The organism is Acidovorax sp. GW821-FHT10A04 (assembly GCF_059415825.1).
This window is the reverse complement of record NZ_JBWKNZ010000001.1, coordinates 736,062-847,245: the sequence shown is the minus strand read 5'-3', so window position 1 is coordinate 847,245 and position 111,184 is coordinate 736,062. Positions and strand designations below refer to the sequence as shown.

At 68.6% G+C, this 111,184-nt stretch carries 104 protein-coding genes and 1 pseudogene (2 of these 105 only partly in view); 46 read left to right on the top strand and 59 right to left on the bottom strand.

Translation table 11 applies throughout. From position 1 onward, the window contains the following. From AC07PF_RS03865 to AC07PF_RS03845, 5 genes are all read left to right on the top strand, one after another. A protein-coding gene (locus AC07PF_RS03865; protein WP_145694864.1) for an alpha-D-ribose 1-methylphosphonate 5-triphosphate diphosphatase crosses the window boundary here: on the top strand, nt 1–415 show its final stretch. The gene continues 743 nt to the left of window position 1, outside the view; the window shows 415 of its 1,158 coding nt (coding positions 744–1,158); the start codon falls outside the window, past its left edge; its stop codon occupies nt 413–415. Between the two features lie 92 nt (nt 416–507). Continuing rightward, nucleotides 508–1,368 (top strand): phosphonate ABC transporter ATP-binding protein, encoded by an 861-nt coding sequence (gene phnC, locus AC07PF_RS03860; protein ID WP_494610943.1) that lies wholly within the window; start codon nt 508–510, stop codon nt 1,366–1,368. Nucleotides 1,369–1,439: 71 nt separating this feature from the next. Continuing rightward, nucleotides 1,440–2,387, top strand: coding sequence for a phosphonate ABC transporter substrate-binding protein (phnD, locus tag AC07PF_RS03855; protein WP_145694862.1), 948 nt, complete (start codon nt 1,440–1,442; stop codon nt 2,385–2,387). Between the two features lie 41 nt (nt 2,388–2,428). After that, the gene (gene phnE / locus AC07PF_RS03850; RefSeq protein ID WP_007862043.1) at nt 2,429–3,235 is read left to right on the top strand and encodes a phosphonate ABC transporter, permease protein PhnE; all 807 of its coding nucleotides are present in this window, start codon (nt 2,429–2,431) and stop codon (nt 3,233–3,235) included. 13 nt (nt 3,236–3,248) lie between these two features. Then, nucleotides 3,249–3,806 carry a phosphonate degradation HD-domain oxygenase gene (locus AC07PF_RS03845; RefSeq protein ID WP_494610942.1) on the top strand — a complete coding sequence of 186 codons (558 nt, stop codon included), beginning with the start codon at nt 3,249–3,251 and terminating at the stop codon, nt 3,804–3,806. Here AC07PF_RS03845 and AC07PF_RS03840 read toward each other — a convergent pair whose 3' ends face one another. The 3 genes from AC07PF_RS03840 to AC07PF_RS03830 all read right to left on the bottom strand — a co-directional run bounded on the left by AC07PF_RS03840 (nt 3,807) and on the right by AC07PF_RS03830 (nt 6,776). Beyond that, on the bottom strand, nt 3,807–4,673 hold the full coding sequence (locus tag AC07PF_RS03840; RefSeq protein WP_007862039.1) for a VOC family protein: 867 nt from the start codon (nt 4,671–4,673) through the stop codon (nt 3,807–3,809). Between the two features lie 42 nt (nt 4,674–4,715). Continuing rightward, on the bottom strand, nt 4,716–5,744 hold the full coding sequence (locus AC07PF_RS03835; RefSeq protein WP_007862037.1) for a Bug family tripartite tricarboxylate transporter substrate binding protein: 1,029 nt from the start codon (nt 5,742–5,744) through the stop codon (nt 4,716–4,718). 111 nt (nt 5,745–5,855) lie between these two features. After that, complete coding sequence (locus AC07PF_RS03830; RefSeq protein WP_007862035.1) at nt 5,856–6,776, bottom strand: LysR family transcriptional regulator; 921 nt, start codon at nt 6,774–6,776, stop codon at nt 5,856–5,858. Between the two features lie 82 nt (nt 6,777–6,858). Between AC07PF_RS03830 and AC07PF_RS03825 the strand changes: the two genes are divergently transcribed. The 7 genes and pseudogenes from AC07PF_RS03825 to AC07PF_RS03795 all read left to right on the top strand — a co-directional run bounded on the left by AC07PF_RS03825 (nt 6,859) and on the right by AC07PF_RS03795 (nt 13,390). Beyond that, nucleotides 6,859–9,021 carry a xanthine dehydrogenase family protein molybdopterin-binding subunit gene (locus tag AC07PF_RS03825; protein ID WP_494610941.1) on the top strand — a complete coding sequence of 721 codons (2,163 nt, stop codon included), beginning with the start codon at nt 6,859–6,861 and terminating at the stop codon, nt 9,019–9,021. A gap of 12 nt (nt 9,022–9,033) precedes the next feature. Then, nucleotides 9,034–10,014: a dihydrodipicolinate synthase family protein gene (locus AC07PF_RS03820; RefSeq protein WP_494610940.1), complete on the top strand. Its 981-nt coding sequence runs from the start codon at nt 9,034–9,036 to the stop codon at nt 10,012–10,014. Between the two features lie 13 nt (nt 10,015–10,027). Further along, a complete protein-coding gene (locus AC07PF_RS03815; protein ID WP_494610939.1) occupies nt 10,028–10,531 on the top strand; it encodes a (2Fe-2S)-binding protein in 504 nt (167 codons plus the stop codon). Then, nucleotides 10,528–11,331: pseudogene (locus tag AC07PF_RS03810) on the top strand (FAD binding domain-containing protein); the annotation flags it as partial. The gene AC07PF_RS03815 and the pseudogene AC07PF_RS03810, both read left to right, overlap by 4 nt. Beyond that, entirely contained in the window at nt 11,311–11,955 is a 645-nt protein-coding gene (locus AC07PF_RS03805) for an SRPBCC family protein (protein ID WP_494611000.1), read from the top strand. The pseudogene AC07PF_RS03810 and the gene AC07PF_RS03805, both read left to right, overlap by 21 nt. An 8-nt stretch (nt 11,956–11,963) precedes the next feature. Beyond that, complete coding sequence (locus AC07PF_RS03800; RefSeq protein WP_494610938.1) at nt 11,964–12,566, top strand: 3-hydroxyanthranilate 3,4-dioxygenase; 603 nt, start codon at nt 11,964–11,966, stop codon at nt 12,564–12,566. Next, nucleotides 12,563–13,390 (top strand): aspartate dehydrogenase, encoded by an 828-nt coding sequence (locus AC07PF_RS03795; RefSeq protein ID WP_494610937.1) that lies wholly within the window; start codon nt 12,563–12,565, stop codon nt 13,388–13,390. Before AC07PF_RS03800 ends, AC07PF_RS03795 begins: the two co-directional genes overlap by 4 nt. A 140-nt stretch (nt 13,391–13,530) precedes the next feature. On the opposite strand, the gene AC07PF_RS03790 is transcribed toward AC07PF_RS03795, so the two are convergent. Next, nucleotides 13,531–14,019, bottom strand: a complete 489-nt coding sequence (locus AC07PF_RS03790) for an Lrp/AsnC family transcriptional regulator (RefSeq protein WP_494610936.1) — start codon at nt 14,017–14,019, stop codon at nt 13,531–13,533. A gap of 70 nt (nt 14,020–14,089) precedes the next feature. Between AC07PF_RS03790 and AC07PF_RS03785 the strand changes: the two genes are divergently transcribed. Continuing rightward, nucleotides 14,090–15,043: an EamA family transporter gene (locus tag AC07PF_RS03785; RefSeq protein WP_494610935.1), complete on the top strand. Its 954-nt coding sequence runs from the start codon at nt 14,090–14,092 to the stop codon at nt 15,041–15,043. A 6-nt stretch (nt 15,044–15,049) separates the two neighbouring features. On the opposite strand, the gene AC07PF_RS03780 is transcribed toward AC07PF_RS03785, so the two are convergent. The 7 genes from AC07PF_RS03780 to AC07PF_RS03750 form a co-directional block, all read right to left on the bottom strand. After that, complete coding sequence (locus AC07PF_RS03780) at nt 15,050–16,027, bottom strand: molybdopterin-binding oxidoreductase (protein ID WP_494610934.1); 978 nt, start codon at nt 16,025–16,027, stop codon at nt 15,050–15,052. A gap of 106 nt (nt 16,028–16,133) precedes the next feature. Continuing rightward, nucleotides 16,134–16,532, bottom strand: coding sequence for a RidA family protein (locus AC07PF_RS03775; RefSeq protein WP_494610933.1), 399 nt, complete (start codon nt 16,530–16,532; stop codon nt 16,134–16,136). After that, nucleotides 16,529–18,196 (bottom strand): AMP-binding protein, encoded by a 1,668-nt coding sequence (locus tag AC07PF_RS03770; protein ID WP_494610932.1) that lies wholly within the window; start codon nt 18,194–18,196, stop codon nt 16,529–16,531. Before AC07PF_RS03770 ends, AC07PF_RS03775 begins: the two co-directional genes overlap by 4 nt. Nucleotides 18,197–18,221: 25 nt before the next feature. Beyond that, nucleotides 18,222–19,421, bottom strand: a complete 1,200-nt coding sequence (locus AC07PF_RS03765) for an acyl-CoA dehydrogenase family protein (RefSeq protein ID WP_494610931.1) — start codon at nt 19,419–19,421, stop codon at nt 18,222–18,224. 4 nt (nt 19,422–19,425) lie between these two features. Further along, complete coding sequence (locus tag AC07PF_RS03760; protein WP_007854306.1) at nt 19,426–20,280, bottom strand: enoyl-CoA hydratase family protein; 855 nt, start codon at nt 20,278–20,280, stop codon at nt 19,426–19,428. Further along, nucleotides 20,277–20,768: a MarR family winged helix-turn-helix transcriptional regulator gene (locus AC07PF_RS03755; protein ID WP_494609232.1), complete on the bottom strand. Its 492-nt coding sequence runs from the start codon at nt 20,766–20,768 to the stop codon at nt 20,277–20,279. The genes AC07PF_RS03760 and AC07PF_RS03755 overlap by 4 nt, the downstream gene beginning before the upstream one ends. A gap of 3 nt (nt 20,769–20,771) precedes the next feature. Next, complete coding sequence (locus AC07PF_RS03750; RefSeq protein WP_494610930.1) at nt 20,772–23,123, bottom strand: bifunctional salicylyl-CoA 5-hydroxylase/oxidoreductase; 2,352 nt, start codon at nt 23,121–23,123, stop codon at nt 20,772–20,774. Between the two features lie 124 nt (nt 23,124–23,247). Between AC07PF_RS03750 and AC07PF_RS03745 the strand changes: the two genes are divergently transcribed. From AC07PF_RS03745 to AC07PF_RS03735, 3 genes are read left to right on the top strand one after another with little or no spacing between them, the layout of a single operon-like run. Beyond that, the gene (locus AC07PF_RS03745) at nt 23,248–24,528 is read left to right on the top strand and encodes a class I SAM-dependent methyltransferase (RefSeq protein ID WP_494609234.1); all 1,281 of its coding nucleotides are present in this window, start codon (nt 23,248–23,250) and stop codon (nt 24,526–24,528) included. Nucleotides 24,529–24,545: 17 nt separating this feature from the next. Beyond that, complete coding sequence (locus AC07PF_RS03740; protein WP_494610929.1) at nt 24,546–24,872, top strand: DUF1840 domain-containing protein; 327 nt, start codon at nt 24,546–24,548, stop codon at nt 24,870–24,872. Between the two features lie 30 nt (nt 24,873–24,902). Next, nucleotides 24,903–25,511 carry a GyrI-like domain-containing protein gene (locus AC07PF_RS03735; protein WP_494610928.1) on the top strand — a complete coding sequence of 203 codons (609 nt, stop codon included), beginning with the start codon at nt 24,903–24,905 and terminating at the stop codon, nt 25,509–25,511. A 20-nt stretch (nt 25,512–25,531) separates the two neighbouring features. Here AC07PF_RS03735 and AC07PF_RS03730 read toward each other — a convergent pair whose 3' ends face one another. The 9 genes from AC07PF_RS03730 to AC07PF_RS03690 all read right to left on the bottom strand — a co-directional run bounded on the left by AC07PF_RS03730 (nt 25,532) and on the right by AC07PF_RS03690 (nt 36,688). After that, nucleotides 25,532–26,641 (bottom strand): Bug family tripartite tricarboxylate transporter substrate binding protein, encoded by a 1,110-nt coding sequence (locus AC07PF_RS03730; protein ID WP_494610927.1) that lies wholly within the window; start codon nt 26,639–26,641, stop codon nt 25,532–25,534. Nucleotides 26,642–26,846: 205 nt separating this feature from the next. Further along, nucleotides 26,847–27,833: a tripartite tricarboxylate transporter substrate-binding protein gene (locus AC07PF_RS03725; protein ID WP_007854321.1), complete on the bottom strand. Its 987-nt coding sequence runs from the start codon at nt 27,831–27,833 to the stop codon at nt 26,847–26,849. 342 nt (nt 27,834–28,175) lie between these two features. Then, a complete protein-coding gene (locus AC07PF_RS03720) occupies nt 28,176–29,426 on the bottom strand; it encodes a phenylacetate--CoA ligase family protein (protein WP_007854323.1) in 1,251 nt (416 codons plus the stop codon). Nucleotides 29,427–29,462: 36 nt separating this feature from the next. Beyond that, nucleotides 29,463–30,275: an ABC transporter ATP-binding protein gene (locus AC07PF_RS03715; protein ID WP_007854326.1), complete on the bottom strand. Its 813-nt coding sequence runs from the start codon at nt 30,273–30,275 to the stop codon at nt 29,463–29,465. 138 nt (nt 30,276–30,413) lie between these two features. After that, on the bottom strand, nt 30,414–31,742 hold the full coding sequence (locus tag AC07PF_RS03710; RefSeq protein WP_007854329.1) for an ABC transporter substrate-binding protein: 1,329 nt from the start codon (nt 31,740–31,742) through the stop codon (nt 30,414–30,416). Nucleotides 31,743–31,864: 122 nt separating this feature from the next. After that, the gene (locus tag AC07PF_RS03705; protein ID WP_007854332.1) at nt 31,865–32,941 is read right to left on the bottom strand and encodes a branched-chain amino acid ABC transporter permease; all 1,077 of its coding nucleotides are present in this window, start codon (nt 32,939–32,941) and stop codon (nt 31,865–31,867) included. A 25-nt stretch (nt 32,942–32,966) separates the two neighbouring features. Continuing rightward, nucleotides 32,967–33,896, bottom strand: coding sequence for a branched-chain amino acid ABC transporter permease (locus tag AC07PF_RS03700; RefSeq protein WP_007854336.1), 930 nt, complete (start codon nt 33,894–33,896; stop codon nt 32,967–32,969). Between the two features lie 21 nt (nt 33,897–33,917). After that, entirely contained in the window at nt 33,918–34,703 is a 786-nt protein-coding gene (locus AC07PF_RS03695) for an ABC transporter ATP-binding protein (RefSeq protein WP_035203413.1), read from the bottom strand. 38 nt (nt 34,704–34,741) lie between these two features. Continuing rightward, nucleotides 34,742–36,688, bottom strand: coding sequence for an AMP-dependent synthetase/ligase (locus AC07PF_RS03690; RefSeq protein WP_494610926.1), 1,947 nt, complete (start codon nt 36,686–36,688; stop codon nt 34,742–34,744). A 233-nt stretch (nt 36,689–36,921) separates the two neighbouring features. Between AC07PF_RS03690 and AC07PF_RS03685 the strand changes: the two genes are divergently transcribed. Together AC07PF_RS03685 and AC07PF_RS03680 are read left to right on the top strand one after the other, a co-directional pair. Next, nucleotides 36,922–38,685 (top strand): ExeA family protein, encoded by a 1,764-nt coding sequence (locus tag AC07PF_RS03685; protein WP_494610925.1) that lies wholly within the window; start codon nt 36,922–36,924, stop codon nt 38,683–38,685. Nucleotides 38,686–38,690: 5 nt separating this feature from the next. Further along, nucleotides 38,691–39,464 carry a general secretion pathway protein GspB gene (locus AC07PF_RS03680; protein ID WP_494609242.1) on the top strand — a complete coding sequence of 258 codons (774 nt, stop codon included), beginning with the start codon at nt 38,691–38,693 and terminating at the stop codon, nt 39,462–39,464. 17 nt (nt 39,465–39,481) lie between these two features. Here the strand turns inward: AC07PF_RS03680 and AC07PF_RS03675 are convergent, their stop codons facing one another. After that, nucleotides 39,482–40,651, bottom strand: a complete 1,170-nt coding sequence (locus AC07PF_RS03675) for an ABC transporter substrate-binding protein (protein WP_494610924.1) — start codon at nt 40,649–40,651, stop codon at nt 39,482–39,484. Nucleotides 40,652–40,806: 155 nt separating this feature from the next. Here AC07PF_RS03675 and AC07PF_RS03670 point away from each other — a divergent pair, with 155 nt between their 5' ends. Continuing rightward, nucleotides 40,807–41,556, top strand: coding sequence for a Crp/Fnr family transcriptional regulator (locus tag AC07PF_RS03670; RefSeq protein WP_007854351.1), 750 nt, complete (start codon nt 40,807–40,809; stop codon nt 41,554–41,556). A gap of 22 nt (nt 41,557–41,578) precedes the next feature. On the opposite strand, the gene AC07PF_RS03665 is transcribed toward AC07PF_RS03670, so the two are convergent. Then, entirely contained in the window at nt 41,579–43,270 is a 1,692-nt protein-coding gene (locus tag AC07PF_RS03665) for a methyl-accepting chemotaxis protein (protein ID WP_494610922.1), read from the bottom strand. A 390-nt stretch (nt 43,271–43,660) separates the two neighbouring features. Here AC07PF_RS03665 and AC07PF_RS03660 point away from each other — a divergent pair, with 390 nt between their 5' ends. The 6 genes from AC07PF_RS03660 (at nt 43,661) to AC07PF_RS03635 (ending at nt 51,045) form a co-directional block, all read left to right on the top strand. Then, the gene (locus AC07PF_RS03660) at nt 43,661–44,560 is read left to right on the top strand and encodes a DUF4394 domain-containing protein (protein WP_494609245.1); all 900 of its coding nucleotides are present in this window, start codon (nt 43,661–43,663) and stop codon (nt 44,558–44,560) included. Then, nucleotides 44,557–45,195 carry a methylamine utilization protein gene (locus tag AC07PF_RS03655; RefSeq protein ID WP_494610921.1) on the top strand — a complete coding sequence of 213 codons (639 nt, stop codon included), beginning with the start codon at nt 44,557–44,559 and terminating at the stop codon, nt 45,193–45,195. The genes AC07PF_RS03660 and AC07PF_RS03655 overlap by 4 nt, the downstream gene beginning before the upstream one ends. Beyond that, on the top strand, nt 45,192–47,543 hold the full coding sequence (locus AC07PF_RS03650) for a putative bifunctional diguanylate cyclase/phosphodiesterase (protein ID WP_494610920.1): 2,352 nt from the start codon (nt 45,192–45,194) through the stop codon (nt 47,541–47,543). The genes AC07PF_RS03655 and AC07PF_RS03650 overlap by 4 nt, the downstream gene beginning before the upstream one ends. Before the next feature lie 382 nt (nt 47,544–47,925). After that, a complete protein-coding gene (locus tag AC07PF_RS03645) occupies nt 47,926–48,720 on the top strand; it encodes a pseudouridine synthase (RefSeq protein WP_494610999.1) in 795 nt (264 codons plus the stop codon). Nucleotides 48,721–48,763: 43 nt separating this feature from the next. After that, entirely contained in the window at nt 48,764–50,005 is a 1,242-nt protein-coding gene (locus AC07PF_RS03640; RefSeq protein ID WP_494610919.1) for a lipase family alpha/beta hydrolase, read from the top strand. A 104-nt stretch (nt 50,006–50,109) separates the two neighbouring features. Then, complete coding sequence (locus AC07PF_RS03635) at nt 50,110–51,045, top strand: exopolyphosphatase (RefSeq protein WP_494608419.1); 936 nt, start codon at nt 50,110–50,112, stop codon at nt 51,043–51,045. Between the two features lie 10 nt (nt 51,046–51,055). On the opposite strand, the gene aqpZ is transcribed toward AC07PF_RS03635, so the two are convergent. Then, nucleotides 51,056–51,751, bottom strand: coding sequence for an aquaporin Z (aqpZ, locus tag AC07PF_RS03630; RefSeq protein ID WP_007854359.1), 696 nt, complete (start codon nt 51,749–51,751; stop codon nt 51,056–51,058). A gap of 293 nt (nt 51,752–52,044) precedes the next feature. Between aqpZ and htpG the strand changes: the two genes are divergently transcribed. Further along, on the top strand, nt 52,045–54,021 hold the full coding sequence (gene htpG, locus AC07PF_RS03625; RefSeq protein ID WP_494610918.1) for a molecular chaperone HtpG: 1,977 nt from the start codon (nt 52,045–52,047) through the stop codon (nt 54,019–54,021). A 67-nt stretch (nt 54,022–54,088) separates the two neighbouring features. On the opposite strand, the gene AC07PF_RS03620 is transcribed toward htpG, so the two are convergent. From AC07PF_RS03620 to AC07PF_RS03585, 8 genes are all read right to left on the bottom strand, one after another. Beyond that, nucleotides 54,089–54,394, bottom strand: coding sequence for a hypothetical protein (locus tag AC07PF_RS03620; RefSeq protein WP_007861069.1), 306 nt, complete (start codon nt 54,392–54,394; stop codon nt 54,089–54,091). Nucleotides 54,395–54,533: 139 nt separating this feature from the next. Continuing rightward, nucleotides 54,534–55,565, bottom strand: coding sequence for a serine/threonine protein kinase (locus AC07PF_RS03615; protein WP_494610917.1), 1,032 nt, complete (start codon nt 55,563–55,565; stop codon nt 54,534–54,536). A 33-nt stretch (nt 55,566–55,598) separates the two neighbouring features. After that, entirely contained in the window at nt 55,599–56,684 is a 1,086-nt protein-coding gene (locus tag AC07PF_RS03610; RefSeq protein WP_494610916.1) for a DUF2855 family protein, read from the bottom strand. A 136-nt stretch (nt 56,685–56,820) separates the two neighbouring features. Continuing rightward, complete coding sequence (locus tag AC07PF_RS03605; RefSeq protein ID WP_007861059.1) at nt 56,821–57,201, bottom strand: DUF1304 domain-containing protein; 381 nt, start codon at nt 57,199–57,201, stop codon at nt 56,821–56,823. A 3-nt stretch (nt 57,202–57,204) separates the two neighbouring features. Further along, nucleotides 57,205–57,621: an organic hydroperoxide resistance protein gene (locus AC07PF_RS03600; RefSeq protein WP_007861058.1), complete on the bottom strand. Its 417-nt coding sequence runs from the start codon at nt 57,619–57,621 to the stop codon at nt 57,205–57,207. A gap of 70 nt (nt 57,622–57,691) precedes the next feature. Next, on the bottom strand, nt 57,692–58,159 hold the full coding sequence (locus AC07PF_RS03595) for a MarR family winged helix-turn-helix transcriptional regulator (protein ID WP_007861056.1): 468 nt from the start codon (nt 58,157–58,159) through the stop codon (nt 57,692–57,694). Between the two features lie 179 nt (nt 58,160–58,338). After that, on the bottom strand, nt 58,339–59,160 hold the full coding sequence (locus AC07PF_RS03590; RefSeq protein WP_494608417.1) for a crotonase/enoyl-CoA hydratase family protein: 822 nt from the start codon (nt 59,158–59,160) through the stop codon (nt 58,339–58,341). Between the two features lie 83 nt (nt 59,161–59,243). Then, nucleotides 59,244–60,092 carry a 3-hydroxybutyryl-CoA dehydrogenase gene (locus AC07PF_RS03585; RefSeq protein ID WP_007861053.1) on the bottom strand — a complete coding sequence of 283 codons (849 nt, stop codon included), beginning with the start codon at nt 60,090–60,092 and terminating at the stop codon, nt 59,244–59,246. A 126-nt stretch (nt 60,093–60,218) separates the two neighbouring features. Between AC07PF_RS03585 and AC07PF_RS03580 the strand changes: the two genes are divergently transcribed. Both AC07PF_RS03580 and AC07PF_RS03575 read left to right on the top strand, forming a co-directional pair. Continuing rightward, complete coding sequence (locus AC07PF_RS03580; protein WP_494610915.1) at nt 60,219–61,811, top strand: GMC family oxidoreductase; 1,593 nt, start codon at nt 60,219–60,221, stop codon at nt 61,809–61,811. A 178-nt stretch (nt 61,812–61,989) separates the two neighbouring features. Then, nucleotides 61,990–62,745, top strand: a complete 756-nt coding sequence (locus tag AC07PF_RS03575; RefSeq protein WP_007861045.1) for a hemerythrin domain-containing protein — start codon at nt 61,990–61,992, stop codon at nt 62,743–62,745. Between the two features lie 63 nt (nt 62,746–62,808). Here the strand turns inward: AC07PF_RS03575 and AC07PF_RS03570 are convergent, their stop codons facing one another. Next, the gene (locus AC07PF_RS03570) at nt 62,809–63,564 is read right to left on the bottom strand and encodes a GGDEF domain-containing protein (protein ID WP_007861040.1); all 756 of its coding nucleotides are present in this window, start codon (nt 63,562–63,564) and stop codon (nt 62,809–62,811) included. A 288-nt stretch (nt 63,565–63,852) separates the two neighbouring features. After that, nucleotides 63,853–64,299 carry an ATP-binding protein gene (locus AC07PF_RS03565; protein WP_494610914.1) on the bottom strand — a complete coding sequence of 149 codons (447 nt, stop codon included), beginning with the start codon at nt 64,297–64,299 and terminating at the stop codon, nt 63,853–63,855. A gap of 95 nt (nt 64,300–64,394) precedes the next feature. Between AC07PF_RS03565 and AC07PF_RS03560 the strand changes: the two genes are divergently transcribed. Genes AC07PF_RS03560 through AC07PF_RS03550 form a run of 3 tightly spaced genes read left to right on the top strand, consistent with a single transcriptional unit; the run spans nt 64,395 to nt 69,227 of the window. Beyond that, nucleotides 64,395–65,189 (top strand): hypothetical protein, encoded by a 795-nt coding sequence (locus AC07PF_RS03560; protein ID WP_007861034.1) that lies wholly within the window; start codon nt 64,395–64,397, stop codon nt 65,187–65,189. Continuing rightward, on the top strand, nt 65,186–67,153 hold the full coding sequence (locus AC07PF_RS03555; RefSeq protein WP_494610913.1) for a hypothetical protein: 1,968 nt from the start codon (nt 65,186–65,188) through the stop codon (nt 67,151–67,153). The genes AC07PF_RS03560 and AC07PF_RS03555 overlap by 4 nt, the downstream gene beginning before the upstream one ends. Then, on the top strand, nt 67,143–69,227 hold the full coding sequence (locus AC07PF_RS03550; RefSeq protein ID WP_494610912.1) for a PP2C family protein-serine/threonine phosphatase: 2,085 nt from the start codon (nt 67,143–67,145) through the stop codon (nt 69,225–69,227). Before AC07PF_RS03555 ends, AC07PF_RS03550 begins: the two co-directional genes overlap by 11 nt. Here AC07PF_RS03550 and AC07PF_RS03545 read toward each other — a convergent pair. After that, a complete protein-coding gene (locus AC07PF_RS03545; protein WP_158279149.1) occupies nt 69,206–69,955 on the bottom strand; it encodes a GNAT family N-acetyltransferase in 750 nt (249 codons plus the stop codon). The two genes, AC07PF_RS03550 and AC07PF_RS03545, sit on opposite strands and share 22 nt — an antisense overlap. A 128-nt stretch (nt 69,956–70,083) precedes the next feature. On the opposite strand from AC07PF_RS03545, the gene AC07PF_RS03540 reads away from it, so the two are divergent. From AC07PF_RS03540 to AC07PF_RS03530, 3 genes are all read left to right on the top strand, one after another. Continuing rightward, entirely contained in the window at nt 70,084–72,702 is a 2,619-nt protein-coding gene (locus tag AC07PF_RS03540) for an MFS transporter (protein ID WP_494610911.1), read from the top strand. Between the two features lie 20 nt (nt 72,703–72,722). Further along, on the top strand, nt 72,723–73,790 hold the full coding sequence (locus AC07PF_RS03535) for an ABC transporter substrate-binding protein (RefSeq protein ID WP_145694811.1): 1,068 nt from the start codon (nt 72,723–72,725) through the stop codon (nt 73,788–73,790). 88 nt (nt 73,791–73,878) lie between these two features. Further along, entirely contained in the window at nt 73,879–74,211 is a 333-nt protein-coding gene (locus AC07PF_RS03530) for an STAS domain-containing protein (RefSeq protein ID WP_007861018.1), read from the top strand. Between the two features lie 9 nt (nt 74,212–74,220). Here AC07PF_RS03530 and AC07PF_RS03525 read toward each other — a convergent pair whose 3' ends face one another. Next, nucleotides 74,221–75,066 (bottom strand): ABC transporter permease, encoded by an 846-nt coding sequence (locus AC07PF_RS03525; RefSeq protein ID WP_052024550.1) that lies wholly within the window; start codon nt 75,064–75,066, stop codon nt 74,221–74,223. Between the two features lie 53 nt (nt 75,067–75,119). On the opposite strand from AC07PF_RS03525, the gene AC07PF_RS03520 reads away from it, so the two are divergent. The 6 genes from AC07PF_RS03520 (at nt 75,120) to cynS (ending at nt 80,842) form a co-directional block, all read left to right on the top strand. Then, the gene (locus AC07PF_RS03520; RefSeq protein ID WP_494610910.1) at nt 75,120–76,331 is read left to right on the top strand and encodes a sensor histidine kinase; all 1,212 of its coding nucleotides are present in this window, start codon (nt 75,120–75,122) and stop codon (nt 76,329–76,331) included. Beyond that, on the top strand, nt 76,328–77,014 hold the full coding sequence (locus AC07PF_RS03515) for a response regulator (RefSeq protein WP_494610909.1): 687 nt from the start codon (nt 76,328–76,330) through the stop codon (nt 77,012–77,014). The genes AC07PF_RS03520 and AC07PF_RS03515 overlap by 4 nt, the downstream gene beginning before the upstream one ends. A 146-nt stretch (nt 77,015–77,160) precedes the next feature. Continuing rightward, nucleotides 77,161–78,564: a CmpA/NrtA family ABC transporter substrate-binding protein gene (locus AC07PF_RS03510; protein WP_494608410.1), complete on the top strand. Its 1,404-nt coding sequence runs from the start codon at nt 77,161–77,163 to the stop codon at nt 78,562–78,564. A gap of 1 nt (nt 78,565) precedes the next feature. Continuing rightward, on the top strand, nt 78,566–79,435 hold the full coding sequence (gene ntrB / locus AC07PF_RS03505; protein WP_007861007.1) for a nitrate ABC transporter permease: 870 nt from the start codon (nt 78,566–78,568) through the stop codon (nt 79,433–79,435). Next, nucleotides 79,425–80,291, top strand: coding sequence for an ABC transporter ATP-binding protein (locus AC07PF_RS03500; protein ID WP_494610908.1), 867 nt, complete (start codon nt 79,425–79,427; stop codon nt 80,289–80,291). Before ntrB ends, AC07PF_RS03500 begins: the two co-directional genes overlap by 11 nt. Before the next feature lie 107 nt (nt 80,292–80,398). Continuing rightward, on the top strand, nt 80,399–80,842 hold the full coding sequence (cynS, locus tag AC07PF_RS03495) for a cyanase (protein ID WP_007861003.1): 444 nt from the start codon (nt 80,399–80,401) through the stop codon (nt 80,840–80,842). A gap of 24 nt (nt 80,843–80,866) precedes the next feature. Here the strand turns inward: cynS and AC07PF_RS03490 are convergent, their stop codons facing one another. From AC07PF_RS03490 to AC07PF_RS03455, 8 genes are all read right to left on the bottom strand, one after another. Continuing rightward, nucleotides 80,867–81,619: an anti-sigma factor gene (locus AC07PF_RS03490; RefSeq protein ID WP_007861001.1), complete on the bottom strand. Its 753-nt coding sequence runs from the start codon at nt 81,617–81,619 to the stop codon at nt 80,867–80,869. Beyond that, entirely contained in the window at nt 81,616–82,182 is a 567-nt protein-coding gene (locus AC07PF_RS03485) for a sigma-70 family RNA polymerase sigma factor (RefSeq protein WP_494610907.1), read from the bottom strand. The genes AC07PF_RS03490 and AC07PF_RS03485 overlap by 4 nt, the downstream gene beginning before the upstream one ends. Before the next feature lie 156 nt (nt 82,183–82,338). Beyond that, complete coding sequence (locus AC07PF_RS03480) at nt 82,339–82,917, bottom strand: DUF3455 domain-containing protein (protein ID WP_494610906.1); 579 nt, start codon at nt 82,915–82,917, stop codon at nt 82,339–82,341. Nucleotides 82,918–83,059: 142 nt separating this feature from the next. Continuing rightward, nucleotides 83,060–84,346, bottom strand: coding sequence for an FAD-dependent oxidoreductase (locus AC07PF_RS03475; protein ID WP_494610905.1), 1,287 nt, complete (start codon nt 84,344–84,346; stop codon nt 83,060–83,062). Then, nucleotides 84,343–85,497 carry an acyl-CoA dehydrogenase family protein gene (locus AC07PF_RS03470; protein ID WP_494610904.1) on the bottom strand — a complete coding sequence of 385 codons (1,155 nt, stop codon included), beginning with the start codon at nt 85,495–85,497 and terminating at the stop codon, nt 84,343–84,345. The genes AC07PF_RS03475 and AC07PF_RS03470 overlap by 4 nt, the downstream gene beginning before the upstream one ends. A 32-nt stretch (nt 85,498–85,529) precedes the next feature. Beyond that, the gene (locus AC07PF_RS03465; RefSeq protein WP_007860992.1) at nt 85,530–86,099 is read right to left on the bottom strand and encodes an OsmC family protein; all 570 of its coding nucleotides are present in this window, start codon (nt 86,097–86,099) and stop codon (nt 85,530–85,532) included. Nucleotides 86,100–86,171: 72 nt separating this feature from the next. Next, complete coding sequence (locus AC07PF_RS03460; protein ID WP_494610903.1) at nt 86,172–87,071, bottom strand: sulfurtransferase; 900 nt, start codon at nt 87,069–87,071, stop codon at nt 86,172–86,174. Nucleotides 87,072–87,303: 232 nt separating this feature from the next. Continuing rightward, a complete protein-coding gene (locus AC07PF_RS03455) occupies nt 87,304–88,902 on the bottom strand; it encodes a sigma-54 interaction domain-containing protein (RefSeq protein ID WP_494610902.1) in 1,599 nt (532 codons plus the stop codon). A 117-nt stretch (nt 88,903–89,019) separates the two neighbouring features. Here AC07PF_RS03455 and purT point away from each other — a divergent pair, with 117 nt between their 5' ends. Continuing rightward, nucleotides 89,020–90,231 carry a formate-dependent phosphoribosylglycinamide formyltransferase gene (gene purT, locus AC07PF_RS03450; RefSeq protein WP_494610901.1) on the top strand — a complete coding sequence of 404 codons (1,212 nt, stop codon included), beginning with the start codon at nt 89,020–89,022 and terminating at the stop codon, nt 90,229–90,231. Nucleotides 90,232–90,385: 154 nt separating this feature from the next. Here the strand turns inward: purT and AC07PF_RS03445 are convergent, their stop codons facing one another. The 4 genes from AC07PF_RS03445 to AC07PF_RS03430 form a co-directional block, all read right to left on the bottom strand. Further along, nucleotides 90,386–91,327: an ATP-binding cassette domain-containing protein gene (locus AC07PF_RS03445; RefSeq protein WP_494610900.1), complete on the bottom strand. Its 942-nt coding sequence runs from the start codon at nt 91,325–91,327 to the stop codon at nt 90,386–90,388. Between the two features lie 38 nt (nt 91,328–91,365). Next, on the bottom strand, nt 91,366–92,499 hold the full coding sequence (locus tag AC07PF_RS03440) for a GGDEF domain-containing protein (RefSeq protein WP_494610899.1): 1,134 nt from the start codon (nt 92,497–92,499) through the stop codon (nt 91,366–91,368). A 28-nt stretch (nt 92,500–92,527) separates the two neighbouring features. Then, entirely contained in the window at nt 92,528–94,009 is a 1,482-nt protein-coding gene (locus AC07PF_RS03435) for an AMP nucleosidase (RefSeq protein WP_007860974.1), read from the bottom strand. A 111-nt stretch (nt 94,010–94,120) separates the two neighbouring features. After that, a complete protein-coding gene (locus AC07PF_RS03430; protein WP_494610898.1) occupies nt 94,121–96,202 on the bottom strand; it encodes a putative bifunctional diguanylate cyclase/phosphodiesterase in 2,082 nt (693 codons plus the stop codon). Between the two features lie 123 nt (nt 96,203–96,325). Here AC07PF_RS03430 and dbpA point away from each other — a divergent pair, with 123 nt between their 5' ends. Next, the gene (gene dbpA, locus AC07PF_RS03425; protein ID WP_494610897.1) at nt 96,326–97,729 is read left to right on the top strand and encodes an ATP-dependent RNA helicase DbpA; all 1,404 of its coding nucleotides are present in this window, start codon (nt 96,326–96,328) and stop codon (nt 97,727–97,729) included. Here the strand turns inward: dbpA and AC07PF_RS03420 are convergent. From AC07PF_RS03420 to AC07PF_RS03405, 4 genes are all read right to left on the bottom strand, one after another. Continuing rightward, nucleotides 97,719–98,438, bottom strand: coding sequence for an ankyrin repeat domain-containing protein (locus AC07PF_RS03420; protein WP_494610896.1), 720 nt, complete (start codon nt 98,436–98,438; stop codon nt 97,719–97,721). The genes dbpA and AC07PF_RS03420 overlap by 11 nt on opposite strands. 28 nt (nt 98,439–98,466) lie before the next feature. Continuing rightward, nucleotides 98,467–98,958 carry a GlcG/HbpS family heme-binding protein gene (locus tag AC07PF_RS03415; RefSeq protein ID WP_007860970.1) on the bottom strand — a complete coding sequence of 164 codons (492 nt, stop codon included), beginning with the start codon at nt 98,956–98,958 and terminating at the stop codon, nt 98,467–98,469. Between the two features lie 117 nt (nt 98,959–99,075). Beyond that, entirely contained in the window at nt 99,076–99,708 is a 633-nt protein-coding gene (locus tag AC07PF_RS03410) for a response regulator transcription factor (RefSeq protein WP_494610894.1), read from the bottom strand. Continuing rightward, complete coding sequence (locus AC07PF_RS03405; RefSeq protein ID WP_494610893.1) at nt 99,705–101,249, bottom strand: sensor histidine kinase; 1,545 nt, start codon at nt 101,247–101,249, stop codon at nt 99,705–99,707. The genes AC07PF_RS03410 and AC07PF_RS03405 overlap by 4 nt, the downstream gene beginning before the upstream one ends. Nucleotides 101,250–101,305: 56 nt before the next feature. Here AC07PF_RS03405 and AC07PF_RS03400 point away from each other — a divergent pair, with 56 nt between their 5' ends. Then, entirely contained in the window at nt 101,306–102,250 is a 945-nt protein-coding gene (locus AC07PF_RS03400) for a cation diffusion facilitator family transporter (protein WP_494610892.1), read from the top strand. Further along, nucleotides 102,247–102,705, top strand: coding sequence for a D-aminoacyl-tRNA deacylase (gene dtd, locus AC07PF_RS03395; protein ID WP_494610891.1), 459 nt, complete (start codon nt 102,247–102,249; stop codon nt 102,703–102,705). Before AC07PF_RS03400 ends, dtd begins: the two co-directional genes overlap by 4 nt. Before the next feature lie 6 nt (nt 102,706–102,711). Here the strand turns inward: dtd and AC07PF_RS03390 are convergent, their stop codons facing one another. The 6 genes from AC07PF_RS03390 to AC07PF_RS03365 form a co-directional block, all read right to left on the bottom strand. Continuing rightward, the gene (locus AC07PF_RS03390; RefSeq protein ID WP_494610890.1) at nt 102,712–103,080 is read right to left on the bottom strand and encodes a response regulator; all 369 of its coding nucleotides are present in this window, start codon (nt 103,078–103,080) and stop codon (nt 102,712–102,714) included. Nucleotides 103,081–103,107: 27 nt separating this feature from the next. Beyond that, nucleotides 103,108–103,662 carry a hypothetical protein gene (locus AC07PF_RS03385; protein WP_494610889.1) on the bottom strand — a complete coding sequence of 185 codons (555 nt, stop codon included), beginning with the start codon at nt 103,660–103,662 and terminating at the stop codon, nt 103,108–103,110. A gap of 10 nt (nt 103,663–103,672) precedes the next feature. Continuing rightward, nucleotides 103,673–104,386: a methyl-accepting chemotaxis protein gene (locus tag AC07PF_RS03380; protein ID WP_494610887.1), complete on the bottom strand. Its 714-nt coding sequence runs from the start codon at nt 104,384–104,386 to the stop codon at nt 103,673–103,675. Beyond that, on the bottom strand, nt 104,383–106,752 hold the full coding sequence (locus tag AC07PF_RS03375) for an ATP-binding protein (RefSeq protein ID WP_494610886.1): 2,370 nt from the start codon (nt 106,750–106,752) through the stop codon (nt 104,383–104,385). The genes AC07PF_RS03380 and AC07PF_RS03375 overlap by 4 nt, the downstream gene beginning before the upstream one ends. Nucleotides 106,753–106,901: 149 nt before the next feature. Beyond that, on the bottom strand, nt 106,902–107,777 hold the full coding sequence (locus tag AC07PF_RS03370) for an AEC family transporter (protein WP_494610885.1): 876 nt from the start codon (nt 107,775–107,777) through the stop codon (nt 106,902–106,904). 60 nt (nt 107,778–107,837) lie between these two features. Next, entirely contained in the window at nt 107,838–108,578 is a 741-nt protein-coding gene (locus AC07PF_RS03365; protein WP_494608392.1) for a sulfite exporter TauE/SafE family protein, read from the bottom strand. Between the two features lie 272 nt (nt 108,579–108,850). Here AC07PF_RS03365 and AC07PF_RS03360 point away from each other — a divergent pair, with 272 nt between their 5' ends. Next, nucleotides 108,851–109,438, top strand: a complete 588-nt coding sequence (locus AC07PF_RS03360; RefSeq protein ID WP_494610884.1) for a histidine phosphatase family protein — start codon at nt 108,851–108,853, stop codon at nt 109,436–109,438. On the opposite strand, the gene ybeY is transcribed toward AC07PF_RS03360, so the two are convergent. Both ybeY and AC07PF_RS03350 read right to left on the bottom strand, forming a co-directional pair. After that, nucleotides 109,435–109,932, bottom strand: a complete 498-nt coding sequence (gene ybeY, locus AC07PF_RS03355) for an rRNA maturation RNase YbeY (RefSeq protein ID WP_494610883.1) — start codon at nt 109,930–109,932, stop codon at nt 109,435–109,437. The genes AC07PF_RS03360 and ybeY overlap by 4 nt on opposite strands. A 33-nt stretch (nt 109,933–109,965) precedes the next feature. After that, entirely contained in the window at nt 109,966–110,922 is a 957-nt protein-coding gene (locus tag AC07PF_RS03350; RefSeq protein ID WP_007849540.1) for a PhoH family protein, read from the bottom strand. 82 nt (nt 110,923–111,004) lie between these two features. On the opposite strand from AC07PF_RS03350, the gene ruvA reads away from it, so the two are divergent. Further along, on the top strand, nt 111,005–111,184 hold the start of the coding sequence (gene ruvA / locus AC07PF_RS03345) for a Holliday junction branch migration protein RuvA (protein WP_145694782.1). Its footprint extends 396 nt past the window's final position; the window shows 180 of its 576 coding nt (coding positions 1–180); it begins with the start codon at nt 111,005–111,007; its stop codon lies beyond the right edge, outside the window.

Below are 111,184 nucleotides of genomic sequence, written 5' to 3'. Positions count from 1 at the left end.
CGCGGGCATGTCGGAGTTTCCGACCACGCTTGCGGCGGCCCAGGCGGCGCACCAGCGCGGCCTGCTCACGGTGATGGGCGGGCCCAACGTGGTGCGCGGCGGATCGCACTCGGGCAACGTCGCGGCGGCCGACCTGGCGCGCCAGGGCCTCCTGGACATCCTTTCGTCCGACTACGTGCCCGGCAGCCTGCTGAGCGCCGTGATGCGCCTGGTGCACGACGGCATCCTCACCCTGCCCGAGGCGGTGGCTACCGTCACGCGCAACCCGGCGCGCGCTTCGGGCATGCACGACCGGGGCGAGCTGGTTCCCGGCCTGCGCGCGGACCTGATCCAGGTGCACATGGCCGACCTGCCCGGCGGCGCCCAGCAGGCCGTGGTGCGCGGTGTCTGGCGCGAAGGGCAGCGCGTGCTCTGAACGTAGCTTGACATGCAAATTTCCCGCAACTGTCAAGGCACTGTCACAGCCGCCTCCCACACTGCATTTGTATAGACAACTTGGAATCCGCCATGCCCATCGCCCTCCGCATCGAGCAACTGAACAAGCATTTCGCCAACGGCAAGCACGCGCTGCGCGACATCGACCTCACGGTGCATGCCGGCGAGATGGTGGCGCTGATCGGTGCCTCGGGCTCGGGCAAGTCCACGCTGCTGCGCCATGTGGCGGGCCTGGTCGTGGCCGACGGCGACAGCCACTCGCTGATCGAGGTCGATGGCCGCTGCGTGCAGCAGGGCGGGCGCATCCACCGCGACATCCGCAAGGTGCGCTCGCAGGTGGGCTTCGTGTTCCAGCAGTTCAACCTGGTGGACCGCCTGCCCGTGATGATGAACGTGCTGGTGGGCATGCTGCACCGTACGCCCAAATGGCGCGGCTGGCTGCGCGTGTTCCGCCCGCACGAGCGCGCCCTGGCACTGGAGGCCCTGGCCCGCGTGGGCATTGCCGACTGCCATGCGCAGCGCGCCTCCACCCTGTCGGGCGGGCAGCAGCAGCGCGCGGCGATCGCGCGCACCCTGGTGCAGGGTGCCAAGGTGGTGCTGGCCGACGAACCCATCGCCTCGCTGGACCCCGAATCCTCGCGCAAGGTCATGGACATCCTGGCGCGCATCAACCGCGAGGACGGCAGCACCGTCATCGTCTCGCTGCACCAGGTGGACGTGGCCATCAAGTACTGCCCCCGCGTGGTCGCACTGCACCAGGGCCGCGTGGTCTACGACGGCCCCTCGGTCGCCCTCACGCCGGCACTGCTGCGCGAGCTCTATGGCGTGCAGGCCGACGAGATCCTGGGGGCCAGCCTGCCCCAGGCGCCGGTCACCGCGCCCGCGCAGCAGCCCGCCAATGGCTGGGTGCAGCCCCTGGCCCAGGCGGCCTGAGTCTCCTCCTTCGCTCTCTCCCGCGGTTTCCGCATCCCTTTCGACCGTTCTCCCTTTCACTGGAGCCATCCATGTTCAAGAAACTGTGCGCGACCCTGGCCATCGGCCTGGGCATGACCACGGGCGCCTTCGCCCAGGACATCAACTTCGGCATGATCTCGACCGAAGCGACGCAGAACCTCAAGGCCGACTGGCAGCCCCTGCTGGACGACATGGCCAAGCAGACGGGCCTGAAGATCAACGCCTTCTTCGCCTCCGACTACGCCGGCCTCATCGAAGCCATGCGCTTCAACAAGATGCAGGTCGCCTGGCTGGGCAACAAGTCGGCCATGGAGGCCGTGGACCGCGCCAATGGCGAAGTCTTCGCGCAGATGGTCAACGCCGACGGCACCCAGGGCTACTACTCGCACCTGATCGTGCACAAGGACAGCCCGCTGGCCACGCTGGACGACGTGCTCAAGAACGGCAAGTCGCTGAGCTTCGGCAACGGCGATCCCAACTCCACCTCGGGCTTCCTGGTGCCTGGCTACTACGCCTTTGCCCAGAACAAAATCGACGCCAAGACCCATTTCAAGGTGGCGCGCAGTGCCAACCACGAGACCAATGCCCTGGCCGTGGCCAACAAGCAGGTCGACGTGGCCACCAACAACAGCGAGAACCTCGAGAAGATCAAGGAACGCCAGCCCGAGAAGTTCAAGGACATCAAGATCGTCTGGACCTCGCCGCTGATCGCGCTCGACCCGCTGGTGATGCGCAAGGACCTGCCCGAGCCGCTGAAGGCCAAGATCAAGGACTTCTTCTACAACTACGCCAAGACCGATGCGCGCGAGAAGGAGATCGTGATGAAGATCTCCAAGCTCTCGGGCTTCAAGCCCTCGACCAACGCGCAACTGACACCCATCCGCCAGCTCGACCTGTTCGGCAAGCGCAACAAGATCGAAGGCGACGCCACGCTGGCCGACGCCGACAAGAAAACCCGCCTGGCCGAGATCGACCAGCAGCTGGCGTCCCTGAAGTAAACAAGCCAGCCAGCACGCAACGCATCCGGCCAGTCCCCACCATGTCTTCCGCATTGACCCCTTCGCTCGCGACCCTGGCGAGCACCACGGCGCCCAAGCGCAGCCTCGCCTGGTATCTCTCCTGGGGCATCCTGCTGGTGGTGCTGGCCGCATCCTGGAAGGGCGCCGACATGCGCCCGCTCGACCTCGTCCGCGATTCGGGCAACATGGCCCAGTACGCGGCCGAGTTCTTCCCGCCGAACTTCTCGCAGTGGCAGATCTACGTGCAGGAGATGCTGGTCACGCTGCAGATCGCGCTGTGGGGCACGGCGCTCGCGGTGGTCACGGCCGTGCCGCTGGCGCTGCTGGCCTCGTCCAACATCGCGCCCTGGTGGGTCAACCAGCCGGTGCGCCGCGTGCTCGACGCCTGCCGCGCCATCAACGAGATGGTGTTCGCCATGCTCTTCGTGGTGGCCGTCGGCCTGGGGCCGTTTGCCGGCGTGCTGGCGCTGTGGATCCACACCACGGGCACGCTGGCCAAGCTGTTCTCCGAGGCGGTCGAGGCCATCGACCCGCAGCCCGTCGAGGGCATCCGCTCCACCGGCGCCAGCGCGCTGCACGAGATCATCTACGGCGTGATCCCGCAGGTGATCCCGCTGTGGATCTCCTACACCCTCTACCGCTTCGAGGCCAATGTGCGCTCGGCCTCGGTGGTGGGCATGGTGGGGGCCGGCGGCATCGGCGTGGTGCTGTGGGAGATCATCCGCGGCTTCCAGTACGCCGAGACCTGTGCGGTGATGCTCATCATCGTGGTCACCGTGAGCGTGATCGACCTGGTGTCCGCCCGCATCCGCAAGACCATGATCTAGGGATGGATACGCCATGGCGCTGACCCCGCACGACATCGCCCTGCTGCTCACCGAGCGCGGGCAAAAGCAGTACGGCCGCGAGGCCGTGAGCCAGCTCGACCATGCGCTGCAGTGCGCGCACCTGGCCGAAGGGGCAGGCGAAACCCCGGCCACCGTGGTCGCAGCCCTGCTGCACGACCTGGGCCATCTGCTGGCTCCGGCGGCGGAGGTGCACGAGAGCCGTGCACCGCGCCACGACGACCTGCACCAGTACGTGGCCCTGCCGTTCCTGCACGGGGTGCTGCCCGATGCGGTGCTGGAGCCGATCCGCATGCACGTCGATGCCAAGCGCTACCTGTGCGCGGTGGATGCGGGCTACTGGGCCACGCTGTCGCCCGCTTCGCAGCACAGCCTGGAGCTGCAAGGAGGGGCGTATGGTGCGGTGGAGGCGGACCGCTTTGCCAGCCAGCCCTTCGCGCACGAGGCCATTCGCCTGCGCCGCTACGACGACTTGGCCAAGGTGCCGGGCCGGGCCACGCCGCCGCTGCCGCACTACCTGGCGTTGCTGGAGCGGGTCTCCAGCCAGGCCTGATCAGCGGAATTCCGGGATATCGGGCACGGAGCCCCACATGCAGAACGACGTGGGGTGGAACGGGAACTGGCGCGGTGGCGCATCCGGGTCGGTGACCATGCGCACGCCACTCGAGAACTCGTAGACCATGCCGTCCGGCCCCTCGAAGTAGAGGAACATGGCGCCCGAAGTCGGGTGCTTGCCCGGTCCGAACACCACGCGGATGCCGCGCGATTGCAGCAGATACCAGGCGCGCATCAGGTCATCGATGGACGCCACCTGGTGGTTGATGTGCTGCACGCCCGCATAGCCCGAGGGGAACAGCGCGATCTTGTGGTGCACCTCGTCGATGCGCAAGAGCGGCGCGGCACCGATGCGGTCGCTGACCTTGGCGCTGAGCACCGTGGTCCAGAAGCGCTCGTCGCGCGCCGGGTCGGTGCTGCGCAGGCCCACGTGCGAGAAGCCGGTGTTGCCCGTGTCGCGCGTCGGAAAAAAGCGCACCCCGCTGTGGAAAGGCGACACCGCCAGTTCGATGGCGTTGCCGCTCGGGTCGTTGAAGCCGATGAAGGCCTGCACGCGGCGTTGCTCGCATTCGTCGGCGCGCCCCTCGCGCACCGCATGGCCCAGGCGTTCGAGCTCGGCCGCGGCAGCCTGCAGTTCGGCCATGGACGCGAGCTCGAAGCCGGTGGTGTGGTCCGCCGGGTCGCCGTCGAAGTACACCAGCGTCTGCTCGCGCGCGTCGCTGCGAAAGCCCACGGCCCTGCCATGCCGCGGCGGCCCGTAGCGCTGCCCTTCGCGCAGGCCCAGGATGTCATTGGCGTAGCGGCATGCGCCATCGAGATCGCGCGTGCCCAGGCGCACGTAGCTGATGTCCTTGAGTGCAATCATCTTCGTTCTGTCTCCGTCATTCTGGTGCGAGCCGGTGCCTTGCTAGTCGAGCTTGAGCTTGGCATCGGCGATCACGCGGCCCCACAGCTGGGTCTCCCGGCCAATGTACTCGCCGAACTCGTCGGGCTTCTGGTCGAAGCGGTTGTAGCCCAGCGTGCGGTAGCGGTCGGTGAGGTCCGGCGTGGCCAGGACCTCGGTGATGTCCGCCGCGATCTTCTCGCGCAGGGGCTTGGGCGTGTTGCGCGGGGCGAACAGGCCGAACCAGGCATTGGCCACGAAGGCCTTGGCCTGTGCCGAGCCGGCCATGCCGGGTACCCCGGGCGCGAACGGCGAGGGCTGCGCAGCCGCCACGCCCACGAAGCGGATGCGGCCCGACTTCTCCATGGGCCCGGCGCTGGCGATGCTGCCCAGCGCCCACTGCACCTCGCCGGTGGCCACGGCGGCAAACAGCTGCGGGATTTCCTTGTAGGGCACATGCGTCATGTGCGTGTTCGTGGCGGCCAGCAGGCGCAGCGCGCCCAGGTGGCCGGGGCTGCCCAGGCCCCAGGAGCCGTAGGTGACCCGGTCCGGCGCGGCCAGGGCGGCCTGCACGATGTCGTCGACCGATTTGAAGGGGCTGTCCTTGGCCACGGCGACGAAGAAGTCGGTCTGCAGCGTCGGGCGGATGGGCGCGAAGTCGCGCTGCGGGTCGTAGGGCAGGCGGCTGTACAGGTGCACGTTGGAGGTCAGCATGGTGCTGTCCAGGTGGATCAGCTCATGGCCGTCCGATGCGGCACTGCGCGTGGCATTGAAGGCCACGACACCGTTGCCGCCGGGCTTGTTGTCGACGATGACCGGCTGGCCCCAGCGGCGCGCGAGCTGCTCGGCCACCAGCCGCAGCGAGACATCGGGCCCGCTGCCGGTGGAGGCGGCGGTGGTGATCTTGATGGGCTTGGAAGGCCAGGTGTTCGCCATCGATGGCGTGGCGTGCAGCCAGGCGGCGGTGCCGCCGGCGCCCAGTACCAGGACCTGGCGGCGGGACAAGGGGGAGGAGGGGGCCTGGGTTGGGCTGGCGCCGCAAAGGGGTTTCATGGATCGGTTTCCTTGTGTGTGCGCCGGGACATGTGAGGGCGCCTTACTTTTGTACTGGTGCGCTGCCCCGCTGAACAGAGGCAACACCAGCAAAACCGATCGAAAAACCGCTTAAATCGCGCTCTGGTCTGCGTATTTTGTGAACAGCTTCAAGAATGCTTCAGCGGCCATTGAAAATGGCCGTGCGCGGGTGCACAGCGCAACAATTTCCCGCGTCACCACGGGGTCGGTCAGCGGCACCGAGACCACGCGCTGCCCGTCCACGCGCGACAGGCTGTAGGCCGGCAGCACCGAGACCCCGAGGCCCGCCGCGACCAGGCCGACGGCGGTCTGGATGTTGGCCACCTCGAACGCGGGCTTCAGGCGCAGCGTGAGCTGCCCCAGGGTCTGGTCGGCCAGCCGGCGCAGGCCCGTGTTCGAGGTCAGCAAGATCAGGCTCTGGTCTGTGAGGTCGCCCCAGCTCGCCTCGCGGCGCTCGGCCAGCGGGTGGTCGGGGCTGCAGGCCAGCACCAGCGTGTCCTTGTAGAGCACCTGGGAGACCAGGTCCGTCGAGGCCAGGTCGGCGGTGCAGATGCCGAAATCCGACTTGCCCTCGCGCACGTGGGCCACGACCTGGTCCACGGGGGCATCCACCAGGGTCACCGTGACGTTCGGGAACTGCTCGCGAAAGCGTGCGATGACCTCGGGTACCAGGCTGGCCGCCAGCAGCGGCGAGGTCACGACCGAGAGCCGCTCGCTCTTGCGGCGCTTGCTCTCCTGCAGCGTCTGCAGGCCCGAGTCGAGGGCAAAGAAAACGTCGCGCACCGTGGGCAGGAACTGGCGGCCGGCCTCGGTCAGCTCGATGCGGCGCGTGGTGCGCTCGAACAGACGCACGCCGAGTTCTTCCTCCAGCGTGCGCACCAGCATCGACAGCGCCGAGATCGTGAGGTGCATGCGCGCGGCCGCCCGCGTCATGGTGCCTTCGTGCGCGACGAGCCAGAACGCGCGCAGCTGGCGCAGGCTGAGGTTGGAGGGGTTGTCCAGGAGGTCCATGGCGCGATTGTGTCGGCAAACTTCAAAGTCTTTCAAAATTATGCGATTGCCCGGCGAAGGGGGCATCGGTCTAATCCGCTCCATGCTGAAAACGGCCTTCACCCCCCTTCGCCGCGAAGATCCCGCTCTGCTCACGGGCCGTGGGCAGTACACCGGCGACGTGGTGGCCGAAGGCGTGCTGCATGCGGTGTTCGTGCGCTCTCCGCTGGCGCACGGCCGGCTGCGTTCGATTGCGACCGGGGCGGCCGAGCAGTCCGCCGGTGTCGTGGCGGTGCTCACTGCCGAGACCTTGCTGGCCCCGTCGGATGCGGACCGCGTGGTCCACATGCCCCCACCCAACCCGCTGCTGCCCGTAGCCAGCGTGCCGCGCATCGAGCCGCTGGCGCGCGGCGAGGTGGTCTATGTCGGCCAACCCGTGGCCCTGGTGCTCGCCCGTTCGCCGGCCCAGGCGCAGCAGGCCGCGTCGTGCGTGCAGCTCGACATCGAGCCGCTGGTGCCCGTGCCGGACTTCGACGGCACCCGTCCCGTGACCGAGGTGGAGCACCACTTCGAGGCAGCGGATGCCTCCACCCACGTGGTCGCCAGCGAAGCCAGCGCCGCGCTGGAGGTGCCGCGCGTGCTGGCCCTGTCGATGGAGCCGCGCGGGATGCTCGCGCACTGGCATGGGCCAGTCGGTGCCGATGCTGCACCGGCCCGCCTCACGGTCCACCTGGGCACGCAGTCGCCGACCCGGGCGCAGGCGGATATCGCTGCCGCGCTGGGCTGGGACGAAGCGCGCGTGCGTGTCATCACCGGCAACGTGGGCGGTGCCTTTGGCGCCAAATCATCGCTGTGCCCCGAAGACCTGGCCATCCCGCTGGCCGCACGCCGCGTGGGTGCCTCGGTGCGCTGGATCTCCTCGCGCTCGGACGAGTTCACCTCGGGCATGCACGGCCGGGGGGCGCGCATGTCGGGCCGCCTGTCTGTCACGGCGCAAGGGCGCTTTGCCGCATTGCAGGCCGAGCTGCAATTCACCTTGGGCGCCTGGCTGCCGTTCTCGGCCGTCGTGCCGCTGCGCAACACGGCGCGCATTCTGCCCGGGCCCTACCGCGTGGCGCGGCTCGACGTGCAGGGGCGCGCCGGCCTGGCCCACACGGCCCCGGTCACCATCTACCGCGGTGCGGGCCGGCCCGAGGCCGCACTGCTGATGGAAACCCTGGTCGAGCAGGCCGCGCGCGCCGCGGGCATCGACCCGGTGGAACTGCGCCGGCGCAACCTGGTGGAAGCCGCCGACATGCCCTACACCACGCCGACCGGCGAGGTCTTCGACAGTGGCGACTACCGGCGTGCGCTGGAGCTGGCCTGCGAGCGCTTCGGCTACGCGGAGCAGCGCGTGCTACAGGCGCAACGCCGCGCCGAGGGCGAGGTGGTGGGCATCGGCATGGCGCTCTATGTCGAGCCCTGCGGCGTGGGCTGGGAGTCGGCGCGCGTGGACTGGCATGAAGACGGCCGCGTGACCGTGGCCACGGGGTCCCCCGCGCAAGGCCAGGGCCATGCTACGACCTATGCGCGCATTGCCGGCCAGGCGCTGGGCATGGCCGCGGAGCAGGTCGAGGTCGTGTATGGCGACACCGCACTGTGCCCGCCCGGCGTGGGCGCGCTGGCCAGCCGCAGCACCGCCCTTGCGGGCAGCGCCATTGTGCAGGCCTGCCGCGACCTGCTGGCGCGGCGTGCGGCGGGCGAGGCGCTGCCGCTGACCTCGGCGGGCCGTTTCACGGGGGGGGAGGCCTGGAGCTACGGCTGCGTGATCGCGCGCATGGCGGTGGACCGCGACACCGGCCGCCCCACCATCGAGCAGATCACCTGGGCCGACGACGCCGGCCACATCGTCCACCCCGAGCTGGCCAAGGGCCAGCTCATCGGCGGCCTCGCCCAGGGCCTGGGCCAGGCCCTGCTGGAGCGCCTGGTCTACGACGGCGCGGGCCAGCTGGTGACCGGCTCGCTGATGGACTATGCCGCGCCGCGCGCTGACGACATGCCGGCCGCCATCGACATCCACAGTTTTTCCACGCCCAGCCCGCACAACCTGCTGGGCGCCAAGGGCGTGGGCGAAGCCGGCTGCATTGGCGTGCCGGCCGCGCTGATGAACGCGGCGCGCGATGCGCTGGCACCGGTGGGCGAATGCCCGCTGCAGTTTCCCCTCACCTCCGAACAGTTCTGGCGCGCGATGAGCGGCCGGAGTGCCTCCACCGAAACCATGTCTTGAAAGGACAACACCATGGATTACAAGAAGTCTGAAGCCAAGGAATATGCCCGCGAACACTTCGTCGGCGTCTGGGCTGCCAACCTCACGCCCTTCGACGGGGCCCTGCGCATCGACGAGAAGGCGCTGCGCCAGAACATGGACCACTGGATCCGCGACCTGAAGCTGGGCGGCCTGTTCATCGCGGGCAAGCAGGCCGAGTTCTTCGCCATGTCGATCGAGGAGCGCAAGCGCCTGATCACCCTGTCGGTCGAGGCCGCGCAGGCTGCGGGCAACCGCGGCGGCATCGGCCGCTGCGGCATCATCACCTCGTGCTCGGACACCAACCTCGACGTGGTGCTCGACCTGGCGCGCCATTCGGCCCAGGTCGGTGCCGACTACGTGATCGTGCACAGCCCGGTGCTGCACTTCGGCGCCGATACGGAAGAGACGATCTACGAGTACTACCGCTACCTGTCGGAGCAGCTCGACATCGGCATCGCCATGTGGAACCACCCCGACTGCGGCTATACCATGAGCCCTGAGCTGTGCAACCGCATCGCCGACCTGCCCAACATCGTGGCCATCAAGTACAGCGCCGACCGCGCGCGCTACAAGCGCCTGACCGAACTGGCCGGCCACAAGATCCAGGTGAGCAACCCTTCCGAGGAAGACTGGCTGGAAAACATCATCGAGCTCAACTGGAAGCTCTACCTGTGCTCCACGCCGCCCTTCCTGCTGCAGACCAAGGTGGACCAGCGCATGAACGAGTACACCCGCCTGGCCTTTGCCGGCCAGCACGCCGAAGCGCGCAAGGTGCGCGACAGCCTGGAGCCGGTGCGCGCCGCATTCCGCGCCAGCAAGCCCGCCGGCAAGCCGCAGGCGCACGGCAAGGCCTGGCAGGAACTGCTGGGCCAGCACGGCGGCCCCGTGCGCCGGCCACTGCTGAACATGACCGAGGCCGAGCTGGCTGCCACGCGCGAAGCCTTTGCAGGCTGCGGCCTGCGCCTGGCCTGAGGCGCGCACCCGCATGAGCCAGAGGATGCCGATCCAGTTGCAGGTCAACGGCCAGGCCTGCAGCGTGCAGGTGGAAGCCAACACATTGCTGGTGGATTGCCTGCGTGGCCCGCTGGCCCTGCGCGGCACGCACCAGGGCTGCGACACGGCCCAGTGCGGTGCCTGCACGGTGCAGGTGGACGGCCGGGCCGTGAAGTCGTGCAATGTGCTGGCCCTGCAGGTGCAGGGCCGGGCCGTGCGCACGGTCGAAGGGCTGGCCCCGGCACCCGATCGGCTGCACCCCATGCAGCAGGCCTTCAGCCGGCACCATGCGCTGCAGTGCGGCTTCTGCACGCCGGGCTTTCTGATGCGTGCGGTGGCCCTGGCCGATGAGCCCGAGGCCGCCGAGGAGTCCATCGACCCGCACTGGGTGCGCCATGCCCTGGGCGGCAACCTGTGCCGCTGCACGGGCTACGAGGGCATCGTGAAGGCGGTCTGCGAGGGACTGGTCGCCATGCGCGGAACGGAGCCGGCATGAACGCATTGGACTTCCATCGACCCGCTTCGCTGGCCGAGGCGTTGGCGCTGATGCCCGCGTCTGCGCAAGGCAGCCAGGCCTGGCTGGCTGGCGGCCAGTCGCTGCTGGCCGCGATGAAGCTGGGCATGGCCACGCCGGCGGTGCTGGTCGACCTGCAGGACGTGCCGGGCCTGCGCGACATCCGCGTGGAGACCGGTCCGGAGGGTGCGCCAGCGCTCTGGATCGGCGCCATGGCCACGCATGCCAGCGTGGCGGCCAGTGCCACCGTGCGGGGTTTCGCCCCGGGCCTGGCGGCCCTGGCCGGCGGCATCGCCGATGCGCAGGTGCGTGCCATGGGCACCATCGGCGGCTCGCTGGCGCACAACGACCCCGCGGCCTGCTGGCCCACCGGGGTGATGGCGGCGGGTGCCACCATCGTCACCGCGCGGCGCGAGATTGCGGCAGACGACTACTTCCAGGGTCTGTACAGCACGGCGCTGGAACCGGGCGAGCTGATCGTCGGCGTGCGCTTCCCCCGGCTGCAGGGCCTGCATTACCTCAAGTTCGAGCAGCCTGCCTCGCGCTTTGCGCTGGTGGGCGTGGCTGTGGCGCATACCGTGCCGGGCCAGGTGCGCGTGGCCGTGACCGGGCTGGGCATGGGCATCGCGCGCTGGCCTGGGGCCGAACAGGCGCTTGGCGGCCAGTTCGGCCTGGCGGCCTTGTCTGCCATCCCCTCCGATGACCTCACGGCGCTGGGCGACCTGCATGCCTCGGCCGGTTATCGCTGCCATCTGGCCGGGGTGCTGGCCCGGCGCTGCGTGGTCGCCCTCACGGGCGAGGCACTGCCGCGCCATGCGCCGCTGGCGCCACCGGCGGTTCGGCAGGCGCCTGCCACGCCAGACACCGAAGCCGTGCCCAAGGACGGCTTCGGCGGCAGCCAGGCGTTGGCGGCGCCGCCGGCCCAGGTCTGGCAGGCCATCCTCGATGCACAGAACCTGCAGGCCAGCATTCCCGGCTGCGAAGCGCTGGTGCAGCGCAGCGCCACCGACTACGAGGCCACGGTCAAGGTCGGCCTGGGCCCGCTGTCGGTGCGTTTCAAGAGCGAGGTCACACTGCGCGACCTGCAGCCGCCGCGCGCGCTGACCATGGTCTTCGTGGGCCAGGCCGGCGCCCTGGGCAGCGGCCAGGGCACGGCGCGCGTGCGCTTCGAGCCCACCGGCGACGGCGGCACGGTGCTGCACTGGTGGGTGCAGGTGCAACTCAGCGGGCGCCTGGCGCAGTTCGGCAACCGGCTGGTCGAGGCCAGCTCGCGCAAGCTCAGCGAAGAGTTCTTCGAGCGCTTTGGCCGGGTGCTGGGCGTGCCTGCCGGTCACCTGCCTCCTCCTTCCCCGTGGCACAGGCTGCAGCGCCTGCTGGCGCGGCGGTTTTCCCTGTCTCGAAAGTGAGTGTTCCCATGCCCTACCAACCGGCCGATCTGGCCTACGACCACTACAGCAAGCCCCTGAACTTCCAGCAGTGGCTCGATGCCCACAGCGCGCGCCTGCAGCCGCCCGTGGGCAACCAGCAGATCTGGAAGAACGCCGACCTGGTCTGCACCGTGGTGGGCGGCCCCAACGAGCGCACCGACTTCCATGACGACCCCTACGAGGAGTACTTCCACCAGTTCAAGGGCAATGCCTCGCTGCTGATCGCCGACCGCGGCAAGTTCGAGCGCGTGCACCTGCGCGAGGGCGACATCTTCCTGTTGCCTGCGCACGTGCGCCACTCGCCCCAGCGGCCCGAGCCGGGCAGCCTGTGCACGGTGGTGGAGCGCAACCGGCCGGTGGGCTCGATCGACGCCTTCGAGTGGTACTGCGCCGCCTGCGGCGGCCTGGTGGTGCGCAGCGAGTTACAGCTCACGAGCATCGTCGAGGATCTGCCGCGCACCTACACCGCGTTCTACGATTCGGCACCGGCCGAACGCACCTGCGCGCACTGCGGCGAGGTGCACCCGGGCCGCGACTGGCGCAGCTGGCATGCGCGCTGTGGGGTGCATTTCCCCGGTACGGCCGCATGACAGGGCACCGTTCACCGCTGCGGCTTGCCGTGGTCGGCTTTGGTGCCATCGGCCAGGCCCTGGCGCAGGAACTGGCGGGCGATGACCGTGTGCACCTGGCGCAGGTCATCGTGTCCCCGGCTTCCCTCGCGGCCGCCCAGACGGCTTGCGCGGCGCTCGCGCCGCAGGTGCGCGTGGCCAGCACGCTGGACCTCGGGCCGGTGCAGCGCCCCGATCTCGTCGTCGAATGCGCGGGCCATGCGGCGGTGCTGGCCCATGTGGTGCCCGCACTGCAGGCCGGCATCCCCTGCGCCATGGCCTCGGTGGGCGCATTGCACGACGCAGACCTGCTCACGCGGCTGGAGGCTGCTGCGCAGGAGGGCGGAACCCGGCTGCAGCTGGTGTCCGGTGCCATCGGCGCCATCGACGCATTGGCAGCGGCGCGCTTCGGCGGGCTCGACGAGGTGACCTACGTGGGGCGCAAGCCGCCGCTGAGCTGGGCGGGCACGCCGGCCGAGCAGGCCTTCGACCTGGCCCGCCTGGTGGCACCGCAGGTCATCTTTCGCGGCAGCGCACGCGAAGCGGCACGGCAGTTCCCGAAGAATGCCAACGTGGCGGCCACGGTGTCTTTGGCGGGTCTGGGGCTGGATCGCACCCAGGTGGAGCTGGTGGCCGACCCGGGCGTCACCCGCAACGTGCACGCCGTCATCGCGCGCGGCGCCTTCGGTCGGCTGGAACTGCAGATGGAGAACCTGCCGCTGGCGGCCAACCCCAAGACCTCGGCGCTCACGGTCTACAGCCTGGTGCGCGCAGTGCACAACGCCGCAGTGGGCATCGCCATCTGACATCTCAGTGGTCCATGGTGGCGCATGAAACGGGCGCTGCCAAGGCCAGTGCCCCCGTGCAAGGGCCGCCCCGCCGCACCGGGGGCGTCCCCCTCCCAGATTGCGAAGCAATATGAGAGAGGGGGAAGGCGCGAAGCGACTCAGGGGGTGCTCTTGTCGTTCATCCAGTTCAGGTCCAGCGGCCGGTCCTCGAACTCGGTGTTCAGCACCACCGTGCTGGTGGTGCGGGCCACACCCGCAATCGCCTTGATCTCGTAGATCACGTCTTCCAGCGCACGCGCATGCGTGGTGCGGATCTTGGCCAGGAAGTCGTACTCGCCGGCCACGCTGTGCAATTCCTCCACCTGGGGCATGGCGCGCAGGCGTGGCGCCACGTCGCGGCAGTGGATGCCGCCATCGTTGCGGATGGCTACGAAGGCCGTGAAGTTCAGCCCCACGCGCTCGTGGTCCACGCTGATCGAGAAGCGGCGGATCACGCCCTTGTCCAGCATCTTCTTCACCCGCTCATGCACAGCCGCCGTCGACAGGCCCACTTCGGCCCCGACGTCGGCGTATGAACGTCGGCCATCGGTGCCCAAGGCAGAAATAATTCTGGTGTCTATCTCATCTGTCTGAATATTTGCTTGCATAAGCGCATGAATTTGGTAAAAATTCCGAAATCCCTGTGATTTCCATAAATTTTCCGGTCAGGTGAAGAATATGCCGACATTTTTCAATGCGCAAGCAGGCGACCGCCGTGTGTGGGCTATCGCCATCGCCTTGCTGCTGGTGTACATCGTCTGGGGCACCACCTATTTCGCCATCGGCATCGCGGTGCAGACCATGCCGCCGCTGCTGATGAATGCCATCCGCTTCCTTTGTGCCGGGGCCATCATGCTGGCGGTGGCGCTGTGGCAGGGCCATGCCCTGCCCACGGCCGTGCAGTGGCGCAACTCGGCCGTGGTCGGTGGCTGCATGGTGTTCCTGGCCATGAACCTCATGGGCTTTGCGCAGAAGATGGGCATCGGCTCGGGCCTGATGGCCACGGTGGTCACCACCATGCCCATGTGGCTGGCCCTGTGGTCGCGCTGGGGCGGCGAGCGCGTGCCCGCCACCAGCTGGATCGGCCTGGCCCTGGGCGTGGTGGGCGCGCTGCTGCTCGCGCTGGAGGGCGACTTCTCGGCTACCTGGCTGGGCGCGCTGCTGGCCTTTGGCGCGCCACTGTGCTGGAGCATCGGCTCCTACGCCTCGCGCAGGCTGACCCTGCCGGCACCGGCCATGGCCTCGGCCGCGCAGTGGTTCACGGGCGGGGCCATGGGCCTGGTGGTGGCGCTGTGCTTCGAGCCCGTGAGCGCGCTGGGCCAGGTCAGCGCCAAGTCCTGGGCCGCCTGGGTGTACCTGCTGTTCTTCGGCACGCTGGTGGCGCTCAATGCCTACCTGTGGCTGCTGCAGAACACCTCGGCTGCGCTGGCCGGCAGCTACTCCTTCGTGAACCCCGCCGTCGCCCTGCTGGTGGGCGTGGCGCTGGGCGGGGAACTGCTCACGGGCTGGGTCTATGCCGCGCTGCCGCTGATCGGCGCGGCGCTGGTGTTCATCCTCTACGGCAAGACCATCCAGGCGCGCTGGGCGCGCCGAGGGGCCTCAGTACCCTCAGGCGGCGCGCCTGTCCGCTGATGGGCTTCAAGGTGCTGCGGTGATGACCTCGATGTGGCTGAGGTTCGAGACCGAGCGGCTCTGCTTGACCTCGCCGGGCACGATCAGCCGTGCCATCCCGTTGGCGCCCAGGCCTTCTCCGTTGGCGGCATAGGCGACCAGGGCGCCCTTGGCGCCGAAGCCGGGGTCGATCTCGCCCAGTGACACCAGGGCCTTGTAGCCATCGCTGCCGGTGGCCACGGCCACCATGGCCAGCGTGGGGTTCTTGGCCGTGGCGTCGGTCTTCAGGCCGGTGCTGCCGTTCAGCAGCGTCCACAGGTTCACGCCTGTGTAGGCGGTGCCCGCCACCGTGACCGTGCTGGCCGGCAGGGCCTGCAGTGCTGCCAGGTCGAAACTCGTTGGCTTGGTCACTGCGCCGGACACCGCCAAACTGCCGGACACGCCGCCACCCGCGGCCACTGCCGTGGAGCCCGAGGGCCGCACCTCCAGCCGCACGAGGTTGGAGACATAGCGCCCGCCCTTGACGTCACCGGGCGCCGTCACGCGGAAGGGGCCATCGGCGCTGGCGAGCGGGCCCGAAGAGCCGCTCTGCGTCTCCGCATAGGCCACCACGCTGGCCTTGTTGCCGAACTCGGGGTTGATCTCGCCCAGGCCGAAGGCCACGCGGTAGCCGTCACTGCCCGTGGCCAGCACATAGCGGTTCAGGCCATCGTTCTTTCGGGTGGCGTCGAGGGTGATGCCTGCATCGCTCAGCACCGACCACAGCGTGGCGCCCGTGTAGGTGCGCGACTGGCTTCCGCTGCCGCTCGTGAACGTGACCGACTGCGTGACGGCCGGCTGGCGCTGCAGCGCAGCGGTGTCGTAGTTGCCGGCCCTGTCCACCGCGCCCTGGATGCGGACGGACGGCCCCTCGTCGCTGCCGCCGCAGGCCGCCAGGGCCAGCAGCAGGGTGGTGGCCAGGCCGACGGCCAAGAATCGATGGGGACGTGGTGTCGTGGATTGCATGCGTTCTCCTCCATGTTGGTTCGCTATTCCATTTTGTCATAGCGAATTCATGGAGCGTGTGCATGCCGCCTCTGCCGCGGCACGGCGGAGGGAAATGGCCGCGGGTTCAGGCGTCCGGGATGACGGCGGTGGCTTCGATCTCGATCTTGGCGCGCTCTTCCATCAGGCCGGCCACCTGCACGCAGGCCATGGCCGGGAAGTTCTTGCCCAGCACCTCGCGGTAGACCACGCCCAGTTCCTTCAGGCGGGCGTTGTATTCGTTGCGGTCCACCACGTACCAGGTCAGTCGCACCAGGTGCTCGGGGCCGGCGCCGCCGGCTTCGAGCACGGCGCGCACGTTGAGCAGGGTCTGGCGCGTCTGGGCGATGAAGTCATCGCTCTCGAACTGCTGCGCTGCATTCCAGCCGATCTGGCCGCCGGTGAAGATCATCGTGCCGCGCGCGGCCACGCCGTTGGCGTAGCCTTTGGGGGTGACCCAGCCAGGGGGGTGCAAGTGGGTGTTCATGGTGTCTTGGTGGTCGGGTTGGCAGCGGCGGACGCTGCTGCGGCTTCGCGCTGGCGCAGCCGAAAGCGCTGGAGTTTGCCAGTCTCGGTGCGCGGCAGCGAGGTGGCGAATTCCACCAGGCGCGGGTACTTGAACGGCGCGATGGTGGCCTTCACGTGGTCCTGAAGGGCCTTGGCCATGGCGGCGTCGCCCGTGTGGCCGGGCTTGAGCACGCAGAAGGCCTTGACCACCATGCCGCGCTCCTCGTCGGGCACGCCGATCACGGCGCACTCGGCCACAGCCGGGTGGCGCAGCAGGGCGTCCTCCACCTCGGGGCCGCCGACGTTGTAGCCCGCGGTGATGATCATGTCGTCATCGCGCGCCTGGTAGAAGAAGTAGCCGTCCGCGTCCTGCACGAAGGCGTCGCCCGGGTAGTTCCAGCCGTCCTTCACGTACTTGGCCTGGCGCGGGTCGTCGAGGTAGCGGCAGCCCGTGGGGCCGACCACGGCGAGCTTGCCCACCGTGCCGCGCGGCAGTTCCTGGCCCTGGCCGTCCACCACCTTGGCCTCGTAGCCCGGCACCACCTTGCCGATGGCGCCGGCACGGCTCTCGCCGCCCGCGGCCGAGATGAAGATGTGGAACATTTCGGTGGCGCCGATGCCGTCGGTCATGTCGATGCCCGTGGCCTCCTTCCACAGCTGGCGCGTGGCATCGGGCAGGGCCTCGCCTGCGCTCACGCTGGTGCGCAGCGTGGGCAGGCTCAGCTGGCGTGCAAAGGGCGCCATCTGGCGGTAGAAGGTGGGCGCGGTGTAGCAGATGGTCACGCCGGCCTCGCGCATCAGGCGCACCATGGTCTCGGGCGTGTAGGGCTGGTCGGGGAAGTAGACGCTGGCCCCGGCCCACATCGGGAACACCAGCAGCCCGCCCAGGCCGAAGGTGAAGGCCAGCGGCGGCGAGCCCGCCACGATGTCCTCGGGCCGGGCGCGCAGCACATGGCGCGGCCAGGCCTCGCAGGCGGCCAGCACGTCGCGGTGCGTGTGCACGGCGGCCTTGGGTGCGCCCGTGGTGCCCGAGGTGAAGGCCATCAGCGCCACGTCGTCGGCCGCGGTCGGGCAGGCCGGCTGGTTACCCGGCAGGGCCTGCGCGCGCGTCAGCAGGTCGCCTGCATCGGGCGCGGTATGGAAGGGGACGATGGCCGCGAGCGCCGGGTGATCCGCCTGCGCCGCCTGCAGCTCGGCCAGCAGCCGGCCATCGCACAGCGCCAGCGTGGGCTGGGACCGCTCGATGATGCTGCCCAGTTCCACCGCACGCAGCAGCGGCATGGTGGCCACCGCGACGAGGCCGGCATGCACCACGCCCAGCCAGGCCAGCGCCATCTCCACCGTGTTGCCGCCGCGCAGCAGCACGCGGTTGCCGGGCACCAGGCCATGCTCTTTCGTGAGCAGCTCGGCAATGCGCGCGGCCTCGGTGCGTGCCTCGCGGTAGGTGTAGCTGCGCTGCGGGCCACGCAGCAGGGGCCGGTCGCCGTGGCCGGCGCGTTCGGCCTGGTCGAACAGGGCCTGCACCAGGTTGGCCTGGTCGGGGATCTGCAACTCCGGTGCGCCGTAGCGCAGCGTGGGCAGGGCCTGCGCTGGCGGCAGGCGGTCGTGAACGAAGTGGTCGGGCTGGGCGCTGGGGTGGGCCATGGGAATGCTCCTCTTCGATGGAGGTTCAGGACGCCTGCAGGGCGGCCTTGCCGATGATGAGCTGCTGCACTTCGGTCGCGCCCTCGTAGATGCGCAGCGAGCGGATGTCGCGGTACAGGCTCTCCACCTTGCTGCCCACTTCCACGCCGCGCCCGCCGTGCAGCTGCAGGGCCATGTCGATCACGCGCTGGGCGTTCTCGGTGGCGGTCATCTTGGCCATGGCCGCCTCGGCCGTCACACGGGTGCCGCCGCGCTTTTCGCCCTCGTCGCGCAGCCAGGCGGCGCGGTAGGTGAGCAGCGCCGCGCTGTCCACCAGCGCCGCCATCTCGCCGATGCGCGCCTGCGTGAGCTGGAAGTCCGCCAGCGTCTGGCCGAACATGCGGCGCTGGCGCGCATGGTGCACGGCCTCGGCCAGCGCGCGCCGGGCCATGCCCAGGGCGGCTGCGGCGACCGAGGCGCGGAAAATGTCGAGGGTGCGCATGGCCAGCTTGAAGCCGCCGTTCAACTCGCCCAGCAAGGCCGTGGCCGGCACCTGGCAGCCTGTGAAGGCCAGCGTGGCCAGCGGGTGCGGGGCCATCACGTGGATGTGCTGCGACGTGTCCAGGCCTTTGGCCGTGGCGTCGACGATGAAGGCGCTGATGCCGCGTGTGCCGCCGTCCGGATCGGTCTTGGCAAACACGCAGTAAAAGTCGGCGATGCCGCCGTTGCTGATCCAGGTCTTGCTGCCGTTGAGGGCATAGGCGCCGCCCGCGGCAGGCAGTGCCGTGGTGCGCATTGCGCCCACGTCCGATCCGGCCTCGGGCTCACTCAGCGCGAAGGCCGCGATCAGCTGACCGCTGGCCACGCCCTGCAGGTAGTGCGCCTGCTGGGCGGTGCTGCCGGCCAGGGTGATGGCGCCGCTGCCCAGGCCCTGCATGGCAAATGCGAAGTCGGCCAGCGGCGAGTGGTAGGCCAGCGTCTCGCGCAGCAGCACCAGCGCGCGCGAATCCAGCGCGGGCAGGGCGCCGCCGTGCGCGGCGGGCACGCAGTAGCGCAGCCAGCCGCCAGCGCCCAGGCGCTGTACCCAGTCGCGGCAGGCGGCGCGGTCGTCGGTTTCGTCCACGTCCTGGGCGGCAGCCCAGGGCACCAGGCCGCGCGCCAGCTCGCGGTGCGCGTCGTCGAAGAAGGGCAGGTCCAGGTGGGCCGTGGAGGGCGGGCAGGGCGCCGGTGGGGTGGCGATGTGCATGGCGTCAGTCCCCCTGGAACACGGGTTTCTGCTTGGCCGCGAAGGCCTCGTAGGCGCGGCGGAAGTCCTGCGTCTGCATGCAGATGGCCTGGGCCTGGGCCTCGGCCTCGATGGCCTGGTCGATGGTCATGGCCCATTCCTGGCCGAGCATGGTCTTGGTCATGCCGTGGGCGAAGGTGGGGCCGCTGGCCAGAGCGCGCGCGGTTTCCTGCACCTGGGCCAGCAGGTCGGCCGGTTCGTACAGGTCGTTGAAGAAGCCCCAGGCCAGGCCTTCCTGCGCCGTCATGGAGCGGCCGGTGAACAACAGCTCCGAGGCGCGGCCCTGGCCGATCAGGCGCGGCAGCAGTGCGCAGGCGCCCATGTCCGCCCCGGCCAGGCCCACGCGGGTGAACAGGAAGGCCGTCTTGGCCGCTGCCGTGCCGTAGCGCATGTCGCAGGCCAGCGCCATCATGGCGCCCGCACCAGCGCAGATGCCGTCGATGGCGCCCAGGATGGGCTGCGGGCAGGCGCGCATGGCCTTGACCAGGTCGCCCGTCATGCGCGTGAATTCGAGCAGCTCGGGCATGGTCATGCCGGTCAGCGGGCCGATGATCTCGTGCACGTCGCCGCCCGAGCAGAAATTGCCGCCCGCGCCCGTGACCACCACACACTTCACGTCGGTGGCAAAGCGCAGCGCGTAGAAGAAGTCGCGCAGCTCCGCATAGCTCTGGAAGGTCAGCGGGTTCTTGCGCTCGGGCCGGTTCAGCGTGACGGTGCCCACGCCATCGGCAAAGCTCCAGGCAAAGTGCTGCGCCGTGTACGGGGCCTTGGGTTCGAACTGTGCGCGCATGGGGTTGCCGGCGCCGATGTTGTGCTTCATTGTTCTGTCTCCACGGGGTTTTTGAGGGTGTGTTCCTTGACCTTGCCCAGCAGCCGGTGCAAGGTGGCGATGTCGCGCTCGCCCAGCGAGGCGAAGGCCTCGACGATCCACTGCTCGTGCTGGCGCGCCATCTCGTTGAACTGGGCGCGGCCCTGGGGGGTCAGGCGCACGCAGTAGGCGCGGCGGTCGCCCTCGACCTCCACGCGCTCCACCAGGCCTTCGGCCACGAGCTGGTCGGTGATGCCGGTGACGTTGCCGCTCGTGACCATCATGCGGCGCGACAGGTCCTTCATCTTCAGTCCGTCGGGCGAGCGCTCGAGCTGCGCCATCAGGTCGAAGCGTGGCAGCGTGGTGTCGAAGCGCTCGCGCAGGCCGGCGCGCACCTGCTTTTCGATCAGCTGGGTGCAGGTCAGCATGCGCAGCCACAGGCGCAGGGCCTCGGGGTGTTCGCTCGGCGCGGCGCCGTGCAGTCGGGCTTCGAGGTCCATGGCCTAGCCCTCTTCCTCATTGGAGCCGCGCTTTTGCTGCGCTTCCAGCGCGGCCTGCACCTGCTTTTGCTTGCCGATCTCGCGCAGCATCTGGTCCCGGCCGCTCCAGTACTGCACGGGCCAGTCGGTGTGTGCGGCGGCCACGGGGCTCAGCTGGGCCGCAGCGTGCAGCGTCCAGGCCGGGTCGGCCAGGTGCGGGCGCGCGATCGCGCACAGGTCGGCGCGGCCGGCGGCGATGATGCTGTTGGCATGGTCGGCCTCGCTGATCGCGCCCACGGCCATGGTGGCGACGCCCAGCTCGTTGCGGATGCGGTCGGAAAACGGTGTCTGGTACATGCGGCCGTAGACGGGCCTGGCGGCGCGCGTGGTCTGGCCGGAGGACACGTCGATCAGGTCGCAGCCCGCGGCCTTGAACAGGCGCGCGATCTCGATGGCGTCGTCAGGCGTGGTACCACCGGGCGCCCAGTCGTGCGCCGAGATGCGCACGCTCATGGGCCTGTCGACCGGCCACACGGCGCGCAGCGCGGCGAACACTTCGAGCGGGTAGCGGCAGCGGTTGGCCAGGCTGCCGCCGTAGTCGTCGCTGCGCTGGTTGGTGATGGGGCTGATGAAGCTGGCCAGCAGGTAGCCATGCGCGCAGTGCAGCTCCAGCCAATCGAAGCCGCAGGCGGCTGCGCGGTGTGCGCTGGCGGTGAAGGCCGCGGTCATGGCGTCCATGCCCTCGCGGGTCATGGCCGCAGGGGTCTGGTTCTGCTCGCCATAGGCCAGGGGGCTGGCGGCGAGCAGCGGCCAGTTGCCCTGTTCCAGCGGCTCGTCCGTGCCCTCCCAGCCCACGCGGGTCGAGCCCTTGGGCCCGCTGTGGCCCAGCTGCATGCCGATCTTCGCGCTGCTGCTGCCGTGCACGAACTGCACAATGCGCGTGAAGGCGGCCTGCTGGTCGTCGTTCCACAGCCCCGTGCAGCCGGGGGTGATGCGGCCTTCGGGTGTGGGGCTGGTCATCTCCACCATCACCATGGCCGAGCCGCCCAGGGCGCGCGCTCCCAGGTGCACCAGCAAGAAGTCCTGCGGCACGCCGTCGACCGCGCTGTAGGTGGCCATGGGCGAGACGACGATGCGGTTCTTGAGCGTGAGCCCACGCACGGTAAATGGCGTGAGCATCGGCGGCACGGCGGTCTTGCCGCCCGCCAGCCAGCCCTCGTAGCCTTCGAGCCACTGCGCATCGCGCAGGCGCAGGTTCTCATGGCTGATGCGCTGGCTGCGCGTGAGCAGCGAGTAGGCGAACTGCTCCACCTGCATGCCGGTGTAGCGCGTCACGTTCTCGAACCACTCGGTGGAGTTGCGCGCCGCGTTCTGGATCTTGAGCACCTCCACGCTGCGGCGGGCTTCGTAGTGCGTGAGCACTTCGGCGATGGGCAGTCCGGTGGCGAACTCGTTGGCCAGGTCGATGGCGTCCTCGAGCGCGAGCTTGGTGCCGCTGCCGATGGAGAAGTGCGCGGTGTGCGCTGCGTCGCCCATCAGCACGATGGGCACGGCCTTGCCGGCGATGGTCTCGCGGTGCACCCAGGTGTTGCAGATCACGCGCGGAAAGCGGATCCAGTTGGCCGAGCCGCGCAGGTGCGTGGCATTGCTGATGAGGGCGTTGCCATCGAGGTACTTGCCGAACAGGCGCTCGCAGAATGCGATCGCCTCGGGCTGCTCCATCTGGTCCAGGCCATGGGCCTTCCACACCGCCTCGGGCGTTTCCACGATGAAGGTGGAGGTGTCGGCGTCGAACTGGTAGGCATGGGCCTGGAACCAGCCGTGCTCCGTCTGCTCGAAAGCAAAGGTAAAAGCGTCGAACTTTTTGTGTGTGCCCAGCCACACGAAACGGCACTGGCGCAGGTCGATATCGGGCTGGTAGGTGGCGGCGTAGCGGGTGCGGATGCGGCTGTTCAGGCCATCGCTGGCAATCACCAGGTCGGCGCCGTACTTCGCGGCGGCTTCCTGATCGTCCTGCACGTCGGCCTCGAACACCAGCTCCACGCCCACCGCCAGGCAGCGGTCCTGCAGGATGTTGAGCAGCCGCTTGCGGCCGATGCCGCAGAAGCCGTGGCCGCCCGAGCGCACGCTCTGCCCCTTGAAGAACACCTCGATGTCGTCCCAGTGGTTGAACGCATCGCCGATCTGGCGCGCCGTGGCGGCATCTGCCGCCTGCAGGTTGGCCAGCGTCTGGTCCGAGAGCACCACGCCCCAGCCGAAGGTATCGAACGGTCGGTTGCGCTCGAGCACCGTCACGCGGTGTGCCGGGTTCTGCTGCTTCATGAGCAGGGCGAAATACAGACCTGCGGGGCCGCCGCCAATGCAAAGTATGTTCATGGGAAAATAGTTTAGGCTTAAACAAAATACTGTCAATGGGGCCATCCCGGAAAAACGCCTGAGCGGTGGTTTCCGCTGGGACAGGGTGTTGACGCACTGCAGCACAAGGCCAAAAATAACCGGCATGAAGCACCTGCTGCACGCCCTGGAAGGGCGGCTGGCGGCCTTGCCCGTGCCCATGGCGGTCCAGCTGCCGGCAGGCCAGCAACTGGGCGCCAGCAAGCCTGCCGTCATCCTGCGGTTCAGGGACCGCATGGCCCTGGTCGCCCTGGCCACGGGCGAGATCGGCAACGTCGGCGCTGCCATCGTCGAGGGCCGCGTGGCGATCGAAGGCGGCATGCGCGACCTGATGGCCGCTGCCGCCGGCCTGCTGACCCGCGACCCGGCACACGGACAACGGCACCACTGGTGGCACCGCGCGCTGGCGCGCGCCCGTTCCATGGCCGCGCACACTCGGGGACACGACGCGCGGCACGTGCGTTTCCACTACGACCTGTCCGACGATTTCTATGCGCTCTGGCTGGACGAGCGGCGCGTGTACTCCTGCGCTTACTACCGCGGCGCCGGCATGGACCTGGACCAGGCGCAGCGGGCCAAGCTCGACCATATCTGCCGCAAGCTGCGCCTGGCGCCCGGCGAGCGCTTCCTGGACATCGGTGCCGGCTGGGGTGGCCTGCTGCTGTGGGCGGCCGAGCACTATGGTGTGGACGCCACGGGCATCACCCTCTCACGCCACCAGCACGCGCACGTTCAGCGCCTGATTGCAGAACGCGGCCTGCAGGGCCGCGTGCGCATGGAGCTGCGCGACTACCGCGAGCTGGAGCCTGCGGTGCCCTTCGACAAGATTGCCTCGGTCGGAATGTTCGAGCATGTGGGGCGCGCGCAGATGGGCCGCTATTTCGCCGCGGTGCACCGCCTGCTGCGGCCGGGCGGCCTGCTGCTCAACCATGGCATCACCGCCGGTGCGGTGGACAACACCCAGCTGGGCGCCGGCATGGGTGACTTCATCGAGGAATACATCTTTCCTGGCGGCGAACTGCTGCACGTGAGCGTGGTGCTGGCGGACATGGCACGCGCCGGCCTGGAAATGGTGGACACCGAGAACCTGCGCCCGCACTATGCGCGCACCCTGTGGGCCTGGTCCGACAGGCTGGAGGCAAGGTTGCCTGCGGCGCGCGAGGTGCTGGCCGCACAAGGGGGCGACGCGCAGTGCGATAAGGTGCTGCGTGCGTACCGCCTGTACCTCGCTGGAAGCGCCCTCGGCTTCGAGCGAGGCTGGATGGCCCTGCACCAGATGCTGGCCACGAGGCCCGACGGGGATGCGGCAAGGGGCAGACCACCCGGCGCACAATCGGACTACCCGTTCACCCGGGACTACATGTACAAAGAGAACACTGCCACTTGAGAGGACATCTGCACACCATGCTCTACAAATTCAAGTCCAAAGCCGCCGCCGACCTGATCATGCTGGAACCCCAGGGCCGCCAGATCCTGGAGATCATCGGCAAGACGCCGGGTGCCAACGGCATCGTGACCGCGGCGCAGATCCCTGGCGCGATTGCAGCGCTCGAGGCGGCGGTGAAGGCCAGCGAGGCCCAGCCGCCGGTGCAGGAGGGCCAGGACGCCGAGGGCGAAGAAGAACCTGGTGGCCGTGCCGAGACGGTGAAGCTGCGCCAGCGCGCAGCGCCGTTCATCGAGATGCTGCGCAAGAGCGCGGCGGAGCAGGCAGACGTGGTCTGGGGCGTGTGACCAGGGCCTGTGTCTGAACCGGGGAAGCCTGTGGACAAGATAGACCTGAAGAAGGATCTCAAGCACCTGTACCAGCCATCGGCCCGCAGCGTGGTCGAGGTCGAAGTCCCCGCGTTCCGGTTCCTGATGGTCGATGGAGCGGGCGACCCGACCGGCTCCATTCCTTATGCGCAGGCCGTGGAGGCCTTGTTTGCGGTCTCCTACACCGCCAAGTTCATGGTCAAGAAGGGCGCGCAGGCCATCGACTACGCGGTGATGCCGCTGGAAGGCCTGTGGTGGGCGGATGACATGTCGGCGTTCGTCGCCAATGACCGCGCCCGGTGGAAGTGGACGATGATGGTCATGCAGCCTTCCTTTGCCACGCCTGAGGTCGTTGCCCGTGCCATGGAAGAGGTCCGGCGCAAGAAGGCGCTGCCGGGCGTGGAACGCATGCGCCTGGAGGAGTTTGCCGAAGGGCGGTGCGCGCAGGTGCTGCACCTCGGTCCCTTCACAGAGGAGGGGCCCACCATCGAGCGGGTCCACGACTTCATCGATGCGCGGGCCTCACGGGCGGGAAAGCACCATGAGATCTACCTGAGCGACATCCGCAAGGCCGCGCCCGAGAAGTGGAAGACGGTCATCCGCCAGCCCATGGCCTGACGGTGTCGCGCCTGGCCGCGTCAATCGACCTTTGCCCCCGACGCCTTCACCACCTGCGCCCACTTCTTGTGCTCGGCGTCGATGTGCCGGGTGAACTCGGTCGGCGTGTTGCCGCCGGGGATCGCTCCCTGGGCCATCAGGCGCTCCTTCATCGCGGGCGAGGCCAGGGACTTGGCGACTTCCTGCTGGATGCGGTTCACGATGTCGGGCGGGGTGCCGGCGGGGGCCAGCAGGCCGAACCAGGAGCTGGCCTCGTAGCCCTTGAGCGTGGGGCCGCCGGCCTGTTCCACCGTGGGCACTTCGGGCAGCGCGCCGGAGCGCTGGCTGCTGGTCACGGCCAGGGCGGTGAGCTTGCCGGCCTTGATCTGGGCCATGGAGGAGGGCAGGTTGTCGAACATCACGTCGGCGTTGCCGCCCACCAGGTCCAGCAGCGCGGGGCCGGAGCCGCGGTAGGGCAGGTGCAGCATGAAGGTGCCGGTCATGCTCTTGAACAGTTCGCCCGCCAGATGGATGGAGGTGCCGTTGCCGCTCGATGCCATGTTGAACTTGCCGGGGTTGGCCTTGGCGGCGCGGATGAAATCCTGCACATTGGCGATGCCCAGGGACTTGGCCTTGTCCATGTTCATCACCATCACGTTGGGCACGGCGGCCACCAGGGTGATGGGCGCGAAATCCTTGATCGGGTCGTAGGGCAGCTTGGCGTACAGCGCGCGGTTGATGCCGTGCGTGCCCACCGTGCCCATGAGCAAGGTATAGCCGTCGGCCGGGGCCTTGGCCACGATCTCGGCGCCCACGTTGCCGCCGGCGCCCGCGCGGTTGTCCACCACGAACTGCTGGCCGAAGACGCGCGACAGGTCGGGCGTGAGCGCGCGGGCCAGGATGTCGGTGGTGCCACCGGGCGCAAACGGCACGACGATGCGCACCGGCTTGTTGGGCCATGCGCCGCCGGCAGGTGCTGCGCCCGGTTGCTGTGCGTGGGCGGACCGGGGCAGCAGCAAGGCGCTGGCGGTGGCCACGGCCAGCGCCCCCAGCGCGCTCAGGGTGAACGCCATGGCAATGGCCTTGCGGCGGCTGCGGGCGCGGGTTTTCGCGGCGATTGCGGGGTGGGTGTTGCGGGCGTGCTGTGCCATGGAAATGCTTTCTTGAAGAGCCGGGTGTATGCCTGCAGTTCTACGCGGGCGCGCGCGCTCCGGGCAGATGGATTACCCGAAGACGGGGGCGTGGAATGCGTGCGAGGCTGGTGGAAATCAGGCTGGGTGCTCGGCCACCTGGGCGCAAAAAAGCCACCAGGCCCCGGGGGCGTGGTGGCTTGCGCAATACGTGGGTTCCGGGCGATCAGTCGGCGTAGGTGCCGGCCGCCTTGATCACGGCAGTCCACTTGTCGATCTCGGCCACCACGAACTTCTTGTGCTCGGCGGGTTCGACGCGCTTGTCGGTCACGACCACGGCGCCCAGGCCTTCCTGCTTCTTGATGAAGTCGGGGTCCTTCAGGGCGACCTTGAGCGCGTCGTTGATCTTCTTGGCGACGTCAGGTGGCGTGCCCTTGGGACCGTACAGGCCGTGCCAGATGGTCACTTCGAAGTTCTTCAGGCCCGACTCGGCCAGGGTGGGCAGGTCCTTGAGCAAAGGCGTGGTCAGGCGCTTCTGGGTCGTCACGGCGTAGGCCTTGACCTTCTTGGCTTCGATCTGTCCCGAGGTGTTGGTGGTCTGGTCGCACAGCAGGTCGATCTGGCCGCCGATCAGGTCGGTGATGGCCGGTGCCGTGCCCTTGTAGGGAACGGGGGTCATGTCGATCTGCACGGCGCTCTGGAACATCAGGCCGCACAGGTGCGAGGCAGAGCCCAGTCCGGCATTGCCCAGGTTGATCTTGCCCTTGTTCTGGGCGAGCCAGGCCGACAGTTCCTTGTAGTTGTTGGCGGCCATGGTGGGGCGCGCGATCAGCGTCATGGGCACGTCGTTGACCATGCCCAGGTACTCGAAGTCGTTGGGCACGCTGAAGGCCAGCTTGCGGTACAGCGCAGGCATGGTGGACATGCCGATGTGGTTGAGCAGCAGGGTGTAGCCGTCGGGTGCGGCGCGGGCGACGCGGGCGGCACCGATGGAGCTGCCGGCGCCGGCGGTGTTGTCCACCACCACGTTGGCGCCCAGCGGCTTGCGCAGGGCTTCGGCCAGGTCACGCGCCACGCGGTCGGTCGGGCCGCCGGCAGCGAAAGGCACCACGATGGTGACCGTCTTGTCCTTGGATGGATATTCCTGGGCTGCGGCGCCGAAGGCGGCCGCTGCCGCTGCGGCGACAAGGGCGAGTTGGATCAGTTTTTTCATGAGTGCTCCTCTGTAAAAGACGGGCCATGATATCCAGCGACCCTTTCGCCAGTATTGCGGGAATTACGTACCATGCGGGGGGTAGTGGCTTTAAGCAAAAGAAGGCTCAAGCGCACTATATTTCGTCATGTTCAGCTATCAATGGGATAGCAATTTAAGGGTAAACACTGGCCCGGAAAAGGGGCAGAGTTTTCCCTTGGATTGACCTGGGTCAGGGGTTTGGAGAGGGGCCTGGGAAAATACGCTCCAAGCCTTCTCCATATTTGCAGAATATGCCTATATATGGGGAATATGGATTGCTCCATTAATCCCCCATGAGGCCAATGGATTAAGCCGGCCGCGTCAGCGGTAACTGCGCGCGTCCTCGATCACCCGTCCGTCGTTGGGCAGGCTGCCAGGCGGCACCATCTGCACCTCGCCGCGCAGCTTGGTCACCTCGCGGATGGCGCTTTCGAGCTGCTGGGCCAGGCCTTCGGCGGTCTCGGTGGTCTCCACCTGCAGCAGCATCTGGTCGTTGGCCATCTCGCCACTGACCACCAGGCGCGCACGCAGCACCTGTGGAAAGCGCCGTGCAATGGTGGCCACCTGTCCGGGGTGCACGAACATGCCGCGCACCTTGGTGGTCTGGTCGGCGCGGCCCATCCAGCCCTTGATGCGGCTGTTGGTGCGGCCCGTGGGGCAGGTGCCGGGCAGCACCGCCGAGAGGTCGCCGGTGCCAAAGCGCACCAACGGGTAGTCGGGGTTCAGGGTGGTCACCACCAGTTCGCCGACCTCGCCCTCGGGCACGGGGTCGCCGGTGCCGGGGCGCACGATCTCCACGATCACCCCCTCGTCGAGCACCAGGCCTTCGCGCGCGCTGGTCTCGTAGGCAATCAGTCCCAGATCGGCCGTGGCATAGCACTGGTAGCCTGCAATGCCGCGCTCGGCGAACCAGTCGCGCAGCGAGGGCGGGAAGGCTTCGGCCGAGACCAGCGCCTTGGTGACGGTCGGCAGGGGGACTCCCATCTCCGTCGCCTTTTCGACGATCAGCTTGAGGAAGCTCGGCGTGCCGATGTAACCCGCGGGGCGCAGCTCGGCCATGGCCTGCACCTGCTGCTCGGTCTGGCCGGTGCCGCCGGCAAACACCGTGCAGCCCAGGGCGTGGGCACCGGTCTCCATCATGGAGCCGGCGGGCACGAAGTGGTAGCTGAAGCTGTTGTGGATCAGCTCGCCGGGGCGAAAGCCGGCGCTGAAGATGGCGCGCGCCATGCGCCAGTAGTCACGCCGCGTGCCTTCGGGTTCATAGATGGTGCCGGGGCTGGCAAACACGCGCGGCATGGCCGCGCCGAAGCCGAGGGCGCTGAAGCCGCCGAAGACGTTGCCGGCACGGCCGGCCTGCTGGCGCTCGAGCAGCTCGTGCTTGCGCGTCACGGGCAGTTGCGCGAGGGCTGCGCGGCTGGTGATCGCCGAGGCGTCGACCCCGGCCAGGATGCCGGCGAAGGCGGGCGAGGCCTTCTGGGCATGGGCTACCTGTGCGGGCAGGGCCGCGAGCAGGGCCGCTTCGCGTGCGTGCGGATCGCGGGTTTCAAGAGCGTCGTAGTGGGCTGCGGTCATGGAATGCTTTCGGGTGCGGTCAATGCCAGGGTGGTGTCAAGCAAGCCAGCGCTTGCGCCGCTTGTAGCTCTTCACGTCCTTGAAGCTCTTGCGCTCGCCGCCACCCACGCCCAGGTAGAACTCCTTGACGTCCTCGTTGCTCGCCAGGTCGCTGGCGGCCCCGTCCATCACCACGCGGCCGCTTTCCATGATGTAGCCATAGTCGGCGTACTTCAGGGCCATGTTGGTGTTCTGCTCAGCCAGCAGGAAGGTCACCTTCTCCTTGGTGTTCAGGTCCTTGACGATGTTGAACACCTCTTCCACGATCTGCGGCGCCAGGCCCATGGAAGGCTCGTCGAGCAGCACCATGCTGGGGTTGGCCATCAGCGCACGGCCGATGGCGCACATCTGCTGCTCGCCGCCCGAGGTGTAGGCCGCCTGCGAGGTGCGCCGCGTCTTCAGGCGTGGGAAGTAGTTGTAGACCTTCTCCAGGTTGGCGGCGATCTCGGCCTTGCTGGAGCGGGTGTAGGAGCCCGTCATCAGGTTCTCCTCGATGGTCAGGTGGGCAAAGCAGTGGCGGCCTTCCATGACCTGCACCACGCCGCGCTTGACGAGGTCGGCCGGCGAGAGGTTCTCGATGCGCTCGCCGCGCAGTTCGATGCTGCCCTTGGTGACCGCGCCGCGCTCGCCCTGCAGCAGGTTGGAGACGGCCCGCAGCGTGGTTGTCTTGCCCGCGCCGTTGCCCCCGAGGATGGCGACGATGCTGCCCTCGCGCACCTGCAGCGAGACGCCCTTGAGCACCAGAATCACGTGGTTGTAGATGACCTCGATGCCATTGACGTTGAGAACGATGTTTGTAGCTTGTTCCATGTGTCGTTACCGGTTGACCAATCGGCAGGCCTGGTGGCGTACGCATCGCGTCCGCTGCAGGCCTGTCGGCTGGCGGCTCCAGGTGGAGCCGCACCGTGGTGATGGCCGCAGGGCGTTGTGCCCTGCGCGCCATTCACATCAGGACTGGCAATCCGCCGCGTCGCGGCGGGTCATCTTCTTGTCCCCCAGGTATTTGTCGGCACCGGCCTTGACCATGGGCTTGATGATCTGGTCATCGGCCTGGTACCAGTCGGACGAGAAATTCCACTTGCTGCCGTCCCAGGAGTGCACGCGCGCCCAGGTCGATCCCATGTGGTCGGCGCAGCTGGTGGACAGGGGGCGCATCAGGCCGCCGAATCCCATGGCGTCGAGCTTCTTCTGGTCCAGGGCCAGGTTCTCCATGCCCCAGCGCACTTGCTCGCCGGTCATGACCTTGCCCTTGCCGAAGCGTTCCTGCGCGCGGCGCACCGACTCCACCGCCAGCATCTGGATGATCACGCCGCGCGTGTACAGCACCGAGCCCACTTCGTCCTTGGGGCCCGTGCCCTGGCTCTTGTCGTGCACATGCTTGAGGATGTCCTGGATCACCTTGCTTTGCGTGCCGTAGCCGTTCAAGGCCAGGGCGTGGTAGCCCTTGGCGCCCTCACCCACGTCGCGCACGTCGGGTTCGGCACCGGCCCACCACACGCCATAGAGCTTGTCGCGCGGGAAGCCCGTGGCCTGGGCTTCCTTCAGGGCGGTGGAGTTCATCACGCCCCAGCCCCACAGCAGCACGTAGTCGGGACGGCTCTGGCGCACCTGCAGCCAGGTGGCCTTCTGCTCCACGCCAGGTGCGGTCACGGGCAGCATCTGCAGCTCGAAGCCATGCATCTTGGCGCGCTCCTGCAGCAGCGGGATGGGTTCCTTGCCGAACGGGCTGTCGTGGTAAACCAGCGCGATCTTCTTGCCCTTGAGCTTGTCCAGTCCGCCCGCGCCCTTGCCGATGTGCTGGATCAGGATGTCGGCGCCGGTCCAGTAGCTGCCCATGAAGGGGAAGTTCCACTTGAAGGCCTGGCCGTCCTGCGCCACCGACAGGCCGTAGCCCAGCGTCATCAGCGGGATTTTGTCCACGGGCGCCTTCTCGGTCAGCGCAAAGGTGATGCCGGTGGCCTGCGGGTCGAACAGCGCCACGCCGGGCTTGCCCTTCAGGCGCTCATAGCATTCCACGCCTCGGTCGGTGGCATAGCCGGTCTCGCATTCTTCAAAGGTGAGCTTCACGCCGTTGATGCCGCCGTCCCGGGCGTTGATCATCTTGATGTAGTCCTGCTTGCCGTTGGCCCATGGCACGCCGTTGGGCGCGTAGGGACCGGTACGGTAGGACAGCAGCGGGAAGAACTGCTCCTTGGCTTGCGCGAAGGCGCTCGTCGCAATGGACGAAGCACCTGCAGCAACCACCGTGGCGGCGATCACGAGTTTCGAAAGCTTCATGGATGTCTCCTTTGGATGAATATGTTGAAGCACGGGAAAAACCAAGTTAACGGCAACGCGGAAAGAGGGTATGAGGACTTGCGTGTAAGGGGTTTCCTGAGGGGGCGGGCCGGACGCGGTCCTCAGTGCGGGAAGGGCCACAGCCGCAGCTTCTGCTTGCCCGTGGACCAGAGCTTGGCCAGGCCATGGGGCTCCACGATCAGGAACCACACGATGAGCGCGCCGAAGATCATCAGCTCGGCGTGCGACACGCCGGCCGTGGAGATGGTGATGCCGAACAGGCCCAGCAAGGCCGGCAGGAACTGGTTGAGCACAATGGGCAGCACCACGATGAAGGCCGCACCGAAGAAGCCACCCATGATGGAACCCAGGCCGCCGATGATCACCATGAACAGCAGCCGAAACGAGATCTCCACCGAGAAGGCCGCCGGCTCCCAGGCACCCAGGTGCACGAAGGCCCACAGCGCACCGGCCATGCCGATGATGAAGGAGCTGACGGCGAAGGCGCTGAGCTTGGCGTACATCGGGCGGATGCCGATCACGGCGGCTGCCACGTCCATGTCGCGGATGGCCATCCATTCGCGGCCGATGGCGCCGCGCACCAGGTTCTTGGCCAGCAGCGCGACCACCACCAGCACCGCCAGGCAGAAGATGTACTTGCTGGTGGCGCTTTCGATGGGCATGCCGAAGACCTGCAGGCTGTTCACCGAGACCGAGCCCGAATCGGAGTTGTTGGTGAACCACTTGATGCGCAGGAACATCCAGTCGCTGAAGAACTGCGCCGCCAGCGTCGCCACCGCCAGGTACAGGCCCTTGACGCGCAGGCTGGGCAGCCCGAACAGGATGCCGAAGAACGTGGCACACAGGCCGCCGAGGATCAGCGTGGGAATCAGCGGCATGCCGGGGATGCGCACGAAGAAGTTGTAGGCCCCGTAGGCCCCTACGGCCATGAAGGCGCCCGAGCCCAGCGAGATCTGCCCGCAGTAGCCGACGAGGATGTTCACCCCCAGGGCCGCCAGCGCCATGATGACGAAGGGTATGAGGATGGCGCGGAAGAGGTAGTCGCTGGCCAGCATGGGCACGGCGATGAAGGCCACGGCCAGGATGAGGCCGATGGCGATGCGGTCCTGCGCGATCGGGAAGATCTGCTGGTCGGCGCGGTAGCTGGTCTTGAACTGGCCGTTTTCGCGGTAGAGCATGAAAGTCTCCTGTTGTTCTTATGGGTTACACGCGATCAATGATTTTTTCTCCGAACAAGCCTTGCGGCCTGAAGAGAAGAAACACCAGCGCCAGCACATACGCGAACCAGATCTCGATACCCCCGCCCACATACGGGCCCAGATACACCTCGGAGAGCTTCTCGCCCACGCCGATGATGAGCCCGCCGATGATGGCGCCGGGCACCGAGGTCAGGCCGCCGAGGATCACCACGGGCAGGGCGCGCAGGGCCACCGTGGTCAGCGAGAACTGCACACCGAGCTTGGAGCCCCAGATCATCCCGGCCACCAGGGCCACGACGCCGGCCACGCACCACACGATCACCCAGATGCGATTGAGCGGAATGCCGATCGACTGGGCGGCCTGGTGGTCGTCGGCCACGGCGCGCAGGGCGCGGCCGGTGGAGGTCTTCTGGAAGAACACGCTGAGCAGCACCACCAGCGCGGCGGCGATGCCGGCGGCGATCACGTCTTCCTTGTTGACCAGCACGCCGCCCTGGAACATGGATTCGAGCAGGAACACCGGGTCCTTGGGCATGCCGATGTCGATCTTGTAGATGTCGCTGCCGAACATCGTCTGGCCCAGGCCTTCGAGGAAGTAGGTGATCCCGAGCGTGGCCATGAGCAAGGTGGCGCCCTCCTGGTTCACGAGGTGGCGCAGCACCAGCTTCTCGATGAGCCAGGCCACCACGAACATGATGGCGCCGGCGATGACGAAGGCCGCCACGGTGGCCACCACGGGGCTGGCGATGCCGGTCCACTTGGGGATCCATTCGGCAAAGCGCGCCATGGCCAGGGCGGCGAACAGCACCATCGCGCCCTGCGCGAAGTTGAAGACGCCCGAGGCCTTGTAGATCAGCACGAAGCCCAGTGCCACCAGCGAGTACAGCATGCCGGCCATGAGGCCGCCGATCAGTGTTTCAAGAAAGAATGCCATGGTTGTTGTTCTCCTGATCGGTCAATGCGAGGTGCCCAGGTAGGCGCTGATCACGTCCTGGTTGTTGCGCACCTCGTCGGGGGTCCCGTCGCCGATCTTCTTGCCGTAGTCGAGCACCACCACGCGGTCGGAGATGTCCATCACCACGCCCATGTCGTGCTCGATGAGCACGATGGTGGTGCCGAACTCGTCGTTCACGTCGAGGATGAAGCGGCACATGTCCTGCTTTTCCTCGACGTTCATGCCGGCCATGGGCTCATCGAGCAGCAGCACCTGCGGCTCCATGGCCAGGGCGCGGCCCAGGTCCACGCGCTTTTGCAGGCCATAGGGCAACTGGCCGACGGGGGTCTTGCGGTAGGCCTGGATTTCCAGGAAGTCGATGATGTGCTCGACGAACTCGCGGTGGCGGATCTCCTCGCGCTCGGCCGGGCCGATGCGCAGCGCCTGCAGCAGCAGGTTGCTTTTGATCTTCAGGTTGCGCCCGGTCATGATGTTGTCGATGACGCTCATGCCCTTGAACAGCGCCAGGTTCTGGAAGGTGCGCGCCACGCCCATCTCGGCCACCTGGCGCGAGTTCATGTGCGAGAAGGTCTTGCCGCGGAAGGTGATGGAGCCGTCCTGCGGCGTGTACACGCCGTTGATGCAGTTGAGCATGGAGCTCTTGCCCGCGCCGTTGGGCCCGATGATGGCGCGGATCTCGTGCTCCTTGACGTTGAAGGAGATGTCGGTGAGCGCCTTCACGCCGCCGAACCGCAGGCTGATGTTCTTGACGTCGAGGATGACGTCGCCGATCTTTTTTTGGTTCATGGTGGGGTGTTGCTGCTCGGGCGGGTAGAGAGCGGGTTTCATGCGGCGGCCTTGATGGGGGCAAAGGTCTTGGTATCCGACAGCTTGAGCGTGGCGCTCACACTGCCCGTGCGGCCGTCCTCGAACTTGACCTGGGTCTCGATGAACTGCTCGGTGCGCCCGGCGTACAGCGCCTCGACCAGCACGCCATACTTGTCGGCGATGAAGCCGCGGCGGACCTTGTTGGTGCGCGTGAGTTCGCCGTCGTCGGCATCGAGCTCCTTGTGCAGCACCAGGAAGCGGCTGACCTGGCTGCCGGCCAGCAGCGCGTCGCTCGCCAGGTCGGCATTGACCTTCTCCACGCATTCGCGGATGAGTTCGTACACCTCAGGCTTTTGCGCCAGGTCGGTGTAGCCGGCATAGGGCAGGTTGCGGCGCTCGGCCCAGTTGCCGACGGCGTCGAAGTCGATGTTGACCATCACGCAGACCTTCTCGCGGCCGTCGCCCAGGGCGACGACTTCCTTGATGTGCGGGAAGAACTTGAGCTTGTTCTCGACGTACTTGGGCGCGAACATGGCGCCATCGTTGGCACCGCCCTTGATGCGGCCCACGTCCTTCACGCGGTCGATGATCTTGAGATGGCCCTGCGCGTCGAGAAAGCCGGCGTCGCTGGTGTGGTACCAGCCGTCGGCGGTGAGCACCTCGGCCGTGGCCTTGGGGTTCTTGTAGTACTCCTTGAGCAGGCCGGCGGACTTGACGAGGATCTCGCCGTTGTCGGCCACCTTGATCTCGACGCCGCGGATGGGCACGCCCACGGTGTCGGCGCGCGCCTGGTTGTCGGGTTGCAGGCAGACGAAGACGGCGGTCTCGGTGGAGCCGTAGAGCTGCTTGAGGTTGATGCCGATGGAGCGGTAGAAGGTGAACAGGTCGGGCCCGATGGCTTCGCCCGCCGTGTAGGCCACCCGCACCCGCGAGAAGCCCAGGTTGTTGCGCAGCGGGCCATAGACCAGCAGGTTCCCGAGGGCGTACTTGATGCGGTCGAGGGCGCCCACGGGCTGGCCGTCCATGAGCGCCGGGCCCACGCGCTGGGCCACGGACATGCAGGCCTGGAACATCTTGCGCTTCAAGCGGCCGGCGTCCTCCATGCGGATCATCACGCTGGTGAGCAGGCCTTCGAAGATGCGCGGTGGCGCGAAGTAGTAGGTGGGGCCCACTTCCTTGAGGTCGATGGTCACGGTGCTGGCCGACTCGGGGCAATTGACCACGTAGCCGCAGGCCAGCCACTGCGAGTAGCTGAAGATGTTCTGGCCGATCCAGGCCGGGGGCAGGTAGGCCAGCACCTCTTCGCTGCCGGTGAGCTTGTCGAACTCGGCACCGGCCGAGGCGCGGTCGAGCAGGGTGCTGTGCGTGTGCACCACGCCCTTGGGGTTGCCGGTGGTGCCCGAGGTGAAGAACATGGCGGCCACGTCGCCGGGTTGCGCCTTGGCGACTTCGTCACGGAACCATGTCGGGTGCTGGGCGGCAAAGGCCTTGCCCGCTTCGATCAAGGCGTCCAGGGATGACAGGCCCTCTTCCTGGTAGTTGCGCAGGCCGCGTGGGTCGTCGAAGAAGATGCGCGCGATCAGCGGGCACTGCTCGCGGATCTCGAGCAGCTTGTCCACCTGCTCCTGGTCTTCCACCATGCAAAAGCGCACCTCGGCATTGTTCAGCGGGAAGATGCACTCGGCACCCACGGCGTCCTGGTACAGCGGCACCGGAATGGCACCCAGGGACTGCGCGGCCAGCATGGTCGCGTACAGGCGAGGGCGGTTGGCGCCGATCACCACCATGTGCTCACCGCGCTGCAGCCCCGCCTGGTGCAGGCCGGCTGCCACATGCTCCACCAGCCGTGCCAGATCGGCCCAGCTGTGGGCCTGCCAGATGCCGTATTCTTTTTCGCGCAGGGCCGCAGCCGTGGGGCGTTCGGCGGCGTGTTGGAGCAGCAGTTGTGGGAACGTGGTCTTCATTCCGGTTCCTAAAAGTAAAAGGTGTCCGCCCGGTGACAGCCGGGAGCGCGGCCTTGTGGCTGCGTACGGGACGAATGCTAGGACCGACTTTGACGCCATCTTGTCTTGCCGACGACAATTTACGGGAAACTACTCCTCGGGTGAAACCCTGACGCACTGCCGAGGGCTGTTTTGCGGGGGTAGCGGGCGGGGTATCGCAGAGCATGTCGCGGTGGGGCGGTATCCTCACGGGCATGTACGCCCCGTTCTTCGGTCTCCAGCACCCGCCGTTCTCCATCGCCCCCGACCCGCGCTACCTGTTCATGAGCGAACGGCACCGGGAGGCGCTGGCCCATCTGCTGTATGGGCTGGATGCCGGGGGCGGCTTCGTGCTGCTCACGGGCGAGGTGGGTGCGGGCAAGACCACGGTGTGCCGCTGCTTCCTGGAGCAGATCCCCGAGAACTGCAACGTGGCCTACATCTTCAACCCCAAGCTCACGGTGGGTGAGCTGCTGCGCTCGATCTGCGACGAGTTCGGCGTGCCGCACAAGCCTGCGGTGCCGGGCCTGGAGACGATCAAGGACTGCATCGACCCGCTCAACGCGTCGCTGCTGGCGGCGCATGCCAGCGGCCGCAACAACGTGCTCATCATCGACGAGGCGCAGAACCTCGAGGCCGACGTGCTCGAGCAGCTGCGCCTGCTGACCAACCTGGAGACCAGCGAGCGCAAGCTGCTGCAGATCATCCTCATCGGCCAGCCCGAGTTGCGCAGCATGGTCGCGCGACCCTCGCTGGAGCAACTGGCGCAGCGCGTGATCGCGCGCTTTCACCTCGACGCGCTGAGCGCGCAGGAGACGCAGCAGTACATTGCGCACCGGCTGGCCGTGGCCGGGTTGCGCGGCCCGGTGCCGTTCAGCCGGCGCGCCCTGCGGCGCGTGCATGCTCTTTCGCGCGGCATACCGCGGCGCATCAACCTGCTGTGCGACCGGGCGCTGCTCGGTGCCTATGCGGCTGGCACGCGCGAGGTGAGCACCGCCATCGTCGAGCGTGCAGCGCGCGAGGTGTTCGGTGCGCCCGTGCCCGCTGCGGCGGCCACCGCAACGCGCCCCGGTCGGGCCGGCCTGCCGCGCTGGGCCGTGGCTGGTGCCGGAGTGGTGGCGGGCGCGGCCATTGTGGCCGCCACGGGGTGGGCCCTGGGCCTGCGGTCCTCCCAAACGCCGGCGGCGGTGAAGGCTGCGAGCACGGCCCCCGTGGCGCCGCAGCGCGCGGCTTCCGCGCCGGTGGCCAGGCCGCCCGCGGTCACGGCCTCGGCGGCGGCCGTGAGCGCCGGCGTGGCCTCCCAGGCAGTGCCCGCATCTGCCGCCACGTCGGCCGCCAGCAGCATGCCGGCCCCGGTGTCCGGGCTGCAGCAATTCCTGATGGCACAGCAGTCTAGTGATGCGGCGGCCTGGCAGGCCCTGGCCTCGGCCTGGGGCGCCAAGGTGGCCGAAGGCGCCGATGCCTGTGCCACACTGCCCCGCGATGGGCTGCGCTGCTACCGCAACCGGCGTGCGGGGCTGAACCTGATCCGCCAGATCGACCGGCCCGTGCTGCTCACGCTGTTCCCCTCGGAGGAGGGGGACAACGCCGTCTCGGCCGTGCTGCGCGGCCTGGACGACGACATGGCCACGCTGGAGAGTGGTGGCCGCACGCTGCATGTGCCGTTGGCCGACCTGGCGCAGGTATGGCGCGGCGACATGGCCACCCTGTGGCGGGCCCCGCCCGGCATGCCTGACAAGGGCGAGATCACCGAGAGCCCGGCGGGTGCGGCCTGGCTCGATGCACGCCTTGCTTCCAAGGCGGCCGGCGGCTCCGGGCCCAGCAGCCGGCCCGTGACGCCTGCGCTGCGGCAGTCGCGCATCCACCGCTTCCAGCTGGCCCAGGGCGTGACGCCCGATGGCCGGGCTGGCCCCCTGACCCTCATGCTGCTCAACCGCGCCGCCGGCGTGAAAGAACCGCGCCTGCGCACCGGAGCCTGATCCCCATGTCCTACATCCTTGATGCGCTGCGGCGCGCTGAAGCCGAGCGGGGTCGGGGCGCCGTGCCGGGCATCCATACGCAGGCCCTGCCCACGCCGGGGGCGCCCGCGGACCGTCCCGGCTCTGCCAACCTGGTGCTGGTGGGCGCGGCCGGGGTGGCCGTGGCCGCCCTCGCCGCAGGTGGTACCTGGTGGGCCATGCAGCGCCATGCCGATGTGCCAGGTGCTGCAGCAGTGGTGGCCACGGCCCCGCCGAAGCCTGCGCTGCCCGTACCCGCACCGGCGCCCGTGGTGGTTGCTGCGGCACCTGCCGTCGCCCCTGCGCCGGTGCCAGCGCCGGTGCCTTCGGCACCGTTGGCCAGCCCCCCCCTCGCACCGGCCACGGTGGAACCGCGCCCCGTGGCGCAAAAGCGGGTCGCCGAAGCGGCGCGGGAGCCGTCCGCGGCGCCTTCGGCTGCGGTTCGCCCGCGCGAGGCGCAGGCCGCGCAGCGGGACCCGGGGCCTTCCACGGCCGCTGCCGCGCCGCCCGTGGCGGTCGCCGCGAACAGCCCCGTGTTCGCGCAGAACGAGCTGCCCCCTTCGGTGCGCGAGCAACTGCCGGTGCTGCAGGTCACGGGCGCGACCTATTCCAGCAATCCCGCGCACCGCATGGCCATCGTCAATGGCCAGGTGCTGCAGGAGGGCGACCAGGCCGCACCCGGGCTCAAGCTTGAACGCATCGAGCAGGGCCGCACCGTCTGGTCGTTCCGCGGCTACCGCTACGCCGTGGCGCCGCAGTAGCCCGGCTGAAAGGCCTGCTAGCGCAGAAAGCGCCCGTCCCGCCCTATCAGCGTGAGTTCCACGAAGCGCGAGGCATTGCGGTCCGGCGTGCTGGCATTGATCTCGAAGCCGCCCAGGTCCCATTTCTTGAGGTTCCAGGTGGCGTCGATGAAGGCGGTGCGCGTCGGGTTGCGGCCGGCGCGCTGCAGGGCCTCGGCGAACACCCGGGCGTTCAGATAGCCTTCGAGCGCCAGGTGCGAGGGCTCGGCCGTGGCGCCCGAGGCCTTCCACGCAGCCTGGAAGTCGCGCACCACTGGCATCACCACATTGGACGGCAGGGGCACCACCTGCGAGATGGCCATGCCCGTGGCGTCGGCACCGAGCGCCTTCACCGTGGCGGGAGTGCCCATGACCGACAGCGCATACAGCGTCACCCCGCGCTTGAGTGCGCGAAAGGCCTTCACGAACTCCAGCGTGGGTTTGCCTGCCAGGCCGATGACGATGGCCTCCAGATCGGCGCCCGCCAGCTTGGCGGCCGCAGCACCGGCGTCGGAGGCATTGTTCTCCACCGTCACGGTGACCGCGGCGGGCAGCTTGAGCTTGCCCATGGACTGCTCGGCGGCGCTGAACACCTCCTTGCCGAAGGAGTTGTTCTGGTAGACGATGCCGATGCGCTGGATGCCGATGGTCGACAGGTGCTGCACCAGCTTCTCGGCCTCGTCAGCGTAGCTGGCGCGGATGTTGAACACGCTGCGCGCGTTCTTCGTGCGGCTCAGCTGGGCGCCCGTGAAGGGGGCGAAGAAGGGGACGCCGCTTTCGACCACCTTGGGCAGCATGGCGTCGATCATGGGCGTGCCCATGCAGTTGAAGAGGGCGAAGTTGCCCGGGTCGGCCAGGAACTTGTCCACGTTGGCCAGGGCTTTGGGCACCTCGTAGGCGTCGTCCAGCGTGGTCAGTTCGATGCTGCGGCCATGCACGCCGCCCCTGGCATTGATGCCGGCAAACGCCGCCTTGGCGCCCTGGTGCATGGCCGATCCGAGGTCGCCCAGCGGCCCCGTGAGGGCGGTGGACTGGCCGATGCGGATCGGCCCGTCCTGTGCCAGGGCGCTGCTGCTGCCCCAGTGGGCCAGGGGCAGGGCGATGGCGCTGCTCAGCAGGGTGCGCCGGCGAAGCGCCGGCTTGGGGAGGTGGATACCGCCTGTCGTCATGTCGTGATGTCTCCGTGCTCTTGGAATGGGGGTTCGGGTCCCCTCGGACGCCCATCATCCGCAGCCGATTGGCGAAAATCTATCGTTGCGGCGACAATTCGGATCGTGGTATTCCCGCACGCATCCAGCCGCCCCTGTTCCCGCCACCGAGTTCCATGAACCAGGATCTGTCACTGCACCAGCGCCGGCGCCTGCCCACGCCGGCCGAGCTGGCCAACATCCCCTGGCTGACACAGTTGCAGCCCGCAGAGCGCGAGCGCGCCGAGGCGGCGTTGCTGGTGGGTGACGCGGCGCCCGGCGACTACGTGTGCCGTGTGGGCCGGCCCGTGACCTACTGGTTCGGCGTGGTGGAAGGCTTGCTCAAGATGAGCAGCGACAACGCGCAGGGCCAGACCATGACCTACACCGGCGTGCCACCCGGCGGCTGGTTCGGCGAGGGAACGGCCATGAAGCGCGAGCCCTACCGCTACAACATCCAGGCGCTGCGCAAGAGCGTCGTGGCCGGCCTGCCGATCGACACCTTCCACTGGCTGCTGGACCACTCCATCGGCTTCAATCGCTTCGTGATGAACCAGCTCAACGAGCGCCTGGGCCAGTTCATCGCCGCGCGCGAGATCGACCGGCTGAACAACCCCGATGTGCGCGTGGCGCGCAGCCTGGCCTCGCTGTTCAACCCCGTGCTCTACCCTGGCGTGGGCGAGGTGCTGCGCATCACCCAGCAGGAGCTGGCCTACCTGGTGGGGCTGTCGCGCCAGCGTGTGAACGAGGCACTGGCGGCGCTGGAAGTGGAAGGGGCCATCCGCGTGGAATACGGCGGCCTGCGCGTGCTGGACCTGGCCGCGCTGCAGTCGAGCATCTTCCAGCGGCTGGCAGAGCCGCGCACCGCCGCTGCCGACGCTGCGTAGCCGCGCCGGTCAGCCGTGCCTTTCAGCCGCGCGGCAGGGCGGGAACGCCAGCCTTGCGCTGGCCCACCTTGGGGGGCGGCGCGGGGACTGCCGCCAAGGCCTCGGGCGCACCCTGCCATTCGCGGTCGTCGGTGCGGTCGCGGCGCAGGCGGAAGGTGTGCACCATCTGGGTGAGGCGCCCGGCCTGTTCCTTGAGGCTGTCGGCGGCTGCGGCACCTTCTTCCACCAGGGCGGCGTTCTGCTGCGTCATCTCTTCGAGCGCGCCTACGGACTGGCTGACCTCACCGATGCGCTGGCTCTGCTCCTGCGTGGCGGCGGTGATCTCGCCCATGATGTCCGACACGCGGCGCACGGAGGTCACGAGTTCCTCGATGGTCTTGCCCGCATGGTTCACGAGGGTGCTGCCCTCCTGCACATGCTCCACGCTGGCACCGATCAAGGTTTTGATTTCCTTGGCCGCCTGGGCGGCACGGCCGGCCAGGTTGCGCACCTCGCTGGCCACCACGGCGAAACCGCGGCCCTGCTCGCCCGCGCGGGCGGCTTCCACCGCCGCATTCAGCGCCAGGATGTTGGTCTGGAAGGCGATGCCGTCGATCACGCTGGTGATGTCGGCGATCTTGCGCGAACTGCCGCTGATGGTGTCCATGGTACGCACCACCTGGGAGACCACTTCGCCGCCGCGCGTGGCCGCGTCCGACGCCGAGGAGGCCAACTGGTTGGCCTGGCGCGCGGCGTCGGCGCTTTGCGACACGGTGCCTGTCAGGTCGGCCAGGGCATTGGCGGCGCCCTGCAGGTTGTGCGAGGTCTGCTCGGTGCGCTGGCTCAGGTCGAGGTTGCCCGAGGCGACTTCGGAGCTGGCCACGAGGATGGATTCCGCCGTACCGCCGATGTCGCCCACCAGGCTGCGCAGGCGGTCCTGCATGGCGGCAATGGCTTCGAGCAGGCGCCCGGTCTCGTCGTGGATGCGCACCTCCACCTGCGAGGTGAGGTCCCCGCGCGCGATGCGCTCGGCCACCACCACCGCGCGGCCGATGGGTGCGGTGATGCTGCTGGTGATGCGCCAGGCGATGAGCGCGCCCAGGCCGATGGCCAGCAGCACCAGCGCACCACCCGTCCAGCGCGCCCGGCTCTGCGTGACCTCGGCCGAGGCCGTGGCCTGGCTGTTCAAGGTGTTCTGCAGCTCAATCAGCTCGGCCAGCTTGCTGCGCCAGGCGGCTTCCAGCGGGGCGACCTTGGTCATGAGGTTCAGCGTGGCGCTCACGGTATCGCCATCGTCGGCGGCCTTCATCGCGGCATCGAGCTCGGGGCGGCTCTTGCGGCCGAGCTCCTGCACCTCGCCCAGCAGCTTGCGTTCTGCCTCGCTCGTGCCGTCGGCCTTGAGCAGGTCGGCCAGGCTGGCTTCCTGGCGGGCATAGCCCTGCAGGGACTTCTCGGCGTTCTTGATCTGGTCGCGTGCCTGCTTGGGATCGATCTCGTTGAGCATGGCGGCCGAGCGGCTCTGGATGCCGATGGCGCTCACGCTGTCCAGCATTTCATTGACCAGCCGGGTCTTGGTGGCGCCGGTGCCGGTGACCTGCAGCAGGTGCTCGTGCAGCTTGCCGACCGAGAGCTGACCCACGGCCGCCACCGCGATCAACAAGACAAGCAGGCAGCCGAAACCCAGGCCCAGGCGGCTGGAGATCGATAACGATTTGAGGGACGAGGCGGCCGGCATGGAGGTCCTTGGCTGTTGAATTCGATGGGGTGGCACGAAGCAATAACGGTGCCCGGACAGGCGATTGGCCTGCAACGCTGGTGGCGCCAGGGGCGCCCACAGTGTAGGGATAAATGTCACAAAATGTTATGAGGCTTCAGGATGGTCCCATGCACCACCGGCATGAAACTGTTACAAACAGGAGGCTCCTCCCAGGATCGGCGGGGGGCGCGGTCATCGCCGCAGGCATCGGCATGCCCGCCGGCATGAAAGCGCCCGCTGTTACATATGTCCCCTGGTGTGGCTGCTATCTTTTTTGATGATTGCAAAGACAATGCATGGCCACTGTAATACGCCACGCCCGGGGTCTATCGGGTATAAACCCGTTACAGTTTCTGCAAAGGATGCTCCATGAGCCGCTTCCACACCTCCTTTCGTTTGCATGGTGTCCTGGGCACGCTGGTGCTCATGGGCCTGGCCGCATGTACCGGCGGTCCGATGCCCGACGCATCCGAGCGCCGCGAACGCCTCGTGGCGGTGACGGCCGACCACGAACTCATCGTGTTCGATGCGCGCCGGCCCGACACCGTCCTCGAACGCCGGCGCGTGACGGGCCTGGCCTCGGGCGAACGGCTGATCGGCGTGGACTTTCGCGTGGCCAAGGGCGTGCTGTATGCCCTGTCGCAGGCGGGGCGCCTGTACACGCTCGACATCTCCAGCGGTGCCTTGACGGCGGTGGGCACCGCGCCCGCGGCGGTGTCGCTCACGGGCGCATCCTTCGGCTTCGATTTCAACCCGGCGGCGGACCGCATCCGCGTGGTGTCGTCCTCGGGGCTCAACCTGCGCCTGCACCCCGACACGGGTGCCCTGGTCGATGGCGACCCCGCCCAGCCGGGCGTACAGCCCGATCCGGTGCTGCACTACGTGGCCGGTGACGTGAACGCCGGCCGCGTACCCGACGTGGTGGCAGCCGGCTACACCTACAACCCGCAGGACAGCAAGATCACCACCAACTACGCCATCGACCGCGCCCGCGGTGCGCTGGTGATGCAGGGCTCGCGCGAAGGCGCCACGCCCGTGGTGTCGCCCAACACCGGCCAGCTGCGCACCGTGGGTTCCCTCGGCCTGGGGCCGTTGTCCGACGCCTCCTTCGACATCTCCGACGTGGGCAATGTGGCCTTGCTGGCCGCACGCACGGCCGGCGATCCGCGCTCGCGCCTGTACAAGGTGGACCTCGCGTCCGGCCGCGCCATCTCGCTGGGCGTGATCGGCAGCGGGGCGGCCTTGGCGGGAATGGCCATAGAACCATGAACACGCGGCCCGTCCTGGCGCAACGGCTGCTGGTGCACGGATGTGTGCTGGTGGGCTGGATGGCGACCATGGCGGGCCTGGCGCAGGCCGCCTCCGTGCAGGTGGACCTGACCGACGCGGCGGGCAAGCCCCTGGCCGATGCCGTGGTGTTCCTCGAATCGGCCGAGGCCAAGCGCCTCGTCAAACCCCAGCCCGGCGTGGAGATGGCGCAGGAAAAGCGCCAGTTCGCACCGGTGATGATGGTGATCCCCGTGGGGACCGAGGTGCTGTTCCCCAACCGCGACACGGTGCGCCACCACGTCTACTCCTTTTCGCCCACCAAGAAGTTCGAGCTCAAGCTCTACACGGGTACACCAAGCAAGCCGGTGCTCTTCGACCAGGCCGGCGTGGTGGTGCTGGGCTGCAACATCCATGACCAGATGACCGGCTGGATCCTGGTGGTGGACACGCCCTACTACGCCAGTTCGTCCGCAACCGGCAGGGTCCTGCTCGACAACGTGCCTGCGGGCAGCTACAAGCTCAGGGCCTGGCACAACCGGCTGCCGGTGGGTGCCCCGGCCCTGGAGCAGGCGCTGACCGTGCCATCCACCGGCGTGGCCAGTGCCTCGGTGCGCATGGCGGGGCTGCAGCCTTGAACCTGTCCCTGCTGCGGCGCAGTCTCATCCTGAGGCTGGTGGGCATCTCCTTGCTGCTGCTGCTCATCGTGCAGGCGGCCGGCTTTGCGGTGGTGCGCGCCAGCATCGAGCGCAATGCGCGCAGCCAGATCGCCCGCGCCCTCGACACCGACGAGAACGTCTGGCGGCGCCTGCTGGACCAGAATGCGGACAAGCTGCGCCAGGGGTCGGCCCTGCTGGCGGCCGACTACGGCTTTCGCTCGGCCATCAATTCGGATGACGAGGAGACCATCCAGTCGGTGCTGGAGAACCATGGCAGCCGCATCGGCGCGGCCGTGACCGCGCTGCTGGGCACCAACCTGGAGTTGCGCGCGGCCAGCCTGTCGGACGACATGCTGGACTTTCCCGCCACGCTGCGCCAGGTAGTGCCGCCCCTTGCGGCCCAGCCGCAGGGCAGCCAGGTGGCCATGATGGCGGGCGTGCCCTACCAGTTCGTGATGGTGCCGATGCGGGCGCCGGTGGTCATCGGCTGGGTGCTGATGGGCTTTCCCATCGGCCAGCCGCTGGCCGAAGAAATGCGGCGCCTGCTGTCGGTGCAGGTGGCCGTGGTGGTCAAGGCGGCAGATGGCAGCGTGTCGGTGCCCGTGACCACGCTGTCGGCACCGGCGCTGGCCAGCCTGCACCGCCAGGGCCTGCCGCTGGCAGAGCTCAAGACTGCCGAGGGGACGCTGCTGGTGCGCGAGGCCCCCCTGGGCAACGCGGGCAACGAGGTGAAGACGCTGCTGCTGCGCTCGGTGGACGAGGTGGTGGCGCCGTACCAGCAGCTGCAGGTGCTGCTGGCCATCATCACCATCGCGGGCGTGCTGTTGTTTGCAGCCGGCACCGGGCTGGTGGCCACGCGCCTGACCACGCCCCTGCGCTCCCTGCTGGCGGCCACCCAGCGCCTGTCGCGCGGCGAATACGGGGTGCCGCTCTCGCATACCGGGCGCAAGGACGAGATCGGCAACCTGGCCCGCTCCTTCGACCGCATGCGCCTCGATATCGGCAGCCAGCAGGCCGAGATCCGCCGCCTGGCCTACTGGGACCGGCTCACCGGCCTGCCCAACCGGGAACGCTTTCGCGAAGCTGTGGTGCACGCCATCGATGCCCAGGTGGGCGACGCGCTGCGGCCCCTGACGGTGCTCACGCTCGACCTGGACCGTTTCAAGCATGTGAACGACGTGCTCGGCTATGCCTTCGGCGACCGCCTGCTGCAGGCCGTGGCCGAACGCCTCAAGGAGCAGGTGACGGGCGACAGCGACATGGTGGCTCGGCTCGGCGGCAACGAGTTCGCCATGCTGCTGCTGCGCACCGACGCCAAGGGCGCGCAGGCCGTGGCCCAGCGTATCAACCAGTCGTTCGAAGAGCCGCTGGCCTTCGAGGACCAGACGGTGGACCTGAGCGCCGGCATGGGCTTCGCCTGCTGGCCCGCGGATGCGGAGGATGCCGACACGCTGCTCAGCCGCTCCGAGATCGCGATGTACGCCGCCAAGCGCAAGCTCAGTGGCGCGCTGCGCTACGACGCTTCGTTCGACTCGGCCAGCACCCAGACCCTGTCGCTGCTGACCGAGCTGCGCCGTGCCGTGGAGCACGACGAACTGCGCCTGTACCTGCAGCCCAAGGTGCCGCTGCACGGGCAGGGGGGGCTCGCGGCCGAGGCCCTGGTGCGCTGGCAGCATCCCCAGCGCGGCCTGGTGCCGCCCATGGACTTCATTCCGTTTGCCGAGCAGACGGGCTTCGTGCGCCAGCTCACGCTGTGGATGTTCGAGGAGGTGGCGCGCCTGCTGGCCGATCCGCGCACGGCCGACCTGCCGCTGCGCATCTCGGTCAACCTGTCCACGCGCGACCTGCTCGATCCGGAGCTGCACACCCGGCTGGGCGCCATCCTCACGCGCCATGGCGTGCAGGCCAGCGCCTTCTGCCTGGAGATCACCGAGAGCGCCATCATGGACGACCCGCTGCGTGCCGAGGCCATGCTCAACCGCCTGTCCGAGCAGGGCTTCAAGCTCTCCATCGACGATTTCGGCACCGGCTATTCGTCGCTGGCCTACCTCAAGCGCCTGCCGGTGGACGAGCTCAAGATCGACAAGTCCTTCGTGATGGGCATGGAGGCGGGTGAGGACGACGCGATGATCGTGCGCTCCACCATCGACCTGGCCCACAACCTGGGCCTCACGGTGGTGGCCGAGGGGGTGGAGAACCTGGCCATCCTCGACCGGTTGCGTGCCCTGTCCTGCGACGAGGCGCAGGGCTACCACATCAGCCGACCGCTGGGGGTCGAGGATTTCCTGGCCTGGCAGTCCCGCCAGATCGCCGCCACCGCCCCGTGAGGGGCCCGGGGCCGCTGTTCGGCGCCTGCTTTGTGCGGCCATGCGCCCAAACGGTCGCGCAGGGGTGAAAATACGGGCAATGCCTTCTTCCCGTCCCCCCGCCGCCCCGGCCGCCGAGCCCGGTGACCAGCCACCCCGGCGCGCCGTGTTGCGCCGCCCCGCCGCGCCGCCTGCTTCTTCGCCACCCGCATCGGCCACGCCGCGCGCTTCGGCACCTGCTGCAGCCCGCGGCAATGCACGGCCCGATGCGCGCCCGCAATCCCGACCCACCGCCGCGGCGCCGCAGGCGCGCGGCAACGTGTGGCGCGCCGAGCCCGCGCCGCCGGCTTCGCGCGGGCCGGCCCCTGCCCGTGGCGCCCCGCCATCCTCTGCCGCCGCACCCATGCGCCCGGCCGTGCCGGTCAAGACCACGGCGGCCGCCGCAGGCACCGCGCGCCTGAACAAGCGCATGGCCGAACTCGGCCTGTGTTCGCGCCGCGAGGCCGACGACTGGATCGCCCACGGCTGGGTCAAGGTCAACGGCGAGGTGGCGCCCATGGGCCTGCAGGTGCTGCCCACCGACCGCATCGAGGTGGACAAACGTGCCCAGGGCCAGCAGGAGCAGCAGGTCACCATCCTGCTGCACAAGCCCATGGGCTATGTGAGCGGGCAGGCCGAGGACGGCCACACGCCCGCCGTGGCGCTGATCAACCCCCGCACCCACTGGCGCGACGACCCGGGTCGCATGCGCTTTTCGCCGCCGCAGTTGCGCGGCCTGGCACCGGCCGGCCGGCTGGACATCGACTCGGTGGGCCTGCTGGTGCTCACGCAGGACGGCCGTGTGGCGCGCCAGCTGATCGGTGAGGACTCCACGGTGGACAAGGAATACCTGGTGCGCGTGCAGTACGGCGAGGTCGCCACCGAAGTGCAGGCCGCATTTCCGGCCGCGCAGCTGGCGCGCCTGTGCCATGGCCTGGAGCTCGACGGCCAGCCGCTCAAGCACGCCAAGGTCGAATGGCAGAACCCCGAACAGCTGCGTTTCGTGCTCACCGAAGGCAAGAAGCGCCAGATCCGCCGCATGTGCGAGCTGGTGGGTCTCAGGGTGGTGGGGCTCAAGCGCATCCGCATCGGCCGGGTGACGCTGGGCAACCTGCCGGTGGGCCAGTGGCGCTATCTCTTGCCGCACGAGCAGTTCTGAGTCCTGCGCGGCTCCCGCCACCTTTCATTGACCGGAGCCTGCCATGCCATCCAAACCCTCCCCCGCGCGTGCCCTGCGCCAGCTGCGGCCTTCCGACCTGCGCGGTGCAGCCCGCCTGGCCACCCAGGCCACGGCCAGCATCAGCCGCGTGGCCGAAGGGGTGCACCAATCGGTGCTGGGCACCATGGGCCTGCCGGGCGCCGCCGCACCGGGCCGCACGCGCGGTCTGACCGGCATGGTCTATGGCGGTGTGCGGGGCATCACGCGCCTCGTCGATGCCGGCCTGCAGGCCGCCTTGCTGCGGCTGGAACCCTTCGTCGCCACGCCCGACGAGGCGCAGGACGTGCCGCGCGAGCGCCTGGCCGTGCTGGCTGCGCTCAACGGTGTGATGGGCGACCGCCTGGCAGAGGACGGCAACCCGCTGGCCACCTCCATGGGCTTTTACCAGCAGGGCCGGCCGCTGGACCTGGCGGCGCTGCGGGCGGCAGGCACGGCATCGGGCCACCTGCTGGTGCTGGTGCACGGCCTGTGCATGAACGACCTGCAATGGGAGCACGAGGGCCATGACCATGGCGTCCACCTGGCGCAGGCCATGGGCTGCACGCCTGTGTACCTGCGCTACAACACGGGGCAGCACACCTCCACCAATGGTGCCGAGCTCGCGCGGCAGCTGCAGGCGCTGGTCGCCGCCTGGCCGGTGGCGATCACGCGGCTGAGCATCGTGGGCCACAGCATGGGGGGCCTGGTGGCACGCAGCGCCTGCCAGCAGGCCGAGCAGGCGGGGCTGTCCTGGCGTGGCTTGCTGCAGCACCTGGTGTGCCTGGGCACGCCGCACCATGGTGCACCGCTGGAGCGTGCGGGCCATTGGGTGGACCGGTTGCTGGGCAGCACCCCGTACTCGCGCCCCTTTGCCCGGCTGACCGGGCTGCGCAGCGCCGGCATCACCGACCTGCGCCACGGCCATGTGCTGGATGCGGACTGGCTGGGGCGTGACCGTTTCCGCAAGAGCCCGGACATGCGCACCCCGTTGCCATTGCCCGCTGGCGTGCTGTGCTGTACCGTGGCGGCCACCCTGGCTGCCCAGCGCAGCCCGGTGGCCGAACGGCTGGTGGGTGATGGCCTGGTGCCGCTGCACAGTGCCCTGGGCTGGCATGATGACCCTGCCAGGCGGCTGGAATTTGCGCGGGCGCAGCAGTGCGTGGTGCATCGGGCCGGGCACCTGCAATTGCTGGGGGATGTCCGCGTGGCGCGACAATTGGTGCGCTGGCTGGCACCGGCAGGCTGAGCCGGGGTGCCGGCTGTCGCCTTTATTTGTGCCGGTACGCCAAGGGGAGCGCGGGCATTGCTACCATCGTGCCATTCGCGCCGCATGTAACAAGGAGAAACACAGTGAGCGACAAAAAATACCGCCTCGTGACCCGCAGCGACTTTGACGGCCTGGTGTGCGCCGTGCTGCTCAACGAGCTGGACCTGATCGACGAGATCACTTTCGTGCATCCCAAGGACATGCAGGACGGCAAGGTACCCATCACCGAGCGGGATATCACCACCAACCTGCCCTACGTGCCCGGCGCCCACCTGGTGTTCGACCACCACGAGTCGGAAACCATCCGCAATTCGGGGCGGCGCGACAGCAACCACATCATCGAGGCGCATGCGCCTTCGGCGGCACGCGTGGTCTACAACCACTATGGCGGCAAGGCGGCCTTCCCGCGCATCACCGACGAAATGATGGCGGCGGTGGACCAGGCTGACTCGGCCCAGTACTCGCGCGAGGACATCCTGAACCCCGAGGGCTGGGTGCTGCTCAACTACCTCATGGATTCGCGCACCGGCCTGGGCCGTTTCCGCGAGTTTCGCATCAGCAACTATGCGCTGATGATGGACCTCATCAAGTACTGCCGCGACCACACCATCGAGGAGATCCTGGCGCTGCCCGACGTGCAGGAGCGCGTGGCGCTCTACCGTGAGCATGCGCCCAAGGCCAAGGAGCAACTGCTGCGTTGCGCCATCAAGATCAGCAACCTGGTGGTGCTGGACCTGCGCGACGAGGAGACCATCTGGGCGACCAACCGCTTCATGATCTACGCGCTGTTCCCCACGGCCAACATCTCCATCCACATGATGTGGGGGCTGCAAAAGCAGAACACGGTGCTGGCCACCGGCAAGTCCATCCTGGACCGCAGCAGCCAGACCCACGTGGGCAACCTCATGCTGGAGTTCGGCGGTGGCGGCCATGCCGCCGCAGGCACCTGCCAGGTGGCCAACGACAAGGCCGACATCATCCTGCAGGCGCTGATTCAGCGCATCACGCTGGACCGCTGAGTTTTTTTCCTCAGTCTTCGCCGAACAGGACCCGGTACAGGGCGGCGCCCAGCAGCGCGCCGGCCATCGGGGCCGCCCAGAAGACCCACAGTTCCGACAGCGCATGCGCCGGGCCGAACAGGGCCGGGCCGGTGCTGCGCGCCGGATTCACCGAGGTATTGGTCACCGGGATCGAGACCAGGTGGATCAGGGTCAGGCACAGGCCGATGGCCAGCCCGCCCACGCCCTCGGCCGCCCGGCGCGAAGTAGCGCCCAGGATCACGATGAGGAACACCGCCGTGAGCACCACTTCGGTCACCACGGCGGCCACCAGCCCGTAGCCGCCGGGAGAGTGCTCACCGTAGCCATTGGTTGCAAAGCCGCCGATGTCGGCCCCGGGCCTGCCGGTGGCGATCAGGTAGAGCAGGCCCGCCGCCACGGTGGCGCCCAGCACCTGGGCCGCGATGTAGCCAGGCAGCTCGGCGGCCTTGAACCGCCCCCCGATGGCCAGGCCGACCGACACCGCCGGGTTGAAATGCCCGCCCGAGATGGGCCCCAGCGCGTAGGCCCCCGTGAGCACCGTGAGGCCGAAAGCCAGCGAGACCCCCAGGAAGCCGATGCCCAGTTGCGGAAACGCAGCGGCCAGCACGGCGCTGCCGCAGCCGCCGAACGTGAGCCAGAACGTCCCGAGGAATTCGGCAGACCATTTTTGCAGAGAAGTGGGCATGGGCGGTGTTCCAAAAAAAGCATGGCTAGCGGCACCCCGCCGCTGCACGGGGCGCATCTTATGGCGGTCAAATGGGTATTACCAGCGCCAACGGGCCCTCAATTGTCAACAATGCACGGTAAGCTCATGGGTGTGCCGTCGGCGTGCCGGCACGCAGCGGCTGGCACCCACCGACCGCGGACCTTGAAATCGGCGCAAGCGCCCCGAGCTGAGCACCCGCGAACGTCCTTTGCACCCAGGCCTGGGGTGCCGATGCCGTTCCCCAGACCGAACCAAAGCAACTCCAAGACACCATGAGCAACAAACAAACCCTGTCGTTCCAGGCCGAAGTGGCCCAGCTTCTGCACCTGGTCACCCACTCGCTGTACTCCAACCAGGAAATCTTCCTGCGCGAGCTGATCTCCAATGCCTCGGACGCCTGCGACAAGCTGCGCTTCGAAGCCCTGAACAACAACGCCCTGTACGAAGACGCACCCAACCTCGAGGTGCGCGTGAGCTTCGACCAGGCCGCCAAGACCCTGACCATCACCGACAACGGCATCGGCATGACGGCCAAGGAGGCCATCGACCACCTGGGTACCATCGCCAAGAGCGGCACCAAGGACTTCATGGGCAAGCTCTCGGGCGACCAGAAGGCCGACGCCCAGCTCATCGGCCAGTTCGGCGTGGGCTTTTACTCCGGCTTCATCGTGGCCGACAAGATCACCGTGGAATCGCGCCGCGCCGGCGTGCCGGCCGAAGAGGGTGTGCGCTGGACCAGCGGTGGCACGGGCGACTTCGAGGTCGAGGCCATCACCCGGGCCGCGCGCGGCACCAGCATCATCCTGCACCTGCGCGAAGAGGCCGAGGAGTACCTCAACGCCTGGAAGCTCAAGTCGGTCATCGCCAAGTACTCCGACCACATCAGCCTGCCCATCCTGATGGAAAAGGAAGAGTGGAAGGACGGCGAGCTGATCAACCCGGCGGACGAGAACGGCGGCCGCCAGCCCGGCGGCATGGTCAAGACCGGCGAGTGGGAAACCATCAACAAGGCCAGCGCCCTGTGGACCCGGCCCAAGAAGGACATCAGCGAAGAGCAGTACCAGGAGTTCTACAAGGCCATCAGCCACGACCACGAGGCCCCGCTGACCTGGGCGCACAACCGCGTGGAAGGCAACACCGAGTACACGCAGCTGCTGTACATCCCCGCCAAGGCTCCGTTCGACCTGTGGAACCGCGACAAGAAGGCCGGCGTGAAGCTCTACGTCAAGCGCGTCTTCATCATGGACGACGCCGAGGCGCTGATGCCGACCTACCTGCGCTTCGTCAAGGGGGTGATCGACTCGGCCGACCTGCCGCTCAACGTGAGCCGCGAATTGCTGCAGGAAAGCCGCGACGTGCGCTCCATCCGCGAGGGCTCGACCAAGCGCGTGCTGTCCATGCTGGAAGACCTGGCCAAGCACGACCGGCACGAAGCGGTTGCTGGTGACGAGGGTGTGACCGACGTGGTCGATGCCGACGACAAGGCCAAGGAAGGCAAGTACACGGCCTTCTACGCCGAGTTCGGCTCGGTGCTCAAGGAAGGCCTGGGCGAGGATTTCGGCAACCGCGAACGCCTGGCCAAGCTGCTGCGCTTTGCCAGCACCACCAGCGACACGGCCACGGTCAGCTTTGCCGACTACAAGGCACGCATGAAGGAAGGCCAGGAGGCCATCTACTACATCACGGCCGACACCCAGGCCGCGGCCAAGAACAGCCCGCAGCTCGAAGTCTTCAAGAAGAAGGGCATCGAAGTGCTGCTCATGACCGACCGCGTGGACGAATGGGCACTGAACTACCTCAACGAGTTCGACGGCACCCCGCTGCAGAGCGTGGCCAAGGGCGCCGTGGACCTGGGCTCGCTGCAGGACGAGGCCGAGAAGAAGGCCGCCGAAGAGGCCGCCGAGGCCTTCAAGCCGCTGCTGGCCAAGCTCAAGGAGGCGCTGAAGGACAAGGCCGAGGACGTGCGCGTGACCACCCGCCTGGTTGACTCACCGGCCTGCCTGGTGGTGCAGGACGACGGCATGAGCACCCAGCTGGCGCGCATGCTCAAGCAGGCCGGCCAGCAGGCGCCCGAGTCCAAGCCCGTGCTGGAGGTGAATGCCGAGCATGCCCTGGTCAAGAAACTCGAGGGCAGCGTGCACTTCCATGACCTGGCGCACATCCTGTTCGACCAGGCCTTGCTGGCCGAAGGTGGCCTGCCGGCCGATCCGGCAGCCTACGTCAAGCGCGTCAACGCCTTGCTGGCCTGACGCCTGCGTGTGCGGCCGCCCGGGGCGGCTGCACCGAGGCGCAGCGCCCCGGCGAACGGAGGTGTCGTCACTCTTCCTTCGCCTTGGCCATGATGCGCGCATGGACGGCGTCGCGCTCGGTCGGCGCCGCATCGATCAGCTGCTTGAGCAAACCGTCGGGCAGCTCGACGTATTGGCGGCGGTCGTTCTTGACCGGCACGTTGCGCCAGCCCGACAGCACCATCCAGCTCCACAGGTCACGGGAAATGGGTTCGGTGACATTCATCTTGATGTCCCCGCGAATGATGGCGACGCCCACCGCGGGCACGCTGCCCACGGGGGCCGGCCGGCGTTGCTGGCGGATCGAGAGAAGGTTCCGGAACAGGTCTTTCATGGTTCAGGCCAGTGTGCGATAGCGAAGATGGCAAAGCATATACGAGGCCCGGCCGTGCCCCAAGCGCCGATGGCGCTTTCGGCCGCCGGGAGGCGGGCGGCCGTGCCCGGCCCCGACCGCGTGGGCGAAGAGGGCTTTGTCAGGCGTAGAGCGGCTCCTCGCCCATGGCCTCGCACTGCTCGATCAGCATGTCCACCTGGCCGCGCCAGTAGTCGCTGCTGCCAAACCAGGGGAAGTTGACCGGAAAGATCGGGTCTTGCCAACGGCGCGCCAGCCAGGCGCTGTAGTGGATGAGTCGCAGCGTGCGCAGGGGCTCGACCAGGGCCAGCTCGCGCCGGTCGAAGCTGCGGAACTGCTCGTAGCCTTCCACCAGGGCGCCCAGCTGCTGCGTGCGCTGGCGCCGGTCGCCGGACAGCAGCATCCACAGGTCCTGCACGGCCGGGCCCATGCGCGCATCGTCCAGGTCCACGAAGTGCGGGCCGCCACCGGGCAGGTCGGTCGGTGTCCAGAGAATGTTGCCGGGGTGGCAGTCGCCATGCAGGCGGATGGACCTGGCATCCGCGAGGCCGCTGGCGGCGACCAGCGAAAGCGCCTTCTCGCACTGTTCCTGCCAGGCCGACTGCATGTCCAGCGGGATCATGTCGTGGCCCAGCAGCCACTCGCGCGATGCCGTGCCAAAACCCTGCAGGTCCAGCGCCGGCCGGTGCACGAAGGCCTGGGCCGCACCCACGGTGTGGATGCGCGCAAGAAAGCGGCCGATCCATTCGAGCACGTCGAAATCGTCGAGTTCGGGCCCGCGCCCGCCACGCCAGGGGCTCACGGAAAAGGCAAAACCCTCATGGGCATGCAGCGAACTGCCGTTCAGCGCCATCGGGCCCACGGCAGGCACCTCGGCCGCCATCAGCGCAGCCGCAAAGGCGTGCTCTTCGAGGATCTGCGCCTCGGTCCAGCGGCCGGGGCGGTAGAACTTGGCCACCACGCGCTGGCCATCCTCGAGCGAAACCTGGTAGACGCGGTTTTCATAGGACGACAGGGCCATGAGCCGGCCGTCTCCATACAGGCCCACGCTGGCCAGTGCGTCGAGCACCTGGTCCGGCGTCAGGCGCGCATAGGGGTGCTGGTCGGAGGCGCTGGCGGCGGCGGAGGTGTCGGTCGGGGGCAGTCGGTTCATGCCCCATTGTCCCCCGCCCCGTGTCGGCGCCGGTCAAAGGCCCGCCATATGCCCTGTGCGCGGGTCGCCCCCGCCCGCCAGCACGGCTGCAAACAGGGTTTCCACGGCCTCGGGGCCCTGGTGCTGCTGCACCTGCAGCCAGGGCGCAGGCGGTGCCTGCACGGCTGTGGAAAAAGCCTGCCAGGCAGCGACCAGCCGCTCGTTGAGCACCTGGGCGCCCCAATCGTCGCGGCGCTTCTTGATCTGGGCGGGGGCGAAGAACATGGTCGGGCGCGGCCCGGGCAACTGGCCGGCGCCGCCCAGGTCGTTGACATGGCTGGCACCCACGGCGCAGCTGTAGGCCAGGGCGGCAAAGCGCTGGTGGATGGCCTCGCGCACGGCCACGCTGCCCGCAAAGTCGATGTAGATGCAGGGCGTGGCGGCATCGATCTGCTCCAGCGCATCGTAGGCTACCACCCGGTCGTAACAGCCCAGGCTTTCGCAAAAGGCCACGTTGCCGGGCGAGGTCAGGCCGATCACCTCCAGGCCGTCCCGCTGCGCGAGCTGGAAGGCCGTGCCATAGGCCGTCTTGCTCGAGGCACTGGACAGCAGCAGGCGCCGGGCCCCGAAGAACTGTTGGTCGTCCATGAAGTCGTCGATCAGCCACGAGGTGACGAACAGCGGGCGCAGCAGGGCCTGCACGTCCTCGGTGTCGGGGGTGTAGAACGGGTCGGTGCCGGTACGCACGTACTGGTTGTACACGGCATGCAGGCTGGCGCGGTGGGCCGCGCCGTCGTAGAAGCCGGCCTCGGTCAGCCGCGCGGGCGTGAGCACGGCGTGGGTGGACATGGGCCAGTAGCCGTAGAGCCGCTCGCCCACGGCCACCCCGGGGTGCAGCGACTGCACGACCGAGCCGAAACCCCACACGGGCACGATGCCCCAGCCGGTCTCATCCGAAGGAAAGAACTGCCAGTAGTTGAGCATGCCGCCCAATGCAGCATAGGTGATGTTGTTCGCCGTGAGCGCAAAGCGTTCGACGCGCACGCGCACCTGGCCATCGGCCAGCGGAACATCCTGGGTGGTGCGCAGGGCGGTATGGGCCAGGGCGTCCTGGCGTACGAGGAGGGTGGTAGTGCTCATGGTCGCACGCTAAACCAATCGGCTGGCGTCCTCAAGCGGCTGCGGGAACCTGTGCGACACGTCGCTGCAATGCAGCATGCGAAACGGCCCGCCGGCGTGGGCCGGCGGGCCGTTCAGGGGATGCCTCGGGTGGCGCTCAGGCCTTGCGTGCCTGCGACTTGTCCAGTGCCAGCACCAGTCCCAGCGCGATGATGGCGGGCAGGGCTTGCGTGTAGAAGATCTTGGGCACGGCCGTGGCGGCGCCGAAGACGCCGGCCACGATCACGCACACCAGGAAGAAGATCTTGAACAGGCGGTTGCCGGTGAACAGGCCCCAGAACAGGCCGGCCGCCAGGAAGCCGTTGTACAGGCCCTGGTTGGCTGCCAGCACCGTGGTGGCATCGGCCAGCTCCTGGGTCAGGTTGAAAGTCTTCAGGCCCAGGGGCTTGTTCCAGAAGAACATCTCCAGCACCAGGATGTAGGCATGCTCGATGGCCACCAGGGCCACCGCGATGCGGGGGAGCAGCAGCCGGCCCATGGCTTACGCCAGCGTGATGGTCACGTCGATGTTGCCGCGCGTGGCGTTGGAGTAGGGGCAGACCTGGTGGGCGGCGTCCACCAGCTTCTGGGCCGTGGCGGTGTCCAGGCCGGGCAGGCTGATCTTCAGGCGGGCGGCGATGCCATAGGCGTTCGGGATGGGGCCCAGGTCGACTTCAGCGTCGATGGACACGTCCTGCGGCACGGGGATGCCGATCTTGCCGCCGACGGCCTTCATGGCGCCGATGAAGCAGGCTGCGTAGCCCGAGGCGAACAGCTGCTCGGGGTTGGTGCCGGTGCCGGAGGTGCCGGGCGAGGACAGCTTGACATCCAGCCGGCCGTCGTCGGTCTTGGCGGCGCCATCACGGCCACCGGTTACGTGGGCCTTGGCGGTGTAGAGGACTTTTTCGAGTTGCGTCATGGTGTCTTCCTTTGCAGTGGGTGAATGAATGTCCTGAATGCGGACGGGGTGGGAACGGAGCAAAAAAGGGTCAGCGCGGTGGTTGTATCCGGTCGCGGAAGGTCTTGAGCTGCCCGGTCAGGGCGGTCAGCTCGGGCAGGGTGCACTGGCTGCTTTCGAGCACGCAGGGTGGAATCGCCTCGGCCTTGTCGCGCAGCGCCCGGCCCGGGGCCGTGAGGCTGATGCGCACGCGGCGTTCGTCCTGGGCGTCGCGGATGCGGGCAATCAGGCCCGAGGTTTCCAGGCGCTTGAGCAGCGGGGTGAGCGTGCCCGAGTCGAGGAACAGGCGCTCACCGAGTTCGGAGACGGTCACGCCGTCCTGCTCCCACAGCACCAGCATCACCAGGTACTGGGGGTAGGTCAGACCCACGGTTTCGAGCAGCGGCTTGTACAGCTTGGTCATGGCCAGCGAGGCGGAGTACAGCGCGAAGCACACCTGGTTGTCCAGGCGCAGCAAGGCTGGGCTGGGGGTGTGGGTGGAAGGGTTGCTGCGTGCCATGGGATGAATTGTGTGCCGGAATTAAATTGCGCGCAATTGAATTGTGTAATCTTTTGTTGCTGAGTCTGTTTTCAGGGGTGCGTGCTGCGCGTTCTGGCCAAAGGTGCTATTCACGCATGGAGCGCGTGCGTGCGCAAGCAAGGGGTGGCAACGACGGGCCAGCGTTGCCAGGCTTGCCGTCAGCGGCCGGTGAAGCGGGCAGGGCGGCGTTCCACGAAGGCGCGCACGCCCTCGGCCGCATCCTCGCTGTTGGCCAGTTGCTTCTGCACGGGGATGAATTCGGCCACCGCGGCCGCCTGGCCCTGCTCGATGGCCTTGAGCACGTTGAGCCGGGTGGCCACCACGGCCATCGGGGCCTGGGCCTCGATGCGCCGGGCGATGGACAGGGCCTCGTCGAGCACCTGCGCTGCGGGCACCACTTTCTGTACGAAGTTCAGGCGCAAGGCCTCGGCGCCGCCGAACTCGTCGGCGGTCAGCAGGTGCAGCAGGGCATTGCCGGTGCCGGCGCGCTCGGCCATGCGCAGCGTGGCGCCGCCCGTGGCCATGATGCCGCGCTGCACCTCCATCTGCGCAAAGCGGCAGTCGTCGGCCGCGACCACGATGTCGGCGCCCAGCATGAGCTCGATGCCCACCGTGAAGCAGATGCCCTTGACCGCCACCACCATGGGTTTGGTGCGGCGCCGGTAGCCGGGCAGGCCGTAGTCGTGCGGCTCCACCATGCCTTCGGGGATGGCCTTCTCGCCGCGCTGCATGTAGGCGCTCACCGCCGGCAGGTCCAGGCCGGCCGTGAAGTGGTCGCCAAAGGCGTGCAGCACGCCTACACGCAGCTCGGGGTCATCGTCCAGCCGGGTATAGGCCTCGGCCAGTTGGCGGAACATGGGCGGCGTCCAGCCGTTGCGCTTGGCCGGGCGGTTGATGCCGATCAGCAGGATGTGGCCGAGCACCTGGGTGTCGATACAGCCTTCGGCCGGGGGCGTGGTGGGGGTGATGCTGCTGGTCATGGGCGCAAATGTCTCCTTGCCCATGATTGAAAACCCAACGCGATGGGCGCGCCGTCCCCGGGGGGACAGCGCGCCTGGGGTCGTCAGTAGGTGTAGACACCCTGGCCGGTCTTGCGGCCCAGGCGGCCGGCGGCCACCATTTCCTTGAGCAGCGGGCAGGGGCGGTACTTGCTGTCGCCGAACTCGGTGAGGTAGACGTCCATCACGGCCAGGCACACGTCCAGGCCGATCATGTCGGCCAGCGCCAGCGGGCCGATGGGCTGGTTGCAGCCGAGCTTCATGCCGGCGTCGATGTCCTCGGGCGTTGCCAGGCCTTCGGCCAGCACGAAGAAGGCCTCGTTGATCATGGGCACCAGGATGCGGTTCACCACGAAGCCGGGCGCGTTCTTCACGGTGATGGGGCTCTTGCCCAGGGCCTCGGCCAGGGCCTTCACGGCGTCGTGCGTGGCATCGCTGGTCTGCAGGCCGCGGATGATCTCCACCAGCGCCATCATGGGAACGGGGTTGAAGAAGTGCATGCCGATGAAGCGGTCGGCGCGCGAGGTGGCGGCCGCCAGCTTGGTGATGGAGATCGAGGAGGTGTTCGACGCGATCAGCACCTCGGGCGCCACCAGCGCATCCACCTGCTTCAGGATCTTGAGCTTGAGTTCGTAGTTCTCGGTGGCGGCCTCGATCACCAGTTGGGCGGCCTTGAGGTCGTCGTAGCTCGTGGAGACCTTGATGCGCGCCAGCGCTGCATCCTTGTCGGCGGCCGTGATCTTGTCCTTCTTGATCAGGCGGTCCAGGCTGCCGGCCACGGTGGCCAGGCCCTTTTGCACTGCAGCATCGGAGATGTCCACCATCACCACGTCGATGCCCGAGACCGCACAGGCCTGCGCAATGCCGTTGCCCATGGTGCCCGCGCCGATGATGCCAACCGTTTGAATCGTCATATAGAGAGCTCTCTTCAAAGTGAAACAGACGGGCAGCATGGTAAGCCGAATCGCACGCCCGTTCGGTTATGGTCCATCGGGTCCGTGCGCGGCAAAGGCTCTGCGCATGGCCTGGAGACAAAAAACATGTTGTTCGACTACATCGTGATCGGGGGCGGCTCGGCCGGCTCCGTGCTGGCCGGCCGGCTTACTGAAGACCCCGCCGTGCGCGTGTGCCTGCTCGAAGCCGGGCCCGCCGACAAGAGCGTGCTCATCCACTGTCCGGCGGGCCTGGCCGTGATGGCCAAGTTCGAGCTCAACGGCTGGGGCCAGAACACCACGCCGCAGGCCGCGCTCAACGGCCGCCAGGGCTACCAGCCGCGCGGCAAGGTGCTGGGCGGATCGAGCTCGATCAACGCCATGGTCTACATCCGCGGCCAGCACGCCGACTACGACCACTGGGCCGAACAGGGCAACCCGGGTTGGGGCTGGGAAGACGTCAAGCCCTATTTCCTCAAGGCCGAGAACAACGAGCGCGGCGCCGATGCCTGGCATGGGGAGGGTGGACCCTTGAACGTGGCCGATCTGCGCTCGCCCAACCGCTTCAGCCAGTTCTTCAACGAGGCCGGCGTACAGGCCGGCCACCCGCACAACACCGACTTCAACGGCGCCTCGCAGGAAGGCGTGGGCATGTACCAGGTGACGCACAAGAATGGCGAGCGCCACAGCGCGGCCAAGGGCTACCTCACGCCGCACCTCTCGCGCAGCAACCTGCAGGTGATCACCGGCGCGCACGCCACGCGCATCCTGTTCGAGGGCCAGCGCGCCGTGGGTGTGGAATACCACCAGGGCGGTGCGCTGCACGAGGTGCGTGCCGGCCGCGAGGTGCTGCTCAGCGCGGGTGCACTGCTGTCGCCGCAGTTGCTCATGCTCTCGGGCGTGGGCCCAGCCGCGCACCTGCAGCGCCACGGCATTGCGGTGCTGCACGACCTGCCGGGCGTGGGCCAGCACCTGCATGACCACCCGGACCTGGTGCAGGTGTTCAATGCGCCAGCGCTCAAGGACCTGTTCGGCATCTCGCCCTCGGGCATGTGGAGCCAACTGCTCGGCGTGCTCGAATGGCGGCGCAGCCGCACCGGCATGCTGACCACCAATTTTGCCGAGGCCGGCGGCTTCATCAAGAGCGATCCGGCCGAGGCCGCGCCCGACCTGCAGCTGCACTTCGTGATCGGCAAGCTCGTGGACCATGGCCGCAAGACCGTGCTGGGCCATGGCTATTCGGCCCATGTGTGCCTGCTGCAGCCGCGCAGCCGGGGCTCGGTGGCGCTGGCCACCAAGGACCCGATGGCCCTGCCGCTGGTGGACCCGCGCTTCCTCGAAGACGCTGACGACATGCAGCGCATGGTGCGCGGCTTCCAGCGCCTGCGCGAGATCCTGGCCCAGCCGGCGCTGGCGCGTTTCGGTGCGCGCGAACTGCCCGCATCGGCCGGCGCGCAGACCCCCGCGCAGATCGAGCAGTTCATCCGCCAGTACGCCGATACCATCTACCACCCCGTGGGCACCTGCCGCATGGGGCCGGGTCCGCTCGACGTGGTGGATGCGCAGTTGCGCGTGCACGGCCTGCAGGGCCTGCGCGTGGTGGACGCCTCCATCATGCCGCGCATCGTGAGCGGCAACACCAACGCACCCACGGTGATGATCGCCGAGAAGGCCGTCGACATGCTGCGCGCCGCAGCGTGATGGATGTCACGCAGGGGCCGGCCGCGGGGCGCGAAAAGCGGAAGTTCTTCACAGGCGAAAACGCCGCGCTTTCCTAGACTTCTTTCATCGGCTGCGGGTGCATGGTGCACCCGGCCGAACACCGCAAGAGACGGTGTGGCAACGGCCCGCAAGGGCAGCATGAAAGAAGAGCAAAGCGATGAACATCGACCCCCGCGAAATCTCGGCCCTGATCTCGGCCCATGCCGATCCCTCGGCATCCCTTGGCGCGCCGCGCATGGACATGTATGCCGGCATCCACAAGGCCTTGCGCGCCGTCATGGCCCACACCCTGCTGGCCCTGGGCCGCATGGATGTGACGGACGACGACGAATTTGCCAGCCATTGCGAGCGCGTGATGGACCTGCTGGACCTGTGCCGTTCGCACCTGCAGCATGAAAACGCCTTCGTGCACACGGCCATCGAGGCCCGCGCCCCGGGTGCGGCCCGCGTGCTCGAAGGCGAGCATGGCGAGCACGAGGCAGCCATCACCGCGCTGGCCGCCGGCGTCACGCAGCTGCTGGGCTGCGCGCCCGCGGCGCGGCCCGTGGCCACCCAGGCGCTGTACCGCCAGCTGGCGCTGTTCATCGCCCACAACTTCGAGCACATGCACGCCGAGGAGACCACGCACAACGGCGTGCTCTGGGCGCACTACAGCGATGCGGAGCTGGTGGAGGTGCACAACGCGCTGGTGGCCTCCATCCCGCCCGAGGAAATGATGGCCATCCTGCGTTGGCTGGTGCCCTTCATGTCGCCGCCCGAGCGCACCGCGATGCTCGCCGACATGCGCGCCCATGCGCCGGCACCGGTGTTCGCGGCGGTGCTCGACAGCGTCAAGCCCCACCTCACACCGTACGAATGGATCAAGCTAATGCGCAGCCTGGACCTGTCGGCCGAGACGGCGCCACCGTACTGAGGCACCGCCCCGAGGCGCCGCCGCCGCGCCGCGCCGCGCAGGGTTGGGCTGGGCTGGGCTGGCTCAGGCCGCGGTGGCACCGGCCGGCGCGTAGCACCAGCGGTTGCGGCCGTTGCGCTTGGCCTCGTACAGGCCGGCGTCGGCATGGGCGATCAGTTCGTCCACGCCACGCCCATGGTCGGGGAAATGCGACAGGCCAATGCTGGTGCCGATGTCCGCGCCGCCGACGGCGAGCTGGAAGCGGTCTGTCAGCGCCGCCACCATGCGGTTGGCCACGCCCTGCGCGTCGTCGGCGCTGGCACCGGGCAGCACGCACAGGAACTCGTCGCCGCCCAGGCGTGCCAGCGTGTCGCCATCGCGCAGGCAGCCGCGCAGGCGCTGCGTCACCAGGCACAGCAGCTCGTCGCCGGCGGCATGGCCCATGGTGTCGTTGACCTGCTTGAACTTGTCCAGGTCGAGGAACAGCACCGTGAGCAGCCCCTGGCGCGTGTTGGCATCGGTCAGCGCCTGGCGCAACCGGTCGCGCGCGATCATGCGGTTGGGCAGGCCGGTCAGCGGGTCCAGGTTGGCGGCCTCCAGCTCGCGGCGGGTCTGGTCCAGGTCGGAAATGCGGCACTCGAGCTCGAACTCGCGCGCCTCCAGCTTGACCACCATGTGGGCGAAGGCCTCGGCCAGCCGGGCCTGCACGCTTTCCTCGGGCCGCTCGCCCGTCATGTCCATGAGCGGCCCGATGGCGCGCAGGTCACCCTGCTGGGCGATGCGCTGCATGACGTCGCACAGGCGCTGCAGGAAGAGGTCGTCGGTCTCGGCAGGGGTCACAGGGTGTTCTCCTCATTTGCGGCAGGCCGCATGTTCAGTGGGTGCCGCAGGCGCCTGCCAGTCCGTGGCCGGCCGCGCAGCACCGCCAGGGCCAGCGTCCCTGGTCGGGGCAGGGCGGGTGTCGGCACCACGGGGCCGCCGCCCGACAGCGACCGGCCGCAGCCCTGCGTGCCGGGCCCGGCGCAGCCGACAAAGGCCTCTGCGGGATCAGAAAAAGCCCGGGGCGAGGCGAACAAACGACAGCCGCGCGGCGGGCACAATGATACGCTTGCACACTTTGTTAACAATTCAATGCGTTTGCGCCGCCCCTGCGGCTGGCAGGCAGCGCGACACGGTGACCTCGTTGACCTCACCGTCGCGCCGATACTCGAACCGATCCGCCAACCTCTGCACGAAATGCACGCCCAGGCCACCCATGTCCCGATCATCGAGCGAGGCCCCCACGTCGGGTGCCGCCAAGGTGGTGGGGTCGAATGCCCGCCCATGGTCGCGCAACACGGCCTGCAGGCGGGCCGGCGCATCGAAGCGCAAACTCACCTCCACCAGGCCGCCCTGTCCCTCGTAGCCATGCATGGCCACATTGGTCAGCAACTCGTCGAGCATCAGCCCGAAGGACGAAGCCAGGGGCATCGGCACGCCGTTGTCGTCGGCCCAGGCCTCCAGCCGCTCGAAGAAAGCGGGAAGCTCGGCTACGGTGCCGTACAGGGTCTGCTGCCATTCGAGCGGTGGATTCATAGGTGTCTGCGCGCTGAAACCTGGGGCTGCACCTGCGGGCGCCGTCTGCGCCGCGGTCCGGTGGGTCGCCAAAGCATTGTGGCATGAGCCGGACCATGCCAACGCTTTCCTCGCCCCCATCGCCACAGACTGCCAGCACCGCCGTGGCGGCCAAGCCCACGCTCGCCGCGCTGTGGGAGCTCGGCGGGCTGTGGCTGTTGATCGTGCTGGCCGGCATTGCACTGATCGCCAGCCTGCTGCTGGACGTGCGCGCACAGGAAGAGGCGCAGATCCAGCGCTCGCGCCTGTCATTGACGCTGGTGGAGCTGCAGGATGCCATCGAGGGCGACCTGGCGCTGGGCTTCGACCTGCCCGACCACCGCGGCATCCAGCCCCGGCTGGAGCGGGCCCTGGCCAGTGACACCCAGCTGTACGCCATCGACGTGGTGGACCGCGCGGGCATTGCCCTGTTCAGCACCGACCGGGGTGCCATCGGCGAGGCGCTGCAGCCCCGCGCGGCCCGGGCGGCCGAGACCGGTGCGCGCCAGGACCGGATATGGAGCGCAGCGCTCCCTGGAGAGGCCATCATGGGCTTTCCCCTGCACAACGCCTTTGGCGAGGTCGTGGGCCACATCAGCGCCACGTATGCCACCCAGCCCGTGCGCTTTCGGCTTGCCGTGTGGCAGCCCGATGGGCACACGCTCACGCTCGGCGCCATGGCGGTGCTGGTGCTGGCCACTGCCGGCCTGCTGGGCTGGCTGGCCACGCTCTGGGCCTTGCAGCCGCAGTCGGCCCGGTTGCGCGCCGAGTGCCAGCGCGCCCAGATGCGGGCACTGGCGCACAGCGCCCAGGTGCGCCAGCGCATGGACGATTGCCTGGTGCGCCTGGACGAAAGCGAGCGCACCGAATGAGCGCGCGCCGTCCTTTCGCACCCGCCACCCGCCTGGGCATCGCGGCCCTGGTGCTGTTGCTGCTGGCGGCCAGCATCCTGGCCATCTCCACCTATGACCAGCTGCGCGACATGCGGGCCTCAAGCGACCGCACGCGTTCGCAGCTGATGGCGCAGTCGCTGAGCCTGCGCATCACCCATGCCGTCGAATCCGGCATCCCGCTGCGCAGCCTGGTGGGTGTCGAGGCGCTGTTCCAGCAGCGCATGGCTTCGCAGTCCGACATCCAGGCCTTGGCGTTGGTGCTGCCCGATGGCAAGGTGCTCTGGCAGACCACGCGCGACGCCGGCGAAGCCGGTGCCACGGCCGAGGCGCCGGTGCAGGTCCGCGGCGCTCCCGTCGCCATCCTGCGCCTGGCCTTGCGCGACAGCGGTGCGGCCACCTTCACCCGCACCACGGCCGCCTTGCTGCTGCCGGCCATCGGGCTGCTGACCCTGCTGGCCTATCTTGCCGCACGTTTTTCACAGGCCCAGGGCATCGAGCTGCGCAACCATGCCGCCTGGCGTGCGCGCCGCGCCATCGCACAGGGGCGCTACGACCAGGCCGTGGTCCTGCCGCAACGGCGCGGGTTCGACCTGCGGGTGCAGCAGCTCGGCCACGCAGTGCGCGGAGTGCACGAGGGGCTGGTGCGTGTGCGCCGCCTGATCGCCTCGCTGCGCCAGACGGAACCCCAGCACCTGCGGCGCGAACGCCTGGACCAGTTGCTGGCCAAGGCCGAGGCCGACGACCGCTTCGCAGAGCACGGCATCGCCCAGGTGCGGGTGGTCGCCGCCGAGGCGCAGGCGTTCTGGATCGCCCTGCTCGTGGCCTTGAGCGCGCTGGCGTTGCAGACGCTGTGGCTGCGCAGCCTGCACCTGCAAGGCGAAACCCCCTGGCAGTGGCAGGGCCTGGCACCGGCCCCTGCCGCCAGCCTGGCCGCCTTTTTCGTGGCGGGCACGGCGGCCTGGTGCGTGACGCGCTGGCGCCGCTGGCCCGCGCCCACCGTGGTGCTGCCCGCCTGCATCGCGCTGCTTGCCACGGCCATGGCCTGCGCCGGTGGCCTGCCGGCGAGCCGGCCCTGGACCCTGGCCATGGCGGCGGGAGCCTGGCACGGCCTGGTGGTGGGCGCCGTGCTGGCCGCCTGCCAGGCCGTCGAACAGGTGCCGAGCACCCGGCCCGAATACGCCTATGCCCGACCACGCTGGCGCGCCGCGACCTGGAGCGCCTGGACCATCACCGCCGTCTGGCTGGGCCCGGCGCTGGGCAGCCTGGCGCTGGATGCCCTGGGCACGCTGCAGGGCGCCTATGCGCTGCTGCTGCCCGCAGCCTGCGCGGGCTTTTTCGTCGTGCGCTGGAACGGACCGCGCAGCCCCTGGCGCAGCCGCACGGGTGTGCACGCCGACCCCCTGATCGAGACACCCCGGCCCAATGCCGACGGCGCCAGGGCGCTGGGCCAGTCCTGCGCCGCCGGCCTGCTGCTGGGCCTGGCGCTGGCCACACACGCGCTGGGGCAACCCGCCCTCTGGGCGCCAATGCTGGGGCTGGGCATGGCCGCCGGGTTGTTCCTGCGCAGGCGCATGCCGTCCTCGGGCGTGTTGGCGGCCATGGCCACCGCAGCCGCCCTGCTGGCCTTGGCCATCGCCTCGGATTGGTTGTCCGTGGGGCGCTCCCTTCAGGACGCGATGCTGGCGCTGGCCGCCCTGCTGGCAGGCAGTGCGCTGGGCCGTCTGGCGCGCGCGGCCGAGGGCGAGTGCCGGCTGCCCGCGCTGTCAACGGTCCAATGGGCTGCGATGGGCGTCGGCGCCGTGTGTGGCAGCGGCGCCCTGGGCGTTCCCCTGCACGGCGGCTGGCCATTGCTCGTGGCCGTGTTGCTGCTGCTGGTGTGCGGCGGGCGCGGCCTGCGCGCCGCCGCGGATGCGGACCGCGCCGGAGGGCAGCATGCACCTTAGGCACCGGCTGATCGCCATCCTGCTGGCCGCCATGGCCCTGCTGGTCGCGGCCTTCGCCGCGATCGGCTGGCTCAGCGACCAGCGCTGGTCGCAGCGCTACGACGAAGTGCTGCTGCAGAACCAGCGCATCGCCTGGGACAAGCTGCAGAACGAAAACCTGGACCGCCAGGACGTGCTGGCCCAGCAACTGCTGCAGGACGCCGCCCTGCGCGACCTGGCGGCGCAGGGCGCCTCGGCCCGCCTCGACGCCCTGCTGGCAGCCGCGGCGCGGCACGCTCCGGGCGTGCGCATCGATGTCTTCGACCGCCAGGGCACACTGGTGGCCACCACCGAGCCCGGCATCGATCCACAGCCGATCGCCGAAGTCCGTTGGGTGGCCACGGCCAGTGGCCAGGGCGGCGCCGTGCGCGGGCTCAGCCAGGTGGCGGTGCGCCAGTACCAGTGGGTGGTGGTGCGCGGCTTTGACGGCGGCGCGCTGGCCGTGGGCCAGGACGTCGCGCCCAAGCTGTCCGAGCTGGCCACCTACCTGGGCGGTGACCTCTTCCTGGCCAACATGCGCGGCGCCGAATCCGTGGGTACCCGGGCGGGCGTGCTGGCCGCCACCGACACCCCGATCCCCGTGCGCTCCAACCAGGCGGTCACCGTGCAGCAGGCAGGCCCGGACGCTCAGGCGCGCGCCCTGCGCATCGTCAGCCAGCCCGTGCGCAACCCGGATGCGCGCATCGTCGGCGCCCTGGTCTGGATGCAGGACGTGAGCGCCGCGCACTACGCCGACCGGCTGTTCTCACGCACCACGCTGGCTGCGGCGCTGGTGTTCGCCGCGCTGTTGGCGGCAGGCCTCGTGGTCTACCTGCGGCATGCGATGGAGCCGCTGTCGCGCTCGGTCGGTGTGCTCAACGCGCTGGCGCGCGGCGCCACCGACGCCTCGCTGGACCAGGGTGAGGAAGACGCCGAGGACGAGTCCGGCGAGATCGCCCGCGGCGTGGTGGCCATCCGCTCGGAACTGCTCAACCTCGAGACCCTGCGCCAGGAACGCATCCGTACCCGGCAGCAGCAGGAACGCCTGATCCGCGGCCAGCTGCGCACCCTGGCCGACAGCCTGGATCCCACCTCGCGCGAGGAGATCCTCGTGGCGCTCGGTTCGAGCTCCGAGGCGCAGGCCGGCCCCGCCGCGACCGATGCCGGGGCTGCGCCGACCAACCACCTCGCCGAGCTCGCCGGTATCCTGGGCCGCATGTCCGGCCTGGTGACCAACCAGCAAAACCGCCTGCTCAAGCTGCTGCGCGAGCTGCAGGCGGCGGTGCAGACCCAGGCCACCCTGGCCAGCCTGCAGCAGGAGCTGGAGATTGCGCGCCAGATGCAGCTGTCCATCCTGCCGCGCTCGGCGCCCGACGTGGACGAGGTCGACATCGCGGCCACCATGATCGCGGCCAAGGAAATCGGGGGCGACTTCTACGACTACTTCCCGATCGACGACGAGCACCTGGCCGTGGTCGTGGCCGACGTGTCGGGCAAGGGCGTGCCGGCGGCATTCTTCATGGCGATCTCGCGCACCCTGCTCAAGAGCAACGCGCTGTTCCTGCGCGAGCCCGGCGCCACCATCCGCGCCCTCAACGACCAGCTGTGCGCCGAGAACGACCAGATGATGTTCGTCACCGTGTTCTACAGCGTGCTGCACCTGCCCACCGGGCGGCTGGTCTACGTGAATGCGGGCCACAACCCGCCGGTGCGCCTGACCGGCGACGGAGCCGCGCTGTTCCCGCGCGGCAGGAACATGGCGCTGGCGGTGATGGAAGGGCAGGAATACATCGAGGGCGAGGTCATGCTGGCGCCCGGGGAAACCGTGGTGCTCTACACCGACGGCGTGACCGAGGCCACGAATGCAGAGAATGCCCTTTTTGGGGACGACGCCCTGCTGGCCGCCATGGCCGCCATCGGCAGCGATCCCCGCGGCGTGGTCACGGCGCGGATCCCCGACCAGATCGTGCGCGCCGTGCGCGGCTTCGAGGACGGCGCCGCCCAGGCCGACGACATCACCGTGGTGGCATTGACCTACCGGGGGCGGCGGTTGTGAGCAAGATGGCGCGCATAGCGCAACGACACCGCGCCGTCGGGTGCGCGCACCTCGCCCACGCAGGCGTAGCCGGCCAGCGCCGCGGCGCGCAGCGCCTCGTAGTCCAGGCTCGGCAGCAGCAATTCGCCTTCGGTGGCAAAGTCCATGCCCTGTTCCAGGTCGATCATGGCCACGTGGCGCTGCAGGCCGTCGATCGTGCCGGTCCAGACGACACGCAGGCCCTGGCGCAGCATGTTGTGGCGGCTGCGGTGGTTGCGCAGGGACACCATGGCCATGCACAAGGGACGTCCATGGGCCTGTGCCAGGCCCAGGCGCGCCGACAGCAGCGTGCGCTGCAGCTGGCGGCCACGCCACTGCGGCAGCACCATGCAGCTCGACAGGTGCGCCACCATGCCCTGCTGCGCCGGGTCCAGGCCGATCACGTGACCCAGGTTGTGGGCCTCGTGTTCGCCCGGCAACTCGACCATGGCATAGGCGACCAGCGCGCCGTCCACGAACACACCGATGAGTTCACCGCCCGGGTACATGTGGGCCTGGAAGAAGTCCTTCTCGTCGTCCTCGCGCACGTAGAAGTCAGGGTCGGGCAGCGTGGCCAGAACGGTCTCGCGCAAAGCCACCCAGGCATCGAAGTCCTGCGCCTCCAGCAAGCGGGTGCGTGCATGGGGCACGTTGCCCAGCCCTGCTTCGGGCAGCAGGATGGGCGGGAGCTGGGGCAAGGAACTGAGCACGATGGACGGGGTGGCGCACACACACGGTGCGCAACGGGTCGAAAAGGTTGAAAGAGATCGTAAGAATGCCCGACTATAGAACAGCTGCATGACATTCGACGAAATCCGTTTACCGAGGAAGCATTTCCATGAACGACACGACCAACGCCACGGCTGGCAATGAGATCGACGTTGCTGCACTGCAGCAACGCCTGCGGCGCGAATCGCTGATGTTCGCCTCGATCTTCGCGCTGGTGCTGTTCGGACTGTCCCTGGTGCTGATCGCCTGGCGGACCGAGCAGCTGCTGACCCAGCTCGCGCAGGACCGCACCGTGCGCCTGCTGCGCCAGGTGGCCGACGAGGCCGAGTCCGGGCTGCGCTTCGGCGTTTCCGTGGCTGACCAGACCGTGTTGCCCGAACGGGTCACGCGCCTGGGGGCGGCGGGCAGTCCGTTGCGCGGGGTGTTCATCGACACCGACCGTGGTGAGGCCGTGCTGCGTTCGGGGGACGCGGCGCTGCATTCCACCATCGCGCCGCGCTGGCGGCAGGCCGTGATCGACGCCGGGCCGGGCCATGCCCCTGTGGTGCGCAACACCGGCCGCTATGCATGGATCGGGGCGGCCATTTTCGACTCCACCGGCGCGCCGGCCGCCACCCTGTGGGGGGCGTTCGACCCGGCCGAGGTGCGCGCCCAGGCGCGGGGCGTCGCGCTCGACATGGTGCTGCGCGCCTTGCCGCTGATGCTGCTCGCACTGGTAATCACCTGGTGGCTGCTGCTGCGCTGGAGCATCCGCATCATGACCTCGATGCGTGGCATCGGCCAGGGGGATGCGGCATCTGCCGCCCCCAGTTCCGCCAGGCAGCTGTGGCTGGCCGTGGTCTTCAGCGCGGTGGTGGCACCCGCTGCCATGCTCTGGATCGCGCGCGAGGCAGCGCGTCCGGCCGTCACGGCGCAGATCCAGGAGAACGCCGACGCCGCGGGCCGCGCGCTGTCGGGCCAGATCGCCCGAGCGCTGTCGCTCGGCGTGCCCTGGAATGCGATGAATGGGGTGGACGAACTGTTCCGGCAGCAGCTGGTCGAAGCGCCCGAGCTGAGCTACCTGGCGCTGCAGCCACCCGGTGGCCAGACCCAAAATTCCACCTGGGGCGGTGACGTGCCCTCGCAGGCTCGTGACAGCGCGGCCGACTTTCCGCGCCGCACGCTCACTGCTGGCGACGGGGCGGTGGTCGTCGGCTACCCGGCCGACTTCGTGGACCGGCAGCTCGCGGGCATGCTGATCGACCTGGTGCTGGCCCTGGTGATCGCCGCCGTGCTGGTGCGCGAACTCTCGCGCGGCCTGTGGCGCCGCTCGCTGCTGTTCCCGCTGGCCGCCTATGTGCAGGCCCGGGTGTGGCAAGGGCTGCAGCGCCGCTGGCAAAAGCGCCACAGCGTCGACAAGGAAAGTGCCCAGGCCCATGACCGCGATGCCGCCGATTGCCGGGCCCAGTTGCTCCGCGCCGCGCGCAGCGAGGGCGCCACGGCCGAAGCGCCCCAGGTGGGCGCACAGCTCACCCTGCTGCGCCTGACCGTGTTCCTGGTCGCCCTGTCCGAAGAGCTGCTGCGCCCCTTCTTTACCGTGTTTGCCAGCGAGGTGCGGCCCATCGATGCCGCCCTGTCGCCCACCATGGTGGCCGGATTGCCGGTCGCCGCCTTCATGGCCACGCTGGCCCTGGCCCAGCCCGCCGGGCCAGCGCTGGCGCGGCGCTTCGACCTGCGCTGGAGCCTGATGCTGTCGGCCCTGGCCGGCACGCTGGCCCTGGCGGCCACCGCCTGGGCGACCGATGCCTGGACCCTGATCGGCCTGCGCGCCCTGGGGGGCGGGGCCTATGGGCTGGCGCTGATCCTGGTGCAGACGGCCATCGTGCGCATCACGCCACCGCAGCAGCGCGCGCGGGGCCTGGCCGAAGTGGCCGCAGCCATCGTGGCTGCGGGCATTGTCGGTCCGCCCTTCGGCGGCATGATTGCTGCGCGCGCTGGCGACGGCATCGGTTTCCTGGCCTGTGCGCTGTGCATGGTCGGCGCACTGCTCGCCGCCCTGCGCCTGTCGCTGCCCGTGCCCGAGGGCAGCGCCGCAGCCCAGCGCGGCCTGGCCACCACCGGCGGCTGGCGCGGCTACATGGCGGTGCTGCGCGAGCCGCGCGCCATCTGGGTGATCCTGGGCGCGGCCTTGCCGGGCCGCCTGGTGGCCGTGACCATTCTCTCGGTGGTGGTGCCCCTGTACATGAGCGAGCTGCAGCAGCCGCCTGCGGTCGCGGGACGGGTGCTGCTGCTGTACTTCCTGTGCTTTGCGCTCTCTGCCTCGCTGGTGGCGCACTGGTCGGACCTGCTCGGGCAGCGCAAGCCCTTCATCGTGGCGGGCGGCGTGTTCAGTGTGCTGGCCTGCCTATCGCTGCCGGCCCTGGGCGGCGTCTGGGGCATGGCCGCCTGCTGTGCCCTGCTGGGCCTGGGCCAGGCGCTGCAGTCCTCACCGCAGATCGCGCTGACCACCGAGGCGTTCGAGGGCGTGGATGCCAGCCGTGCGAGCGCCACGCCCGAGCAGGCGCTGGCCGCGTTCCGGCTGATCGAGCGCGGCGGCAGCATCGTCGCGCCCTTTGTCACGGCGGTCGCCGTGACCGCCTTCGGTTATGCCGGCGCCGCAGTGGCCGTGGGCTTGCTGCTGTCGGTGACAACCCTGAGCCTGGCCGCCGGCCTGCGCAACCCCCGCACCCAGCCCGCCGCGGCGGCCTGATGACTTCCTGGAGAACTCCGATGAACCTGCGCCGCATCCTCCTCGCCGCCGGGGCCGCCGGTGCCCTGCTGGGCACCTCGGCCGCCGTCGCTCAGAGCGCCGCCAACGCCGCAGCCGCCGGCGTGGCCGCCGCCACCAAGCGCTTCACCGTCGCCATGGTGCTGCCGCGCGATGAGCAGAACATCGAGGCCGGCTTCACCGGCTACCTGCAACGCCAGGATGTGCCCGTGCAGTACGTGAACATCCGCTTCTCGGGCCGCAGCGAAGACATTCCCGAGCTGCGCGCCAAGGTGCGCGCGGCACACCCGGACCTGGTCTACGCCTGGGGCACGCCCACCACCCTCGCCCTGGCGGGCCGGCACGACAAGGCAGGCCAGGACGACGCGATCCGTGACCTGCCGATCGTCTTCACCGAGGTGACCGACCCGGTGGGCGCGGGCCTGCTGCGCACGCTCGAGGACCATGGCCGCAACGTCACGGGGGTGAGCCACGTGGCGCCGCTGCCGGTGCAGCTCAACGCTATCCGGGCCTACCGCCCGTTCACGCGCCTGGGCTATCTGCACAATCCGGCCGAGCCCAACTCCGGCCTGATCCGCGACCGCCTCAAGGAGCTGGCGCGCACGCAGAACTTCGAGGTGGTCGAAGCCAGCCTGCCGCTGCTGCCCCAGGGCGGCCCCGACCCCGCGCAGATCGCGCCGCAGATCCAGACCCTGGCCGAGCGCAAGGCCGACTTCCTGTACGTCGGCCCCATCACCTTCCTGGCCTTCACGCACCGCGACGCCGTCACCACCGCTGCGCTGCAGAACAAGCTGCCGACCTTCTGCGCGACCGAGAGCATCGTGCGCCAGTCGGGCTGCCTGTTCGGGCTGTTTTCCAATGGGTCCAACATCGGCCGCTACGCCGGCTCTATGGCGCGCCAGATCCTGGTCGAGAAGAAGCCGCCCCAGTCGATTGCGGCCTCGACGCTGCAGCGCTTCTCGCTGCTGATCAACATGCGCACCGTGCAGGCACTGGACCTGTATCCGCCCATGCTGCTGCTGAACGTGGCCGAAGTGATCAACGTGCCCAAGCAGGCCGCTGCGAACTGAAACCCGCGCCGCAGTGCGGCCCCTACAATGCGCCGAGCCGGAGTCCGAAGACTTCTTTCTTACAGCCACGATTCAAAGGATTGCGCCCATGAACCTCGAACAGGAGCGCCGCGACGACATCTTGATCCTGCGCCCGCGCGGCCGCCTCGACAGCAGCAGCTCGCCCGAACTCGAACGCGTGGTCACCGAGCAGCTCGAAGCGGGCACGCAGCGCGTGGTGTTCGATCTCTCTGCACTGGACTACATCAGTTCCGCCGGCCTGCGCGTGGTGCTGCTCGCCGGCAAGAAGCTGCGTGCCAGCAAGGGCAAGCTGGTGCTGGTCGGCCTGAGCGCCATGGTGCGCGAGGTGTTCGACATGAGCGGCTTCCTGACCCTGTTCGCCGTCACCAGCACCCTGGACGAAGGCCTGGCCAAGGTCTGATCGACGACCCTAGCTGCGAAAGCGCCGGCGCGTGAGCGCCAGCGCCACCCAGAAGGCCGCCACCGTGGTCACCACCAGCACCAGGCCATGGCGCCAGGGGTGCGCAGGCCACTGGTCCATGAACAGGGGGCGCACCAGCTCGACCGCATTGGTCAGCGGCAGCCAGTCGGAGATGGTGCGCACGATGGGCGGCAACTGCTCGCGCGGGAAGAACACGCCCGAGAGGAACATCATTGGCGTGAGCACCAGCGTGAAGTAGTACGTGAAGAAATCGTAGCCCTTGGCCAGCGCGTTGAAGATCAGCGCGATGCTCGAGAACATGATGCCCACGCCCAGCAGAACGGGCCAGGCCACCAGCAGCTTGGGGCTGTGGCTGATGCCCAGGGCCAGCATCACCCCGAGGATGGCGGTCACGGTGAACAGCGCCTTGAAGGCGGCCCAGAGCATCTCTGCCAGCACCACGTCATCGAGACGCACGGGCGCATTCATGATGCCGTCCCAGGTCTTTTGCACGTGCATGCGCGAGAAGGCCGAGTACAGCGCCTCGAAACTCGCCGCGTTCATGGCGCTCATGCAGATCGAGCCGCTGGCCAGGAACAGGATGTAGGGCACCTTGGTCGCGCCGCCTTCGGCGGCCACGTTCACCTGGCCCACCAGCGCCCCCATGCCGTAGCCGAAGGCCACCAGCCACATCAGCGGCTCGGCGATGTTGCCCACCAGGCTGGGGATGGCCAGCTTGCGCCAGACCAGCAGGTTGCGCAGGAACACCGGCCACCAGCGCGCCGACAGCGAAGGGGGCATCCATACGGACGGAGTGGGTGGCGGCGCCTGGGGCGAGGGGGGAGCGGTTTGCATGCCCCTATTGTGCTGCGGCTTGCCGGGCATGGCCATTGCTTGCGCCTTGGCGCATGTCTGCCAACCTGCTGCACCTGCCCGCCACAGCCCCTGCGCTGTGGCGCGAGCGGCTGGGCCTGCTGCTCGAATCCACGGGCGAGGGGGTGTTCGGCATCGACCTGGCGGGCGACTGTGTCTTCATCAACCAGGCCGGTGCCCGCATGCTGGGGCTGGCCACGGCGCAGGTGATGGGCCGCAACATGCATTCCCTGACGCACCACTCCCACCCCGACGGCAGCCTCTATGCCGACAGCGACTGCCCCATCTTCAATGCCTTTCGCAGCGGCTTGCCATGCCGGGTGGACAGCGAGGTCTTCTGGCGTGCCGACGGCTCGGCCTTCGCCGTGGAGTATTCGAGCCACCCCATCGTCGAGGCCGGCCAGGTCCAGGGCGCCGTGGTCACCTTCGTGGACATCACCGAGCGCCGGCGCGCGGCTGGCGAACTGCAGCGCGCGCACGACGAGCTGGCCCGCGCCAACGACGAACTCGAGCGCCGCGTCGCCGCGCGCACGCAGGAGCTGTCGCAGGCCCTGGGCCAGCTGCGCGAGCTCTCGGCCTACTCCGAGCAGGTGCGCGAGGACGAGCGCACGCGCATCGCACGCGAGGTGCACGACGAGCTGGGCAGCCTGCTCGTGGCCCTCAAGATGGACGTCAACTGGCTGCACAAGCGCCTGGGCGAGCAGGGCGGGCGCAGCCCCGAGGCTGCGGGCGACATGCGCCAGCAGATGCGCTGCAAGTGCCAGAACATGAGCCGCCTGATCGAGAACGCGGTGGACAACGTGGGCCGCATCATCACCGACCTGCGCCCCAGCATCCTCGATCACCAGGGCCTGTGGGCGGCGCTCGAATGGCAGGCGCAGGAATTCGTGCAGTCGGCAGAACTGCAGCTCGACTGGCAGATGGACCTGCCCGGATCGCTGCACCTGCCCGAGCCGGCCGCCATCGCGGTGTTCCGCATCTTCCAGGAGATGCTGAGCAACGTGGGGCGCCATGCCCAGGCCAGCGCCATCGCGATCCGCATCGATACCCGGGGGCAGCAATTGCATCTGCGCGTGCAGGACGACGGGGTGGGCGCCACGCGCCAGGCGCTGGAAGCGCCCACGGCCTACGGCGTCATGGGCATGCGCGAGCGTGCGCGGCAGCTCGGCGGGCACCTCGACATCACCAGCGAGCCGGGCGAAGGCTCGTGCCTGCAACTGCGCATCCCCCTGGAGGCCCTGCCATGAGTGTCCCTGTGCGCGTGCTGATCGGCGACGACCACCGCATCGTGCGCGAGGGCTTGAAACAGGTGCTGGGCGACCCGGCCAACGGCCTGCCCGACATCGTGGTCACGGCCGAGGCCACCAACGGCCAGGAGGTGCTCGACCAGGTGGCCGCGCTCGGTGGTGCGGCCGGTGTCGACCTGGTGCTGCTCGACATCGCCATGCCCGGCTTGGATGGCCTGGAGGTGCTGCAGGCCCTGCGCAAGGCATGGCCGGTGCTGCCGGTGCTGATGCTCAGCACCTACCCCGAGCGGCAGTACGCGGTGCGCTGCATCCAGATGGGCGCGGCCGGCTACCTGCACAAGAGCGCCGATCCCGACGACATGGTGGCTGCCGTGCGCAAGGTGGCGGCGGGCGGCCGTTACCTCACGGAAGCCACGGCCCAGGCGCTGGCCGGTGCGGTGGAGCGCACCGGGGTGGTGCGCGCTGCCCAGCAAGGCACGCCAGCCGGGGTGGACGCGCTATCGTACCGGGAGCACCAGGTGTTCCGACTGCTCACGACGGGGCAAAGCGTGGGCGAAATTGGTGCGCAGCTCAAGCTCGCGCCCAACACGGTGAGCACCTACCGCGCCCGCATCCTCGAAAAGACCGGCGCGCGCAACGACGTGGAGCTGGCGCTGCTGGCGCGCGGCACGCCAGCACCGTGATTTCCGGGCATTGCACGCTCGGTTTGTAGTGCTGGCCCTACACGCTGTAGACACGGCACCCGCGAATTCATGACAGCAGGCCGCCGGGGGCGGCAACTGGCCCGTGCCTTGCGTAGCGGCTGGCATCAACTTCTCCGAGGTGTGCCATGTCCGAATTCTTCTCGCCTTTCGATGCCGACCGCCCGTTGATGCTCAAGTGCAGCTGCGGCCGCGACCATACGGCCGCTGATCACCATGCCGAGGTGTCTGCCGATGCTGCAGCCGCCACCTTGCGCCAGCGCAGCCTCAGCAGCGAGTTCGAGGCCTACAGCAACGAGTTCATCGAGGCGACGCTGGTCAAGGCGCTGTTCCCGCAGGATGCGGTGCGCCGGCGCTTCATCAAGGCCGTGGGCAAGGGCACGGCCATGGCGGCCATCGCCAGCGTGTTGCCGGTGGCCAGCATGCAGGCCATGGCGCAGGAGAAAGGCGCGCTGGAGAAGACCAATCTCAAGATCGGCTTCATCCCCATCACCTGCGCCACGCCGCTGATCATGGCCCACCCGCTGGGCTTCTACAGCAAGCAGGGCCTGAACGTGGAGGTCACCAAGACGGCGGGCTGGGCGCTGATCCGCGACAAGATGATCAACAAGGAGTACGACGCCACGCACTTCCTGTCGCCCATGCCGCTGGCGATCTCGATGGGCCTGGGGTCCAACGCCACGCCGATGAACGTGGCCACCATCCAGAATGTGAACGGCCAGGCCATCACGCTCAGCCTGAAGCACAAGGACAACCGCGACCCGAAGAACTGGAAAGGCTTCAAGTTCGCGATCCCCTTCGAGTACAGCATGCACAACTTCCTGCTGCGCTACTACCTGGCCGAGGCGGGGCTCAACCCTGACACCGACGTGCAGCTGCGTGTGGTGCCGCCGGCCGAGATGGTGGCCAACCTGCGCGCCGGCAACATCGACGGCTTCCTGGGCCCCGATCCGTTCAACCAGCGCGCCGTGTTCGAGGAAGTCGGCTTCATCCACCTGCTCACCAAGGAGCTGTGGAACGGCCACCCCTGCTGCGCCTTCGGCACCAGCACCGAATTCATCCAGAAGAACCCCAACACCTTCGCCGCGCTGTACCGCGCGGTGCTCACCTCGGCTGCCATGGCGCGCGATCCGGCCAACCGCGAGCTCATCGCCAAGGTGATCGCGCCCCAGGCCTACCTGAACCAGCCCGAGGCCGTGCTGACCCAGGTGCTCACCGGCAAGTTCGCCGATGGCCTGGGCAAGATCCAGAACGTGCCCGACCGCGCCGACTTCGACCCCATGCCCTGGCAGAGCATGGCCGTGTGGATGCTCACGCAGATGCAGCGCTGGGGCTACGTCAAGGGCGACGTGGACTACAAGCAGATCGCCGAGAAGGTCTTCCTGATCACCGACGCCAAGAAGCAGATGAAGGCGCTGGACCAGAAGGTGCCCGAGGGCGCGTACCCCAAGTTCAGGATCATGGGCCGCGAGTTCGATGCCGCCAAGGCGGCGGAGTACGCAAAAAGCTTCCCCATCCGCAAGGTGGCCTGAGATGTCCCCGTCCAAGAGTCTCAACCTGCGCGCGGGCCTGCTGTCCGTGCTGATCTTCCTGGCGGTGCTGGGCATCTGGTACGCGGCCACGGCCTCGTCTGGCCCGGCCAACAGCACGGCCGGCATGACGGCGGAGCAGATCGAATACGCCAGGATGATGGGCAAGGACCCGGGCGCCGCCACCAAGAGCAGCGGCTTTCCCTCGCTTGGCGAGATGGGTGCCACGGTGTGGGGCCATGTCTCCAACCCGTTCTACGACAACGGGCCCAACGACAAGGGCATCGCCATCCAGCTGGCGCATTCGCTGGGCCGCGTGGCGCTGGGCTTCGGCCTGGCCTGCCTGGTGGCGATACCGCTGGGCTTCATCATCGGCATGTCGCCGCTGCTGCGCCGCGCCTTCGACCCGTTCATCCAGGTGCTCAAGCCCATCAGCCCGCTGGCGTGGATGCCGCTGGCGCTCTACACCATCAAGGACTCGTCGATCTCGGGCATCTTCGTGATCTTCATCTGCTCGGTCTGGCCCATGCTGGTGAACACGGCTTTCGGCGTGGCCTCGGTCAAGCGCGAATGGCTCAACGTCTCGGCCACGCTGCAGGTCAACCCGCTGCGCAAGGCCTTCCTGGTGATCCTGCCGGCCGCGGCGCCGACCATCCTCACGGGCATGCGCATCAGCATGGGCATCGCCTGGCTGGTGATCGTGGCCGCCGAGATGCTGGTGGGCGGCACAGGAATCGGCTACTTCGTCTGGAACGAGTGGAACAACCTGTCGCTGACCAACGTGATCTTCGCCATCCTGGTAATCGGCGTGGTCGGCATGCTCCTGGACCTGGCCTTCGGCCAGCTGCAGAAGGTGGTGACCTATGTGGAGTGACGTCGCCCAGCGCCCCGCTGCATCCGCCCCTGACGCACCGCAACGAAAGGCCTCTTCCGTGACCCAAGGCTTCCTCCAGATCGACCGGCTGAGCAAGGCCTACGTGCCGGCCAAGCCGGTGTTCGCCGACGTGTCGTTCACGCTCGACAAGGGCGAGTTCGTCTGCATCATCGGCCACTCGGGCTGCGGCAAGACCACCATCCTCAACGTGCTGGCGGGCCTGGACACGGCCACGTCGGGCACCGTCATCATGGACGGGCGCGAGGTGGCCGGCCCCAGCCTGGACCGGGGCGTGGTGTTCCAGAGCCATGCGCTCATGCCCTGGCTCACGGTGCGCCAGAACATCGCCTTCGCGGTCAAGTCGCGCTGGCCCGACTGGAAGAGGCCCCAGGTCGATGCGCATGTGGAGAAGTTCGTTGCCCTGGTGGGCCTGTCGCCGGCCATCGACAAGAAGCCCTCGCAGCTGTCGGGCGGCATGAAGCAGCGCGTGGGCATTGCGCGCGCCTTCTCCATCCAGCCCAAGATGCTGCTGCTCGACGAGCCCTTCGGCGCGCTCGACGCGCTCACGCGCGGCACCATCCAGGACGAGCTGATGGCCATCGTGCGCCAGACGCAGCAGACGGTGTTCATGATCACCCACGACGTGGACGAGGCCATCCTGCTGGCCGACCGCATCCTGCTCATGAGCAACGGCAACGAGTCGCCCGCGGGCTACCGCGCCGGCGGCATCGCCGAGGTGGTGGTGAACCCGCTGCCGCGCGAACGCACACGCAGCAGCCTGCACCACCTGGATGGCTACTACGCGCTGCGCAACCACATCGTGGACTTCCTGGTGACCCGGGCCAAGGCCCACTGATCCCCTGCCAGGGACCGCCCTGTCGGGCCGCCTGCACGGGCGGCCGGGGAGTGCCATGCCCTGGATTTCTGCCCCCTGTTCCAACGTCCCAACCCAAAGGAGCCAACATGAACCGCAATGACGTCACCGAAAAGATCATCAGCACCAAGGTCTCGAAAGGCCTGCAATGGGATGCCATAGCCAAGAAGGTCGGTCAATCCAAGGAATGGACCACCGCCCTGTGCCTGGGCCAGATGACCGCATCGCCCGAGCAGGCGAAGGTGCTGGGCAAGATCTTCAGCCTCACGGCCGAAGAGCAGAAGTGGCTGCAGGTCGTGCCCTACAAGGGCTCGCTGCCCACGCCCGTGCCCACCGACCCGCTGATCTACCGCTGGTACGAGATCGTGAGCGTCTACGGCACGACCATCAAGGAACTGATCCACGAGGAGTTCGGCGACGGCATCATGAGCGCCATCGACTTCAGCATGGACATCCAGCGCCAGGCCGACCCCAAGGGCGACCGCGTGAATGTGGTCCTCTCGGGCAAGTTCCTGCCCTACAAGCAGTACTGAGCCCCGGCAGTGCGCGGGGCAGGGTCAGAGCACCTGGACCGCCCGGCCGATGAACTGGATGGGCCCCGTGGGCTTGCCGATGGGCGAGCCCGTGGGCGGCTCCAGGGTCAGCTCGAAGAGCTGGTTGGGCTGCAGCGGCGGCAGCTTGTCGAGCTGAATCTGCAGCGGCTGGCCGGGTTGGACCAGGCCCAGCGAGACGGGGCCATTCCAGTCGTCGGCCTTGGTCCAGAACTCGAGCGCCTTGTCGGCCGGCACCTCGGCCACGCCCAGCGGGATCAGGCTGATCTGCCGGGTTGAGCTGGCCTGCACCACCCAGCCGGGCGCCTTGTCCTGCGGCGCCACCAGCACCACCATGAATTTCGGTGGCGCTGCCACCGGTGCGGTGCGCGTGACCAGCACCGCGGCCAGCACGGCCGCCATGGCGAATCCGGAGCCTGCGAGCGCGCGCCACAGGCCCAGGTGGTTCCACCAGCCCCCGGAGCTGCTGCGCGCGGGCATTGCCGCGGGCGCGGTCGGCGCCCCGGCCTGCTGGCGCGTGCCCTGCAGCGATGCCTCGATGCGCGCAGCCAGGTGCATGGGCAGCGGCACGGGCTCGGCCAGCTGGGTCAGCGGCAGCAGCCGTTCCTCCCAGTCGTTCACCGCCTGCTGCAATGCAGGTTCGGTGGCCAGGCGCTGTGACACGGCCAGGCGCTCGGCGGCCGGCAGCGTGCCCAGCACGTACTCGCCGGCCAGCACCTGCAGGTCGTCGTGCGGGTCTGCGGGGAAGGGCGTGCTCATGCCATGCACTCCCGCAGCGAGCTCAGGCTGCGCCGGATCCAGGCCTTCACGGTGCCCAGCGGCGCGCCCAGGCGCTCTGCGATCTCACCGTGCGAGCAGCCTTCCACGTAGGCGTGCAGCACGCAGTTGCGGCGCGCTGGCTCCAGCGCCTCCAGGCAGTGCTGCAGGCGGCCCAGGCTGGTGTTCAGCTCGAAGCTGCTGGCGGCATCATGGAAGGCCTGCACGGACATGTCGGCCTCCAGGGTGTGGGTGGTTTCTTCATCGATGTCGACGTGGCGGCGCGCGTTGCGCACGGCGTTGAGCGCCAGGTGGCGTACCACGCTGTAGATCCAGCCGCGCGCGCTGCCGCGCGCCGCGTCGTAGCCCGTGGCCCGGCTCCAGATGTTCACGCAGGCGTCGTGCACGATGTCCTCGGCCAGGGCCCGCTGGCGCACGATGCGCAGCGCCACGCCCAGCATGCGCGGGCCTTCGTGCTCGTACAGCCGGCGCATGGCCTGGCGGTCGCCGGCGGCGCAGGCGGCCAGGGCCGCTTCGTAGTCAAAATCGCCAGGGTTTTCAGGCACGGGTTGCGAAGGGCTCGGCACGGTCGTCGAATGGCTGCGTGCGGCGCAGTGCGCGCACCCAGGGCGTGGATGCATCCTAGCCCACCAGGCCATGCACCCACGCGCAATCCCCAGGAGTCCAAGGGATTGCGCTCATCACGCTGCAGGGAGAGGCGCTTACGCGGCCTTCCAGAAGATGTAGTCGGCCTGGTACTTCACGATCTGGCGCTCGCCCTTGTTGGCCGCGCTGCAGGCGGCCGCGGGGGCGGCACCGCCCTTCAAGGCCACGCGCTGGATGTAGGTCACGCCCGCCATGGCGCCCGATCCCATGGCCGGGTTGGCCTTGACCAGCTGGTAGGGGATGTTGCCGGCACCGGCCGGGGCCACGGCGACCTGGGTGGCAGTCAGCTTGGAGCCATCCTTCGACTCCCAGGTCGCGGGCGGGCCGTAGTAGGTGCCGACCTGCTTGCCACCGCGGTCGTTGAGCACCGCCTTGGGGCCGACGAAGAACCACTCGGTCTGGCCGGGGGCGTTGGCCTTGTCGCGGCATTCGTAGGTGATCTCACCCACGCCCACGGTTTCCATGGCGACCTTGTTGCCGCCGGGCACCTTCACGGTGTCGGGCAGGCTGTCCTGCGAGAACATGGGCCCGCTGCCGGAGCCCATCATCGAGCCGCAGGCCGTCAGCAGGGCTGCGGCGGCAATGGCGCCGGCGAGGGGGATGGGGCGGGAGATCGTTGCTTGGGTGGTCGTCATGGCGTTCCTCTTCTTCCAATGGGTTGAACGGGCAGCAGCCACAAAAAATTGGGCTGCTGCAGGTACTACCCGCGAGAACGCCGTTTGGATGCACGGAAGCGAAAAAATTTCTGAAAACTTTTCCTCTGCCCGGATTTGCCGGTCAAAGGCTCATGGGCCAGGAGCTGGTCTTGACCCGGATGGACGCTTGCCGGGTTTCGTAAGGCACGTCGTCCACCCCCGCAATCGCTGCCGCGATGGTGCGTGCCTGCCGCGCAATCGGCTCGATGAAGCGGCTGGCCTGCCCGCCGATGGTGATGCAGTCGCCCAGGGCGTGGATTCCCGGCACGCTGGTCTGCAGCTGCCGTGGCGTTACGGCGATGCCATTGTCCCAGTCCAGACCGGCACTGTGCGCCAGGCGCGGCGGGGTCTGCAAGCCGGCAGCCACGATCACCTGGTCGGCCGTGAATTGCCTGCCATCGGTGGTGGACAGTTGCAGGGCGCCGTCGGGGCTGGGCACCGCCAGGGTCTCGAGCGAGGCCACGCACACGCCGCCAACAAAGCGGATGGCCAATGGGCCCCATGCCGCCAGCAGCTCGCTGGCGCGGGCCTCGCCCGCGCAGCGCGCCAGCGGCAGGGCTTCGGTGTCCAGCAGCGTGATGCTGTGGCCGCCCAGCGCCAGGTCGTTGGCCAGCTCGCAGCCGATGAGGCCGGCGCCCACGATGAGCACGCGGCGCGGCGTATGGCCCAGGGCCGCGCGCAGGCGCTGGTAGGCCTGCAGGTGGTTGATGCGCCAGCACAGCGCGGCCGGCAGCCCGGGGGGCAGGGCGGCGCGTGCGCCATGGGCCAGCACCAGGTGCTTGTAGCGCAGCGGGCCGCGCGTGGTGCGCAGCGTACCCCCGGCGGTGCTGGGGAATGTATCGATGCGCACGGCATGCGTGTGCGCCAGCAGGCGCACGCCAAGGCGTGCCGCGGCGGCAGGGCCGGTCTCACGCACCAGTTGCTCGGCGGGCAGGTGCCTGGCCATGGCGATGGACAACTTGGGCTTGTCGTACAGGTCGCCGCTGCAGTCGGTCACCAACGTGATGGGGCGCTGTGCGTCCAGCGCCCGCAGCGCCTCGGCCACCTGCCAGCCGGCACGGCCTGCGCCGACGATGACCACGCCGGGCCAGGCGTGGCGTGCAGCGGTGGGTGCAACCGCCATGCCGCTGCGCGCCTGGGCTTTCAGTGCCTCCATGCTGGGCGCCAGGCAGGGCTCGAAGTCGCCCTTGGTTACGCCGCACAGCGGGCAGGCCCAGTCGTCGGGAATGTCGGCGAAGCGCGTGCCGGGCGGCAGGCCGCCATCGGGGTCGCCCTGTTCCTCGTCGTAGATGTAGCCGCAGGCGTGGCAGATGTACTGCAGCCAGGGGTCGTCGGCCAGCGCGGAATGGGTGATGGCGGCGCCGCTCATGCCGGCATCTCCTCGGTCGACAGGCGCGCGATCTCCTTGCGCAGGTGCTTGATGGCCGGGGTGACGATGGCCACGAAGTGCGATTCGCGCACCCGGCGCTGCACCTCCGAGCTCATGAGGTAGCCGCGCGCACCCTGGTGCATCAGGGCCGACTGGGCGGCACGCAGGCACAGTTCGGCGCCATGGGCGCGTGCGTCCAGCACGTCGATGAAGAATTCGGTGCGGGTATCGAAGGGCGTTTCGGCCAGGCGCATCACGCGTGCGGTCAGCGCGTCGAGCTCGGCCAGCAGCGCATCGGGCCGGTCTTCGAGGAACTGGTTCACGTGGCCGAGCTGGGCCTCCACCGCCCACATCGAATCGATGGCCCCCTGGGTGATGCCCACGGCCATGCCGCATTGCAGCATGACGAAGGCCGCGCGGATGCGCGCGATATACGGGCGTGTCGGGTCGGCGATGGTGTGCTCCGCCCCGACGAAGTGGTCCTTGAGCCGAAGCGCATAGGTGCCCGTGCCCTCCATGCCCGAAAAGCTCGGGCATTCGCGCATCTCCACGCCCGTGGCATCACAGCGCAGCAGGAACATCAGCTCGCGCGGTGCACTGCTCTCGGGTTGGGCAACGGCGGCCACCGCGCCGCAGTAGTGGTCCGGCCCCAGGTTGCTGACCCAGGGCAGGGTGCCGTTCACGAGGTAGCCGCCTTCCACCGGCGTGGCCTTGAGCAGCAGGCTTTCGATCTGGGCGTAGCTCTTCATGGGGTTGGAGAGCGCCGTGCCGCCCAGGCCCGCTCCGCTGGCATGGCGCTGCAGCACCTCGCCCACCAGGGCCGGGTTGCCCGACTGCTGCAGGTACAGCCCGCACACCGCCTGGCACCAGAGCATGAAGCCGGTGGCGCCGCAGACGCGCGAGACCTCGGCCATGGCGCGGATGGCCAGGCCATAGTCCGCCGGGCCGGCCGTGCTGTCCAGGTGCACCCCCATGGCGCCCACGGCACCCAGTTGCTGCAGCTCGGCGCGCGGGTAGTAGCCCACGCGGTCGATGGCCTCTGCCTGCGCGGCCAGCGGGCCCTGGGCGATGGTGCGTACGGCGGCGATCAAGGCGTCGCCCTGCAGGGCGCCTTCCAGATGGAGTTGGGGAGGGAGGTCGACGGGTTTCATGGGGCGGTGTCCTTGGCGACGCGGGGGAGGGGTCAGTCCATCAGGCTGATTTCGAAGGGAATCGGGTTGCGCATGCTGTTGGCCACGGGCGAGTAGAAATTGGCGTGCTGCACGATCTCGTCGAGCACCTCGCGCGGCGCATCGCCTTCGATCAGCACCTTCACCCGGATCGCCTGGAAGCCCATCTCGGGCGGCAGCTTCTGCAGTGCGCCGCCGGCGCCCCAGGCGGCTGGGTTGCCGATGTCGCCTTCCATGAAGACCTCGATCTTGCTCAGCTTGACCTGCTTCCAGGTGGCCACGGCGGTGATGCCCACGGCCAGGCAGCCGCCCAGGCCCGAGAGCACGATCTCGCCAGGGGCGGGTGCCGTGTCCTGGCCGAACAGGTGCAACGGCTCGTCCACCACCACCGGTGTGTGCTTGCCCACCGTGCTCAGCGAGCGGTACTGGCCTTCCATCACCGTGTGGACCTTGTTGGTGCCACGGCTGGCGGGGTTGTTGCGGCCCTTCTCGGCAAAGGCCATGAGGCCGTCACGGTCGATGGGGCGCAGCGCGGTGTGGATGGTGGTGACGGGGGGGGTGGGTTCCAGCAGGTCGGTGGACATGGTTTTCCTTGGAGGCGTGATGAATGAAAGAACCGAAGGGGGGAGAGCCGGTGCAGCTGCACCGGCCGGTGGTCAGGCCGCCAGGGCCAGGGCCGGCTTCCTGGCCGTGCGCAGCAGGGGCAGGCCGCTCTCGATGGGCAGCTTGTCGTCGCGCGACCACTCGTTCCAGGAGCCGAAGTACATGCGCACATCGGCAAAGCCGGCCTGCTTGAGCGCCAGGAAGGTGTTGGACGCGCGTGCGCCCTTGAAGCAGTAGAGGTACACCGTGTCGCTCGGCGCGATGCCAGCGGTGGCGCATTCGGCGCGCACCTCGTCGGGCGACTTGAAGACCGGGCCCTGGGGCGAGGGCTTCATGAAGCGGTACCACTCCACCCACTTGGCGCCCGGCAGGCGTCCCTTGCGCGGCGCGAAGTCGCGGCCGTAGGGGCTGGAGCTCTCGCCGATCCACTCGTCCACGTCGCGCACATCCAGCAGCACGGTGTCCGTGCCCAGGGCATCGGCCACGTCGTCCTTGGTCAGCATCACGTCGGCCGTGGCCAGGCTGGTCGGGAAGAGGGCGGGCGTGGGCACCACGGCCTCGGTGGAGACGGGCAGCTCGGCCGCCTTCCAGGCCGAATAGCCGCCGTTCAGCACCTTGACCCTGGGATAGCCGAGCCAGGTCAGCAGGTAGTAGCCGCGGCAGGACTGGCCGTAGCCGCTGTTGAGTGCGTCTTCGTAGAACACGGCCGTCTCGGCGCCCGACAGGCCAATGGCCCCCAGGTGCGCGGCAAAGGTGTCCTTGAGCTCCTGCAGCCCCTCGGGGCTGGAGGTGGCCAGGTAGGTGAAGGTCTCGCGCAGGTTCACCGCGCCCGGGATATGGCCCAGGGCATAGGTGTCGGCGTCGCGGGTGTCGATCAGCACGACGGGCTCTGCGGCCTGCAGGGCCTGCAGCTGGGTGGGCGAGATCAGGACGGCGTCGGAATCGGTGCTCATGGGAAACCTTTCGAGGCGGTGGTGGGCAGGATGGCCTGCGTCCCTTACCGCAACAGCCGTGCCAGCAGCCCCGATTGGCGTGACGATCTTCCAGGAAGACTTTGAGTGCTTGTTTTGATGCTATTTAATAGATAGCAAAATACCGATTCTCGGGGTCCTGCACTCAGGATGTTTCACCCCCACTGAACACTGTGTCGACAAATTGTCGACACAGTGCGGGGCCGCCGCAGGCTTAGCGCAGGCCGGCCTTGCGCAGCCGGTAGCTGAACTGGCGCAGGGTGAGCCCCAGGCCCTGGGCGGCGCGCGACTGGTTACCGTGGTGCTCGGCCAGGGCGGCCTGCAAGGCCTGTGCGGTGTGGGAATGGGCCGGGACGTAGTCGCGCACCAGGGGAGGCTCGCCGGGCGGGCGTGGCGGCGCCGCTGGCGCGGGCATGGCTGCTGTCACAGTGGTGCCGGGCAGGAAGCGGTCCAGCTCCGCGCCGGTCACCAGCGTGCCTTCGGCCAGCAGCACCAGCCGCTCGATCACGTTGCCCAGCTCGCGGATGTTGCCGGGCCAGGGCTGGGCCTCCAGCCGCGCCAGGGCGTCCACCGCCAGGTTGACGTTGCGCTGGTGGGCCTGGTTGGCGCGGCTCACGAAGTGCAGCGCCAATGCGCGCACGTCTTCGCGCCGCTCGGCCAGCGAGGGCAGGCGGATCGGGATCACGTTGAGCCGGTAGTACAGGTCCTGGCGGAACTGCCCGGCCTCCACTTCGCGCGCCAGCTCGCGGTTGGTGGCCGCCACCAGGCGCACATTGACCTTCACCTCGCGCTGGCCGCCCAGGCGCACCAACGTGCCCTCCTGCAGGGTGCGCAGGAGCTTGGACTGCATGGCCAGCGGCAGTTCGCCGATCTCGTCGAGGAAGATGCTGCCGCCGTCGGCCTGCTCGAACCAGCCCGCGCGCGCCGTGCTGGCACCGGTGAAGGCGCCGCGCTCGTAGCCGAACAGCTCGGACTCGAACAGCGCATCGGGAATCGCCGAACAGTTGACCTTGATGAAGGGCCGGTCGCGCCGGCCGCTGGCCAGGTGCACGGCACGCGCGAACAGCTCCTTGCCCGTGCCCGACTCGCCCAGCAGCAGCACCGTGGCCTGGGTCTGCGAGACGCGCTCGAGTTCACCCAGCGCCTGCAGCAACGGCGGCGAGTTGCCGATCAGCCCGTAGCGCGCGCTCTTGGTGTTGAGTGCATTGGCCAGCACGGCGTTGCGCGCCTCCAGCTGGCGCGTCTGCTCGGCCACCAGGGCTTCGAGCTGCAGCAGCTGCCCTACCAGCGTGGCCAGCACGCGCAGCACGGCCAGGTCGTCGTTGAGGTGGCGCTGGCGGCTGCGGATGCGGTGGCAGGCCAGCACGCCGATCGGCGCATGGTTGAGCTCGATGGGCAGGGCGATGAAGGCGACTGTCTCGGGCGGCAGCTGGCTGCGTTCCACGGCGCGGGCCAGGAACAGGGGCTCGGCATCGATGTCCTGCACGATGGCCGGCTGGCCCGAGGCCAGTACCCGCCCGGTGATGCCTTCGCCCCAGGCATAGCGCCCGCGCTGCACCTCGGCCTGGGTCAGGCCATAGGCATGCTGGATGGATGCCGTGCGCGGCGCGCCGGCCCCGGTGGCGTCCACCAGCACGATGCGCCCGCGGTTCAGGCCCAGCAGCTCGCTCATCAGGTGCAGCATTTCGCGCAGCACCAGCCCGGGTGCCAGGCTGCGGCCGATCAGGCGCATCACCTCGCGCATCAGCAGCAGCTCCTGCGCGTGCCAGTCGGGCTGGCTGCGCGGGTTGCCGGGGGAGGGCGGGACGGTCATGTCCCCGGTATTGCAAGTTCTGCGCCACGCGGGCCGCCTCCGGGTGCATTAAAGTTGGCACCCACGGGCCGGCCCGCATCGCCCCATCCCCTTCTACCTTCTGTCGAAAGCACCGCCATGACCACCTTCGGAACCCCCCTGTCCCCCCATGCCACCAAAGTCATGCTGCTGGGCTCGGGCGAGCTCGGCAAGGAGGTGCTGATCGCGCTGCAGCGCCTGGGCGTGGAGACAATCGCGGTCGACCGTTACGACAACGCCCCGGGCCAGCAGGTGGCCCACCACCGCCGCACCATCACCATGAGCGACCCGGCCCAGCTCAAGGCGCTGATCGAGGCCGAGCGCCCCCACCTGGTGGTGCCCGAGATCGAAGCCATCGCCACCCCCATGCTCGAAGAGCTGGAAGCCGCCGGCACCGTGCGCGTGATCCCCACCGCCCGCGCCGCGCGCCTGACCATGGACCGCGAAGGCATCCGCGTGCTGGCCGCCGAAACCCTGGCCCTGCCCACCAGCCCTTACCAATTCTGCAACTCGCTCGAAGAGCTGCAGGTTGCCATCGACGCCGGCATCGGCTACCCCTGCATCGTCAAGCCGGTGATGAGCAGCTCGGGCAAGGGCCAGAGCAAGATCGACGGCCCGGATGACGTGAAGACCGCCTGGGACTACGCCATGGCCGGTGGCCGCGTGAGCCATGGCCGCGTGATCGTCGAGGGCTTCATCGACTTCGACTACGAAATCACCCAGCTCACCGTGCGTGCCGTGGGCGCCGACGGCCAGATCGAGACCCACTTCTGCGACCCCATCGGCCACGTGCAGGTGAGCGGTGACTATGTCGAAAGCTGGCAGCCCCACCCCATGCACCCGGTGGCGCTCGAAAAGTCGCGCCAGATCGCCAAGGCCGTGACCGACAACCTGGGCGGCCAGGGCCTGTTCGGGGTGGAATTGTTCGTCAAGGGCCAGGACGTCTGGTTCAGCGAAGTGAGCCCACGCCCGCACGATACCGGCCTGGTGACCCTGTGCACCCAGAACCAGAGCGAGTTCGAACTGCACGCCCGCGCCATCCTGGGCCTGCCGGTGGACACCAGCCTGCGCAACCCCGGCGCCAGTGCCGTGATCTATGGCGGTGTGGACGCGGTGGGCATCGTCTTCGATGGCGTGGAGGACGCCCTGCGTGTGCCGGACACCGACCTGCGCCTCTTCGGCAAGCCCGAGAGCTTCACCAAGCGCCGCATGGGCGTGGCCCTGGCACGTGCGGCCGACGTGCACACCGCGCGCGACAACGCCAAGCTCGCCGCCAGCAAAGTCGAGCCACGGAAAGTGAACACCCCCTGAGTCGCTTCGCGCCTTCACCCCTCTCTCGCATTGCTGCGCAATGCGGGAGGGGGACGCCCCCGGTGCAGCGGGGCGGCCCTTGCACGGGGGCACTGGCCTTAGCCGCGCCAGTTTTCTCCGATGTGCAGCACCTCATGCAACGGGGAAAACTAGCTCAACCGTCCTCGCGGATCTGGCGCCCTGTGAGCTTGAGGAACAGGTCTTCCAGGTTCGCCGGCCGGTGCAGGGTGCGCAGGTGCGGGTGCGCGCCCAGCGCGTGCAGCAGCGGCTGGGCATTCTGGGTGTAGAAGAACACGGTTTCGCCGCTGACCTCCACGCGCGCCGCCAGGGTGCGCAACGTGGCGTCCTCGGCCAGGGCCACCGCGCCCACGCCGAAGACCTCCACCACGTCGGGCTCCAGGTGCTGGGCGATGAGTTCACGCGGGCGGCCTTCGGCGATCTTCCTGCCGTGGTCGAGCACCAGCAGGCGCGAGCACAGGCGTTCGGCCTCGTCCATGAAGTGGGTGGTCAGGAGGATGGACTTGCCCTGCTGCAGCAGCAGTTGCAGGCGTTCCCACATCAGGTGGCGGGCCTGGGGGTCGAGGCCCGTGGTCGGTTCGTCCAGCAGCAAGAGGCGCGGGTCGTTGACCAGTGCGCGCGCCAGGCTCAGGCGCCGCTTCATGCCGCCCGACAATTCACCCGGCTTGGCGTTGGCCTTGTGCGTGAGGGCAGCGAACTCCAGCAGCCGGGGCACGCGCTCGTCCATGGCCGGGCCCTTGATGCCGAAGTAGCGGCCGAACACGCGCAGGTTCTCGTAGCAGGTGAAATCCGGGTCCAGCGTGTCGAACTGCGTCACCACCCCGATCTGCGCCTTGATGGCCAGGGCATCGTGCGGCATGTGCAGGGGGGCCGCGCCTGCGGTGGGGAAGAAGCGCACGCTGCCGCTGTCGGGGTTGGTCAGGCCCAGGCACATGCGGATGGTGGTGGTCTTGCCCGCCCCGTTGGGGCCGATCACGCCCAGGCATTCGCCGGGGGCGATGGCGAACGAGACGTCGTTGACCACCGTGGTCTCGCCATAGCTTTTGCGCAGATCGCGCACTTCGAATAGATCCGTCATGCACCGATTGTGTGCGATACCTGGATTCCAGGGTGCGCTCATGCCTCGACCATGCGGCCTCTTCCCTGGGCCTTGGCCAGGTAGAGCGCGGCATCGGCCCGCGCCATCAGGTCGGGCAAGCGGGTTTCGGCGGGCAGCAGCACGGCCATGCCGGCGCTGTAGTCGAGCGTGAAGCCCAGTTCGGCGGCACTGGCATCCTGCAGGCGCGTGCGCAGGCGGCGGTCGAAGGCGATGCCCGCGGGCGCGCTGTTGTGCAGCAGCAGCACGCCGAACTCCTCGCCCCCCAGGCGCCCGACGAGGTCACCGGTGCGGCAGGTTTCCTCCAGCAGACGGGCGAAGAGTTTCAGGGCGCGGTCGCCGGTCTCATGGCCGTGGGTGTCGTTGATCTGCTTGAAGTAGTCCAGGTCCAGCACCAGCGCCGTCAGCGGCAGGTGGTGGCGCCAGGCGTGGGAAAGCATGTTCTCGGCCTGCTTGGTGAAGCCGCGCCGGTTGAGCACGCCGGTGAGCCCGTCCGTCATGGCTAGCGCGCGCAGCTTCTGCTCGGCCTCGGAGCGCCAGGCCACCAGCACCGCCACGGTACCCAGCACCAGGCTCACGTTGGTGGCCACGGCGGCGGCCAGGTTGACCGGGTGGGGGGTGCGAAAGCTGGGGTACTGGTCCGTGAAGGCGCCCAGCAGGCCACGCGCCAGCGTGAAGGCGGCCGATGTGACCAGGCAGGCCATCAGCAGGCGCCGCCAGCGCGGGTCGGCATAGTGCGCCGGGTAGAGCGTGGCGCGCGCCACGATGAGCAGGATGGCCGCCATCAGCAGGTTGGCCCAGCCCACGCGCCAGGCATAGTTTTCAAACGCGAGCGCATAGCCCAGCGGGGTGATCACCACCAGCACCAGCAGCAAGGACTTCAAGGGGCGCTCGCCCAGCCATTCGCGCAGGGCGCGGTACAGCATCCACTGCGCCAGCGCGTTGCAGGCCACCGACACGGTGGACAGGGCCTGGTCCCACCATGATCCCGCTGCGATGATGGCGGCCCAGGCCGTGGCCTGCAGCAGCATGCTGGCCTGCACATGGCGGGCCGCCGGGCTCACGCCAGGGCCCATGATCAGCGGCAGGGCGGCCGAGATCATGAACAGGTTGGCGGCCATCACCGCCATCAGTGTCAGAAAGTCCAGTGGCATGGGGGTGCCGCCCTGCGGCAGGGGAGATTTACTGGAACGCCACCTCGGCAAAGCTGCGCAGCTTGCGGCTGTGCAGGCGGTGGATGCCGCCTTCGCGCAGGATCTCGATGGCGCGCATGCCGATGCGCAGATGCTGGTCCACCCGCTCGCGGTAGAAGTGGTTGGCCATGCCGGGCAGCTTGATCTCGCCGTGCAGCGGCTTGTCGCTCACGCACAGCAGGGTGCCGTAGGGGACGCGGAAGCGGAAACCGTTGGCCGCGATGGTGGCGCTTTCCATGTCCAGCGCCACGGCGCGGCTCTGGCTGAAGCGGCGCTGGGGCATGTTGTCGGGCAGCAGCTCCCAGTTGCGGTTGTCGGTGCTGGCCACCGTGCCCGTGCGCATGATGCGCTTGAGGTCGGCCTCGGCGATCTGCGTGACGTCGGCCACGGCCTGCTCCAGCGCCACCTGGATCTCGGCCAGCGCCGGGATGGGCACCCACAGCGGCAGTTCCTCGTCGAGCACATGGTCCTCGCGCACGTAGGCATGCGCCAGCACGTAGTCGCCCAGCTGCTGGCTGTTGCGCAGGCCCGCGCAGTGGCCCAGCATCATCCAGGCGTGCGGGCGCAGCACGGCGATGTGGTCGGTGATGGTCTTGGCATTGGCCGGGCCCACGCCGATGTTGACCATGGTGATGCCGCTGCGGTCCTTGCGCACCAGGTGGTAGGCGGGCATCTGCGGCAGGCGCGGCGGGGCCACGCCCAGGGCGTCGGCCTCGGCGGCCGGCAGGCCGGTGCGGCGCGTGATCACGTTGCCGGGTTCGATGAAGGCCACGTACTCGCTGTCGGGCTTGGCCATCTCGGCATGGCCCAGGCGCACGAACTCGTCGATGTAGAACTGGTAGTTGGTGAACAGCACGAAGTTTTGGAACCACTCGGGTGCCGTGCCCGTGTAGTGGCGCAGGCGGTGCAGCGAGTAGTCCACGCGCGGCGCGGTGAACAGCGACAGCGGCTGGGCCTCGCCCGCGCGCGGCGCCCAGGTGCCGTTGGCGATGCCGTCGTCCATGGCCGCCAGGTCGGGCAGGTCGAACACGTCGCGCATCAGCATGCGGCGCTCCTGCGTCAGCGTGCCCTCGATGTGGTCGTGCTCGGCGAACGAGAAGTGGATCGGGATGGGCTGGGCGCTGGTGCCCACCTCCAGTTCCACGTTGTGGCTCTTGCGCAGCAGGCGGAACTGCTCGGCGTAGTAGTCGCCGAACAGGTCCGGGCGGGTCAGCGTGGTTTCGTAGCGGCCGGGGCCTTCCACGAAGCCGTAGGCCAGCTTGGTATCGGCACGCGCCACCGTGGCGGTGTGGATGCGCACGAAGGGGTAGAAGGCGCGCACATGCCCCCCCGGCGTCTCGCCGGACACGAACTGGTGCATGGCCTCGCGCAGGTGGCCGATCTGCTGCTGGTAGATGCGCTGGACCTGGGCCAGGGCCTCGGCGGGGTCGGTGTGGCGGGTCGGGGCGATGAAGTCGGGAATGAGGGGCATGGCCCTATTGTCCACATGCGGCGGGGTGGCTGGCATGACAGCCACTTGCCGCGCATCAGAAATTCGTGGGAAAGCCCCCCGATTCGGCCCTTGGCGGCGCCGGGCAGGCGTTCAGGCCGCCGTCCGCGTGGAGTGCGCAAGGAGCCACTGGCGGATGGCGGGGGCGTCCATGGGCACTGAGATCAGGTGTCCCTGGGCCAGGTCGCAGTCCAGGCTGCGCAGCAGGGCCATCTGTTCGGCGGTTTCCACCCCTTCGGCCACGGTCTGGAGCTGCAGGCTGCGGCCCATCTGCACGATGGCGGTGACGATGGCCACGTCATCGGCGCTGCCCGGGGTGTCCATCACGAAGGACCGGTCGATCTTGAGCTTGTCGATCGGGTAGCGCTTGAGGTAGGCCAGCGATGAGTAGCCGGTGCCGAAGTCGTCGATGGAAATGCCCACGCCCAGGTCCTTGAGGGCCTGCAGCGTACCGAGCACCTGGCCGGTCTGGTGCATCAGCACCGATTCGGTCAACTCGATCTCCAGGTACTGCGGCGCCAGGCCCGTGGCCTCCAGGGCGGCGGCGATCTCGCCGGCCACGTCACGCTGGCGGAATTCCAGCGCCGACAGGTTGACGGCCACCGGCACCAGGGCCAGGCCCTCGTCCTGCCAGGCCTTGAGCTGGCGGCAGGCTTCGTGCAGCACCCAGCGGCCGATCGGTGTGATCAGCCCGCGCGATTCGGCAAAGGTGATGAAGTCGCTGGGCCCCACCAAGCCGCGCACCGGGTGGCGCCAGCGCACCAGGGCCTCGAAGCCCCGCAGCGAGCCGTCCTTCAGGCAGATCTGCGGCTGGTAGTGCAGCACGAAGGCGTTGTCCGCGATGGCCTCGCGCAGCAGGCGCTCCTGCTGCAGCACCTCCATGGCGCGCAGGTCCATGCCGGGCTGGTAGAACTGCCGGTTGCCGCGGCCACTGTCCTTGGCCTGCTGCATGGCCGCGTCGGCACAGCGCAGCAGCGCATCGCCGCTGGCCCCGTCGTCCGGGAACAGGCTGATGCCGATGGACGGCGACATGGTCAGCGGCAGGTGGCCCACCGTGAAGACGGTGCGCATGGCCTGCAGCACGGCGTCGGCGACCTGGGCCGCATCATCGGGCGCATGGATGCCGGTGAGCACCAGCACGAACTCGTCGCTGCCCAGGCGGGCCACCATGTCGGCTTCTCCCACGCAGTGGCGCAGCCGGTCGGCCACCTCGCGCAGCAACTGGTCGCCCGCGTGGTGGCCGAGCGAATCGTTCACGGTCTTGAAATGGTCCAGGTTCACGAACAGCACGGCCAACCGGCCCTGGCGGCGGGCCAGCGCCTGGGACAACCGGTCCATCAGGTGGCGCCGGTTGGGCAGTTGCGTGAGCGAGTCGTGCAGGGCATTGAAGGCCTCGCGCTCCTGCGCCTGCTTGCGCGCCGTGATGTCGCGCACCACCACGATGCGGTAGTCCGCATGGTGGAACGGCATGGTCTTGCCCACCACCTCCACCGGAATGGCGTGGCCGTCCTTGTGGCGGATGGTGACCTCGTAGGGGTCCTCGCGGCCGCTGCGTGTGTAGTCGAGCGCCACGGCGCGCCATTCGGGGCTGATGAAGTTGAAGATGGACAGGCCCACCACCTCGTGCAGCGCGTAGCCGGTGAGCCGGTACAAGGCCTCGTTGCCGTCGGAGATCAGCCCGTCGCGGTGGAACACGATGGCTTCGTCCGTCGCCTCGGTGAACTTGCGCATGCGCTCTTCGCTCTCGCGCACCGAGCGTTCGGCACGCCAGCGTTCGGTGATGTCGGTGATCAGCACGAAGGATCCGACCTGCCGGAGCTTTTGCGCATCCTCGAAATGCGGAATGAGATTCACCTCGATCATGCGCGACTCGCCATTGGGCAGGGTCTGCTCGCGCGCATACTTGACGTGCTCGCCCCGGCTGGAGCGCTCCACATGGGGCTGTATGGCCTGCCAGGCCTTGTCGCCGATGGCTTCCTGCACCGTGAGGCCCAGGATGGATTCGGTGGAATGGCCGTTGTAGGCTGCGTAGCCCTGGTTGGCGAACAGGCAGCGCAGGCCGGGCAGGTCGAAATAGGCCATCAGCGCGGGCACGGAGTCCGCGATCAGGCGCAACAGCAGGTCGCTGGAGCGGCCTTGCTCGGCGGTGCTGGCTGCGTTGATCGTTTCTGGCATGTACCACCCGGTTCCTGCACTGTCTTCGTTATAGCCGATTCATCCGGCGCTGGCGCAGGTAGTTGCACCTATGCTGAGCGGCATCAAATAGGGCATTTCCGGCCCTCCCCGGATAATCGCCCCATGACCTCCAAAGAAAACCAAGCCGCCACCGATTTCAGTGCGCTGGCCCTCAGCCCCGCCACGCTGGCCAATCTGCAGCAGCTGGGCTACACCCAGATGACCCCCATCCAGGCGGCCAGCCTGCCGCCCGCGCTGCTGGGCAAAGACCTGATCGCCCAGGCCAGCACCGGCAGCGGCAAGACGGCCGCCTTCGCCCTGGCCCTGCTGGCCAACCTCAACCCGCGCCGCTTTGCCGTGCAGGCGCTGGTGCTGTGCCCCACGCGCGAGTTGGCCGACCAGGTGACCACCGAAATCCGCCGCCTGGCGCGGGCCGAAGAGAACATCAAGGTCGTGACCCTGTGCGGCGGCGTGCCGCTGCGCGGCCAGACCGTGAGCCTGGAGCACGGCGCCCACATCGTGGTCGGCACGCCCGGCCGGGTGATGGACCACCTGGAGCGGCAGAACCTCTCCCTGGAGGCGCTCAACACCCTGGTGCTCGACGAGGCCGACCGCATGCTGGACATGGGTTTCTTCGACGACATCGCCACCGTGGCGCGCCAGTGCCCCAAGGAGCGCCAGACGCTGCTGTTCTCGGCCACCTACCCCGAGGGCATCGCCAAGCTGAGCCAGCAGTTCATGAAGGCCCCCGTGCAGATCACGGTGCAGGCCCAGCATGCCGAGGGCAAGATCGAGCAGCGCTGGTACGAGGTCAAGAACTCCGAACGCCTGCACGCCGTCTCGCAGATCCTCGACCACTTCCGGCCCGAATCCTCGCTGGCCTTTTGCAACACCAAGCAGCAGTGCCGCGACCTGGTCGCCGTGCTGCAGGCCCAGGGCTTCAGCGCCCTGGCGCTCTACGGTGAGCTCGAGCAGCGCGAGCGTGACCAGGTGCTGGTGCAGTTCGCCAACCGCAGCTGCTCGGTGCTCGTCGCCACCGACGTGGCCGCGCGCGGCCTCGATATCGCCAACCTGGCGGCCGTGATCAACGTGGACGTGACGCCCGACCCGGAGGTGCACATCCACCGCATCGGCCGCACCGGTCGCGGTGATGCCGAGGGCCTGGCGCTGAACCTGGCGAGCATGGACGAGATGGGCAGCGTGGGCAAGATCGAGCAACTGCAGGGCCGCGAATCGCGCTGGTACCCGGTGGCCGAGCTCACTCCCACAGGCAGCGGCCCTCTGGTGCCGCCCATGGCCACGATCCAGATCATCGGCGGGCGCAAGGAGAAGATCCGCGCCGGCGACGTGCTGGGCGCGCTCACGGGCGAAATGGGTTTCACGCGCGAGCAGATCGGCAAGATCAACGTCAACGAATTTTCCACCTATGTGGCGGTAGACCGGGGCGTCAGCCGCCAGGTGGCCGACCGCCTGAACAGCGGCCGTGTGAAAGGCAAGACCGTGAAGGCCCGCCTGGTCACCGACTGACCAGCGTCTGCACCATGGCATCGTAGCCGCGCTGGCGCGCCAGTTGCAGCGGCGTGTTGCCCTGCCGGTCGGTCAGCGCCTGGCTGGCCCCGGCCTTGACGAGGGCCTTGAGCGTGGCCTGGTGGCGCGGCCCGCCGTTGCCCAGCACGATGGACTCGATCAATGCCGTCCAGTGCAGGTTGTTCACATGGTCCAGCGGGGCGCCGGCCGCGATCAGCTGGCGCACCACGCCGTCGTGCCCCAGGTGGGCGGCGGCGATCAGGGCCGTGCCGTCGTAGCGGCTGGTCACCTGTTTGGCACTGGCGCCCAGCGAGAGCAGCAGGGCCAGGGTGTCCTCGTCGTCCGCCACGGCGGCGATCGTCACGGCGTCGTAGCGGTCATTCTCCAGCAGGTCCAGCCCGGCACCGGCCTTGGCCAGCACGCGGATGGCCTCGCGCTGGCGGGCAAAGGTGGCCACGTGCAGGGGCGTGCGCCCATGGGCGTCGCGGGCGTTGACCTGGGCGGCGCCGGCTCCTGCAAGCAGGCGCTGCAGGGCGGCACTGTCACCCTGGGCCGCCGCCGCATGCACCCCCTGGTAGGCGGCGATGTCCGCCGGGGTGGGCGGCACCTGGGCCTGGGCCGGCTGCAGCGCAGCGCAGGCCAGGGTTGCGGCGATGGCGCACAGCGCACGCGCCGTGCTCGCGAAAGAAGGGGCGGTGCGGTGGGCCATGGCTTTTTCTCCGTCGATTGCCTGAGGCTTACTTGAGCTGGTCCTGCACCTTGGCGATGCCGGCCACGGCGCACTGCTCGTCCAGGTGGCCGCCGGGCGCACCGCCCACGCCCACGGCGCCGATCACTTCGTTGCCCACCTTCACCGGCACGCCGCCGCCCAGCAGCAGATAGCCGGGGATGTTGACCAGGTTGGCGGCTGCGGGGTTCTTCTGCGCACCTTCCATCATGGCCAGCGTGGTGTTCTTGGCCGAGGCCGAGGTGTAGGCCTTCAGGCGGCTGGCTTCCAGGGTGTGCGGGCCGGCGTTGTCGGCGCGGTACACGGCGCGCACGGTGCCGGCACGGTCCACCACGGTGGCGGTCACGGCATAGCCGTTGGCGGTGCAGGTGGCCACGGTCTGGGCGGCGATCTGCGTGGCCAGGTCCAGCGAGATGTTCTTTTCGGTGCGAACGCCTTCGGCGCTGGCAGCGGTGGCGACGAAAGCGAGGGCGATGGCGGCGGTCTTGAAGTGGCGTTGCATGGTGTGTTCTCCGGTGGTGTGGAAGGCCGGCCTGGCAGGGTGTCGGGCCGTGGGAGAACTGTAAAAAATGCGGGCCGCCGGCACCATTCGTGCGGCTACGCGCGCGCCTCCGTAGAACTACGGAGCGCTGTCCACCAGCGCGGCGTAGCGCCGTATCAGCTGCGCCAGCGACTCGGTGCCGAGCTTGGCGAACAGGTTGGCGCGGTGGGTTTCCACCGTGCGCGGCGAGAGTTCCAGCGCGCGGCCGATCTCCTTGTTGGTCAGGCCCTCGACGATCAGGCCCAGCACCTCCCGCTCGCGCGCCGAGAGCTGGGCGTGGCGCTCGCGGGCCTGCTGGTCGGCCTGGTGGCGCTCGCGTGAGCGCACGTGCTGGCGCACGGCGTTCTGCAAGGCTTCGAGCAGCACCTCGTCGTCCACCGGCTTCTCGAGGAACTCGGCGGCCCCGGTCTTGAAGGCGCGGCGGCACATGTCCACCGTGCCATGGCCGGTGAGCATGATCACCGGCTGGTCCACGCCCTGCGCCAGCAGCTGCTCCAGCAGGGCCAGCCCGCTGGTGCCGGGCATGCGCACGTCGAGCACGATGGCGCCGATGCCGGCACGGTCGAAGCCCGCGGCAAAGGCCAGCGGGTCGGCCCAGGCCTGCACGCGCAGGCCCACGGTGCCGATCAGCAGGGACAGTCCCTCGCGCACAGCGGCATCGTCGTCCACCAGGTGGATCAGCGGGGACAGGGGCGTGGCATGGTCGGTCATGGAAGCACGGGGGTGTGGAGGGGTGCAGCCGGGTGCGCTGCCGCGGGCGCCTGCGCCGTGACCGGCAGCACCAGCACGAAGGCCGCGCCCCGGCCGGCCGCGGGCGCCAGCCACAGCTGCGCACCCATGGCCTGGGCCAGGCTTTCGCACAGCGTGAGCCCCAGGCCCAGGCCGCCTTCGCGCGTGGTGTAGAAGGGCTCGAACAGGCGCTCGCGCGCCTCGGCCGGTATGCCCGGGCCATGGTCGCGCACGGTCAGCGCCACCTGTCCCGTGTCCTGCCGGGCCATGTGCAGCTCCAGCCGGCGCTCGCCTGCCGGCACCTGCTCCATCGCCTGCAGGGCATTCATCACCAGGTTGTGCACGATCTGCTGCAGGGCCACGGGCTCTGCCAGCACCGCGGGCAGGTCGGGTTCGGCGGCCAGGTCCAGCGCCACGCCGCGCTGCTTGAGCTCGGGCTCCACCAGGTGCAGCACGTCCTGCACGGCGGCCGGCAGGGCCAGCGGCTGGGCCTGCCCGGCCAGGTCGGGGCGCTCCACCAGGCGGCGCAGCCGGCCCACCACGGCCGATGCGCGGCGTGCCTGTTCCACGGCGCGGCCCATGGCGTCAAAGGCGGTGTCCAGGTCGGGCGGCGATTCGCCCAGCAGGCGCTTGGCGGCCTGGGTGCTGGCCAGCAGGGCCGTGAGGGGCTGGTTGAGCTCGTGCGCCATGCCGGCGGCCAGCTCGCCCAGGGTGTTGAGCCGGGCCACCTGGCCCAGGCGCAGCAGCTCCTCGGCCCGCTGGCGCGCCACGCGCTGGCGCCACCAGGCCAGCGCACCGGCCCAGAGGGCGGCTGTGAGCACGCACCAGCCCAGCATGGTCCACCAGGGCAGCTCGGCCGGGGTCACGGTGCGTTCGGCCACCACGTCCAGGGGCTGGCTCGGCGATGCCAGCAGCTTGTGCACGTTGAAATGCCAGCCCATGCGGTCCAGGCGGCGCCCCCGCTGCACCACGAAGGACTGGCCGGCACGGTCCAGCGCCACGCGCACCGGGCTGGTCACCGGGTTCATCGGCCATTCCTCCAGCGGCACGGTCGCCGCCAGGTCGATCTGCAGGGCATAGCTGGCCGGCGTGCCTGCCAGCACCAGGTGGTAGCGGCCGGCGGCCAGGTCGGCCAGGGCCATCTCGGCGCGGCCGGAGCGGCGCGACGCGGCCTCGGCCGCATCGAGCGCGGCTTTCTGCGCGGCAGGCCAGGCACCGCCGGCCGGGCGCTGCAGCACGGCCAGGATCTGGGGGTAGACCGAGGGCAGGCGCGGCAGGGTCGAGGCGGCAGCCGTGTCGGCCACGGCGCCGGGCACCGGGGGCTGCAGCAGCGCCAGCGTGGCCATCACGGCATCGTGCTGCACCACCCGCTGGCTCAGCAGCCGGTGCACGATGCGCGCGTCGGTGTCGAAGGCCGCACGCAACTGCTCCACGCGCGCATGCGCCAGCCAGCCGGCACCGGCGGCGGCCACAAGGGCCCACAACAGCAATCCTGCGAGGCGGTGATGCCATGCCTTGGTCATGGGGCGGATTCTGGCACGTGTGGTGTCTGGTGTAATCGGGCACCGCCCCACCCGCCATGCCTGCTGCCGCTCCCTCTCTCCACCCCTGGTTCACGCCACGCAACCTGCTGTGGGCGTCCGTGGGCGTGGCGCTGGTCACCATCGCGCTCAAGACGGCCGCCTGGTACGTGACCGGCTCGGTCGGCCTGCTGTCGGACGCCATGGAGTCCTTCGTCAACCTGGCCAGCGCGGTCTTCGCGCTGGCCATGGTCACCATTGCCCAGCTGCCGGCGGACGAGAACCACCCCTATGGCCACCACAAGGCCGAGTATTTCTCCTCGGGCTTCGAGGGCATCCTCATCGTCGGCGTGTCGCTGGGCATTCTTTGGGCGGCCGGGCACCGCTTGTTCGCGCCGCAACCCATCGAGCAGGTGGGCTGGGGCCTGGCGCTCTCGGTGGCGAGTTCGGTCCTCAACGGCGTGCTGGCCTGGCTCATGCTGCGCTCATCGCGCGTGCACCAGTCGATCGCGCTGGAGGCCGATGCGCGGCACCTCTTCACCGACGTCTGGACCTCGGCCGGCGTGCTCGTGGGCATCGCGGGCGCGGCGCTCACGGGCTGGCTCTGGCTCGATGCCGTGGCCGCCATCGCGGTGGCGCTCAATATCCTGCGCGAGGGCGTGTCGCTGGTCTGGCGGTCCTCGCAGGGCCTGATGGACGAAGCGGTGGAGCCCGGGGTCCAGGCTGCCATCGAGGCCACGCTGCGGCAATTCGTGGTGGCCCAGGCGCCTGGTGCCCTGCGCTTCGACCATGTCTCCACGCGGCGCGCGGGCCAGCGCCAGTTCGTCGGCCTGCACCTGCATGTGCCCGGCAACTGGACGCTGGGCCAGGCGGCCCAGCTGCGCGGCCAGGTGGAACAGGCACTGGTGTCTGCCGTGCCCGGCCTGCGTGCCACCATCGAGCTGCTGCCCACCGACGTGGAAGCCCTGTTCCATGAACCCGAACCCAAGGAAGTGACGACGTGATCAGTGTGATTCAGCGTGTGCGCGAGGCGCGCGTGGACGTGGAGGGCCAGACTGTGGGCGCCATCGGCCACGGCCTGCTGGTGCTGGTGTGTGCCGAGCGCGGCGATACCGAAGCCGAGGCCGACAAACTGCTGGCCAAGCTGCTCAAGCTGCGCATCTTCGGCGACGATGCCGGCAAGATGAACCGCAGCGTTCAGGATGTGGCGGGCGGCCTGCTGCTGGTGAGCCAGTTCACATTGGCCGCCGACACCACGGGTGGCAACCGCCCGAGCTTCACCCAGGCCGCCGCGCCCGACGAAGGCCGCCGCCTGTTCGACTACGTGGTGCAGCAGGCGCTTGCCCTGCACCCGGATGTGGCCACCGGCCGCTTCGCGACCGAGATGCAGGTGCACCTCGTCAACGACGGGCCGATCACCATACCGCTGCGCATCGCGCCAGCAGCGCTCGCCGCGTAGGCTGGGTCAGGCGCCTACCAGTTTCTGGAACGAGCCGAGAACGGCCGGGCCGTTGAAGGGCTTGACGATCCAGCCGCGTATGCCGGCGGCCTTGCCGCGTTCCTTCATCGCGGGCGAGTTCTCGGTGGTCAGCATCACGATGTTGACGCCGCTGTTTTTGAGCTCGCTGCGTACCTTCTCGGCCATGGTCAGGCCGTCCATGTTGGGCATGTTCACGTCGCAGACCACTAGCTTGATGCGCGCATCCTGCTGCAGCTTGGCGAGGCCGTCGCGGCCGTCTACCGCGAAGGCGATGTCGAAGCCGTTCTTGCCCAGGAAGCCGCCGACTTCATTGCGCACGGTGCTGGAGTCGTCGACGACGAGGATGTTGGCCATGGTGGTGTCCTTGAGAAGAGAAAGAAGTCAGAAGAATTCCAGCTCGCCCGCGATCTCTTGCACCTCGGGCGCCCGCCAGTGGAAGTCCAGGGGGGTGTAGGCCCGGGCGCACATCGTGGCGTACAGCGGCAGGCCGGGGAGCATGTCGATCTCGAAATGCTGCAGGTGGTCGGTGCCGATCTGCGCCATGTGCGGCAGGCTGCGGATGTCCAGGATCTGCGGGGTCGACAGGCCCAGGCAGTCGTGGAATGCGCCCAGCTCGCGGTTCATCGCGCCGCAGCACATGTTGCCGATCTCGCAGATGGCGTCGATGAACTGCTGCGGACCCAGTTCACCCTCGTCCTGTCCGGTCACTCCTGCAATCCATTCGCGCGTGCGCGCATCGTGAACGAAGTGCAGCGCCGCGATGATGCGAAACGAGTAGGAGGCGATCGACAGCACTGCCATGTGCGTGAGCGACCCCTGCGCCACCTCCGGCACGGTGCGGATCTGCGCTTGCGGCTGCTGCTGCGCCATGCTCTGGTGCAGGCCCTCGATCATCATCCGGTCCAGGCTGTCCCTGGCGCGTTGGCTCACGGTCATGGGCTCGGCATCAGGCGCACAGGGCGGCCTGGATCTTGCGGTTGGTCAGCGCCAGGCCCATCGACGCATTGATGATCATCTTGCCGCCGGCCTGCATGTCCTGGAAGGTGGTGGTGGCGATCAGGTCGTTCTTGTAGAGGTTGTCCCGGTAGTGCTTGGACAGGGCCTCGGCGTTGACCGACAGGGCGCGCATTTCATTGGCCACCACGGCGAATCCACGGCCTGCGGCGCCTGCGCGCGCCGCCTCGATCGAGGCGTTGAGCGCCACGATCACCATCTGGCGCACGATGCGCGCGAACTCGTCGTTCTTCTCGTGCATGTCCTTGTTGTGGGCCACCAGCTTGCTCATGTCGGCATGCCAGCGCTCGAAGGTCTTGCTGATGCCCTGCAACTCGGCCAGGGCCTTGGCCAGGGTCTGGCTGTGGCCCATGGCACCTTGCACCACGGCCTGCGCCTGCTGGCCGGCACTGTGCTCGATCAGGCGCTGCTCCTGCGCCCACTGCCCGGTGGCTTCCTGCATCTGGGCCTGGGCCTGCTGCAGCGCGTCGTGCAGCAGATCGACCTGGGACTGGAGGCGGGCGTTCTCGCTCTCCACCTCCCATTGCGCATCCCTGCCGACGTCCTCGGTCTGCAAGGCTGCCTTGCGCAGCGTGCGGCCACACAGCCACCAGCCGGCCACGGCGCCCAGGGCGCAGCCGCACAGAAGAATCAGTGCCTCCATCATTGCGCTTCCTTCTCGGCGCGCTCGGCCGGGGCGCGGCGTGCCACGCCGTACTGGGCGGGCAGGTGGATCACGGTCTGGAAGGGTGCGTGGCCCGCAGAAGCCCCGCCCTGCAGGAGTTCCAGCGCGATGCTGCCACCCACGGATTCGATGAAGGCCTTCACTGCGTCCATGCCCACGCCGCGTCCCGAGATGGCAGTCACCTCGCTGGCCGTGGAGAAGCCGGGCGCAAAGATCAGCTGCGCCGTCTCGGCTGGCGCCAGGGCGCTGTCTTCCGGCACCAGGCCCGATGCGATGGCCTTGGCGCGGATGCGGTCCAGGTTCAGGCCCCGTCCGTCATCGGACAGCCGCAGCGTGATCTGGCCACCCGCCTGGCGCAGGGCGATCTCGATCCTGCCCTGCGACGGCTTGCCGTGCGCGGCGCGTTCCTGCGCGGCTTCGATGCCATGGTCGAGCGCATTGCGCAGCAGGTGCATGAAGGTGTTGCGCAGCACGTCGGTCACCTGGGCGCGCAGCGCGACGCCGCCATCGGTGATGACCACCCTGGGCGCGTCCTTGCCCAGCTCCTGCGCCAGGTCGGGCAGCGAGGCGACGACCGTCTCCAGCACGTCGTGCAGTGTGTGGGTGCCCAGCAGTTGCAGGGCATGCTGCACCTGTTCCAGCAGGGCGCGCGTGGCATGCAGGTCGCTGCTGTCGTGCAGGGCACTGCCCGCCGCTTGCAGCAGTTCGTCGATGCGCTCGCGCGGCACCATCAGGTACTTCTCCACGCTGCCGCGGCGCCCCGGGCCCTTGCGGCCCAGTTTGGTGTCGTTGATGTGCGCGTAGGTCTCCAGCGATGCACGCACCGCCTGCAGCTCGGCACCCAGCGCTGCGCCGTCCCAGCCCGACAGCTCCTGTCGCAGTGCGTCGTAGCGCTGCTCGGCCGCGTGTGCCACGTCGGCCAGCTGCAGCAGGCCGTAGGTCCGGGCATTGCCCTTGATGGTGTGCATGTTGCGAAACAGCTCTGCCACGGCAGCTGCGCGGGCCGCTGCATCGGTGGCCGCACCATCCAGCAGGCGCTGGTTGTGCAGCAAGAAGGAGGCCGAGCTGTCCACGAAGTCGTGGAACTTCTCCTGCTGCACGGCGAGCACCTCGCCGATCATCGCCAGCTCCTGCTTCTGTGCCTGGGCGGCGCGTGCCAGCTCGCGCAGTTCGGTCACGTCGCGCACGCACAGCATCAGCCGCTCGATGCTGCCGTCGGCCGAGGCGATGGGCGACCAGGTGAGGTCCAGCACCTTGGATTCGCCGCCTGCGAACCTCGCGCTCACCTCGCCGGGCAGCAGGTGGGCATTGAACTCGAAGTTCATTTCGTCTTCGCCGATGCAGGCGTCGATGGCAGTGGTGGCCTGCGCCAGCGCATCGGCGCCCAGGTCGGTGTGGTTCAGCAGCACGTCGCCCACGCTGCGCCCGGCAATCTCTCGGGTCTCGACGATGCTGGCCAGGTGGTCCGAGTACTCGGGGTGGACCACACCGCCGGCCTGCAGCGTCAGGATGCCCTGCGGGATGGTGTGCAGCATGACCTGGATGTCGGCCGTCTTGCGGCGCACGAGTTCGGTGCTTTCCTGGATCTTTTCCACCATCAGGTTGAAGGCCGTGAGCGAACGCCCGATCTCGTCCATGCGCGCCACGGGCACGCGGTGCGAGAAGTCCTGGCTGGTGGCGATCTCGGTCATCTTGCGCTCCATCTCGCCGATGGGGCGCACGATCTGGCGGTACAGCAGCAGGCCGATGCCGCCCATGGCCAGGACGGCGAGGACCGTGATGGCGCTCAGCGTCGTCGTGGTCTGGGTCAGGTTGGCGTTCAGCGAGGCAATGGCCTGGTCCTTGCCGCGGCGCTTTTCCACCTGCACGGCCTCGATCATCTGGCCCTGCTCGCGCAGGTACTGGTCCACGGTGGCGGCCATGGTGGCCTCGGCGGCTTCCTGCTGGCCTGCCAGCTTGAACTTGGCGGTGTCGTCGATGGCCTGGAAGTAGTTCTCCAGGCTCATCTCGGCCTCCTTGATCAGGCCGCGCTGGGCATCGCTGTCGGCCTGGCGCATCTGCGAAGCCAGGGCTTGCTTGAGTTCGCTCTTGCGCGAGCTCAAGGCCTCATAGGTGGTCTTGGCGCTCTCTTCATCGGGCGCGGACACCATGGCCATCGTGGCGATGTGCACGTCCTTGAGCTGGCCCATCATCTCCACCGACTGGATGGTGCTGGGCACGACCCCCTCGGTCACGGCCTTCACCTGCTGGGCGCCACGGGACGACTGGTAGAGTGCATAGCCACCGATGGCGCACAGCGCCAGGAAGGTGAGGACGATGAGCAGGGTGATGCGCAGGCGAACGGTCATGGGAGGGACTGGCTGCTGAACCAATGTAACAATTTGATTCAAATGTCGGCGCTGCGCGTTGCGCCTTCATGACAGTGTCCCCGGGGAGCCGAGGGGCAAGGTGCATCCGCCGTGTGCAAGGCCTGCGTTTCGTGCCTGAACCCAGGTCGCTACTGCAGCGTGAATGCCAGTGCGATGGGAAGGAACACCAGGGCGCCCAGATTGCCGATGAGCACCATCGAGGCCACCTTGTCCGGCTCCTGCCGGTATCGCTCGGCGAGGATGAAGTTGATCACTGCAGGTGGCAGGGCTCCGAACACCAGCAGCAAGCCCTGCTCGCGCGGCGCCAGGCCCATGCCCCAGGCCACGGCCCAGGCGATCGCCATGCCGGCCACCGGGCGCAGCACGGCACCGAAGAGGCCGAAGCCGATGGATTGGATGCGCGAGTCCGCCATGCGCACCCCCAACGCGAACAGCATCAGCGGGATGGAGATGTCGCCCACCATGCGGATGGCCGTGAGCAGAGGGGGCCACAGCTCCCACCCCGCCAGGCCCACCACCAGCCCCGCGATGGCCGCGAGGTTGGGGGGAGATGCCCACACCGTGCGTAGTCGTGCCTGGTGGTCCAACAGCCAGATGCCGAAAGAGAACTGCAGCGCGTTGGAGACGATGAACATCGCCACCGCCGGGGCCAGCGCGTCCTGGCCAAAGGCCAGCACCGCCAGCGGCAGGCCCAGGTTGCCGCAGTTGTTGAACATCATCGGCGGCACCAGCGTCTTGGGGTCCCAACGCAGTGCGCGCGCCACCAGCCATCCCACCACGCCGGTGCCTACCATCAGCAACAGCGTGGCCGCCAGCAGCGAGAGGTGGTCCTGGGCGCGGAAATCCTTGCTGGCGATGGCCCCGAACACCAGGGCCGGCGCGAACACCGCCAGGTTGAGTTCGTTGGTCGTGCTCAGGTTGGGCTTCAGGCGCCGCCCGACGGCATAGCCCAGGGTGGCAATGGCGAACAGCGGGAACAGGATGGAGAGGATGCGCAGCAGCATGGATACGTGAAGAAAAGCCCTTTGAGCTTAAGGCACTGGTGCCCTGCCGGTGCCCCGTGTTCACTGCCGCCAGAAGAACACACCTGCCATCACCAGCCCTGTGGCCACAATGCCGCCGCGCAGCCACTGTGCGGGAATGTGCCGTGCCACGCGCGCCCCGCCATAGCCCCCGGCCGTGGCGGCGAGCATCATCACCAGGGCCTGAGGCCACAGCACCATGCCGCCAGCGGCATAGATGGCCACGGCAATCGCCGTGAGCAACGCCGAGACCCAGTTCTTGAGGCCGTTCATGGCATGCAGATTCGTCTGTCCCAGCAGCCCGAACAGCGCCAGCAGAAGAATACCCAGGCCGCCGTTGAAGTAGCCGCCGTAAGCCGCCACGGCCAGCACACCCGCTACGGCCTTGGGGATGGAGGGCGCACCACCCGCCAGGCGCTGCCGCAGCCAGGGGCCGAAGGCGAACAGCGCGGTGGCGGCCAGCAGCAGCCAGGGCACCACGCGGCGGAAGGTGGCCTCGGGCGTCACCAGCAGCAGGGCCGCGCCGGCGGCTCCGCCAGCCAGGGACAGCGCCACCAGCAGCCGCATCGACAGGCCCGGCGGCGGGGCCGTGTCTTCGCGAAAGCCCCAGGCCCCCGCCAGGTAGCCCGGCAGCAGCGCCACGGTGCCTGTGGCATTGGCCACGACGGGCGGCACACCCGTGAACACCAGGGCTGGCAGGGTCAGGAAGCTGCCGCCCCCGGCAACGGCGTTGAGGGCGCCGGCCACGAAGGCGGCGGTGAGCAGCAGGGCGGTTTCGAACATGGGGCTTTCACATCGTGGAGAAGCCGGTCTGGGGCCGGCGCGCCGCGCATCTTAGGTGCGGGCGGCAGGCTTTTTGGGGCGACGGTGCCTTCCAATGCGGACCGGCTTGGGCCGTGCCCGCTGGGAAATAAGGCCGGGAGGGCGCGCCAGTGCTGGGAATGGCGATGCCATGGCGCATGGCCGTGCCTGCACTGGGTAAAAGGTGTTTTGCGTTAAAAACAGCGCTGGCCGGGCATCGCCGGCGCCACCCGGCCCCCTTTTGCCAAGAGTCCATGCGCACCATCCATTTCATCAGCCACCCCGACGTGGTGATCAGCCCCCGGATGCCGATCACGCGCTGGCCCCTGTCCGGGCGCGGGCGGGCGCGCATGGCAGCGGCCCTGTCGCAGCCCTGGGTGCCTGACGTCTCGGCCGTGTACTGCAGCACCGAGCAAAAAGCCATCGATGGCGCGGCCATCCTGGCGGCCCACTGCGGACTGGCGTTCGCGCCGATGGCCGAATTGGGCGAGAACGACCGCTCCGCCACCGGCTACCTGCCCCTGGCGGAATTCGAGTCCGTGGCCGATGTGTTCTTTGCGCAGCCGGGCGAATCGGTGCGCGGTTGGGAAACGGCCGCCGATGCGCAGGCCCGGATCGTTGCGGCCGTGGCCACCATCGCGGCCAGGGACACCACGGCGGGCGACATTGCCATCGTCTCGCACGGAGCAGTCGGCTCCTTGCTGTACTGCCATCTCACGGGCCATCCCATCTCGCGGCGCTGGGACCAGCCTGCCAACGGCGGTGGCAACTACTTCACTGTCCAGTGGGGTTCGCAGCCACGCGCACTGTCGTGGTGGCAGCCGGTGGATGCAGCTTCCTAGCGCTTGCGCGCCTTCGCCTTGTGGGGTGCGACGGGCTTGGCATCGTAGGGATCGGCAAAGCCCAGCTCCTGCAGGATGGCGGTCTCGTAGGCTTCCATTTCGTCGGCATCGGCCGCGCTGGTCTCGTGGTCCCAGCCCTGGGCGTGCAGCGCGCCGTGCACCAGCATGTGGGCGTAGTGCTCTTCCAGGCTCTTGTTCTGCTCCTTCGCCTCGCGCTCGATCACCGGGGCGCACAGCACCAGGTCGGCCGTGACCACGGGCTCCTGCGTGTAGTCGAAGGTCAGCACGTTGGTCGCATAGTCCTTGTGGCGGTAGTCCTGGTTGAGCTGGCGGCCCTCCTCGGCATCCACGATGCGCACGGTGATCTCGGCGTCGGTGGCCAGGGCGTGGCGTATCCAGCGCGTGACCTTGTGGCGCGGCAGCACGGCGCGGTGCGCGGCGGCGCCGTCGAAACGGCCGAACTGCAGCGAGAGGGAGAGTTGGTTCAGGGACATGGGGTGGGGTGTCTTGTGGGGGGGGCCTGCTGCTCACGCGCGGTTGCGAGCAGTCGCAGCGCGGCGGGGCGCGTCGTAGGCGTCCACGATGCGCGCCACGAGCGGGTGGCGCACCACGTCGGCGCTGGTGAAGTGGGTGACGGCGATGCCCTTGACGCGCTTGAGCACGCGCTCGGCATCGACTAGGCCGCTCATCGCGCCCTTGGGCAGGTCGATCTGGCTCACGTCGCCGGTGACCACGGCGCGCGAGCCGAAGCCGATGCGCGTGAGGAACATCTTCATCTGCTCGGGCGTGGTGTTCTGGGCTTCGTCCAGGATCACGAAGGCGTTGTTCAGCGTGCGCCCGCGCATGAAGGCCAGCGGCGCGATCTCGATGGCGTTGCGCTCGAAGGCCTTTTGCACCTTGTCGGTGCCCATCAGCTCGTAGAGCGCGTCGTACAGCGGGCGCAGGTAGGGGTCCACCTTCTGTGCCAGGTCGCCGGGCAGAAAGCCCAGGCGCTCGCCGGCTTCCACCGCCGGGCGGGTCAGCACGATGCGCTGCACATTGCTGCGCTCCAGTGCATCCACCGCGCAGGCCACGGCCAGGTAGGTCTTGCCGGTGCCGGCCGGGCCGATGCCGAAGGTGATGTCGTGCGTGGCGATGTTCTGCAGGTACAGGTTCTGCGTGGGCGTGCGCCCGCGCAGGTCGGGGCGGCGCGTGTTGAGCACGATGGCGTCGTCCGGCGCCTCCAGCAGCTCGCTGTCACCCGCCAGCATGAGCTGGATGTGGTCTTCGGGGATCGGGCGCTCGGCCATCTCGTACAGGGCCTGCAGCAGCTCCATGGCCTGGGTTGCCTTGGCCTTGGGGCCATCCACCTTGAATTGCTCGTGCCGGTGCGCAATGCTCACCTGCAGCGCCACCTCGATGGTGCGCAGGTGCGCATCGGCCGGGCCGCACAGGTGCGTGAGCCGGGTGTTGTTGTGGGGAGTGAAGGTGTGGCGCAGGATCACGCTGATAATTCCCGTCAGGCAATGGAAAAGAACGCAAGAGCGACGGCGCTGCTTGTCACGCCAGCGACGGCAAAGGACATCAATGATAGGCAAATTGACCGGCACCCTGCTGGAGAAGAATCCCCCCGAGGTGCTTTTGGACTGCCACGGGGTGGGCTACGAGGTGAATGTGCCCATGAGCACCTTCTACAACCTGCCCTCCGTGGGGGAGCGCGTGAGCCTGCTCACGCAGTTCATCGTGCGCGAGGATGCGCAGCTGCTG

Coding starts and splice junctions, on each gene's coding strand:
- AC07PF_RS03680 (WP_494609242.1), top strand. CDS start 38,691: ATGTCCTACATCCTTGATGCGCTGCGGCGCGCTGAAGCCGAGCGGGGT.
- AC07PF_RS03795 (WP_494610937.1), top strand. CDS start 12,563: ATGACAGGGCACCGTTCACCGCTGCGGCTTGCCGTGGTCGGCTTTGGT.
- AC07PF_RS03585 (WP_007861053.1), bottom strand. CDS start 60,092: ATGACGATTCAAACGGTTGGCATCATCGGCGCGGGCACCATGGGCAAC.
- AC07PF_RS03820 (WP_494610940.1), top strand. CDS start 9,034: ATGGATTACAAGAAGTCTGAAGCCAAGGAATATGCCCGCGAACACTTC.
- AC07PF_RS03755 (WP_494609232.1), bottom strand. CDS start 20,768: ATGGACCTCGAAGCCCGACTGCACGGCGCCGCGCCGAGCGAACACCCC.
- purT (WP_494610901.1), top strand. CDS start 89,020: ATGACCACCTTCGGAACCCCCCTGTCCCCCCATGCCACCAAAGTCATG.
- AC07PF_RS03640 (WP_494610919.1), top strand. CDS start 48,764: ATGCCATCCAAACCCTCCCCCGCGCGTGCCCTGCGCCAGCTGCGGCCT.
- AC07PF_RS03775 (WP_494610933.1), bottom strand. CDS start 16,532: ATGAACACCCACTTGCACCCCCCTGGCTGGGTCACCCCCAAAGGCTAC.
- AC07PF_RS03665 (WP_494610922.1), bottom strand. CDS start 43,270: ATGCCGGCCGCCTCGTCCCTCAAATCGTTATCGATCTCCAGCCGCCTG.
- AC07PF_RS03490 (WP_007861001.1), bottom strand. CDS start 81,619: ATGAGCACGCCCTTCCCCGCAGACCCGCACGACGACCTGCAGGTGCTG.
- AC07PF_RS03465 (WP_007860992.1), bottom strand. CDS start 86,099: ATGTCCACCGACCTGCTGGAACCCACCCCCCCCGTCACCACCATCCAC.
- aqpZ (WP_007854359.1), bottom strand. CDS start 51,751: ATGCCCACTTCTCTGCAAAAATGGTCTGCCGAATTCCTCGGGACGTTC.
- AC07PF_RS03470 (WP_494610904.1), bottom strand. CDS start 85,497: ATGAAACCCGTCGACCTCCCTCCCCAACTCCATCTGGAAGGCGCCCTG.
- AC07PF_RS03510 (WP_494608410.1), top strand. CDS start 77,161: ATGTCCGAATTCTTCTCGCCTTTCGATGCCGACCGCCCGTTGATGCTC.
- AC07PF_RS03535 (WP_145694811.1), top strand. CDS start 72,723: ATGAACCTGCGCCGCATCCTCCTCGCCGCCGGGGCCGCCGGTGCCCTG.
- AC07PF_RS03815 (WP_494610939.1), top strand. CDS start 10,028: ATGAGCCAGAGGATGCCGATCCAGTTGCAGGTCAACGGCCAGGCCTGC.
- AC07PF_RS03440 (WP_494610899.1), bottom strand. CDS start 92,499: ATGCCACTGGACTTTCTGACACTGATGGCGGTGATGGCCGCCAACCTG.
- AC07PF_RS03705 (WP_007854332.1), bottom strand. CDS start 32,941: ATGCTCTACCGCGAAAACGGCCAGTTCAAGACCAGCTACCGCGCCGAC.
- AC07PF_RS03770 (WP_494610932.1), bottom strand. CDS start 18,196: ATGGCCCACCCCAGCGCCCAGCCCGACCACTTCGTTCACGACCGCCTG.
- AC07PF_RS03560 (WP_007861034.1), top strand. CDS start 64,395: ATGCCAACGCTTTCCTCGCCCCCATCGCCACAGACTGCCAGCACCGCC.
- phnC (WP_494610943.1), top strand. CDS start 508: ATGCCCATCGCCCTCCGCATCGAGCAACTGAACAAGCATTTCGCCAAC.
- AC07PF_RS03690 (WP_494610926.1), bottom strand. CDS start 36,688: ATGAAGACCACGTTCCCACAACTGCTGCTCCAACACGCCGCCGAACGC.
- AC07PF_RS03460 (WP_494610903.1), bottom strand. CDS start 87,071: ATGAGCACCGATTCCGACGCCGTCCTGATCTCGCCCACCCAGCTGCAG.
- AC07PF_RS03550 (WP_494610912.1), top strand. CDS start 67,143: ATGCACCTTAGGCACCGGCTGATCGCCATCCTGCTGGCCGCCATGGCC.
- AC07PF_RS03385 (WP_494610889.1), bottom strand. CDS start 103,662: ATGACCGTGAGCCAACGCGCCAGGGACAGCCTGGACCGGATGATGATC.
- AC07PF_RS03695 (WP_035203413.1), bottom strand. CDS start 34,703: ATGAACCAAAAAAAGATCGGCGACGTCATCCTCGACGTCAAGAACATC.
- cynS (WP_007861003.1), top strand. CDS start 80,399: ATGAACCGCAATGACGTCACCGAAAAGATCATCAGCACCAAGGTCTCG.
- AC07PF_RS03715 (WP_007854326.1), bottom strand. CDS start 30,275: ATGGAACAAGCTACAAACATCGTTCTCAACGTCAATGGCATCGAGGTC.
- AC07PF_RS03445 (WP_494610900.1), bottom strand. CDS start 91,327: ATGACGGATCTATTCGAAGTGCGCGATCTGCGCAAAAGCTATGGCGAG.
- AC07PF_RS03800 (WP_494610938.1), top strand. CDS start 11,964: ATGCCCTACCAACCGGCCGATCTGGCCTACGACCACTACAGCAAGCCC.
- phnD (WP_145694862.1), top strand. CDS start 1,440: ATGTTCAAGAAACTGTGCGCGACCCTGGCCATCGGCCTGGGCATGACC.
- AC07PF_RS03430 (WP_494610898.1), bottom strand. CDS start 96,202: ATGCCAGAAACGATCAACGCAGCCAGCACCGCCGAGCAAGGCCGCTCC.
- AC07PF_RS03380 (WP_494610887.1), bottom strand. CDS start 104,386: ATGATGGAGGCACTGATTCTTCTGTGCGGCTGCGCCCTGGGCGCCGTG.
- AC07PF_RS03520 (WP_494610910.1), top strand. CDS start 75,120: ATGTCTGCCAACCTGCTGCACCTGCCCGCCACAGCCCCTGCGCTGTGG.
- AC07PF_RS03845 (WP_494610942.1), top strand. CDS start 3,249: ATGGCGCTGACCCCGCACGACATCGCCCTGCTGCTCACCGAGCGCGGG.
- AC07PF_RS03405 (WP_494610893.1), bottom strand. CDS start 101,249: ATGACCAAGGCATGGCATCACCGCCTCGCAGGATTGCTGTTGTGGGCC.
- AC07PF_RS03655 (WP_494610921.1), top strand. CDS start 44,557: ATGAACACGCGGCCCGTCCTGGCGCAACGGCTGCTGGTGCACGGATGT.
- AC07PF_RS03660 (WP_494609245.1), top strand. CDS start 43,661: ATGAGCCGCTTCCACACCTCCTTTCGTTTGCATGGTGTCCTGGGCACG.
- AC07PF_RS03720 (WP_007854323.1), bottom strand. CDS start 29,426: ATGACCGCAGCCCACTACGACGCTCTTGAAACCCGCGATCCGCACGCA.
- AC07PF_RS03435 (WP_007860974.1), bottom strand. CDS start 94,009: ATGCCCCTCATTCCCGACTTCATCGCCCCGACCCGCCACACCGACCCC.
- htpG (WP_494610918.1), top strand. CDS start 52,045: ATGAGCAACAAACAAACCCTGTCGTTCCAGGCCGAAGTGGCCCAGCTT.
- AC07PF_RS03590 (WP_494608417.1), bottom strand. CDS start 59,160: ATGACCAGCAGCATCACCCCCACCACGCCCCCGGCCGAAGGCTGTATC.
- AC07PF_RS03410 (WP_494610894.1), bottom strand. CDS start 99,708: ATGACCGACCATGCCACGCCCCTGTCCCCGCTGATCCACCTGGTGGAC.
- AC07PF_RS03605 (WP_007861059.1), bottom strand. CDS start 57,201: ATGGGCCGGCTGCTGCTCCCCCGCATCGCGGTGGCCCTGGTGGCCATC.
- AC07PF_RS03375 (WP_494610886.1), bottom strand. CDS start 106,752: ATGACCGTTCGCCTGCGCATCACCCTGCTCATCGTCCTCACCTTCCTG.
- ybeY (WP_494610883.1), bottom strand. CDS start 109,932: ATGTCCCTGAACCAACTCTCCCTCTCGCTGCAGTTCGGCCGTTTCGAC.
- AC07PF_RS03760 (WP_007854306.1), bottom strand. CDS start 20,280: ATGAAGCACAACATCGGCGCCGGCAACCCCATGCGCGCACAGTTCGAA.
- AC07PF_RS03455 (WP_494610902.1), bottom strand. CDS start 88,902: ATGACCGTCCCGCCCTCCCCCGGCAACCCGCGCAGCCAGCCCGACTGG.
- AC07PF_RS03645 (WP_494610999.1), top strand. CDS start 47,926: ATGCGCCCGGCCGTGCCGGTCAAGACCACGGCGGCCGCCGCAGGCACC.
- AC07PF_RS03365 (WP_494608392.1), bottom strand. CDS start 108,578: ATGTTCGAAACCGCCCTGCTGCTCACCGCCGCCTTCGTGGCCGGCGCC.
- AC07PF_RS03745 (WP_494609234.1), top strand. CDS start 23,248: ATGAAGCACCTGCTGCACGCCCTGGAAGGGCGGCTGGCGGCCTTGCCC.
- AC07PF_RS03525 (WP_052024550.1), bottom strand. CDS start 75,066: ATGCAAACCGCTCCCCCCTCGCCCCAGGCGCCGCCACCCACTCCGTCC.
- AC07PF_RS03540 (WP_494610911.1), top strand. CDS start 70,084: ATGAACGACACGACCAACGCCACGGCTGGCAATGAGATCGACGTTGCT.
- AC07PF_RS03785 (WP_494610935.1), top strand. CDS start 14,090: ATGCCGACATTTTTCAATGCGCAAGCAGGCGACCGCCGTGTGTGGGCT.
- AC07PF_RS03415 (WP_007860970.1), bottom strand. CDS start 98,958: ATGCAACGCCACTTCAAGACCGCCGCCATCGCCCTCGCTTTCGTCGCC.
- phnE (WP_007862043.1), top strand. CDS start 2,429: ATGTCTTCCGCATTGACCCCTTCGCTCGCGACCCTGGCGAGCACCACG.
- AC07PF_RS03575 (WP_007861045.1), top strand. CDS start 61,990: ATGAACATCGACCCCCGCGAAATCTCGGCCCTGATCTCGGCCCATGCC.
- AC07PF_RS03615 (WP_494610917.1), bottom strand. CDS start 55,565: ATGAACCGACTGCCCCCGACCGACACCTCCGCCGCCGCCAGCGCCTCC.
- AC07PF_RS03825 (WP_494610941.1), top strand. CDS start 6,859: ATGCTGAAAACGGCCTTCACCCCCCTTCGCCGCGAAGATCCCGCTCTG.
- AC07PF_RS03480 (WP_494610906.1), bottom strand. CDS start 82,917: ATGACGACCACCCAAGCAACGATCTCCCGCCCCATCCCCCTCGCCGGC.
- AC07PF_RS03835 (WP_007862037.1), bottom strand. CDS start 5,744: ATGAAACCCCTTTGCGGCGCCAGCCCAACCCAGGCCCCCTCCTCCCCC.
- AC07PF_RS03725 (WP_007854321.1), bottom strand. CDS start 27,833: ATGAAAAAACTGATCCAACTCGCCCTTGTCGCCGCAGCGGCAGCGGCC.
- AC07PF_RS03750 (WP_494610930.1), bottom strand. CDS start 23,123: ATGAACATACTTTGCATTGGCGGCGGCCCCGCAGGTCTGTATTTCGCC.
- AC07PF_RS03360 (WP_494610884.1), top strand. CDS start 108,851: ATGCGCACCATCCATTTCATCAGCCACCCCGACGTGGTGATCAGCCCC.
- AC07PF_RS03765 (WP_494610931.1), bottom strand. CDS start 19,421: ATGCACATCGCCACCCCACCGGCGCCCTGCCCGCCCTCCACGGCCCAC.
- AC07PF_RS03670 (WP_007854351.1), top strand. CDS start 40,807: ATGAACCAGGATCTGTCACTGCACCAGCGCCGGCGCCTGCCCACGCCG.
- AC07PF_RS03780 (WP_494610934.1), bottom strand. CDS start 16,027: ATGCAATCCACGACACCACGTCCCCATCGATTCTTGGCCGTCGGCCTG.
- AC07PF_RS03600 (WP_007861058.1), bottom strand. CDS start 57,621: ATGACGCAACTCGAAAAAGTCCTCTACACCGCCAAGGCCCACGTAACC.
- AC07PF_RS03710 (WP_007854329.1), bottom strand. CDS start 31,742: ATGAAGCTTTCGAAACTCGTGATCGCCGCCACGGTGGTTGCTGCAGGT.
- AC07PF_RS03840 (WP_007862039.1), bottom strand. CDS start 4,673: ATGATTGCACTCAAGGACATCAGCTACGTGCGCCTGGGCACGCGCGAT.
- AC07PF_RS03790 (WP_494610936.1), bottom strand. CDS start 14,019: ATGCAAGCAAATATTCAGACAGATGAGATAGACACCAGAATTATTTCT.
- AC07PF_RS03555 (WP_494610913.1), top strand. CDS start 65,186: ATGAGCGCGCGCCGTCCTTTCGCACCCGCCACCCGCCTGGGCATCGCG.
- AC07PF_RS03530 (WP_007861018.1), top strand. CDS start 73,879: ATGAACCTCGAACAGGAGCGCCGCGACGACATCTTGATCCTGCGCCCG.
- AC07PF_RS03400 (WP_494610892.1), top strand. CDS start 101,306: ATGCCTGCTGCCGCTCCCTCTCTCCACCCCTGGTTCACGCCACGCAAC.
- AC07PF_RS03620 (WP_007861069.1), bottom strand. CDS start 54,394: ATGAAAGACCTGTTCCGGAACCTTCTCTCGATCCGCCAGCAACGCCGG.
- AC07PF_RS03500 (WP_494610908.1), top strand. CDS start 79,425: ATGTGGAGTGACGTCGCCCAGCGCCCCGCTGCATCCGCCCCTGACGCA.
- dbpA (WP_494610897.1), top strand. CDS start 96,326: ATGACCTCCAAAGAAAACCAAGCCGCCACCGATTTCAGTGCGCTGGCC.
- AC07PF_RS03610 (WP_494610916.1), bottom strand. CDS start 56,684: ATGAGCACTACCACCCTCCTCGTACGCCAGGACGCCCTGGCCCATACC.
- AC07PF_RS03580 (WP_494610915.1), top strand. CDS start 60,219: ATGTTGTTCGACTACATCGTGATCGGGGGCGGCTCGGCCGGCTCCGTG.
- AC07PF_RS03830 (WP_007862035.1), bottom strand. CDS start 6,776: ATGGACCTCCTGGACAACCCCTCCAACCTCAGCCTGCGCCAGCTGCGC.
- AC07PF_RS03685 (WP_494610925.1), top strand. CDS start 36,922: ATGTACGCCCCGTTCTTCGGTCTCCAGCACCCGCCGTTCTCCATCGCC.
- AC07PF_RS03515 (WP_494610909.1), top strand. CDS start 76,328: ATGAGTGTCCCTGTGCGCGTGCTGATCGGCGACGACCACCGCATCGTG.
- AC07PF_RS03390 (WP_494610890.1), bottom strand. CDS start 103,080: ATGGCCAACATCCTCGTCGTCGACGACTCCAGCACCGTGCGCAATGAA.
- ntrB (WP_007861007.1), top strand. CDS start 78,566: ATGTCCCCGTCCAAGAGTCTCAACCTGCGCGCGGGCCTGCTGTCCGTG.
- AC07PF_RS03565 (WP_494610914.1), bottom strand. CDS start 64,299: ATGAATCCACCGCTCGAATGGCAGCAGACCCTGTACGGCACCGTAGCC.
- AC07PF_RS03420 (WP_494610896.1), bottom strand. CDS start 98,438: ATGGCCCACCGCACCGCCCCTTCTTTCGCGAGCACGGCGCGTGCGCTG.
- AC07PF_RS03675 (WP_494610924.1), bottom strand. CDS start 40,651: ATGACGACAGGCGGTATCCACCTCCCCAAGCCGGCGCTTCGCCGGCGC.
- AC07PF_RS03730 (WP_494610927.1), bottom strand. CDS start 26,641: ATGGCACAGCACGCCCGCAACACCCACCCCGCAATCGCCGCGAAAACC.
- AC07PF_RS03595 (WP_007861056.1), bottom strand. CDS start 58,159: ATGGCACGCAGCAACCCTTCCACCCACACCCCCAGCCCAGCCTTGCTG.
- AC07PF_RS03370 (WP_494610885.1), bottom strand. CDS start 107,777: ATGCTGCTGCGCATCCTCTCCATCCTGTTCCCGCTGTTCGCCATTGCC.
- AC07PF_RS03475 (WP_494610905.1), bottom strand. CDS start 84,346: ATGAGCGGCGCCGCCATCACCCATTCCGCGCTGGCCGACGACCCCTGG.
- AC07PF_RS03700 (WP_007854336.1), bottom strand. CDS start 33,896: ATGGCATTCTTTCTTGAAACACTGATCGGCGGCCTCATGGCCGGCATG.
- AC07PF_RS03740 (WP_494610929.1), top strand. CDS start 24,546: ATGCTCTACAAATTCAAGTCCAAAGCCGCCGCCGACCTGATCATGCTG.